The sequence below is a fragment of the Inhella sp. genome, assembly GCF_041912635.1.
In the GTDB taxonomy this organism is placed as follows: Bacteria; Pseudomonadota; Gammaproteobacteria; order Burkholderiales; family Burkholderiaceae_C; genus Inhella.
In genome coordinates this window covers 33572-140577 of the sequence record NZ_JAYRMO010000010.1, presented here as the reverse complement: position 1 = coordinate 140577, position 107006 = coordinate 33572, and the positions used below count along the sequence as shown (strand labels likewise).

Sequence of the window (107006 nt, the reverse complement as noted above, 5' to 3'; positions counted from 1 at the left end):
CTGGCGGGCGCGCAGATCCCTGCCGATGCGCGGCTGGTCGGGCTCTGTGACGCCTTTGACGCCATGACGAGCACGCGCCCCTACCGCGCCGGCATGGCGGTGGCCGAGGCGCTGGACCGCATCGAGGCCGGGCTGGGCCGCCAGTTCGACGCCGAGCTCGGTGCCCAGTTCTTGCGCCTGGGCCGCGCCGGGGCGTTCGACGCCATCGTCGGCCACAGCGACGTGGGCATCCCCCTGCAGCACTGCCTGCGCTGTGGCCCGACCCTGATCCGCCACCGGGACACGCGCGCCGGCTCGCACCAGGGCTGCCCGGTGTGCGAGGCCCGCATCCGCTGGGACGAAGGCCCGCAGGGCCTGGCGCCGGTGCCCACCGGCGAGGCCGCGCCGGCCGAGGAGCTGGAACCGACCCTGGACCGCGCGCAGATCACGGCCCTGGTGGCCGAGTGGACCGAGGTGCTGGTGGTCTGAGGGGCCGCAGCTCAGGGCCGCGCTGCCGCGCGCCGGCGGTGCGCGGCAATCGCCTCCCGCAGCTCCTGCAATTCCTCGCAGCCCAGCACGCAGATCGCGCGCAGCGCCTCCAGGTGCTTCTCGGCGCTGGCCACATCGCCCACCGTCAGGTAGGCCTCGCCGATGTACTCGTGCGCGCCGCGGTGGCGTGGGTCGATGGCCAGGGCGCGCTTGTAGTGCGCGAAGGCGGGCGGCAGTTGGCCGAGCTGGCGGTGGCTGTAACCCAGGTCGTTGTGCAGCTGGGCGGAGTCGGGGAAGCGCTTAAGCGCCGCCTTCAGCAAGGGCAGGGCGCGGGCGAAGTCCTGGGCCTTGAGGGCGGCGCTGGCCGCGGCGTAGTCGGGGTCGGCGGCCAGGGCCTGCTCGGCGCCTTCTTCGGAGGGCGCCGCAGCCAGTGGGCGGGCCAGCAGGGCGCAGCCTGCCAGCAAGACCAGGCGCCGCGGGCTCATCGCTTGGCCAGGAAGGCCTTGGCGCGCGCCACCTCGGGCAGCGCGCTGTCGGCGTTCCGGGTCAGCTCGATCAGCCGGGCATGGTGCTCGGCGGCCTTGTCGGGCAGGCCCGCGGCTTCGGCCGCGGCGGCGGCGCCGGCCAAGCCGCGCAGGCGGTTGGGTTCGCGGCGCTGGGATTGCTCGAACGCCTGCAGCGCTGCCGCCGGCTACTGCTGCGCCAACAGCAGCTCGCCCAGCAGTTCGCGTGCCGGCACCACGCGACCGGGGGTGACGATGTGCTTCTCGTTGCGGTCTTCCAGGTCGGCGGCGGCGCGCATCAGGCGCAGGGCCTCGTCGGCCTGCCCCTTCGCCTGGGCGATCCAGGCCGCTACTGCAATGCGCTGCACCTCCACCTCGGTGGCCCAGTAACCCTGCTTGGCCTCCTGCAGGCTCTTGTGCAGGGCCCGCAGGCGCTGGGCCTCGGCCTCGGCGGCCGCTACATCGCCGCTGCGCGCCGCACCCAGGGCGCGCGCGAAGTGGGTGATGGCCTCGGTGTGCGCGAAAGCCGTGCCCTGCACGGGCAGCTGGGCGGCGGCGGCCCAGTCGCCACGCTCCAGCGCCAGGCGGGCCGGCATGGCCACGGCGGCATAGGGGCCGGCGAACTGCGGCAGCTGCGCACCGCCGGCACTCTGGAACTCGGCCAGCACCCGGCGCGCGGCCTGGTCGCGGCCCAGCTGCAGCTCGGCGTAGACGAGGTAGTCGGCGGCATGGAAGGCGTCCACGGTGCTGCTGTCCTTGCGCGCCGCGGCGGCCGAGCGGCGGTTCAGCGCCACCGAATCCGACCAGGCCCCGACGCGCGTGAAGATGTGCGAGGGCATGTGCAGGGCATGGGCCGAATCGGGCGCGATGGCGGAGTAGCGCCGCGCCGCGGGCAGGCCCAGGTGCGCGATCGGCGGGGCGTCATAGCTGTGGATCAGGTAGTGCGCCACGCCGGGGTGCTCGGGGTACTTGGCGAACAGCTTTTCCAGCAGGCCGGCGGCCTTGAGGTAGGCGGCATAGCTCTGGTCGGCCTGCGACTGTGTGCCGGCGATGTAGAGCGCGGCAAAGATCTGCGCCTCGTCGTCCTCGGGGTACTTCGCCGCCAGGGCCTCGAAGGCCTGCGCGCGCGTGAGCTGGCGGGCGCGCTCGGGGCGGTTGGCGAAGTCCGCGTAGTAGGCGGCCACGGCCTCCAGGTAGCCGAGCTCACGCTCGCTGCGGGCGCCCAGGCGGCGGCCCTCGTCGATCAGGGCCTGCGCGGCCTCGGCGGCCTTGGGCGATGCGCCCTGGCCGGCCAGCGGGTTGTTCATCAGCAGCGCGGCCAGGCCGAAGCGCGCCACGGTGCAGCCGGGGTCCTGGGCCAGCACCTGGCGGAAGGTCTTCTCGCCGGCCGAGTACCAGAAGGAATGCAGCATCGCCAGGCCGCGCTGCAGCTCGGCCTGCACCGCGGGGCTGCAGGAGTTGGCGAACTGCACCTTGCCGAGCTGACCCCCACCGGCTTCGGTTTCATGCGCGCCGGCCGGGCCGGTCAGGCTGAGCGACAGGGTGAAGGCAAGCGCCAGGGGCTTGAAGGACATGGGGCCTCCTGCTGAGCCGGCCGATTCTGCGCTTGCGCGCCCTTTCAGGGGAGGGGGTCCCAGGGCTCTCCGGCAAAGCGCTCGGCCAGGAAATCCACCATCAGGCGCAGCAGCTGCGGCGGGTGCTGGCGCGAGACCATCACCGCATGCAGGCCCAGGGGCTCGGGCTCCCAGGCCGGTAGCACGGCCTGCAGCCTTCCCTGCGCCAGCAGCTCGCCCACCAGGTAGGTGGGCAGCATGGCGATGCCCAGGCCGCCCAGCACCGCCTGCAGGGTGGCGCCGGCCTCGTTGCTCTGCAGCGGGCCCGTGATGGGCACGCGCAGCAGCCGGCCCTCGTGCAGCAGCCGGTACTCGCCGCGGTTCAGGTTGGCGTGGCTGATGCAGCGGTGTGCTCGCAGCTCGGCCGGCTCGGCGGGGTGGCCGGCCTGCCGCAGATAGGCCGGGCTGGCGCACAGCACCGAGCGGCAGGTGGCCAGGCGGCGCGCCACCAGGCCTTCGTCCAGGCGGTTGCTGATGCGCAGCGCCAGGTCGATGCGTTCCTCCACCAGATGCACGGTGCGGTCGGCCGCCAGCAGCTCCACCTGCACCTGCGGGTGCTGCTGCAGGAAGTCGGCCAGCGCGGGCCCCAGCTGGGCCATGGCGAACGAGGTGCTGCAGCTGATGCGCAGGCGCCCGCGCGGCTGGCTGCGAGCGGCCTGCTGGCCCAGCTGCTCGTGCAGCTCGGCGCGCAGCTGCAGCAGCTGGCGGCAGCGCGGCAGGGCCTGTTCGCCGGCATCCGTCAGGCTCAGGCGGCGCGTGGTGCGCTGCAGCAGGCGCACGCCGAGTTCACGCTCCAGGCTTTCCAGGTAGCGGCTGACCATGGCGCGCGACATCTCCAGCGCCTCGGCGGCCGCACTCAGGCTGCCGCGGTCCACCACCTCGACGAAGACCTGCACGGCGGTATGGCGGTCCATGCGCTTCCCTTTTATTGCGTCAATTGATGCAACAAAGCATCGCATGGCATGCGGTTTATTTGCGCCATTCGAACTTCTAGAGTTCAGCCCATCGACACCCCTCATGCCCTCATCGCCATGCAAGCCAAGACCCTGATCACCAGCGCGCTCGCCTCCAGCATCAGCCTTGCCGCCACGGCCCAGCCCCTGCAACTGCAGGTCTACAACGCGCCGGCCGGCAGCTTCCACGCCAATGCGGTGCTGGTGAGCGGCGAGAAGGACGCCGTGCTGCTGGACACCGGCTTCACCCGCGCCGACGCGCTGCGCATCGCCGCCCTGGTGCTGGACAGCGGCAAGCAGTTCAAGACCATCTACATCAGCCAGGCCGATCCCGACTTCTACTTCGGCGCCGCGCTGCTGCAGCAGCTGTTCCCGCAGGCGCGGCTGGTGAGCACGGCCGCCACGCGCCAGAAGATTGGGGCCACGCTGGCGACCAAGCTGCAGGTCTGGGGCCCGCGCCTGGGTGCCAATGCGCCGCAGACCGTGCCCCTGCCCGAGGTGCTGGCGGGCGATGTCATCGAGCTCGAAGGCGAGCGCCTGGAGCTGCGCGGCCTGGACGACGCGCTGCCGCTGCGCAGCTAAGTCTGGATCCCTTCGATTAAGACGATTGCGGGTGGCGTCAATGTGTTCGCCGGTCTGCACCTGTGGACGGCCGACACGCAAACCCCCGCCGAACGCGCCGCCTGGGCGCAGAAGCTGGCGCAGATGGCGGCGCTGCAGCCGCAGCGCGTCATTCCCGGCCACAGCCTGCCGGGCCAGGCGCAGGACCTGACGGCGATCCGCTGGAGCCAGGACTATCTGGCCCGCTTCGAAGCCGAGCTGCCGCAGGCGGCGAACAGCGCCGCGCTGATCGAGCGCCTGCGCGCCGCCTACCCCCAGGCCGGCCTGGGCATCGCGCTGGAGATCGGCGCCAAGGTCAACAAGGGCGAGATGAAGTGGTGAGGGCGCGGCGGGGCGATCATTCGGCCCATGCTGCGCACCCTCAAAGACCTGTTCGGATCCCTGTTCGACGCCCCAGGCCCTGCGGCCCCCGACCCCCACACCCTGGAGCTGGCCACCGCCGTGCTGCTGGTGGAGGTGATGCGGGCCGAGGCCGGCATCGGCGCGGCCGAACGCGCCGCCGCGCTGCGCGCGCTGCAGGCCAAGTTCGCGCTCTCGGCCGATGAGGTCGAGACCCTGCTCGCCCGTGCCGAGGGGGTGGCGCAGGACGCCACCGACTTTCATCAGTTCACCACCCTGCTGAACCAGCGTCTGGACGATGCCGCCAAGCTGCAGGTGGTGGAGGCCATGTGGGCGGTGGCCTTTGCCGATGGCGAGCTGGCCGCGCACGAGCGCCATGTGCTGTGGCGGGTGGCCGACCTGCTGCATGTGAAGCACGCCGATTCGATGGCGGCCAAGCTGCGCGCCCAGGCGGCGGCCGCGCCATGAGCATTGCGCGCACGCGCATCAGGCCACCGCTCTGGCAGCCGGGCCGGCATGTGGAGCGTCCGTCGCTCACGCGGGCGCTGGAGCAGGCCCTGGAGCCCACCGCGCCCGTGCGCCTGCTGCTGGCCTGCGCGCCGGCCGGCTTTGGCAAGACCCTGGCCCTGGCGGCGCTGTGCCAGCGCGCCAGCGCGGCCGGCTGGGCCAGCGCCTGGCTGGCGCTGGATCCCGAGGATGCGCTGCCCCAGCTGCTGGAAGGCCTGGTGGCGGCGCTGGACCCCTTTGACCTGCCCTGGCGCGTCGACCCCGAGGCCCTGGCCCGCGCCGGCGCCGAGCCCGGCAGCGTGCCGCGCCTGGCCAATGCCTTCGTGAACGCGCTCGAAGCCGCCGAGCAGACGCACGGGCTGATCGTCATCGACGATCTGCACCGCGCCAGCGACCCCGCTCTGCACGAGTACCTGGTCCGCCTGCTGGAGCGCCTGCCCACCGGCTGGCGGCTGGCCGTGGGCAGCCGGGTCGAGCCGCCCTGGCCACTGGCGCGCCTGCGCGCCGAGCAGGGCCTGGTGGATGTGCGTGAGGAAGGCTTGCGCTTTGCGCCGGCCGAGGCCGCGCAGCTGCCCGGCGCTGCCGCCGTGCCGGCCGCTACCCTGCAGACCCTGCTGGAGCGCACCCAGGGCTGGGCCGCCGGGCTGCGCCTGGGCCTGGATGCGCTGCAGCATGCCGGCGCCCAGTCGCCGCAGCGCCTGGATGCCGGGCTGTTCGAGTACCTGGCCAGCGAGGTGCTGGACGGCCTGGACCCTGAGCTGCGCGAGTTCCTGCTCGCCACCGCGCCGCTGCCCGAGTTGACGGCGGCGCGCGCCGCGGCCCTGTCCGGCCATGCCGGAGCGGCACGCCTGCTGGACCAGATCCTGCAGCGCGGCCTGTTCGCCACCCAGCTGCCCGGCAGCGAGGCCGGCCTGCGCCTGCACGATCTGTTCCGCGACACCCTGCTGCATCGGCTGCGGCGCGAGCAGCCCGAGCGCTTGCCCAGCCTGCTGCGCCGCGCTGCCGCAGGCGAGCCCGAACTGGCCCGGCGCATCGAGTACGGCGTGCAGGCCGCAACGCTGGATGGCGACTGGGCAGGCGTGGAAGCCGATCTGCTCACGGCCACGCCCGCGCTGCTGACGGCGGGCGACACGGGCGGCCTGCGCCGCCTGCTGGGCCGCTTTCCGGCTGCGCGCCTGCAGGGTTCGGCGGCCTTGCTGCGCGCCCAGGGCCTGCTGGCCTGGGCCGAATGGGACTGGCGCGCCATGCCCCGCCAGATGGGGGCGGCGGCGGCCCTGCTGCGTGCCGCTGGCGAGCACCAGGCCGCGCACGCAGTGCAGGCCTACCAGGCCATCGGCCTGGCTGGCGCGGGCGAGCTGGCGGCTGCTCAGGTGCTGGTCGATGGGCTGCAGGCGCAGGCCCTGGAGCCCGCCAGCCGCTGCCGCCTGGCCGTGGCGCGCCTCTGGCTGGCCATGAACCGCGGCAGCCTGCAGGAGGTGGTGGCGGTGTTGAACGAGCAGCTTGATCTGCTGCAGCTCAGTGAAGACCTGGCGCTCTGGTACGAATGCGTGCCCCTGCCGGCCTGCGTGGGTCTGGCCGGAGCGCGCGCACCGATCCAGCGCTACATCCAGGGCGTGTTGCTGCGCGTGCCCGATGCCCCCACCGGCGTGCGCGGCATCGCTTTGGTGCTGCAAGCCTTTCAGCAAATGTGGGCGGCCGAATCGGAGGTCGACTGGGAGGCCGCCGAACGCAGCCTGGCCCTGGCGGCCGAAGACTGCCACTGGCTGGACCGCCCGGCCAATCTGGACTTTCAGTTGCGCATGTCGCAGATCGCCCTGCACGCGCTGCGCGGGCGCAGCACCGCCTTCGAGGCGGCGGCGCGAGAACTGCTGGCCGACAGCGCCGGCCTGAACGCCCGCCAGCGCCTGCAGCCTGCGCGCACCCTGGTGGCCTTTCATGTCGGGCGGCTGGCGCGGTTGGCCGGTGTACCGGCCCTGCTGGCCGAGGCCCAGGCCCTGCTGCACGAACCTGGCCCCGGTCAGTGGCTGGATGAAGCCCAGCTGGCCGTGCTGCAGGCCCAGGCGGCCGCCCAGGCCGGCCAGCCGCAGGCGGCCCTGCAGGCCTGGTTGCAGGTGGTGCAGACCGCCGAGCGCCTGAGCGTGCTGGGCCTGGAAACCGAAGCCCCCCTGCAGGCCGCCGATTTGCTGACCCAGAGCGGCGCCCACGAGGCGGCCCGGGAGCTGCTGGCGCGCGCCCTCGACGGCTGCGTGCAGGAGCCCGGCAAGCTGGCCCTGCTGGGCCGCGCAGCCCTGCAGCGCCTGGCCGCCAGCCCGGCCGCCGCCGCGCTGCCGGGCGCACGCGAACGCCTGCTCGCCGCCCTGCCGGCGCCGGCAGTGCCCACAGCGCCGGCCACCGCGCGCGCCCCTGCCGCCGGGCTCAGCGAGCGCGAGCGGGAGGTGCTGGGCCTGCTGGCCCAGGGCCACAGCAACAAGCTGATCGCCCGCGAGCTGGGCCTGAGCCCCTACACCGTCAAGCGCCATGTCGCCAATCTGCTCGACAAGCTGGACCTGCGCTCGCGCGGCCAGGCGGCGGCCTGGCATCGCGATCACGGCTGATCCGCTGTAAGCGCCGGTAACGGCCATTTGAAAAAACCGGACAGGGCCGCGGCGCTGGGTTGACGCGGGGCGTCACCCGCGCCGACCAGGGCTGTCAACTGCGTCGGCCCGGCGGCCTTGCCTGCCCAGGAAAGGGGGGCTGGCACATCGCTTGCAGATCACTCGCCATGCCCACCCGTCCGCGGTGGCGCGGAGCAATCCCATGGCCAACAACTCGTTACTTCTTCCGCCCCCGCCGCCCCCCGGCCGGGTGGTGCGCTGGGCCGCCGCCGGCCTGCTGCTGGGCAGCCTGAGCCTGCCGGCCAGCGCGCAGACCATCACCGTCTACAGCAGCGTCAGCCTGCCCATCAGCGGCTCGCGCCAGCTCACCGCCTATGTGCCGCTCTCGCCCAACAGCGTGGTCTGGGCGGTCAACGGCATCCCCGGCGGCAACAGCACGCTGGGCACGGTCAGCAGCACGGGCCTGTACACCGCGCCGGCCGTGGTGCCGCAGCCCAGCAATGTGGTGGCTGTGACGGCGCGCAGCACCGCCTATCCGGACAAGGTGGGCAGCGCCAACATCACGGTGACGCAGGTGCAGCCGCGCCTGTGGAGCACCCGCCCCACCAGCGTGCCGGTGGGCGCCTACAGCCTGACGCTGAATGGCGCCGCCTTCGGCACCGATGTGAAGGTGCTGGTGGCCGGCATGCCGGCTTCCACCACGCGGCTCTCGGCGACGCAGATCATGGCCACCGGCACCGCGCCGGCCAGCTGGGCCGGCACCAGCCAGACCGTGCAGGTGCTGGCGCTGGGTCCAGGCTCGATCGGCTCGGACATCGTGCGCGTGGGTTTCACGGCCGCCGCACCGGCGCCGATGCCGCCGGCCCCAGCGCCCACGCCAATGCCGCCCGCACCGGCGCCTACGCCGATGCCGCCGGCTCCCAGCCCCACGCCAGCCCCGCCGCCCGCCCCCACGCCGGCCCCACCCCCCGCCCCGGCTCCGATGCCCCCCGGCACCGGCCCCGTCAACCTGGCTGCCGCCCGCTTGCTTGACCAGGCCGCATTCGGCCCCAATGCCGCCAGCGTGGCGCGGGTGCGCCAGCTCGGCGTCGAGGCCTGGTTGAACGAGCAGTTCCTTACGCCGGAGACCGCGGTGACCGGAGGCAGCGACCGCCGCGTCGTCGCCCAGGGCTATCTGCACCGCCTCACCGAGGCGCCCGACCAGCTGCGCCAGCGGGTGGCCTATGCGCTGGCCCAGCTGCTCGTCATCAGCTTCAACAAGAACATCTACCCGGACGAGGTGGTGCCGCATCTGCGCACCCTCAGCGCCCACGCCTTTGGCAACTACCGCCAGCTGCTGGAGCAGGTGACGCGCAGCCCGCAAATGGGCAAGTACCTGGACCTGGCCAACAGCAACGCCCCGCGCAATGGCTCGGCCGCGAACGAAAACTTCGCGCGCGAACTGCTGCAGCTGTTCTCCATCGGCCTGGTGCGCCTGAACCCGGACGGCACGCCCCAGCTGGATGCCAATGGCCGTCCGCTGCCCACCTACGACCAGGCCACCATCCAGCAGGTGGCGCTGGCCCTCACGGGCTGGACCTACCAGGGCGCCGGCACCAACAACTGGGAGAACTTCAGCGGCCCGCTGGTGCTGCGCGAGATCAACCACGACCCGCGTGAGAAGCGCTTCCTGGGTTGCGTGCTGCCGGCCGGCCAGGGCGCTGAGGCCGATCTGCGCGCCACGCTGGACTGCGTGTTCAACCACCCGAACACCGGCCCCTTCGTGGCGCAGCGCCTGATCCGCCAGCTCGTCAAGAGCAACCCCAGCCCGGACTACGTGCGCCGTGTCGCCAGCGTGTTCAACAACAACGGCAGCGGCATCCGCGGCGACTTGCGCGCCACCGTGCGCGCCATCCTGGTGGACCCCGAGGCGCGCAACGACCTGGCGGGCCTGAACGACGGCCGCCTGCGCGACCCGATCCAGCATGTGGCGGCCACCGCGCGTGCGCTCGGTGGCGGCTTCCTGCCCACCAATGCCGTCACCTGGGAGCTCAGCCTGATGGCGCAGGAGCCGCTCACGCCGCCCTCGGTGTTCGGCTTCTACTCGCCGCTGTTCCGCCTGCCGCAAACCACGCTGAGCGCCCCCGAGTTCCAGATCTACACGCCCACCGAGGCCACGCTGCGCGGCAACCTGCTGTGGCAGATGCTGGTGCAGCCGGGCGCGAACTGGCGCATCGATCTCACCCCCTACCAGGCCGTGGCCGGCAACACCACCGCCCTGGTGGATGCGGTGGACCAGAACCTGCTGTGGGGCCGCATGCCCCAGGCCATGCGCCAGAGCCTGGCCAATGCCATCAACGCCCAGCCTGACGCGCAGCAGCGCGTGCTGACGGCGATCTACCTCACGCTGCTTTCGGGCCAGCACGCTGTTCAGCATTAAGGAGCCCCGGCCATGAAACCCCACACCACCCGCCGCTCCCTGCTACGCGCCGCCTGCGCGCTCACCGCCGCCGGCGCCCTGCCCGGCGCCCGCGCGCAAACACAAACCGACTACAAGGCGCTCGTCTGCGTCTACCTGGCCGGCGGCTGCGACGGCCACAACGTCCTCATCCCGATGGAGACCGCCGCGCATGCCGCCTACCGCCTGGCGCGCGGTGCGCTGGCCCTGCCGGACAACAGCGCCACGCTGCTGCCCGTCAGCAGTCCGCAGGGCGCGTTCGCGCTGCACTCCGGCCTGCAGGCCATCCACCCGCTGTGGGCCCAGGGCCGGCTGGCTGCGGTGGCGAATGTGGGCCCGCTGGCCGCGCCCACCACGCGGGCGCAGATCCTGGCCGGCAGCGTGCCCCTGCCCAGCAATCTGTACTCGCACTCCGACCAGATGCTCATCGCCCAGGCCGGCAACGCCAGCGGCGGCGGCACCGGCTGGGGCGGCCGCGTGGCCGATGCGGTCAACAGCCGCAACGGCAGCTCGCGCTTCCCGGCCGCGGTGTCCCTCTCCGGCAATGCCCTGTTCGCCACCGGCGCCCAGGTGCAGAGCGCCAGCCTGCTGCCCGACAACAACCTCGACATGAGCGGCATGGCGGTGTGGCCCGACAGCGCCGCCAACGCCCGCCGCCAGGCGCTGAACGAGATCCTGATGCTGGACGGCGGCGTGCGCCTGGTGCAGGCCGCCAACCAGGTACGGCGCGACGCCATCACCCTCAACGGCCTGCTGCGCAGCAGCGGCAGCGCCACCGTCAACACCGTGTTCCCCGGCACGAATCTCGGCCGCCAGCTGCGCCAGGTGGCGCGTGTCATCGCGCTGCGCAACACGGTGGGGGTGCGCCGCCAGGTGTTCTTCTGCCAGCTCGGGGGCTTCGATACCCACTCGGCGCAGAGCTGGACCTTCTGGGACCTGCAGCGCCAGCTTGCCGAAGGTCTGGCCGCCTTCCATCTGGCGATGCAGGAGCTGGGCACGGCCAATCAGGTCACCAGCTTCACGCAGAGCGAGTTCGGGCGCACCCTGCAGCCCAGCGGCTCGGGCTCGGACCACGGCTGGGGCAACCACCTGCTGGTGCTGGGTGGCGCGGTGCGCGGCGGCCAGGTCTACGGCCGCTTCCCTTACCCGGCGCTGGGCGGCGCGGACGACGCCAACGGCCGCGGTGCGCTGATCCCCAGCACCTCGCTGGAGCAGTTCGGCGCCACGCTGGCGCGCTGGTTCGGCGCCGATGCCACGGCCCTGGCCGCCGCCTTCCCGAACCTGGCGGCCTTCGCACCCCAAGACCTCGGCTTCATGAGCGCCTGAGGTGCTTGGCAGTCGCGTGCTCCTGCTGGCGCCCGCCCCGGCGCTGGCGCCGTACGTGCACGCCTTTGCACTGCGCCGGCCCTGCGCGCAGGCAGCACCGCTGCCCGCGCTGCAGCGCTTTCCGGCGCAGTGGCGCGGCGCGCTCTCGCTCGTCAGCGAGGGCACGCTGCTGGACGGCCACAGCGGCGCGGCGGTGGGCCGGGCCGAGTTCTGCGGCCCGCGTCTGCGCCCCGGCCTGCGCCGCTACCGGGGCGAGCCGGTCGTCACCACCGTGCTGTCCCAGCCCGGCGTGCTGGGCGCCTGGCTGGGGCCGCAGCGCGCCCCCGCGCTCGAAGCCCGCGTGCCGGCCGAAGCCCTGCTGGGCGCCGCCGAAACCCAGGCCCTGCTGCGCCTGATCCACCCCGGCGACAGCCCGGCCCAGCAGGTCTGGCGCCTGGAGCAATGGCTGCTGGAGCGTCTGCAGGGCCTGAGCGTGCTACCGCTGTGGCCGCCGGCCGTGTTCGACTGGGCTGGCTTCGATGTGGCCGGCTGGGCGGCTCAACTGGGCTGCAGCGCGCGCCAGCTGCAGCGCCGCGTGCAGGCCCTGCAAGGCCTCAGCCCCAAGCCCCTGCTGCGCGTGCTGCGCATGCAGCACTGCCTGCGCCTGCTGCACCGGCCCGGTCAGCCCGCCCAGGGAGCGCTGGTGCAGCTGGAGCAGATCGCCCAGGCCAGCGGCTACTGCGACGGCGCGCACATGGCGCGTGAGCTGCGCGCGCTGACGGGCAGCAGTCCGCAATCCCTGCGCGAGCTGCTGCAACGCGGCGACCCCCGGCCCTGGATCCAGGAACCCCTGTTGCAGCCCGGCCTCAGCGCCCCCGGAGCACGGGCCGCGGCGTGAACAGCACACAGGCGGTGGACCTTTTCGGTGCCACCGCCAGCGGCGTCCGGCCCGTTCCCCGTATCGTCCGGGCTCCCTGAACTGGCTCTCGCAACGAATCCGTGGCCGCCCACGGATCTGCGGCATGGTCTTGCGCACCCTGTTTCCGATTCCTTGGTTCCGTGGCACCGAAGGGCGCTTGGCCTGGCGCGCCCTGCTGCTCGCCGCGCTGTGCGCGCTGGGCCCGGGCGGCGTGCACGCGGCGGAGCCCACGCGCATCCGCGTGCCCGCCTTCGATGCCCCGCGGGACGGCCGGCCGGGCTACTTCTTCGAGCTGCTGGAGTTGGCGCTGAAGAAGACCCAGGACAGCCATGGCCCCTACGAGGTGCAGATCCTCAAGGAGGTGATTTCCCTGGAGCGCGCCGTGACCGAGCTGAAGAACGGGCAGCTCATCGATCTCGTGTTCACCGCCCCCAACCCGGGCCTGACCACCGGGCTGCGGCCCATTCCGGTGTCGCTGCTGAAGGAGCTGAACAACTACCGCATCCTGTTGATCCGCCAGGGCGAGCAGGCGCGCTTCGACCGCATCCAAACCCTGGACGACTTGCGCAAGCTCACAGCCGGCCTGGGTTCGCAGTGGGTGGACACGAAGATCATGCGGCGCAACGGCTTCACCGTGGAAGGCTCGGCCTGGCACGAGAACCTCTTCAAGATGCTGGCCGCCAAGCGCTTCGACTTCTTTCCGCGCGGCATCTACGAGATCCAGAGCGATTTCAAGAAGTACCAGGAGCTCGGCCTGGCCATCGAGGACAAACTCTTCCTTTACTACGAGGCGCCGTTCTACTTCTTCGTCAACGACGCCAACGCCCCGCTTGCCGAGCGCATCGAGCAGGGGCTGAAGCTGGCGCTGGCCGACGGCAGCTTCGACCGCCTGCTGACCAGCTACCCGGAGTTCAAGGCCGCGCTGGAGGTGCAGCACAGCGCCTCGCGCCGCCTGCTGCGCCTGGCCTCCTTGCCGACCAGCTGTTGGGCGGCGCCCGCCAGCCAGCCGGCCTGCTCGGGCGGGCGCCGCAACTGACGCTACACGCGCAGGTCCACCTGCTGCAGCAGCCCCGGCCGGCCGTCTTCGTGCAGGTAGAAGCCGCTGCTGCGCAGCTGCCCCTCGGCCGTGCCGTTGCCGCCGCGCAGCGTGAAGGGCGTGGCCAGGCGCGCCAGACTGAGAGCGCCCACTCCGGCCGCACTCAGGGACTGCAGGCCGCCGCCCGGCCGCCACACGTTCAGCTGGCTCCAGGCCGGGTCGTTCTCGTCGATCCAGCCATTGGCATCGGCATCCAGGGCCGCCAGCTCGGCAAAGCCATCGCCGCTGCGCGGGCCGAAGAGCTCGCTGCCGTCGTTGGCCACGCCGTCCTGGTTGCGGTCGAACACCAGCCAGCCGCGCCCCGGGCCCAGGCCGGGCAGGTTCTCGCGCACGCCGTCGGCATCGAGGTCGAAGTCCCAGCGCGGGCCGAGCAGGTCGGCGGCGGGGCCGTCGAAGTTCAACACCAGCGGGTCCTGCACCGCGCTGGTCTCGCGCCGGTGTTCGAAGTGCAGCTGGCTCATTTCCAGCTTGAGCTCGAACTGCAGCTCGCGGCCATCGGCGGTGCGCACCGAGCCCTGCACCTCGAAGCGCGTGGATTCGAAGGAGAGCTGGGTCTCCTCGACGGTGCGCTGCGTGCCGCTCGGGGGCGTGGGGGCCGGGGTGGGCGCAGGTGTCGGGTTGGCAGCGGCAGGGGCGTCTGGCGGGCGCAGATCGGCCGCATCCGGCGCGTCCCCGGGGCTTTCCAGTCGGTCGATCGGATCGGGCAGCTGCTCGCCGAACACCAGCCAGAGCATGGCGCGCAGCAGCTGCATGCGTGGGTCGTGGCGCACGGCCTCGGCACTGGCCTGCGCCGGGTCGCTCACCGCCTCGGTGGCGGGCCGGGAAGGGGGCGCCGCCTGCGCCACCGCCTGGGCCGCGGGCGAGAACTGCGCACGCGTGGGCAGGCTGGGCCGGCCGTCGAAATCGGGCCTCCGGGTGCCGATCCAGGCACGGTCGGTTTCGCGGCGCTCCAGGCGCTGCCAGGAAGCATGGCCAGCGGCCAGCTCCAGCTCTGAGGAACTGATCTTCATCACGGCCTCCGCATAGGCGTCATGAAGCCTTGCTATCGGCCGCGCGGGCGGCGCACTTGAGCGCCGTCTGTCAGTTTCAGAACCCGCGCAAGTCCTGCGGCGGCGCGGCCAGCGGCGTGCCGCAGATGCGTTCCAGCGTGCGTTGCACGGTGTCGAGGTCGTTGTCGAAGCAGCCGTGGTCGGCTCGGATAGGCTTTCCCGGGGCGGTGGCAACCGAGTCGGCGTCCAGGATGCGCAGGCGCTCTTGCAGCGCGCTGTCGGCCACGGCGCGGCGCCATTGTCGCAAGGCCTCGGCGGTGCTGGAGCTGCCCTCCCAGCTGTTGTAGGCCGGGTCCCATGCGGCGGCCAGGCCGAGCAGGGGCGTGCGGCGGTCGGTCTCCAGCGCATTGGCTACCAGCCACAGCAGGCTCTTGCGGTAGATGCCGCCCACCGCGTCCTCGCGCTCGCGGCGCTCGCTCAGCAGGTTCAGGTGCAGGCGTTCCAGCACGCCAGGGTGGGCGGCGTAGTGGCGGTTGGCGAAGGCGATGCTGCAGGCCGGCGCGTAGAGCTCGACGGACTGCACCAGGCCCAGGCCGCCGCGCCGCGCCAGACTGCTGAGGAGATGGCCCAGGAAGATGGCACCGGCCGAATGCCCGACCAGGTGCAGCTTGAGCGGCCCGCCCTGCGCCAACTGCAACAGGGCGGAGACGAACAGATCGCCGCCGCGCCCGGCCTCGAAGGCCAGCTCGGCATTGGCCTTCATCTCGCTCCAGATCGGCCGCACCAGGCTGCGTCCCACCGTGCGTTCGATGAGCGCGTCGGTGCGCTCGCTGATCTGCTCGCCCAGGCCGGCCGCGGGCGCGGCACCGCGCAGCAGATTGCCCAAGGTTTCCAGCAGGCCGGTCTTCCAGACCATGAAGAGCGGGTAGGCGCCGTTGGCCAGGGCCAGGCGGCCCAGCGCACGGGCGCGGCGCACGGCATCGCCCTCGCTGTTCAGGCCGCCATGGGCGTAGACCAGCAGCTGGCGCGGCGTGCCGCGGCGGAACTGGGCCTCGGGCAGGGCGGCCACCTGGTGCAGCAGGCTGCGCGTGGGTTCGTCCTCGCTCAGGTAGCGGTGCACGCGGCCGTCGTCGCCCAGCACCACGCTGTGCCGGTAGGCCTGCTCCTCGCTCCACCAGCCGCTGCCGGCCTGCGCCGCGCTGCTGCCGGCGCCGGGCGCGCGTGCTTCGATGCGACCGGCCAGCACGCCGGGCACGCCCAGGCCCACCACCCAGGCATCCATGCCATTGCTCAGCCAGTCGGCGTAGCTCAGCAGGCCGAAGCCTCCGGCACCCCAGCCCGGGCCCCAGCTGTTCTGCACCACGAAGCCCTCGCGGTTGAAGCCCACCAGGGCGAAGGCATGCCCGGCGTCGCCCGGGGCCTCGCCCTTGAACTCGATGCGCGGCAGGTCCGCATGAGATTGCGGGCCGGGGCGGTCGGCGCGGCCATGCTGCAGCGCGTACCAGCCTTCGTGCACGGCGGCGGAGGCATAGACGGCGCCGACCTGCTGGATGGCGGCCTGCAGATCGGTGATGGCGCGCAGCTGCACGCGGAAGTACACGCCCAGGGTCTGCTCGGCGGCGCGGCGCGTGTAGCCGTAGCGCGGGCGCGCGTCGCCGCGCGGCCAGTCGGTCTGCAGGCACACGCCATGCTTGAAGAACGCCTTGAGCGCGCCGCGGCAGCTGGAGCCCTCGTAGTCCTCGCCCGCGTACTCGTCGTAGCGGCGCGCGAAGCGGTACAGCATGTGCGGGCTGACGGATTCGAATGCCGCCGGCCGGCCGGCGCCGCGCCAGCGCAGGTGATTGACCACGCAGGCCAGGCCGAAGCCGGTGCAGGCGCCTTCCTGACCCTGGTTGAGGATGAGCCCTGCGGCCGTATAGGCGGGCAGGGCGGCGCGCACCTCGGTGTCGGGCGGGAAGGCGTTGAGCAGGTTGGTGGGTGGGGGCAGGTAGGGGCGGTCGCGGAGGTCCACTGGGTCCTTGCGGGCGGTGGCTGGCGCCGCCTCGGTCTTGCGCGCGCGGGCCTGCACGGGTGGGTTCCAGGCGCACACGGCGGCAAAGCGCTCCAGCCCATGCGTGCCGCCGTTGACGAGCTTGCGCGCCGCGGCCCAATCCCGCGCCGCCATGGCCTTGCGCAGGCGCGGCGCCACGCCTTGCAGGAACAGGGCCAGCAGCAGGGCGGCGACTTCGGGGGCGCAGGCCGCATCGGGCTGCGCCAGCAGGTCGAAGCCCAGGCGTTCGCCCAGGCGCTGGTAGTGGGCGCGGCCGGTCAACTGCACAAAGCCGCGGCCCTTGAAGCGGGCGCCGTCGCCCGGCTCGGTGTTGCCCAGCCGGGCCTGGCCCTCGTAGCTGCTGAAGGGGGCCTGGCCGTCGCGGGTGTTGAAGCGCGAGGGCGCCTCGGGGATGGGCAGGAAGCCCTCGGTCTCGGCGCGCACGGTGCCGAGCGCCGCACGCACCAGCAGCGGGTCGATCAGGCCGCAGGTCTGCAGCGCTGCTTCCACATAGGGCCAGTAGCGCTCCACATTGGCGGGCTTGGTGGCCGGAAACAGCGCCCGCACCTGGTGCAGCGGCAGCAGGGGCTCGAAGCCCTCGCGCAGGCCCAGCAGGCGCTGGCCCAGCGGGCCCAGCAGGCCGTCGGCCAGCAGGCCGACACCGCTTTGCCAGCGCCGCAGCGCGGCCTCGCACAGGGCGTCGAAGCGCTCGCCGTGCGCCAGGCCGGGGTAGTCGTCGGCATCGGCGCCGAGTTGCTCGGCCAGCGCGCGGCGCAGGGCCGCCACCTCGGGGCCGGCGCAGGAACGGAACAGCAGCAGCGTGGCCATCGTCGACTCCCCCTTCTGATGAAGGCGGGCATTGTGTTGGGGCCCATCCGGCGCAACCGTAGCAATTGGTTGCCTCGCCTCGACCGAGGTCGGTCGTTGACTTTCCGCCGCCTCAGCGGCGGTGACGGACACTGCCCGCGACTTTTCCTGGACCCTGCCGTGAGCGAACCCCTAGCCCAACACCTGCGCCGCCTGCGCCGCACCGGCCGCCGTGCCGACGCCCTGGCCCTGCTGGACACCGCCTGTGCCCAACGCCCAAAGGACGCCACGCTGGCGCGCTGGGCCTGGCAGCACCAGGCCTTCTGGTGGGAGCCCGTGCAGGGCCGCACGGTGCGCCTGCGCCGCCGCGGCCCCATTGACGCCGCGCTGCTGCGCCGCTGCTGGGGCGACCGCGACTTCATGCAACGCTTCCACCGCCTGGCTAAGCCCCTGCCGGCCGACGATGGCGCCCTGCACGAGGCCCTGCTGCGCGAGTACTGGGCCATCCCCGAAGAAAGCGGCGCGCTGCACTGGACCATCGAGCGCCAGGGCCGCGGCTGCGGCTTCATCTCGGTGGTCGAGTGGTCGCTGCCGCAGCGCCGCGCCGAGTTCCTCATCGGCCTGCCCGAGCCCGAGGGCTGGACGGCCATCGAGGCCGCGCATCTGGCCATCCAATGGCTGGCCCAGCGCGCCGCCGTGGAGCGTCTGAGCGCCTGCTTCTACGCCAACAACCTGGCGGCGCAGCGCCAAGCCGGGCACCTGGGCTTTGAGACCGAGGGCGTGCTGCGCGGCCATTTCCGCGAGCCCGATGGCCGCCGCACCGATCTGCACCTGGCCGGCCTGCTGCTGAATCTGGACTTCTTCCGCCGCACCCAGGCCCTGCGCCAACGCTTGCTGGGTGCCGAAGTCGCCGTCAAGCCCTGAACAGAGCGGGCAGGCCCCGCCTCCCCGCAGACGCGGGGACTGCAATTGCAAGCGATGGTGAGTAATTGCAAGACGACCCCGCAACAGGCCGCGCGGCTTCCCACAATCCGCGCCGCCCTGTTTCTGCGGACCTGTCATGTCCCTCGCGCTTTTCTCATCTCTGCTCGGCAGCTTCACCGCCGAGCGCCGGCTCTATCGCCTTGAGGGCGAGGCCCTGGGGCCGGACGAACTGCTGGTGGAAGCCTGGGCCGAGCGCGAGGCCTTCAACCAGCCCTGGTCGCTCGAACTGGTGTGCCTGAGCGAGAACCCGCTGCTGGACCTGGACGCCCTGCTGGGCCAGCGTCTGCAGCTGCTGACGCGTTTGCCCGACGGCAGCGAGCACTGCCGCAGTGCCTTGGTACTCAGCATCGAAGCCGAAGAGGCCGACGGCGGCCTGGCGCGCTACCGCCTGCTGCTGGGCTCCTGGCTTTCGCTGCTGGGCTATGGCCAGCACAGCCAGGTCTGGCAGGACCAGCCCCTCACGGCGATCCTCGACGCCGTGTTCGGCGCCTACGCCCCACAAGCCCAGTGGCGATACGCCGACTGCGTGGCCCCCCACCTCGCCCAATCCCCCTGGACCACGGCGGCCGGCCAGCGCCCCTACGTGGTGCAGTACCGCCAGAGCGATCTGGCCTTCGTGCAGCGCCTGCTGCGCGAAGAAGGCCTGGTGCTGCGCTTCGAGCGCGACAGCGACACGGTAGTCATCCTGGCCGACAGCCCCAGCGAGGCCGCCTGCCCGGACCTGGGCTCGGTGAGCTTCCACCGCGACAACCCCACCGAGACCAGCGACACCGTCCAAGCCCTGGGCCAGGCGCGCTTCATCCCCACCTGGCTCTTGAGCGGCGTGGCCAGCCAGCATGCCGCCGCCAGCGTGGTGGCAGCCGAGGTGCCGGTCATCAGCCAAAGCACCCTGGGCGAAGCCGCACCCCGCCTGGAGCACTACGCCCACCTGGGCGAGCACAGCTGGGGCGTCGGCTTCGAAGGCCAGGGCCGCAACCAGCTGGACCGCGCCCTGACCCTGGCGCAAGAAGGCTGGGAGGTGCAGCACAAGCGCTTCATTGGCCGCAGCACCGTGCGCCACTTTGCGGTGGGCCAGCGCTTCGAGATCCGGGGCAGCCCGCTGGACGCGCAGAGCAGCGAGCCACGCGCCAAGACCCTGCTGCTATCGGCCATCGCCCACGTGGGCCTGAACAACCTGCCCAAGGCCCTCAGCGACGAGCTGGCCACCCGCGGCTGGGCGCACCGCAGGGCGGATGCGCTGCCCGCCTGGGTCGGCCCCGAGCTCAGGAAGCAGGTGGCGATCAACGGCTACGCCAACCGCTTCGTCGCCGCCCGCGTCGACGTGCCCTGGCGCCCGGCCTGGTGGGCCCTGGGCGTGGACGCCGCGCCCATCGACGAACCCGACGACGAACTGATTCCGCTGCTGGATGCCATCCACCGGCCCGCAGGAACGAAGCTCCATCCAAAGGCCGATTGCCCCGGCGTGCTCAGCGCCACCGTGGTCGATGCCAGCGGCAGTGCCGAGCCGCGCGACGCGCAGGTGCATGGCGACGCCATGGGCCGCATCCGCATCCGCTACGACTTCCAGGGCCTACCGGGCTTTGCGAGCAGCGGCGCCAGCTCCATCTGGGTGCGCGTGCTGCAGAGCTGGGCCGGGGCCTTCGGCGGCGCCCAGTTCATCCCGCGCCTGGGCCAGCAGGTGCTGGTCGGCTTCATCCACGACGACATCGAGCAGCCGCAGGTCATCGGCGGCCTGTACGACGGTCGTGGCGAAGGCGCCCTGCCCGCCACGCCGGGCGGCCTGGCCGGCGAGGAAGACCGCAAGCCCTATGCGCTCTCAACGGACCACAACCCGAGCAGCCAAGGCAATCTGAGCCAGGGCCACGCCCCGGCCTGGCATGGCGGCAGCCCCGAGGAACTCGACGCCGAAGGCCAGCGCAATGCCAGCGCGATGTCGGGCTTCAAGAGCCAGGAATGGGACGGTGGCACGGGCTACAACCAACTCGTGCTGGACGACAGCGACGGCCAGCTGCGTGTGCAGCTGCACTCCAGTGCCCACGCCAGCCAGCTCAATCTGGGCCACCTGATCCACCAGGCCGACAACCACCGCGGCAGCTTCCGCGGCGAGGGCTTCGAGCTGCGCTCGGACGCTTACGTGAGCCTGCGCGCCGGCCAAGGCCTACTGCTTAGCACCGCCCCCACGCAAGCCCAGGAGCCCGCCGGCGACAACGCCCCCGGCATCGCCATCGCCAAGCAGCTCAAGCAGCTCGGCCAGGTGCTGAGCCAATCCGCCACCACCCACCTCGTCCCACCCTTGATGGCCCACCTGGGCACGGTCAAGGCCAGTTTCAGCGTCCAGACCGAGAAGGAAGCCCCCACCCACGCTCTGCTCACCGCCCTCAAGGGTCTGGTGGACGGCACGGCCTGGGACGAGGCGCTGAAGGACGCGCAGGAGCGCAACACGGCGGGAGACAAGCTGCCCCACACGGTGGCGCCCGTGATCGCCTTCCAGGGCCAGGGTGGCATCACCGAGGTGGCGGGGCAGGACCACATCCAGGCCGCAGGCCACACCATCACTGAGGCCGCAGGCGAAGACTTCGAGCAGGCCGTCGGCAACGACTACCGCCTGCACACCGGCCAGGCCATCGGCATCCTGGCCGGGGCCATCGAGCCCGGATCCGGCGCGACGGCCAGCGGCCTGAACCTGATCGCCGGGCACAAGGACATCACGATCCAAGCGCAGAGCGACACCTTGCAGGTCAATGCCCAGCAGACCTTGACGGTGGGCAGCCAGACCCAGCACATCGACTGGGCCGCGGCGAAGAAGATCACCCTGGCCACGAGTGGCGGGGCCTGCATCGTGATCCAGGCCGGGAAGATCGACGTCATCGCGCCGGGGACGATCACGGTGAAGGCGGCGATGAAGGATTTGATTGCGGCGGCGGAGGTGCCGTATGCGATGCCGCGCTTCCCCGACGACACCACCAATCCGCTCAAGCGCAAAGTGCGTTTTGTGCTGGGATCCTTACCGACGGCCCTCACCAACTTCGCCGGCGAACCCTACAAGCTGTTTGCGGACGGGGCACTGCTTCAGAAGGGCCTGGCAGACGATGACGGGGGCCTCATTTGGGAGCACAAGGAAGGCACCCAGCGGTATCTCATTGAGTTGGTCACCGGCCAACGCTTCGAGCTCAAGGTCGAAGAAATCCTCCTCGATGCCCTGGCCGAGAAGCTCGCCAACCAAGGCTATCGCGACTACCGGCATGAAGGTGCCGGCGGAAAGGCACCGTTCGATCACGAAGGCGACGCCTTCCGTCTGTATCAGCACCGCGCTGACGCGGGCAACGACTGAGTCAACACCTCATGAGCAGCACACCTTCCATTCCTCTGGTTTGCGCACCTATCGGGCTGCAAAACCGACGAGAAGCCAATGGCACCATGCCCTGGTTTGTGCAGGCGGCCAAGTACCCGCCGCGGGAAGGCAATTGCGTGACGCCGCTGGTCAATGGCCAACGTGCCTTTGCTGCGGTTGAGGCCGCCATCCGTGCAGCGCGGCACAGCGTGGACATCATCAGCTGGGGCTTTGACCCGAGCATGCGTTTTGTGCCGCCCAACGGCATTCGCATTGGGCAGCTGCTGCGCGACAAGGCCAAAGCTGGTGTGAAAGTGCGGGTGCTCGTCTGGAAGGATGTCCTGGCAGGCTTCAAGGAGAACACCCTCCCCGGTGACGGCTTAGGGGGGAGCGGCGGCGGATCTGCTGGCATTGGTTCTGGGGTGGGATCCACTGCACCTGGCAATGCACCGGGTAAGGCGGGGCCATTCAACGACTACGGGAGTCGTCCCAGCGGGCGCGGCAGCGCGGGTGTTGTGTGGGATGACCCGGAGGCCAAAGAGTTCACCCGGAAATGGTTCAAGGATGCGCCCAGCGGCCTATCGTTTCGGACGCGCAACTACGGCCGCATGGAGCGCATCGAACTCGAGTGGAAGTTCATCCAGCGCAACGGCTGGACCAGCAAGACGGCTCAGCGTCTGGCCTTTACGGAGGCCGCCTCGCACCACCAAAAGATGGTTTTAGTGGACTACGAAATGCCAGAGCATGCGGTGGGCTTTGTGATGGGCCACAACATGCACCGCAATTACTGGGACACCGACGCACACGAGTACTACAGCGAAGACCGCCTTTACTTTCAACCCTGGCAGGATTTATCAAGCCGGGTTCGCGGGCCGGTGCTGTACGACCTGAACGACAACTTCAGCGTGGCCTGGACCAAAGCCCAGCCACTGTTCGGCAGCGACCAACCCATTCCTGCCTCGCGTGCCAGCCTGAAACCCGAAGCGTTTGCGCCCAAGGCTGTACAGCAAGAGACCCCGACGATGGCGCAGATCACGCGCACCCAGCCGTTGGATGGGGATCTCAGCATCAATGCGTCCTATCACCTGGCCCTCGCCAGCACGCGCAGATATGCCTACTTTGAGAACCAGTACTTCCGACACCGCGAGATTGCACTGAAGCTGCGCGAGACCAACCGGAAGCTCAAAGCAGCTGGATGCAAGCAGGACATCCATGTCTTCGTGGTCACAAATGTCCCCGACGGTGCGGGCCGGATGAACACGTACGACATGCTGCAGGCCTTGGGCAAGTCCAGCAGCCTGCCCAAGGTCCAGAAGGATCAGGCGGACGAGGACAAAGAGCGACCGGTTCACGCCAGCGAGCTGGCGGGACTCAAGGTGGTGGTGTGCAGCTTGGTCAGCTCGGGTGTAGAGGTGACGGAGCCCGTGGCTTACGACACCGGACGCACCGATGACATGGGCTTTCCGATCTTCACGATGACCGAGCCCACGTCACGCAATGTTTTCGCGCCAATCTATGTGCACTCCAAGCTGCTGCTGGTGGACGACGTGTTCTTCACGCTGGGCTCGGCCAATATCAATGAGCGCAGCCTGTTCAACGACACCGAACTGAATATCGCCTGTCCGTCACCGCAGTTGACCAAGGGGTGGCGGGAGCACCTTTGGCGAATTCACACGGGCAGGGTGCCGGGGGAGGACATGAAAGTGGAGTTTGAGTTTTGGGATCGGACCTCCAAGTCGAACCGGGCCGACGTTGCGGGGGGCGAACGCCCTGCGAACAAGTTGCTTGAGTTTTTCGACGATGGCAATCCCTCGATGCGTTTGGACTGACGTGCGAGCGCTCAATACGGGCCGACTGATTGCCATTTGCGTCGTTACGACAGTACTACTGGCGGCACTGATCGCAACGGCAGCGAATACTTCCAAGAGAAAAAAGATGCTCTCTGAAAACGACTGGAAAGCGCTGGAGTTTCAGTGCGTCCATGAGACCTTTGATGTCCGTTCTGCTGGCCCCGACGCGGAGGCCTGGTATCAGCAGTCCAAGAGCCACTACAGCATAGGCATGCGTACGGAGAGACAAGACCTGTTAGCCCGTCATGTCGAACTGCTCACAATGGCCGCGGAGCGCGGGCACCCAAAGGCCATGAACAACCTCGTCATTGCCTACCGTGACGGCGTTGGCGTGAAGCAAAACGCGCGCAAGGCCGTGGAGTGGGCCGAGAAGATGATGGAGGCCAACATCGGCGTCGGCTTCTACAACATGGGCATGTTCCTAGAGCAAGGCTTCGGGGTGCGCGAGGACCGAGGGGCCTCCCTGGCCTACTTCCGCCGCGCCGCCGACCTAGGCAATCGCCAGGGCCAATATTTGGTTGGGAAGAAGCTTTTCACCATTCCCCCGGGGCCAGAGGCGACACGGGTGTTTCCGATTGGCGAGGCCATGCTGCGCTGCGCCTTGGAACAGGGAGAAGCGGACGCCGGGTTTGAGTTGGCGCTTCAGTACCAAAGCCGAAAGAAGGACTGGTGGCAAGCGGCCTACTGGCACCAGCAAGCGGGAAAGTTGGGGCATCGCATTGCCCTATCGGCATTGCATGCCATGTTTTCAGAGGGCGAACGTGGTGCTCCCATCGACCAGGCTTTGGCAGCCAAGTACCTTGCTGTGCTTGAGCAGGTTCGCGAAGACGAGACGCTGCAATTTCCAAACCTCGACACCCTCTGTCCGCTACCGCCGAAGCCCGGTGCCTGAGTAGTCAGGCGTTTGATGGCCTAAAGCTGAACCACGTCAAGCCGCCCCATGCCCCAACCCATTCGCCTCCTCTTCGCCAGCGGCCTGCTGCTGATGCTGGGCCTGTTCGCCTGTGCATTCCTGCCCAGCAGCCGAGGTCAAGGCGTTGGCGACCCCAGCGCAGGCGGGGTTTTCTTCTTATTCATCCTCAGCGCTGCGGCCGTCTTCTGGTTGCTCGTGTGGAGCGCCGTGGCTTGGTTGGCATTTCGGGGCATGCAGAAGGTCTGGCCGGACCTTGCGGTCACACTGGGCTGGGCGCTTTGGGTCTTGCCTGTGGTGGTTTGCGTTGGCGGCCTCCTTTATGTGATGGCTCGCTGACTGCAGCCGCTCAAGAACGAGGGGCAGCCCAACCATGCTTCGTGACCTGCGCTTTCTGGCCGCCTTCGCGCTCTGCCTTCTACCCACCCTGCTGCTGCTGGCCGTCCTCTTCGCCGGCGGCCTGGGAACCTTGGCCCTGCTGCTCCTGCTGCCACTGACCACCCTAGCCGCCGAGCTGATCTCCCGCCCCAAGCCCGAACACCGCAACCCGCGGGCGCGCCATGGCTGGAGCATTGTGCGCTGCACGGCGGTGCTGGTGCTGCTGGGCGCGCTGCCGCTGGCCTTGCTGTTGGATGCGATGAGCGGTGCCGCCGTGGGCGGGCCACGCAACGGCGCGCACACGGATCTGCCCACGCTGCTGTTCTGCGCCGCGCTGCTCACCAGCGCCCTGGTGGCGCCGGTGCTGCTGCTGCTGCGCCAATACGAATGCCCGCAAGCACCGACCACTGACTCAGAGGCCGACGCTTGACTCACCGCCGCCGCAACAAGGGCGCCAGGTACCGCCCCGTGTGGCTCTCCGCATGCGCCGCCACATCCTCCGGCGTGCCGCACACCAGCATGCGCCCGCCGCCGGCGCCGCCCTCGGGGCCCATGTCGATGATCCAGTCGGCGGTCTTGATGACGTCGAGGTTGTGCTCGATGACGACGATGGTGTTGCCGGCGTCGCGCAGCTGGTGCAGCACCTTGAGCAGCAGCTCGATGTCGGCGAAGTGCAGGCCGGTGGTGGGCTCGTCCAGGATGTAGAGGGTGCGGCCGGTGTCGCGCTTGCTCAGCTCCAGCGCCAGCTTGACGCGCTGGGCCTCGCCGCCGGAGAGGGTGGTGGCGCTCTGGCCCAGCTTCACATAGCCCAGGCCCACGTCCATCAGGGTCTGCAGCTTGCGCGCCAGGGCGGGCACGGCGTTGAAGTGGGCCAGGGCAGCTTCCACCGTCAGGCCCAGCACGTCGGCGATGGAGAGGCCCTTGTAGAGCACCTCCAGGGTCTCGCGGTTGTAGCGGCGGCCGTGGCAGGTGTCGCAGGGCACGTACACGTCGGGCAGGAAGTGCATCTCCACCTTCAGTACGCCGTCGCCCTGGCAGCTTTCGCAGCGGCCGCCGGCCACGTTGAAGCTGAAGCGGCCGGCGCCGTAGCCGCGTTCGCGCGCGGTGGGCACTTCGGCAAACAGCTCGCGCATGGGCGTGAACAGGCCGGTGTAGGTGGCAGGGTTGCTGCGCGGGGTGCGGCCGATCGGGCTCTGGTCGACGTTGATGACCTTGTCGAACAGCTCCATGCCCTCCAGCAGGTCGAAGGGCGCGGGCTCGGTGTGGGCGCCGTAGAGCTTCTTGGCCACGGCGGCGTAGAGCGTGTCGTTCACCAGCGTGCTCTTGCCGGAGCCGCTCACCCCCGTCACGCAGGTCAGCAATCCGACCGGGAACTCGGCGGTGACGCCGCGCAGGTTGTTGCCGCGGGCGTTGTTGATGACGAGCTTGTCGGGGCCGAAGGGGCGGCGCTGCTTGGGCACCTCGATGCGGCGCACGCCGCTGAGGTACTGGCCGGTGATGGAGGCCGGATTGGCGGCCACCTCTTCGGGCTTGCCTTGGGCCAGCACCTGGCCGCCGTGGATGCCGGCGCCGGGGCCAAGATCCAGCACATGGTCGGCGGCGCGGATGGCGTCCTCGTCGTGCTCGACCACGATCACGGTGTTGCCGAGGTCGCGCAGGCGGCGCAGGGTGGCGATCAGGCGGTCGTTGTCACGCTGGTGCAGGCCGATGCTGGGTTCATCCAGCACGTACATCACGCCGGTCAGGCCGCTGCCGATCTGCGAGGCCAGGCGGATGCGCTGGGCCTCGCCGCCGCTCAGGGTCTCGGCGCTGCGCTCCAGGTTCAGGTAGCTCAGGCCGACGTCGTTGAGGAAGCGCAGGCGCGCATGGATCTCGCGCAGCACCTTGGCGCCGATCTCGGCCTTGGCGCCCTTCAGGTGCAGGCTTTCCACATAGGCCTGGGCGTCGGCCAGGGTCATGCGCTCGATCTCGTAGATGGCGCGGCCCTTGTCCGCGGGGCGGTCGGCGCTGTGCAGGTGCACATGGCGGGCCTCGCGGCGCAGGCGCGTGCCCTCGCAGTCCGGGCAGGCCTGGGCGCACTGGTAGCGCGCCAGGTCTTCGCGCACGGCGGCGCTGTCGGTCTCCTTGTAGCGGCGCTGCAGGTTGGTGAGGATGCCTTCGAAGGGGTGGCTGCGCTTGACGGTGCGCTTGCGGCCGCTGGCCGATTCGCTCACATAGGCGAACTCGATCTCTTCCTCGCCCGAACCGTGCAGCAGCACCTGCTGGTGCTCGGGCTTCAGGTCCTCGAACGGGGTTTCGATGGCGAAGCCGTAATGCTGGGCCACGCCTTCGAGCAGGCCGAAGGTGTAGGGGTTGCGGCGGTCCCAGCCCTTCACCGCACCGCTGGCCAAGCTGAGCGAAGGGAAGGCCACCACGCGGCTGGCGTCAAAGCCCAGCACCTGGCCCAGGCCCTCGCAGCTGGGGCAGGCGCCCGCGGGCGAGTTGAAGCTGAACAGGCGCGGCTCCAGTTCGGCCAGCGCGTAGCTGCACACCGGGCAAGCGAACTTGCTGCTGAACAGGTGCTCCTGGCCGGATGCCATGTCCAGCACCAGGGCGCGGCCTTCAGAGAGGCGCAGCGCCGTCTCGAAGCTTTCGGCCAGGCGTTGGCGCAGGCTGGTGGCGGCATCGGGGCCGAGCTTGACGCGGTCCACCACCACGTCGATGTCGTGCTTCTCGGTCTTCTTCAGCGCCGGGATGTCGGGCGCCTCCACCGTCACGCCGTCCACGCGGAAGCGCACAAAGCCCTGCGCCTGCAGCGCGGTGAACACGTCAGTGAACTCGCCCTTCTTTTCGCGCGCCAGGGGGCTCAGCAGCATCAGCTTGCTGCCTTCCGGCAGGGCCAGCACGGCGTCCACCATCTGGCTGACGGACTGGGCTTCGAGCGGCAGGCCGTGGTCGGGGCAGAAGGGCGTGCCGGCGCGGGCGAACAGCAGGCGCAGGTGGTCGTGGATCTCGGTGACGGTGCCGACCGTCGAGCGCGGGTTGTGGCTGGTGGCCTTCTGCTCGATGGCGATGGCGGGCGACAGGCCCTCGATCACATCGACCTCGGGCTTGTCCATCAGCTGCAGGAACTGGCGCGCATAGGCCGAGAGCGATTCGACGTAGCGGCGCTGGCCCTCGGCGTAGAGCGTGTCGAAGGCCAGGCTGGACTTGCCCGAGCCCGACAGCCCGGTGATCACCACCAGGCTGTGCTTGGGCAGGTCCACATCGATGGCCTTGAGGTTGTGGGTGCGCGCGCCGCGCACGCGGATCCAAGCCGCTTCACCTGCTGTTGCGCCTGACATTGCGGGGGTCTCCAGGGGAACCGGTCATCATAGGTGGGCGGGCTCTGGCCGGCCTGCCAGGGCGCTGGGCGCGCGGTGTGGGCGGAATGGCACTCAGGTCATTCCCTGAGGGTGGACCCGAGCCTGAGGGCCGGCGGGCATGGCGCAGAATGGTTGAAGTTCCCTTCGCCACCCCTTGATGCTCACGCGTTTCAAGCTTTCGCTGCGCCAGTTGATCCTGCTCGCCGTCGTGGTGGGCATCGCAGCGCCCGCCTTGATCGTGCTGGCGCTGTCCGACGCCTTCATGCGCCGCAGCGTCGAACCCATCCTGGAAGGCCAGCGCGCGGCGGTGCTGAACCTGGCCTCGACCTCGCTGGTGGACCCGCTCTGGGTGCTGGACACCCAGGCCACCCAGCGCGCCATCGAGCAGCTGCTGGCCGATGTCAGCGTCTGCGCCGTGAGCCTGGTGGAAGACCGCCCGGGTGCGAAGGAACTCAAGCAGAGCAAATGTGACACCAGCTGGCCGACCGTGGAAATGGCCGCGGCGGTGCGCCGTGAGGGCGTGGTGCTGGGCACGCTCACCGTGTCCTTCGACGACGGCGCCACCGAGCGCCTGGTCAAGGAGCGCCAGACGCAGATCGCCGCCATCGTCGGCCTGCAGGTGGTGCTGGGCGGCATCATCATCCTGATGGTGCTGTACTGGCGCCTGGTGCGCCCCATCGATGTGCTGAAACGCCAGGCCAGCGCCATCGCCGCGCGCGAGCCGCACCCGGTGATGGACTGGCACCGCGGCGACGAGCTGGGCGAGCTGGGCGAGCACCTGAACCACACCGGCGAGCAGATCGACGGTCTGCTGGCCGACATGGAGGCCAAGAACACCCAGCTGCGCCAGATGGCCATGTACGACCACCTGACGCAGCTGCCCAACCGCACGCTGTTCCGCGAGGTCTTCACGCACGAGGCCTCGTTCGCGCGCCGCAACGGCCAGCAGCTGGCCCTGCTGTTCGTCGATCTGGACCGCTTCAAGAACATCAACGACACCCTGGGCCATGCCGCGGGTGACCGCCTGCTGCTCACCGTGAGCGAGCGCCTGCGCGCCGCGGTGCGCGGCTCGGATCTGGTGTGCCGCATCAGCGGCGACGAATTCCTGCTGCTGCTGCGCGAGGCCGCCTCGGTGGAAACCGTGCAGCTGATCGTGCAGCGCATGCTGGGCTCGCTTTCCGAAGGCTTCGAGCTGGCCAGCGGCCAGCAGGCCACGGTGTCGGCCAGCGTGGGCGTGGCCATGTTCCCGCAGGACGGCGAGAACTTCGACGAGCTGGTGCGCCATGCCGACATGGCCATGTACCAGGCCAAGCAGGCCGGTCGCGCGCGCTACAGCTTCTACCAGCCGGACATGGACGCCGCCCTGGCCGCCCGGCTGGAAATGGAGCGCGAGCTGGCCGAGGCCATTCGCAGCGGCCAGCTGGTGCTGCACTACCAGCCCATCCTGGACGCGCGCAGCGGCAACATCAGCTCGGTCGAGGCCCTGGTGCGCTGGCAGCACCCGGTACGTGGCCTGCTCTACCCCGGCACTTTCATCCCCGTGGCCGAGGACAGCGGCCAGATCCGCGAGATCGGCGCCTGGACGCTGGAGGCCGCCTGCCAGCAGCTGGCGCGCTGGAAGACCATGGGGCGCCACCCGGGCTCGATCGCCGTCAACCTCTCGGCCAGCCATTTCCGCGATGCCCGCCTGATCGACCAGCTCAGCGAGCTGATCCGCGCCTACGGCGTGGGCAAGGGCGAGCTCACCATCGAGCTGACCGAGAGCACGGTGATGAGCGATTCGGAAACCTCCATGCAGACCATCCAGGCGCTGCGCGGCCTGGGCCTGTCGCTGGCGGTGGACGACTTCGGCACCGGCTACTCCTCGCTCGCCTACCTGAAGCTGCTGCGCCCGCAGAAGCTCAAGGTGGACCGCAGCTTCGTGCGCGACCTGCCCGACGACCCCGACGACTGCGTGCTGGTGCGCGCGGTGCTGGGCCTGGCCGAGGCGCTGGATATCGAGGTGGTGGCCGAAGGCGTCGAGACCGAGGCCCAGCGCGACTTCCTGCTCGCCGCCAACTGCACCCAGCAGCAGGGCTATCTGTTTGCCCGGCCGATGCCGGCCGAAGAGCTCAGCGGCCGTTTGCGCACCTGGCCCTAAGCCTTTGAGCGGCAGCGACCGCACAATCGCGCGCTGCGTTTTCTGAGCCTCCCGTGCCCCTGACCTCCACCCTGGCCCGCTGGCACCGGCTGGCCGTCATCCTGCTGCTCGGCTTCGCCTCCGGTCTGCCGCTGGCGCTCAGCGGCCAGACCCTGCAGGCCTGGATGACGCAGTCGGGCCTGAGCCTGGCCACCATCGGCTTCCTGACCCTGGTGGGTCTGCCCTACACCTTCAAGTTCCTGTGGGCGCCGCTGATCGACCGCTTCGACCTGCCGCTGTTTGGCCGCCGGCGCGGCTGGATTGCGCTCAGCCAGGCCCTGCTGGCGCTGGCGCTGTGGGCGCTCTCGCAGCTGGATCCGGCGCAGCAGCTCGGTGCCTTCGCGGCGCTGGCGATCCTGGTGGCCTTTCTGTCGGCCAGCCAGGACGTCGCCTTCGACGCCTACCGCGCCGACCTGCTGCCGCCCGCCGAACGCGCCCTGGGGGCCAGCCTGAACACCCTGGGCTACCGATTGGCCATGATCGTCAGCGGCGGCCTGGCCTTCATCTGGGTGGACCCGGCCGCCGGCGGGGGCCTGAGCTGGCCGCAGGTGTACTGCCTGTTCGCCGCACTGATGGGCGGCGCCGCGTTGCTGACCCTGCTGGCCAGCCCCCGCTTGGCCCAGGCCCTGCGACCCGAGACGGATGCCCGCCGCGACCTGCTCGGCTTCGGGGCCGTGCTGGCCGCGGTGGGCTTCGGCGTGGGCGTCACCCAGCAAGGCGTGGCGCCGCTGCTCAATCTCTGGCTGGCGCCCGCCACGGCGATGGGCGGCAAGTGGCTGGACCTGCTGGTGCTGCTCGTCGGCCTGAGCCTGGTGGTGCCCATGGCGGCGTGGACGGCCCGCCGCGCCCGCTTCGACACCTTGCTGGGTGGCCTGCGCGACTACCTGGCCCAGCCGGGTGCGGCGGCCATGCTGGTGCTGATCGTGCTCTACAAGCTCGGCGACGCCTTCTCGGTCAGCCTGCTCACGCCCTTCCTGCTGACAGGCGTGGGATTCAGCACCGCCGAGGTCGGCGTGGCCAACAAGATCTTCGGCCTGTGGCTCAGCATCGGCGGTGCGCTGGCCGGCGGCGTGCTGATGCTGCGCCTGGGCCTGTTCCGCGCCCTGCTGCTGTTTGCGCTGCTGCAGGGCCTGAGCAACCTGGGCTACTGGTGGCTGGCTGGTGCGGGCCAGGGCCAGCTGGGGGCGCTGCAGGTGCCGGCGTTTGATTGGCTGATCGTCAAGCTGGCCACGCCCACCACGCTGGACGGCGGGCTGCTGATGGTCATCGCCATCGACAACCTGTGCGGCGGCATGGGCACGGCGGCGTTCATCGCCTTCATGATGAGCCTGTGCCAGCAGCGCTACTCGGCCACGCAGTTCGCGCTGCTCTCGGCGCTCAGCGCTGTGGGGCGCGTGTGGGTGGGGCCGCTGGCCGGCGTGCTGGCCGAAAGCCTGGGCTGGCCGGCCTTCTTCCTGGTCAGCCTGCTGTTCGCCGCCCCCGGCATCCTCTTGCTTTGGGCGCTGCGACCCCAAATTGAGCGCCTCGAACAACCCGCCGGCCCGCTGGCGGCCGACGACTGACGAAGAATTGCGCCCATGGAACACCTCCACCTTGAACATGCCCCGCGCTACGGCTTCGGCCGCTGCGATTGCTGCGCCAGCACGCCCCAGGGCGGGCGGCGCCTCTTCACCAGCCTGGCGGGCGTTGGCGCCGCCGTGGCGGCTCTGCCGGCCTGGGCGCGCGAAGGCGTGCAGGTGGGCGAACGCAGCAAGTTCACCAAGCTGGCGCCGGCCGAGCAGATCGAGGAAGCCGCCAGCCTGCAGTACCGCCAGATGGTCAGCGAGGCGGCGCAGAAGCGCGCCCTGCTGCCGCAGGACCATGCGCAGGTGCAGCGCCTGCGCTACATCGGTGCACGCATGCTGCCCTTCACCGAGGAATGGAACCCCCGTGCCAAGCAGTGGAAGTGGGAGGTCAACATCATCGGCAGTCGGGACCTCAATGCCTTCTGCATGCCGGCCGGCAAGATCGCCTTCTATTACGGCATCCTGGCCCAGCTGCAGCTCAGTGACGACGAGGTCGCCGCCATCATGGGCCACGAGGTGGCGCACGCGCTGCGCGAGCATGCGCGCGAACGCATGGGCAAGACCGCTGCCACCCGCCTGGGCGCCGGCGTGGTCTCCAGCCTGCTCGGCCTGGGCAATCTGGGCGACGCCGCCTTGAGCATGGGCGCCCAGCTGCTGACCCTGAAGTTCAGCCGCGAAGACGAGACCGAAGCCGACTTGGTGGGCATGGAACTGGCCGCCCGCGCCGGCTATGACCCGATGGCCGGCGTCAGCCTGTGGGAAAAGATGGGCCAGGCCGCCAAGGGTGCGCCGCCGCAGTGGCTCAGCACCCACCCCTCGGGCAAGACGCGCATCCAGGACATCCGCGCCGCCACGCCCCAGGTGGCCGGCCTGTTCGCCCGCGCGCCCAAGCCGGAGCGCCGCTTCCCGCCCCCCGCGCCGCTGCCACCGGCCACCAGCCGCTGATGCAGCGCCGCCGCTGGCTGCAGGGCTTCAGTGCGCTGCCGGCGGCCGGCCTGGGGGCGGCCCCGGCCGCGTCAGGCAAGCGCCTGCGCGTGGTGGTGGACGTGGTCGAAACCGGCTTCGACCCGCCGCGCGTGTCCGACCGAACTTCGGTGACGGTCAACGCACACATCTTCGAAAGCCCGCTCACCTACGACTACCTGGCCCGCCCGGCCCAGCTGCGCCCGCAGACGGCCGCCGCCCTGCCTGAGGTCAGCAGCGACTTCCGCCGCTTCGTCTTCACTCTGCAGCCGGGCCTCTTCTTTGCGGACGATGAAGCCTTCGGCGGCCAACCGCGCGAGCTGGTGGCGGCCGACTACGTCTACAGCATCAAGCGCTACTACGACCCGCAGATCCCCAGCGAGCACCTGCACCTGTTCGAAAGCGCCGGCATCCTGGGCCTGAAGGAGCTGCGCGAAGCCGCGCGCAAGGCCGGCCGCGCGCTGGACTACGACCGCCCCGTGGAAGGCCTGCGCGCGCTCGACCGCTACCGCTTCGAGGTGCGCCTGAAGGAGCCCGCGCCGCGCTTTGCCTACCTGTTCGCCGTGCCCGGCCTCACCGGCGCGCTGGCGCGCGAGGTGGTGGAACGCTATGGCGACGAGCTGCCCGCCCACCCCGTGGGCACCGGCCCGTTCCGGCTCAAGCAGTGGCGGCGCGGTTCGATGATCCTGCTGGAGCGCAACCCGCGCTTTCGCGAGCAGCGCTTCGACAGCGAAGCGCCGCCCGACGACCCGCAGGCCCAGGCCCTTGCCGCACGTCTGCGCGGCCGGCGCCTGCCGCTGGTGGACGAGGTCGAGGTCAGCGTGGTGCAGGAGGAGCAGCCGCGCTGGCTGGCCTTCCACGGCGGTGAACTGGACGTGCTGGAGCTGCCGCAGGGCCTGGCCCCGGCCGCCCTGCCGGGCGGGCGCCTGGCGCCCTATCTGGCGCAGCGCGGCATCCAGGCGCGCCGCACGCTCGATGCCTCGGTGCGCCAGACCTTCTTCAATTGCAGTGACGCCGACATCGGCGGCCTGACTCCCGAGCGCGTGGCCCTGCGCCGCGCCATCTGCCTGGCCTACGACAACCGCCTGGAGCTGGACCGCGTGTTCAAGAACCAGGGCCTGGCGGCGCAATCCCTGGTGGTGCCCGGCGTCTACGGCTACGACCCCGCCCTGCGCAGCGAGGCCGGCAGCGGCGACATTGCGCGCGCCCGCGCCCTGCTGGATGTGTACGGCTACCGCGATGTGGACGGCGACGGCTTTCGCGAGCACCCCGACGGCCGCCGCCTGACCCTGCGCATGGCCGGCCTGGCGGGCGACAGCCGCCAGCGCGTCATCAACGAGCTCTGGCTCAAGCAGATGAGGGCCTTGGGCCTGCGCATCGAGTTCGAGCTGGGCCAGTTCGGCGAACTGATCAAGAATTCGCTCAACGGCCGGCTGATGATGTGGAGCTTCGCCTGGAGCACCAGCCTGCCCGATGCCGACTTTTTCCTGGCCCTGGGCTATGGGCCCAACGCCGGCCAGGCCAACGACGCCCGCTTCGCGCTGCCCGCCTTCGACCGCCTGTACGAGCGCCAGCGCCAGCTGCCCGACGGCCCCGAACGCCTGGCCGACATCCACCAGGCCCAGCGCCTGATGCTGGCCTACGCCCCCTACCTGGCGCACAGCCACGCGCTGCGCACCGACCTGACGCAGGCCCGCGTGTTCGGCCACCAGCGCCACCCCTTCACGCGGGATTGGTGGCGCTACACCGGTCTGGACTGATCAGCCGCGCCGCACCGCCGCGTCGCTGACGAAGGGATTGCTGCGCCGCTCGGCACCGAAGCTGCTCTCCGGCCCATGGCCGGGAATGAACACCGTCTCGTCCCCCAGCGGCCACAGGCGCTGGGTGATGGAGGCGATCAGCTGCTCGAAATTGCCGCCCGGGAAATCGGTGCGGCCGATCGAGCCGGCGAACAGCACGTCACCCACAAAGGCGCGCTGGGCGCTGGGGCTGTAGAACACCACATGGCCGGGCGTGTGGCCGGGGCAGTGGCGCACCTGCACGGTTTCCTGGCCCAGCTGCACCGTGTCGCCATCCTGCAGCCAGCGCGTCGGCGTGAAGTGTTCGGCGGGCGGGAAGCCGAACATCTGGCTCTGCTGCGGCAGGCCGTCGATCCAGAACTGATCGCCCGGGTGCGGGCCAATGATGGGCAGGCCCTGCTCGCGCGCCAGCTGGCCGGTGGCACCGGCGTGGTCGATGTGGGCATGGGTCTGCCAGATCGCCTTCAACGTCAACCCGCGCGCCTTGACGGCGGCCAGCAGGCGCGGGATCTCGCCGCCCGGGTCGATCAGGGCGGCCTCGTTCGTCTGGTCGCACCAGACCAGGGAGCAGTTCTGTTGGAAGTCGGTGACGGGCAGGGTTTGGTAGCGGAGCATGGTGGGGACTGCGAGCGGAGGCGTTGACAGGGCCGGAGTTTCGGGCCTGCCCGGCACCCGCAGGCGCGGGCATCAGGCCAGGGGAATCGCCTTGGGCAAACGCCGGCTGTTCAGGATGCGGTAGCGCTGGAACACATCGGCCACCTCGCGCATGCTGGTGCTGCGTTCGATCTCGTCGGCAAAGCGGATGCGCGTGGCCACGCCTTCGAGCTGGAAGTACCAGTACAGGCCCATCAACGGGTTGACGAACTGCACGCTCCCCTGAGTGCGCGCGCTGAAGTGGATGTCGCCGAACTCGCCCTGCATGGCACTGGCGATGGAGTTCGTGACGATGCTGCGGTGCAGGGCCATGCGCTGGTTCAGGTGCTCCACCAGCTCCACAAAGGCGCGGCCCTCCGGCAGGGCCGGGGTCAGCGCCTGCGCGCCCAGGTACTGGTCGCCCTTGATCAGGTCGGCGATGTTCTCCAGGCAGGCGTGATGGTTGAGCTGGTGCTCGACGCCGAAGCCGATGGCGGCCAGGTAGCGCCTGGGCACCGGCAGGCGAGCGGCCGCGACGATCGAACAGGCGTCCTCGACGATGGTGCCGACCTTGGCCTCGTCGCCAAACATCAGGCTGTCGGTGCCACCGTCCACCAGCACCAGGGTGTCGACCTGGTGGCGTTCCAGCAGGTGCGCATAGGCCGCACGCAGCGGCTGCACGCCCAGCTGGTTGGAAAGCGCATAGACGCTCGGCGCCTCGCCCCGTTCACGCAGCCACTCCAGGACGTAGCGCTCCGGAAAGTAAGGCAGCTCCGCCGCGGTGTCGGTGACCCGGTAGGTGCCCGGGAACACCTCCTCGCAGTCGGCGAAAGGCAGGGCCGTGAAGGAAAGATTGGCCAGCACGACCTGCTTGCCCAGGCTGCGGAAGTACAGGTAGAGCGGAATGCCGCTGACCACGTCGAAGCCGCCGCCGGCACCGGCGATGAGGATGGTTTGGGCTTCGGAGCAGGCTTGGAAGAAGGGGGTTTGCATATGAGGTCGTGATGTTGATGTAGTCGTGACGAGGCGGCCGCCTTGGGTGCGGCTTTGCCAACACGGCGACCCTCATTGCTGCTGACGTACGCGCCAGAGTGCCTCCGCCAGGCCTGCGATCTCTTGTGCCTGGAACAGGCGTTCCAGCCAGTGGGCGGGAATGCCGCCATGCCCCCAGGTGGCGCCGGCCAGCTGCCCGGTGATGGCTGCGGTGGTGTCCGCGTCGTCGCCCAGATTGGCGGCTGCCAGCACGGCCTCCTGGAAGCACTCGTGGCGCTGGTAGCACCACAGTGCCGCTTCAAGGCTGTTGACGACGTAACCATTCCCGACGATCTCGTCGCGCTGCTTGTTGCGATAGCTACCCTCTGCCAAGCGCTGAATCGAAGGGCTCTGCAGCTGCAGCGAACCGAGGTCGAGCACTTCCTGGCGGGGGCGACCCTGCAGGGCGCGGCTCAGAGCAACAGCGAACAGCCGGCAGGCATCCAGACACTCGGCGGCTCCGTGGGTCGTCTGGGAGCTGAGCGCCGCCATGTCCTGCACCACCGCCTCATCTCCTGCATAGCGCATCGCAACCGGCGCCAGGCGCATCAGGGAGCCGTTGCCAGCGCATTGCGGATCCGTCGGCCCGGCCAGAGGTTCGCCTGTCGTCAGGAAGTGGTGAAGTGCGCCCCTCGTGGTGATGCCGATGTCGAAGCAGGTTCCGGTGGAGCTCCAGTACCCCCACTCGTACCAATTTGCGTAGCGGGCCATCTGATCCCGCACATCCATGCCTTCCTTGGCAAGCAGGCTTTCGGCCAGGCACAGGGCCATGGAGGTGTCGTCGGTCCATTTGCCGGCGAGCAGGGCAAACGGTCCGCCTCCAACCATGTCCGTGACGGGCGTAAAGCTGCCCCTGGGCATGAACTCCACCGTGGTACCCACGGCGTCGCCGCAGGCCAGCCCGAGAAGCGCGCCGCGGTAGCGATCCCGTTCAGCCATGGCGGCAGCGGACTGCATGGGTTCTTGATGCATCGCTTCAGTCAAATTGCTCATGTCCTTCCTCCAACCACCAGGCGGCAAAGGCGGCCAGGTCCTCATGGTGCGAATGGGCGAGCGAGAGCTCCGGCCCGGTGTTGGGTGAGCCCCGCTTTTGGCGGTGGATCAGTGCCGCATGAATGTGCGTCGGCAAACCGCGCAGATAGGGCAGATAGTCATCCACGAAGGCCACGGGCATCAAGCGCTCCAGCGCCGCTGCTTTCGGGCTGCGTGCACCGTCGCCGTGGCTGGTAGCGATCACGCGCGCGATCGGGAAGCCCAGCTGTTGGAGATTGCGCAGTCGGGCCGGTTCGAAGCGCGGATGGATGGCTGAAACGCAGACCAGTTCAAAGCCGGCCGCGTCGAGCTGCTGGCAGGCGCTGAGCGCGCCGGCCACGGCAGGCAAGTTGCTCCAGAAGCTCTCGTCAAAGGCGGCGCGCAGCCGGTCCAGGGCTTCGCCATCCAGGTGCTTGACGCCCCATCGGTCCATCGCCCAGTAGGCCGATGGGTCGCGTTCTTCGGGGCGGGCGCCGAAGGCGTGCTGCCACGCCAGGGCATAGGCCTGGTTGTAGTCCAGCAGCACGCCGTCTGCATCAAGCGCGATGCAGCGGCTCTTCACGTCAGTACTTTCAGGAAGCGGGGCGGCACCCTGTCGGTCAACCAGACGCCGTTCTCCGAACGGAAGAAGCAGTGGCCGTGAGCGTGCATCGACTCAGCGTCGACCTCCAGCATCACCAACTGCCCGTAGCGCCGGCCCACTGCACCCGCCACGCCCAGATCGGTGCTGAGGTGAACATGGTGGCGGGCGCCCTTGTTGAGGCCGGAACTCAGAATTGAATCCAGGAAGCGGCTCGCGGTGCCGTGAAACAGCCGGGCTGGCGGTACCTGCGGAACCAGGCCCAGTTCAATTTCCACCGAGTGGCCTTGGTTGGCGCGGATGCGCAGGCCGTCCGCGCTGATCGCAAAGCGCTGCTTGTCGCTGTTGTCCACGATCTGCTGCAGCAGCTCGCGCGTTAGCGCGTGCCCAGCGGTGTTGGCCCGCTCCTGGAGGCTGTCGATGCCAACCCAGCCGGCCTCGTCGAGGTGCAGGCCAATGAGTTGGGGCTGGTGACGGAGCACCAGGCTGAGGAACTTGCTCAGGCTTGTCAGGGTGTTCTTGCTCATCTTGTTTGAATTCTTGTGAGGTTGGGGCGTGCCGGGCTACTGCACCAGGCTCCCCCGCTGCGGCGAGATGCCGATCGTCGCCTCCACCCCGGCCGTGAAGCGAAGGAAGTCGGTTTCCATACCGTCGGAAAAGATCACGCCCTGCTCGGGCATGCGCGAGCGCAGGCGCAGGGGCTGCTGGGCGCTGACATGGCCGTGCACCAGGCCCACGGCCGAGCTGCGGCTGGGGAAGGGCTCGCGCACGGCGAAGGTCAGGCGCTCGGCATCCCAGGGTTCGGGGGCATAGGCCAAGGGCATATCGCTCAAGCCTGCCGAGCCGGTCAGCATGCTGCGCAGCCAGCCCGTGCTGCCCAGCCCGGTGGCGACGATCACGCCCGAGGAGGACTGCGCCTCGCGCCGGCCGCCCCATTCGATCTCGTACAGCGCCGAGCTGTGCGTGCGCGGGCCGATGAAGAGTTCGTTGACGGCGCGCAGACGCTGGCCGTCCGAAAGCACGGCCTCGGCCAGGGTGACGGACTGCAGCGGTCGGCGCTCGGCGGCCACCTCGGGCAGCAGGCGGGGCAGGTCGGCAGGCTCGAAGGGCAGCAGCACACCGTCCCAGCGCGTCGGCTCCGGGTTCAGGCCGACGAGGGGCTGGCCGTTCAGGTACTTCAGCACATTGGCCACCAGGCCGTCCTGGCCGAGCGTCAGCACGATGTCGTCGGCGCCGAAGACGAAGTTCGGCAGCAGGCTGCGCACCAGCGTCTGGCTGCGGCCCCAGCGCTGCAGCGCGGCGCTGCAGATGGCCAGGCTGTGGCTGTAGGCCTGGTGCTCGCGCAGGTAGTCCTCGAAGTCCGCGCCCAGGTGCTCGACGTAGAAGCGCGCCTGGCCCAGCGTGTGGTGCTGCTGCACCAGCGCCTCCAGCCGGGTGCGGCGCGTGACCAGCACCAGGCGGCGCTCAGTGCCGCTCGCCATGGCTCTTGCTCGCCGGCGCGGTGCCGCCCAGCAGGCCTTGCAGCAGCTCGGGCGAGACATTGAGCTGGCCGATGCGCTCGGCTTTCTCGGCCAGGCCGCCGAAGGCCTGGGCGATCAGCTGGCCGGGCTGCATGCCCATGGCGGCCACGGCCTGCACGAGCTTCGGGTCGGCCTTCTCCAGCGCCTGCATGACGGCGGCCACGCGGTAGGCCTCGGCCTCGGCCAGGGTGCGGCTGTTCTGCGCCTGGCCCTGCACCAGCTCCTGGCGGTGGGCCTCCAGCGCCACGTCCGCGTCCATCTGCTCGGCGCGCAGCTCGTTCTCCTTGCGCATCTGCAGGGCCTTGGCTTCCAGCTGGGCCTCGCGGATCTGGCGGCGCTTGTTCTCCACGGCGATGTCGGTGTCCAGCTCGTTCTGGCGGATGGCGCGCTCGCTCTGCACCGCGGACATGCGGCGCAGGTAGATGGCCTCGTCGGCGGCCCGGAGGTTCTGCTCGCGCGCCTCGGCCTCCAGCGCGCGGGCAATGTCCGGGGTGGGCTTCACGGCCAGGATGGCCACGCCCAGGATCTCCAGGCCCAGGGCCTGGATCTCCGCCTGCTGGGCCAGCTCCTGCTGCACGCGGCGGGCGATGGGCGCGGCGCTGCACAGCGCCTGCTTCAGCGCCAGGGCCTGCACAGCCTGCTGCACGATCACCTCGGCCTGCATCAGCACCCGGTCGCCCAGGCGCTGCGGGTCTTCGGACGCATGGCCTGTGCCGTCGGCCGTGAGCGAGAAGTCCATCAGGCGGCAGGCCTGGGCCGGCTGGGCGATGCGGTAGCTGATCTGGCCCTGCACGGTGACGGACTGGAAGTCCGCCGTCACCAGCTCCAGCATGAAGGGGCGGTCCTGGCTGCCCACGGGCACGGCTACCAGGGTGCTGGTGGGCGCGTAATAGAAGAAGGACTGGCCTGCCCCCTCGCGCACCAGGCGGCCGGCGCGGAACTGCATCAGGTGAACGGTGGGTTGTGCGCGGATGAATCGAATGCCCAGCATGTCGGGTTCCTTATTAGTTGTTCTGTACAACCTTTAATAAGTTGCACAATACAACCCAGCTCTTCAAGCATCAAGCCTTCGATCCCATGGTCAGCAAACCCCGCATGGAGTTCCCGCGCCCTTTCACCACGGTGGATGTGGTGATCTTTTCGGTCATCGACGAGCAGCTGCAGGTGCTGCTGGTGCAGCGGCCGAAGGGGGGTGAGGAGCCGTTCCCGGGCCGCTGGGCCTTGCCCGGCGGTTTTGTGAACGTGGCGCTGGACGCCGACCTGGAGGCCTGCGCGCGCCGCAAGCTGCGCGAGAAGACCGGCGTGGAAAGCCCCTATCTGGAGCAGCTGGGCAGCTGGGGCGGCGCGGCGCGCGACCCGCGCGGCTGGTCGGCCACGCATGTGTACTTCGCGCTGATTGCCGGCGCGCAGCTGACGCTGACCAAGGGCGCCAACGCGGCCGATGTGGCCTGGTTCGAGGTCGATGCCCTGCTGGCCAAACCCCGGTTGGCCTTTGATCACGCCGAAATCCTGCGTGCCGCCGTGGAGCGGCTGCGCGCCAAGGTGGAGTACACCTCGCTGCCCGCCTTCCTGCTGGCCGAGCCCTTCACCTTGCCGCAGCTGCAGCGGGTCTACGAGACCGTGCTCGGCCGCCCGGTGGACAAGAGCGGCTTTCGCACCCGCATGCTGGCCGCGCAGTTTCTGGACGAAGCCGGCCCGGTGGAGGGCGACTCGCGCCGGCCGGCGATGGGCTACCGCCTGCGCGACCGCGCGGCGGCTGTGGTGTTCCCGCGCACCTTCAGCCCGCGCGGTGGGGCGGATTAGCCACGCCTTCTTGCGCAGGGATGTGAGCGATTTGACGGGTGCGGGCCTGCCGCATGGGGCCTTCCCGCTGGCCGCCGGGACGGACTGAGGCCAGACTGTCGCCAGACTCGCGCGCCCCCATGCAAACCAGACCCCTTTCCGTCGTCCAGCACCGCATCAAGCCCGGTGTGCCCCTGCCCTTCAGCATCCTGGGGCCGGATGGTCAATTGCTTTTGGCCAAGGGGCAGCTGATCCACAACGAGGCGCAGCTGGAGGCGATGCTGGAGCGCCAGGCCCTGGTCGACATGAGCGAGGTGGAGGCCGGCCGGGTGGACCCGCGCAGCTGCGACCGCAAGGCCCTGCCTGGCCTGTGGGGCCAGACCCTGGACCAGATCAACCGAATGCTGCGCGCCAGCGTGCACCACGACTTCCTGGGGGCGCTGGACGAGGTGATGCAGCCCCTGCTCGGGCTGGTGGAGCGCGATGCCGATCTGGCGCTCTTCCAGGTGCTGCGCCAGGAGGGCATGCCCGAAGGCCATTACGGTGTGCAGCATGGCGTGCACGCCGGCATCGTGACCCTGCTGGCAGCGCGCCGCCTGGGTGCCTCGGAGGAGGAGGCCCGCCGCGCCCTGCGCGCCGCGCTGACGATGAACCTCTCGGTGCTAGAGCTGCAGGGGCGCCTGGCTGCCCAGGTGTTTCCGCTGCACCCGCGCCAGAAATTGATCATGCGCGAGCACCCGGCGCGCAGCCGCGAGCTGCTGCGCGAATACGGGGTGCAGGACGAAGACTGGCTGCGTGCCGTGCACGAACACCATGAGGTGCTGGGCGGTGGGGGCTACCCGAAGGCCCTGACCCAGCCCAGTGAGCTGGCCCTGCTGCTGGGCTGCGCGGATGTCTACACCGCCAAGCTCAGCACCCGCGCCGGGCGCAGCCCGGTGCCGGCGGACCGTGCGGCGCGCGACTTCTTCGTCAGCCGCAAGACGCTGCCGGCCGCCTCCGCCATCGTCAAGGAATTTGGCGTGTTCCCGCCCGGCACCCTGGTGCGCCTGGCCAATGGGGAGAGCGGGGTGGTGGTGCGGCGCGCCCAGCCCGCGCCCGTCGTGGTGGCCCTGGTGAACAAGCAGGGCGAGCCGATGATGACGCCGACCCGGCGCGACGCCGCCAAGCCGGACCTGGCGATTGCCGCGGTGCTGGACCCCAGCCAGATGAAAGTACGCCTGCCGCCCGAGAAGCTGATGCTGATTGCCGCGTTGACGTGAACAACTTGTCACAAGCAGCGGACTTCGGTTTGGAGGCTCCCCCCTAAATCAGGGGGTAACCCGCACAATCGCGGCCTTCGATCGGAGCCCTGCCCGGTCTTGCCGTCAAAACATCTGAATGGAGTTGTCCGTGTTTCTTCGCGCCCTGCTGGTTCTGAGCCTGTCCCTGTCCGCCACCCTGGCCGTCGCGTCGCCCAAGGTGCTGAAGAAGGTGCCGCCGGAGTTCCCGGCCGAGGCCGCGCGCAAGAACGTCAATGCCGGTTCGGTGCGTGCCAAGCTGACGATTGCCAACGACGGCAAGGTGGCCGAGGTCGAGATCGTCGAGGCCGAGCCCAAGCGCGTGTTCGACCGTGCCGCCATCGAAGCCCTGAAGGAGTGGCGCTTCGAGCCGGCCGGCGACAAGCAGACCCACGAAGTGAAGCTGGTGTTCCGCAACGAGGAATAAGCCGCCGCAAGTCCCCAGGCCCCCCCCCAGAACGCCCGCCGCCCGCGGGCGTTTTGCTTTCAGCGCCCGAGCAGGAAGCGCAGGGGCTCGGCCAACCGGGCCGACCAGGCGGTTTCGTTGTGCCCCGTGCCGGGGTACACGCGGCTCACGAAGCCCGGCGCCCGGAAGCCCTTGGCTGCCATCAGTGCGTCCACGCGCGCCTGCGCGTCGTCGTACTTGGCGTCCAGCTCCTGGTCGCCACGGGCCATCCACAGCTTCACGCGCGCGGGTGCGGGCAGCTTCTGGTCCAGATAGGCCAGCGCCGCCGCCGGCACCTCGGGGTTGCGCTCGAAGTGCCCGATCCAGTGCGTGGACAGGCAGGCCGCGCCGCCGAACACCTCGGGGTATTCGCACAGGCCGTAGCAGCTGATCAGGCCGCCCATGCTGGATCCCATCAGGAAGCTGGCGTGGCGGCCGGGGTCGGTGGCGTAGCGCGCGTCCACTGCGGGCTTCAGGGTCTCGACGAGGAAGCGCAGGTAGGCGTCCGAACGCGGCCGCCCTTGCAGGCGTTCGGCCACCAGCTGCTCGCGCAGCGGGGCCGGCAGGTGTGGCAGAAAGCCCTGCGGGAAATACTCGGCATGGCGCGCCGCGCCGGCGTTCCAGATGCCCACGACGATGAAGTCGCGCAGCGCGCCGCTGGCGATCAGCGGGGCGGCCACGGCATCCACCTGCCAGGCCTGCTGGTTCCAGGTGCCCCGGGGGTCGAACAGCATCTGGCCGTCGTGCATGTAGAGCACGGCGTGGGGGCGGTCGGCGCGGTAGCCGGGCGGCAGCCACACGTCCACCGGGCGCGCCTCAATCGCGGGCCAGTTCGGCAGCTCCAGGCGCTCAACGCGGCCGGGGCGTGCGCTGGGTCCGGCGGTGGCGCCGCTACGCGCGCCGGCCAACCAGGCGGCTGCGCCGATCAGGGCCTGACGACGCATCATTGCAATCTTCATCGTGGCCGCAAGCCTGCCGCAAAAGTAGCAAAACTACAAGTCGTGCAAGTGCGAACTTTGGGCACTTGATGTAATTGCAATTCACAGGCTACCGTGCTTAGGTATTCAAATTACATGCCGCATGACATGAACAAGCTCGCCGCCGTGACCCTGGGCCTACTCGGTGCCGCCGCCCTGGCGCAGCCGCGCATCGAGCCGCCGCACTGGTGGGTGGGCATGGCGCAGCCCCAACTGCAGCTGCTGGTGGAGGCGCCGGGCATCGGCGCGCGTCAGGCCCGCCTGCAGGCGTCCGGCACGTCGGGTGTGCGGCTCAAGGCGGTGCACCGCCTGCCCAGCCCGGACCACCTGGTGCTGGACCTGGAGCTGGGCGCCCAGGCGCGCCCGGGCTGGCTGGAACTGCACTTCGAGGGCGGGGCCAGCGCCCCGCTGGTTCAGCGCTACGAGCTGCGCGCGCGCGCAGCGGGTTCGGCCCAGCGCCAGGGCTTCGGCCCGCGGGATGCGATCTACCTGCTGGTGCCCGACCGCTTCGCTCAGGGCCAGCCGGACAAGACCCTGCCAGCGCACATCGCCGAGCGCACCGGCAAGCGCAGCAACCCGGGCGACCGCCACGGCGGCGACCTGGCCGGCATGCGCCAGGCCCTGCCCTACATCGCCGGCCTGGGCTTCACGCAGGTCTGGCCCACGCCCCTGGTGGAAAACAACGGCGCGGCGTACAGCTACCACGGCTATGCGGCGAGCGACTTCTACGCCATCGACCCGCGCTTCGGCTCCAACACCGATTACCGTGATTTCGTGGCCGAGGCGCGCCGCCACGGCGTGGGCGTGATCCAGGACATCGTGCTCAACCACATCGGCGCCAGCCACCGTTGGATGCACAAGCTGCCCAGCCCGGACTGGGTCAACCAGTGGCCGCAGTACACCGAGACGCACCACGCCCGCATGAGCCTGCAGGACCCCTATGCGGCGCCGTCGGACCAAGCGCGCTTCGCCAGCGGCTGGTTCACCCAGAACATGCCGGACCTGAACCAGCGCAACCCCTTCGTTGCCACCTACCTGACGCAGATGTCGATCTGGTGGGTCGAGGAAATGGGGCTCTCGGGCATCCGCACCGACACCTACTCCTACTCGGACCGCGACTTCCTGGCCCGCTGGTCGGCCCGGTTGATGGCCGAGTACCCGAAGCTCAACATCGTGGGCGAGGAATGGAGCCCGCACCCGGCCGTGGTGGCGTACTGGCAGCGCGGCAAGCAGAACCACGACGGCTACCGCTCCAGCACGCCCAGCATGATGGACTTCCCGCTGCACGGCGCGCTGCTGGCCAGCCTGAATGAGGCCGACAGCCACGACAGCGGCTTCACCAAGCTCTACGAGGCGCTGGCGCACGACTTCGTCTACCCCGCCCCCGAGCAGCTGGTGCTGTTCGAGGGCAACCACGACACGCCGCGCCTCTACTCGCTGCTGAAGGAAGACGCCGTGGCCATGCGCATGGCGCTGGCCTTCATGGCCGCCACGCGGCGCATCCCGCAGTTCTTCTACGGCGACGAGATCCTCTTCACCAGCCCCGCGCAGCGCGACGACGGCCGCGTACGCGCCCCCATGCCCGGCGGCTGGGCGGGTGATGCCGTGAACGCCTTCACCGGCCAGGGCCTGAGCGAGCCCCAGCGCGCGATGCAGGACTTCGTGCGCAGGCTCTTCAACTGGCGCAAGGGCGAGGCGCTGGTGCACGCGGGCAAGCTGATGCAATACGCCCCCGAGCATGGGCATTACGTGCTGTTCCGCTACCAGCCCGGCGAGTCGCGCCGCCTGATGCTGGTGTTGAACAAGAACCGCGAACCGAGCCGCCTGGAGTTGCGCCGCTTCCCCGAGATGACGGCCGGTGTGCGCCAAGTGCGCGACCTGCTGGGCGGCCCCGCGCCCGCGCTGCAGGACGGTGTGCTGAGCCTGCCGGCGCGCGGCGCCTACCTGCTGGAGCTCTCAGAGTAGGCGGAAGGCCAGCATCGCCACCAGGGTGGGCGGCAGCGCGCCGATCAGCAGCCCCAGCGGCGAGATCGCGCCGTCCTCGAACTGGCCGCGCAGGATGGCCACACCGGCCGGGTTGGGCGCGTTGGCGATCACCGTCAGGCCGCCACCCGTCACCGCGCCGGCCACCAGGGCCACCTTGAAGTCGTCGCTCAGGCCTTCCACCAGCGAGCCGAGGTAGGTCAGCGCCGCGTTGTCGGTGATGGCGGTGAGCGCGGTGGCGCCGAAGAACACGGCGTTCGCGTCCATCTGCATCAGCAGGGGCTGCAGCCACCACTGCTGCTGCCCGCCCAGCACCACCAGGCCGCCCAGGAAGAAGGCCACCAGCAGGGCCTCGCGCAGGATCAGCGGGCTCTGGTGGCGCTGGTAGGCGGTGGCGAAGCCCAGGAAGAACAGGAACAGGCCGAGGAACACCGCCGGATGGTGGGCAAACACCACCACGCCGACGAGGAACAGCAGGTGCACGGCCACCACCGCCAGCGGCACCGGCGCCTCGGTGGCTTCGGGCTGGGCGGCCAGGCGCGCCAGCTCCTTGCGGAACAGCAGCATCGCGCCGGCGGCATTCACCAGCACCGCGATGGCCGCCTTCCAGCCGAAGGTGCTGACCATGAAGACCAGGTCCCAGTTCCACTTGCCCGCCACCATCAGCACCGGCGGCGCGGCAAAGGGCGTGAGCGTGCCGCCGATCGAGATGTTGACGAACAGCACGCCCAGCGTCGCGTACTTCAGGCGCGCGGAGACGGCGCGGCTGAACAGGGTGTCGCGCAGCATCAGCGCGGCCAGCGTCATGGCGGCGGGCTCGGTGATGAAGCTGCCCAGCAGCGGCACGAAGGCCAGCAGCAGGAAGTACAGCGCCATGCCGCGCGGCAAGGGCATGAAGCGCGCCAGCGTCTGCACCGCCGCGCCGGAGGCCTGGATGATGGGCCGCGTGCCCGCCACCACCATGATGGCGAAGACGAACAGCGGCTCGGTGAAGTTGCGCGAATCGAGGTAGGCGGTGGCCTGCGGCTTGCCCAGCAGGGCGAACATGCACACCATCAACACCATGGCCCAGAAGCCGAACACCACCTCGACCTCGCCGAGCAGATGCCACAGCCCGGCGTGGCGCGGCTGGGTGTGGGCCAGGCGCTCGAAGAACTTGGTGGAGAAGGTGTGCACCAGGGCCAGCGCGAACAGCGCGGCGGCAAGGATCTGGATCGTGGTGGGCGTGGGCATGGGCTGGACAGGTGAGAGCCCGCGCGGCGGCCCGACCTGCGCGAAAAACCTGCTGCGAACGCGTGGCTCCCAGCACCCGGGCGCGAGTGTAGGCGGGGCCCCCCCCTGTGGGGGAGCCGCGACGACGGCCGCGGCGCGCGGCCGCGCTGTGTGACAGTGATGACCCCCTTGCTGCACCGGCCCCGCATGCCTGTCTCCAACCAGCGTTCCGCCCTTGCCCTGCGCCTCGGGCTGCCCGGCCTGGGCCTGCTGCTGCTGGCCGGCCTGTGGGGTGCGCTGGCGGCCTTTCTGCATTTCGACAGCCAGCGCAGTGAGGAGGAGCTGCGCCAGCGCGTGCTGGGCGCGGCCAGTGGCTACCACGCCTTCGTGAAAAGCAACCTCGGGCAACTGGACCTGCTGCTGCGCGCGCTGGCCCAGCAGGTGCAGCAGCATGGCCGGCCCGAGCTCGACTGGTTCGGCCAGCCTGGGGCGCGCCCGGCCGGGCTCAAGCATGTGTATGTCACCGATGCACAGGGCAAGATCGTCGCCTCCGACATCCCCCATCTGTCCGAGGCCGCGAGCACGGCGGTCGACCGGCCCTACTTCCAGCAGCACCGCATGGGCCAGGTGCGCGGCCTGTTCGTGGGCCCGCCCACGCAGAGCCGCGTCAGCGGCGAATGGCGCCTGCACCTGAGCCGCGCCTGGACCGGTCCGGACGGCGGCTTCGGCGGGGTCGTCGTCGCTTCCATCGACCCCGCCTACCTGACCAGCGCCTACTCGCGCAGCCAGCTCGGCCACAGCGGCCTGCTCGGCGTGGTGGGCCTGGACTGGCTGGTGCGCGCACGCCGCTCGGGCGACCAGCTGCTGTTCGGCGAATCCATCCGCAACGGTCAGCTCTACCGCGAAGTGCAGCGCGCCCCCGAGGGCCGCTTCGAGGCCCGCAGCCCGCTGGACCAGCTGGAGCGCCAGGTGGCCTACCGCCTGCTGCCGGAGTTCGAGGTGGTGAGCTACGCGGCGCTCGGCAAGGACGAATTCCTGGCGCCGCTGCATGCCCGCCAGCGCCGGCTGCTGGGCATCGGTGCCGTGGCCAGCCTGGCGTTGCTGGCCGCCTTCTGGGCGCTGAGCGGCGTGAGCCGGCGCCTGGAGCGCAGCCGCTTGGCAGCGGCGCGCGCCCGCACGCTCTTCCAGACCAGCGCCGACGCCCAGCTCGACGCGCTGCTGATCTTCGAGCCCCAGCGCGATGCCCAGGGCCGCCTGGTGAACCTGCGCTGCGTGCATGCCAACCGGGCGGCCTGCGAGTGGCTGACGCCAGGCCAGGCCAGCCCCGAGGGCCGCAGCCTGCTGGAGGCGCTGCCGCGCGAGCTCGCCGCCCCGCTCTTCACGCAATGCTGCGCGGTCATCGAGACCGGCCAGCCCTTGGTGGCGGACCTGGACCTCTCGCCCCTGCTCGGTCGCCGGCTCATCGCCAGCCAGCACATCGTCGCCGTGGGCGAGGGCGCGGCCCTGAGCCTGCGCGACATCACCAAGCTGCGCGAGAAGGAGTCCGAGGCGCTCTACAACGCACGCGTGGCCCAGCGCAGCGAGCGCTTGCTGGCGGCCCTGACCGATGCGGTGCCGGTGATGCTGGTGCACCTGAACCGCGAGCTGCGCGTCACCTTTGCCAACGACGCCTGCGCGCGCTGGCTGGGCCCGGCCTGGGACATGGCCGAGGGCAAGACCCTGCACGAGCTGCTGCCGCCCGAGATCTACGCCGCCCGCCTGCCGCATCTGCAGCGCGCGTTGCGCGGCGAGACGGTGGAGTTCGTCTCCGAGCGCCAGACCGAGCTCGGTGACCGCATCTTCAAGAACAGCTATGTGCCCGACCTCGACCCGCACGGCCGCTGCGAGGGCGTCTACACCGTCAGCGCCGATGTCACCGAGCTCAAGCAGACCGAGGAGCGGCTGGCCGAACTGGCCTTCACCGACACCCTGACCGGCCTGCGCAACCGCCGCTTCGTGGCCGACCGCCTGCCGCAGATGCTTTCGCGCGCGCGCCGCACTGGCCTGGGTGTGGGGGTGATCTACCTGAACATCGACCGCTTCAAGCGCGTCAACGACGAGCAGGGCCATGCCGTGGGCGACGCCGTGCTGCAGGAATTCGCCCGCCGCCTGCGCGCCGCCACGCGCCTGCACGACGTGGCGGCGCGCTTTGCTGGCGATGAATTCGTGGTGCTGCTGGAAGACCTGCGCCAGCCCGAGGACATGGTGGCCGTGGCCCAGAAGTTCCTGGCCGCGCTGCGCCCGAACTTCGAGCTGGCCGAGGGCCTGCGCCTGCACGTTTCCGCCAGCCTGGGCCTGGCCTTCAGCGCCAGCGCCGACACCCCGCCCGAGGCCCTGCTGCGCGAGGCCGACGCCGCGCTCTACGAGGCCAAGGCGCGCGGGCGTGACACCTATGTGCTGGGTGCCGGCGGCGCCAAGGTCATCCCCCTGGCGCGAGGCTGATTAGGGCCTGTTCACACCACGCGGTGGCTTCGCGTGGTGTGAACAGGCCCTAGGCGCCGGCAAAACGCTGCAGCGCCGCCTCCACCATGCCCTCGACGCTGCCGCTGCGCGCGCGCTGCTCGCGCAGCCACTGCGCGCCATTGCCCAGGTAGACGAGCTGCTGGATGTGCTCCAGCGCCGCCTCGCAGCCCAGCGCCTGGGCGTGCGGCTGCAGCAGGCGCAGGGTGCGCAGCACGTCTTCGCGCAGCGAGATCGGCTCGTAGCTCTTCGGGTGCACCAGCTGGCCGTCCAGGCCGAAGCGGCAGGCCTGGAAGCGGTTGTAGGTGTAGACGAGGTAGTCGTCCTCGACCGGCGGCGGCTCGCCACCATTCAGCAGGTGGCGGCACAGGGCCTGCAGGTAGCAGGCCAGGGCGGCGGCGGTGTCCACGTCCAGCGGGGTGTCGCACACACGCAGCTCGATGGTGCCGTACTCGGGCTTGGGCCGGATGTCCCAGTAGAAGTCCTTCATCGACTTGACGACCCCGGTGTGCGTCATCTTCTCGAAGTACTCCTGCTCGAACTGGCGCCAGCTCAGGATGAAGGGCGCGCGCCCGCTCAAGGGGAAGGCGAACACCGAGTTCAGGCGCGCCGAGTGGAACAAGGTGTCCTGCCCCTGCACGAAGGGCGAGCTGGCGGCCAGGGCGATGAACTGCGGCACATAGCGGCTCAAGCTGTGCAGCAGGAACAGTGCTTCATCGCCGCCACGGCAGCCCACATGCACATGCTGACCAAAGATGGTGAACTGCTGCGCCAGGTAGCCGTACAGGGCCGAGACCTGCTGGTAGCGCGCCTTCGGGTAGATGCGCTGCTCGCTCCAGCGCTGGAAGGGGTGGGTGCCGCCGCCGGCCAGACCGACGTTGAGCTTGCGCCCGGCCGCCAGCAGGGTGTCGCGGATGGCGCGCAGCTGCGCCAGCAGCTCGTCGTGGCGGGTGTGGATGCTGGTGGCCACCTCGATCATGCTGGTGGTGATCTCGGGCGTGACCTGGCCCGGGAAAGGGGCGCGCCCCAGCAGGTCCAGCATGTCGGTGCTGGCGGCCACCAGGTCCTGATCGCTCAAGGACAGCAGTTGCAGTTCCAACTCCACGCCCAGGCTGAGCGAGTCGGAATCGTGGAAGGGCAACAGGCCCGCGTCACTCGTGACTTCACTCATCGCGTCTCTCCGCCCCAGCGCAGCGCCAGCCGCGTGCACAGCGGCCCGGCCAGCTCCAGCACCAGGATGGCCGCGGCCAGCGGGGCCAGGCGGTCCAGCAGGTCGATCTGCAAATGGCGCGACTGCTCCAGCAGCAGCAGCGCGAAGGCCGACAGCGGCATCAGCCCGATGCCGGTGAGCGCGCCCTTGCGCGGCGTGGTGCCGCTGACATGGGCGAAGCCGGCCATCACCGCCGGCGTCACCAGCAGACGCGTGAGCACCAGCGCCAAGCCGAGCAGCAGGCCCTGGTGCACCTGGGCCAAGTCCAGCCGCGAGCCCAGGTAGACGAACAGGGTCAGCGTCAGCAAGTCCCCCAGCGGGCCGAAGCCGCGCGCGCTGCGCGCGAACACCACGCGGCGGTGGCGCGCGGTGAGGCCGAAGGCCAGCGCCGCCACGATGGGCGAGCCCTGCAGCAGATGGCTCAGGCCCACCAGGCCGATGACGGCCAGCGCGTAGGGCAGGGTGCTGTCGGGTGCCTGATCGGGCAGGCTGTCAAGGATTGAAGGGCCGCTCCCGAAATCCTTGACCCCCGCGGGGGGCGGCCGACCGATGGTCGGCCTGGGGGCGCTCAATATTGCCGGCATGGCCACACCGGCCAGCAGGCCCAGGCCGGCCGAGAGCAGCAGCGCCCAGCCGCCGGCAAAGGCCGCCTGCGCCAGGCTGCCCGAGCTTTGGTAGACGTGCACCGCCAGCACCGCCTTGAAGGCCAGCACGGCCAGCACGCAGCCCACCACGGCCACGTGGATGAGCCGCTCGGCAATCTGCCCGGCTGCGCGCTCCTCGTTCAGCACCCGCACCAGGGCCGCGGGCGAGCTGGCCATGCCCAGCGCGGCCAGCAGTGCGGCGCTGGCGGCATCGGCACCGAGCAGGCCGGCTACGGTGCCGATGGCCGCGAAACACAGCAGCGCGTCCACCAGCGCCGCCACGCCCAGCCAGGGGTTGTGGCGGAACCAGCGCAGGTTCACGCGGTAGCCGAACTCGAACAGCAGCAGGCCGAAGGCCGTGTAGGCCACCAGGTCCAGCCCTGGCGAGTGGGCCGGCAGCCAGCCCAGCTGGGCCGGCGCGGCCACCACGCCCACCAGCGCATAGGCGCTGATGCGTGGCAAGCCCAGCGTGCGGTGGGCGGTCTCCCCCAAGAGCCAGGCCAGCAGCAGCAGCGCGGGCCAAGCGAGGGTCGGCAGGGCGGCGAGAACGCCGGGATCGTCGAGCACCATGGCCCGAGCTTATTACCGGCTGACGCTGAGCTCCTGCTCGGCGGCCTCAAGACCCTCATCACGGCCGGCCCGCAGGGCCTCCAGCGTGCGTGCCACCACGCGGTCGGGCTGCAGGCCGATGCCTTCGAGCCGGCGGCCATCGGGCAGGGCCAGCGCGCGCTCGCTCACCGCCAGGCGGCCCCCGCCGGCCAGCTCCAGGTAGCGCTGGATGCCGAGCAGGCAGCCGCAGCTGGTCTCGCCCAGCACGCGGGCGCGGCCGGCATGCTGCAGCGCGCCGGCCAGCATCTCGGAGCCGCTGGCCGAGGCCGCGTCCACCAGCACGCGCAGCGGCCCGGCGTAGGCGCCCGGGCCACCGGCGCGGTGCAGTTGCACGCGCTGGCTGCCGCGCAGCCGCGTCAACTGCACCGTCTGGTTCTCGGGCAGCAGCTGGTCGAGCAGGCGGCGCGTCATGTCGAAATTGCCCCCGCCATTGCCGCGCAGGTCCAGCACCAGGCCGGTGAGCGGGGGCAGGTGGCGCAGGGTCTCCAGCAGCGCGCCCTGGATGCGGGTGTCGAAGCGGTTCCAGCGCAGCACGCCCACGCCGCTGGGGCGCTGCTCGAAGCTCCAGCGCGGCGGCAGGTCCTGCTCCACGCGCTCCAGTTCCATGTCGAGCGGCTGGCCGTCCAGGCCCTGCCAGCGCAGCTGCACGCGGCTGCCGGGCGGGCCGTCCAGCCACTGGCGCAGCGCCGTCAGCGCGCGCGCCTGGGGGGTGGAGCTCTGGCGCGTGCGCGCCAGGCGTTCGGCCCATTCGGCCTCGGCCGCGCGGCCCTGCCAGCTCAGCAGGCGCATGCCGGGGTGCAGCCCGGCGGCCGCGGCGGCACTGCCCGGCTGCACGCGCTCGGCCACCCATTGGCCTTCGATGTGCGCCAGTGTGAAGCCCAGCGTGGGCCCGCGGTCGGCCACGCGGCGGCGCTCGTCGCGCGGGCCTTCGACCCGGGTGTGCGCGTCGTGCCGCTCACCGGCCACGCGGTCCAGCGCCTGCCAGAAGGCTTCGGGGTCGGGCTGGTCCGGGGCCGCCAGCACCTCGGCACGGTGGCGCTCACGCGCCAGCGGCCAATCGGGTGGGGCGGGGTCCACATGGCGTTCGTCGATCGCCTGCCAGACCTGGTCCAGCAGGACGGCCCGCGTCGCGGCATCGCCGGGCGCGGGCGCGATGCCGGCGCAGCCCGCCAGCAGCAGCAGGGCGGCGCCGAGCAGGGCACGCATCACTTGGCGTGCATCGCCTTCTCAAGCGGGCGGCTGATCAGGGCCAGCAGCACGCCGGCGCCGATTGCGAAGGCGGCCAGGAAGGGGTAGAGCGCGAAGCCGCTGCCCTTCAGCAGTTCTTCCATCACACCGGCCAGGTAGTTGGCGGCAGCACTGGAAAGGAACCACACACCCATCAGCAGCGAGACCAGCTTGGCCGGCGCCACGCGCGACACCATCGACAGGCCCACCGGCGACAGCATCAGCTCGCCCAGGGTGTGGATGAAGAACACGATGGCCAGCCAGTGCATGCCGACCTTGATGCCGCTGTCGGCCATGCTCTGGGCCATCGCCATGACGACGAAGCCCAGGCCCAGCACCACCATGCCCAGCGCCTGCTTCATGGTGTCGCCCATGCGGTAGCGGCTCTGGTCCAGGCGCGTCCACAGCGCGGCGAACACCGGGGCCAGCGCCACGATGACGAGCGGGTTGATCGACTGGAACCAGGACGAGGGCACCTCGAAGCTGCCGACCATGCGGTTGGTGTTCTCGTCGGCGAACAGCGCCATCGTGCCGCCGGCCTGCTCGAAGCCGGTCCAGAAGGCGATCACGAAGATCATCACGATGACGATGCTGATCACGCGGCCCCATTCGGCGCGGTTCAGCGGTTCATGGCCCACGCTCTTGGCATCGGGCTTGACGATGCTCCAGATCGCACCGCCGATGACGCCGACGGCGATCAGCACCTGCGCCACGGTGGGCAGGCCGCCGTACACGGGGCCGACGAATTTCCAGGCCTGCAGCGCGCCGAACACGAAGGCGAAGCAGCCCGCGCTCCAGCCCAGGATCAGGCCGATGTCGCCCTTGCCGACCGGGCCCTGTTGCGGCATCAGGCCGGCCCGGCCCAGCAGCGGCTGCTGCCACAGGAACTGGCACAGACCCAGCAGCATGCCCACACCGGCGGCACCGAAGCCCCAGTGCCAGCCCAGCTTCTGACCGAGGGTGCCGGCCACCAGCGGCGCCAGGAAGGCGCCCAGGTTCACACCCATGTAGAAGATCGAGTAGCCGCCGGCACGACGCGGGTCGTCCTCGCCGTTGTACAGATGGCCGACCATGGCCGTGGTGTTGGGCTTGAAGAAGCCGTTGCCCACGATCAAGAGGCCCAGCGCCAGGTGCAGCAGGGGCTCGAAGGCCATGGCGAAGTGGCCCAGCATCATCACCGTGCCGCCGATCACCGCGGCGCGGCGCTGGCCCAGGTAGCGGTCGGCAAAGGCGCCGCCGATCAGCGGGGTCAGGTAGACCAGGCCGGTGTAGATGCCGTACAGCGCCAGCGCGTTGGCGCGCTCGTAGCCGAGGGCGTTGACGAGATACAGCACCAGCAGGGCGCGCATGCCGTAGTAGCTGAAGCGTTCCCACATCTCGGTGAAGAAGATCACCTTGATGCCGGGCGGCTGGCGGGTGTCGTGCGCGGTGTCGCTCGTGGCGGTACCGGCGGGCAGGGTGGCGGTGGACATGGAGGCTCCAAAAACAGGACTGCCCACGCCGGGTGGGCGGGGGCAGTGAAGGGCCCGATTTTCCAGGGCGCTTACGGGGAGTTCCCTGCGGGTCCACCCCAGGGGCCGCGCGCATTTCGGCCCGGCGCACGCGGTTTTCGGCACAGAACATGACTTTTGGCTGCACGCGGCGCAGCGCTTCGCCGCGCCCGGCGGCCGTTGGCGCCGCGCGGCCGCCGCTTATCGCAGCGCGGCGGCGCGGGCCGCGGCGAGCGCCGAAGCTGCAGCCTCCTCGCTTTCGGGAGCCCCCATGCAAGACGCGCTGCTGCAGGCCACCGCCCTGCGCAAACACTACGGCCCGCGGCCGGCCGTGGCCGACGTGAGCCTGGCCGTGCGCCGCGGCGAGCTGCTCGGCCTGCTGGGCCCCAACGGCGCGGGCAAGTCCACCACCGTGGCCATACTCTGCGGCCTGCTGCCGCCCGACGGCGGCGAGATCCGCCTGGGCGGGCAGGCCCTGCAGGCGGCGCCGGACGCTGCCAAGCGCCGCATCGGCCTGGTGCCGCAGGAGCTGGCCCTGTTCGAGACCCTGAGCGCACGCCGCAACGTGGAGCTGTTCGGCGCGCTCTACGGTCTGGACCGCGCCCGCCAGCGCCAGCGCGCGCAGGCGGTGCTGGCCCAGGTGGGCCTGCTGGAGCGCGCCGACGAGGCGCCGCGTGCCTTCAGCGGCGGCATGAAGCGCCGCCTGCACATCGCCTGTGCCCTGGTGCACGAGCCCGATCTGATCGTGCTGGACGAACCCACCGCGGGCGTGGACCCGCACAGCCGCAACGCCATCTTCGAGCTGCTGGAGAGCCTGAAGCGCGCCGGCAAGGCGCTGATCTACACCAGCCACTACATGGAGGAGGTGGAGCGCCTGGCGGATCGCATCGTCATCCTGGACCATGGTCGCGTGGTGGCCGAGGGCCAGCTGGCCGAGCTGCTGCAGCGCCTGGAAGGTGGCCTGGGCCTGGACATCGAGCTCGCGCAGGGCGAGCCCGACCTGGCTGCGCTGCAGACCCTGCCCGGTGTGCAGGGCCTGCGCCGCGAGGGCCCGCGCCTGCGCCTGGCCCTGGCGGACTGGCAGGCCGGCATTGCCGTGCTGCAGGCCCTGGCCGCGCAGGGCCTGCAGCCGGCGCGTTGGGCCAGCAGCCGCGTCACGCTGGAAGACCTGTTCCTGGCCCTCACCGGCCGTCAGCTGAGGGATTGACCCATGCATGCCTTGCTCGCCCTGGTCCAGAAGGACCTGCGGATCTTTCTGTCCGACCGCCGCGCCCTGCTGCTGACCCTGCTGGCGCCGATCCTCATCGCCGCCTTCTTCGGCAGCCTGTTCGGCGGCAGCGGCAGCGCCAAGAAGGCCGGCGTCGCGCTGGCCATCACCGATCTGGACCGCAGCCCGGCCAGCCAGGCCCTGGTGGCGGCGTTGCGCGCCGATGCCCATCTGAAGCTGCAGGAGCTCGACGCCGAGCCCGCCCAGGCTCTGGTGCGCGCCGGCAAGCTGGACGCCGCCGTGCAGCTGCCCGCCGGCTTTGGCCAGCAGGCCGGGCGCGCGCTGTTCGGCGCCGGGCCGCGGCCGGTGATCCTGCTGCACCACGACCCCTCCAAGGCCATGGGTCTGGCCGTGGTGCAGGGCCTGCTGGCCCAGCATGCGATGCGCAGCCTCAGCCAGGCCGCCTTCCAGGCCGACGGCCGCCTGATGGCCGATCTGCGCGGCCAGGTGCAGCACGCCCAGGGGCTGGCCGCGGCGGAGCAGCAGGAGCTGCTGGCCCTGTTCGACCAGGTGGCGCGCGTGCAGCGCGTGAGTGCGCCAGCCGCGGGTGCATCGGCCCCATCCGGTGTCTCGGGCGGCCTGCGCCAGCCCTTCGACACCGAGCTGGTGGCGGCGCAAGCGCCTCAGCAGGCCGGCTACAACGCCTACGCCCATTCCTTTGCCGGCATGGGCGTGCAGTTCATCCTGATGCTGGGCGTGGACATGGGCGTGGCCCTGCTGCTGCTGCGCCGGCAGGACCTGTGGAAGCGCCTGCGCGCCGCGCCGGTCTCGCGCACGGTGCTGCTGGGCAGCCGGCTGCTCAGCAGCGCGCTGATTGCGCTGGGTGTGTTCACGGTGCTGATGGCGGTGGCCATCGCGGTTTTTGGCGTGCGCGTGCAGGGCAGCTGGCTGGGCCTGGCCCTGGTGCTGCTGGGCTTCGCGCTCTTCACCGCCGCCTTCGGCCTGGCGGTGGCGGCGCTGGGCCGCACGCCCGAGGCCACACGCGGCCTGGCCATCGTGGCCACGCTGCTGCTGGTGATGCTGGGCGGCGCCTGGGTGCCGGCTTTCATGTTCCCGGATTGGCTGCAGCAGCTGACCCTGCTGGTGCCCACGCGCTGGGCCATCGACGGCCTGGACGCCATGACCTGGCGCGGCCTGGGCCTGGCCGAGGCCGCCCAGCAGGCCGGCCTGCTGAGTGCGGCGGCGCTGCTGATGGGGGGCCTGGCCTGGTGGCGCTTCGAGTGGGCCGAGGCGTGAGCTACAGCGCGTTCAGCGTCCAGCCGCCCCCGCCGCTCAGGCACAGCTCCTGGCGGTGGAAGGCGCGCAGCGCCGGGTGGTGGCTGACGCTGATGGGCGTGATGGAGAGCGGCGCCAGCAGCTCGTAGAGCCGGCGCTCGTTGTCGGCGTCGAGCGCGCTGGTGGCTTCGTCCAGCAGCAGGTAGCGCGGGCGGGCCAGCAGCGCGCGCACAAAGGCCAGGCGCTGCTGCTCGCCGATGGAGAGCAGCTTGCCCCAGTCGCGATCGGCATCCAGGCCGCCGAAGCGCGTGGCCAGGTCCGCCAGGTTCACGCGCTCCAGCCAGTGCTGCAGCTCGGCGTCGGAGACGGCGCGCTCGGGATGCGGGTAGAGCAGCTGTTCGCGCAGCGGCCCCAGCGGCAGGTAGGGCTGCTGGGGCAGGAACAGCATGTCGGGTGCGGCGGGGCGCTGCACGCAGCCGCTGCCCTCGTCCCACAGCCCCGCGAGCACGCGCAGCAGCGAGCTCTTGCCCGTGCCGCTGGCGCCGCTGATCAGCAGGCCCTGGCCGGGCGGCACGTGCAGGCTCAGACCCTGCAGCAGGCATTGCGCGCGCCCCGGCGTGTAGACGCTCAGGTCCTGTAGCGCGAGCTCATGCGCGGCCTCGCTGCGGATGCCGTCCACCGCGTGCGGGCGCTCCAGCTGCTGCTGGAAGGCGTGCAGGCGGGCGATGCCGGCCGAGAAGCGGCTCAGGCCCTCGAAGTGCTCGACGATCAGCGTCAGCGCGCTGAGGATGGCGCCGAAGGCCCCGGCCGCCTGCACCGCATGGCCCACTTCCAAGCGGCCCTCCAGCACATCGCGCGCGATCACCATGCTGGGCAGCACCAGGGTCAGGAAGCTGTGCGCGTACTGGAACAGGTTGAGCTTGAGCTGCCAGCGCAGCACCCGGCGGTAGTTGGCGTAGGCGGCGTCAAAGAGGCGCTGCAGGGTGCCGCGCTCGTGCGCCTCGCCGCCGTGCAGGGCCACGGGCTCGGCGTGTTCGCGCAGGCGCACCAGGCCGAAGCGGAAGTCGGCCTCGCGCTGCAACTGGGCGAAGTTCAGCGGCACCAGGTGGCGACCGAACACGCGCGCCGTGAAGAAGGTGCTGATGAGCGCGTAGATGCACAGGATGTAGATCAGCAGCGGCGAGATGCCCCAGAGCACGCTGGCAAAGGCGGCCATCTGCACCAGCGCCCCCAGCACGATCATCGAGAAGTAGAGCGACTGGCTGGTGAAGCTGTTGATGTCCTCGGCAATGCGCTGGTCGGGGTTGTCCAGCGTGCCATCGGCGTTCAGGTGGTAGTACGCGCGGCCCTCGAAGTAGCGCCCCAGGAAGCGCACCGTCAGCCAGCGCCGCCAGCGCAGGCCCAGGGTGTCGCGCACGAAGTAGTACAGCGCGTAGATGGGTACCGCGGCCAGCAGGATCCAGACGAAGCGCTCGATCGAGGACCAGAAGCGCGCGCCGTCGCGCGCTGCCAGCGCCGAGGTGAACTCGCCCGTCTCCTGGTTGAACAGCACGTTGAAGCCGGTCTGCCCCAGCAGCAGCAGCATCAGCAGCGCCAGCAGGCCGAAGGCGCGCCAGCGTTCCTCTGCATCGCGCCAGTAGGGCTGAGCGATGCGCAGGAACTGCCGCGCCAGCTGGGAGTTGAAGCCCGGGGCGGCCGGCCGTTCCATCAGCTGCGCGCGAAGCGGGCCTGGTGCCGGCCCTCGGTCTTGGCCTGGTACATGGCCTGGTCGGCCGCGGCCAGCAGCTCGCTCGCTGTGGGTCCGTCATGCGGGAAGCGGGCGATGCCGATGCTGCCGCCGCACACCAGCTGCTGGCCCTGGAAGGGCACCGGCTCGCTCAGCGCCGCCAGCACCTTCTGCGCCACGCCGTGCAGCGCGCCGTCGTCGGCCGCGCCCTGCTCGATCAGCAGCACGAACTCGTCGCCGCCGAGCCGGGCCACGGTGTCCGATTCGCGCACCAGGTGCTGCAGGCGCTGGGCCAGACCTTGCAGCAGGGCGTCGCCGGCGGCGTGGCCGAAGCGGTCGTTGATGGGCTTGAAGTGGTCCAGATCGATGTAGAGCAGGGCCAGCCGGCCCTGGCTGCGGCGCGCCTGCGCCAGCGCGTGCTCCAGCCGGTCCAGGAAGGCGCGGCGGTTCAGCAGGCCGGTCAGGCTGTCGTGGCTGGCCAGGCGGTCCATCTCGGCCTGCTTGAGCTGCAGGGTCTCGAACTGCTGGTGGATCTGGCGCTGCATGTCGTGCACGCTGCGCGCCAGCACGCCCAGCTCGTCGTTGCGCGTGCTGGGCAGCTCGTTGACGAGTGGCGCCTGGGCCGAGAAGCCGCGCACCGAGCGCACGATCTGCCCGATCGGCCGGCTCAGCGCGCGCGCCAGCAGCACCGCCAGCAGCAGGGCCAGCGCACTGAAGCCCAGCACGATGCGCACATTCACGCGGCCCAGGCGCTCGCCCTCGGCCAGCACCTGGTCCATGGGCTGGGCCAGGCCGACGATGAAGTCTTCCTCGATCGCCAGATCACCGCGCGGCTGCCGCACGAAGGCCGCCACCTGGCCGCTGCGCCCGCCCACATGGGTCACCAGCTCGGTCTTGCGCTGCGGCGGCTCGGCCAGCAGGGCGTTGGCGGCCGGGAAGTCCTCCGGCACGCGCGCCTGCTGGCCGCGGTCGAAGGCGAAGGCCTTGGCCTTGTCCGGGTGGATCAGGTAGTCCCCCTCGCCGTTCATCAGGTAGAGCTGCAGCCCGGCCGGCAGATCGGCTGCCAGCTGCCGGAACAGGCCTTCGAGGTCGACGTTGACGACGATCACGCCGCGCACCTGCTGCTGGGCGTCGAGCACCGGTGCGGCCATCTGCAGCACCGGCTTTTCCGAGCCCATGTGGGCGCCCACCTCGTGGTTGATGCTGGCGCGCGAGACGTACACCGAACCCCGAGGCAGGCGGATGGTTTCGTACACATAGGGCGTATGGCCCTTTTCCTGCAGCTCGGCATCGGGCACGCGGCGCACGCCGTCGCGCAGGCGGTCCACCCGCACCACTTCCTGGCCATAGGTGTCGGTGTCGATCAGGCGCATCTGGAAGTACTGCGGGTGCGTCAGCAGCATGCGCTCGAACAGGATGGCGGTGTTGCGCGCGGTGCGCTCCTGCAGCTGTGGGTCGCTGCGCAGCAGCAGCTGGGCGGCCACCGGGTGCTCGGCGAACAACAGCACGTCGCGCGCCACATTGCCCAGCTCCAGCGTGAGCTGCCGGGCCAGCACGCGGGTGGCGGTGAGCAGCCGCTCCTCGGCGGCGTCCAGCAGCATCTGCCGGCTGGCCGAGTAGCCGTAATAGCCGGTCAGGCCCGCGGCCAGCACGCCCGTGATGGCGATCACCGCGCCAAAGCGCGCCGCGAGCCCGAGCCTCATGGCGAAAGCACGCGCTCGGCCCGATCGCCCGAGCGGATGCGCGCCCACAGCGCTTCGCGCCGCGCCACGTCCTCCACCGGTTCCAGCCAGATCAGCTTGGCCGCCCCCGGGCTGCCGATCGATTCGCTCACGGTGTTGGCCAGACCCTGGCGCTGCACCAGCAGCTGGCTGGCCTGATCACCCAGCACATGGTCGATCCAGGCATGGGCCAGCGCCGTCTCGCGGCCTTGCCGCGTCAGCGCCCAGCAGTCCAGCCAGGCCAGCGCGCCTTCGCGCGGGATGGCATAGCCCACGTTGGCGCCGGCCTGGCGCAGCAGCTGCAGCTGCTGGGTCCCGTAGTTGGCGAACATCAGCGCCGCGCCATGGCGCTGGAACAGGCGCACCGATTCCTCGGGCTGGCTGTAGAAGCCCAGCACATTGCGGCGTAGGGCGATCAGGCGTTCGACGGCGCGCGGCCAATCGCCGGTCTGCAGACGAAAGGGGGCGGGCAGGCCCAGGGTCTGCGCCGCCAGCGTGAAGTTGTGGCTGCCGCCGTTGTAGGCCAGCACCTTGCCGCGCCAGCGCGGCTCCCAGAGCGCATGGATCGAAGTCGGCGCCTCCGACAGGCGGCGACGGTCGTAGATCAGGCCCATCTCCGCATAGGTGTAGGGCACGCCGTAGAGCTCGGTCTTGCCGCCCTGCTTGAGCTCCAGCCCGGGGATGCGGCTGCGGCGCTGGAAGCGCGGCAGCTGGCGCCCCAGGGCGGGGATGCGCGCGGGCTCCAGCGCGCGCAGCAGCCCAGCTTGCTGGGCGCGGCGCAGCTCCACGGTGTTGAGCGCCAGCACGTCGAAGTCGGCGCCCTCCCGCTGGCGCAAGCGCAGCCACAGGGCCTCGTCGGTGTCGATCAGCGTGAGCTCAACGCGCGCGCCGTGCCGCTGCTCGAAGGCCTGCACCACTTCGGGTTCGGCATAGCCCGGCCAGGCCAGCACGCGCAGCACGGCCGGGGCCGCTGAGGCGGGTTGCTGGCGAGCGGCCAGCAGGCTGGCACAGACAAGTGGCAGGGCGCGTCGCTGCATGGATCGATATTAGGGGTCGCGCCGGCAGGCTGACCCGAGTTGGATCAAAGCTCAAAGTCGTAATCGATGATCAGCGGCGCGTGGTCCGAGAAGCGCGGCTCCAGATGAATCTTTTCCTTCTTCGCCAGCGCTGCCAGGCCGGGAGTGGCGATCTGGTAATCCAGCCGCCAGCCCACGTTCTTGGCCCAGGCCTGGCCACGCTGGCTCCACCAGGTGTATTGCTCCTCTTTCTGGTTCAGCGTGCGGAACGCGTCCACCAGGCCCGCTGCGCCGAAGAGCTGGTCCAGCCAGGCGCGTTCCTCGGGCAGGAAGCCGCTGTTCTTCAGATTGCCCTTCCAGTTCTTCAGGTCGATCTCCTTGTGCGCGATGTTGATGTCGCCCACCAGGATGAACTCGCGCTCGGCCTTCAGTGCGGCCAGGTGCGGCGCCATCTCGGCCAGGAAGCGGAACTTGGCGGCCTGGCGCTCTTCGCCGCTGCTGCCGCTGGGGAAGTAGCAGGAGATCAGGCTGAGCTTGCGGCCGGGCTTGTCGAAGCGGGTCTCGACCCAGCGACCCTCCAGATCGAACTCGGCCGAGCCGTAGCCGATGCGCACGTCCGAGGGCTCGTGGTGGATGTACATCCCGACGCCCGAGTAGCCCTTCTTCTGGGCGTAGTGGAAATGGCCCTGCAGGCGGCCGCAGCGGTCGAACTGCCCCGTCACCACATCGCCCTGGGCCTTGACCTCCTGCACGCCGACGGCATCGGCGCGCTGGTGGCTCAGCCAGTCGAAGAAGCCCTTGGTGGCGGCCGAGCGGATGCCGTTCAGGTTGGCGGTGATGAGGCGCATGGGGAGACGGTCAAAAGGGGGTCGCGGAGTATCGCGTCGGCGCCTCAGCTGACGCATTGCCGCAACAGGACGCGGCTCCGCCCCGGGCCAGCGGCAAGATGGGCGGCTTCGCAGTCCCTCCAACAAAGAGTTCGCCATGCCCTACCTTCCTCTGCGTCCCACCCTGCTCAGCTTGGCCCTGGCCGCCGCCCTGCCCGCCATTGCCCAGGTGCAGGAAGAAGAGAAGCGCGACAAGAGCCAGCTGGAAACTGTGGTCATCACCGCCGAGCGCCGGGTCGAGAACATCAAGGACGTGCCCAACGCCGTCTCCAAGCTCAGCGGCGAGAAGCTCGACGTGCTCTCCGCCGGCGGCCAGGACGTGCGCTTTCTCTCCGGCCGCGTGCCCAGCCTGAACATCGAATCGAGCTTCGGCCGCGCCTTCCCGCGCTTCTACATCCGCGGCTACGGCAACACCGATTTCCGCCTGAACGCTTCGCAGCCGGTGTCGGTGATCTATGACGACGTGATCCAGGAGAACCCCATCCTCAAGGGCTTCCCGGTGTTCGACCAGGCCAACGTCGAAGTGGTGGCCGGCCCGCAGGGCACGCTGTTCGGCCGCAACACGCCGGCCGGCGTGGTGAAGTTCGAGTCCGTCAAGCCCAGCCAGAAGCAGAACGGCTACGCCAGCATCAGCGCCGGCAGCCAGGGCATGGTGAACCTGGAAGGCGCCTTCAACCTGCCGCTGGGCGGCGATTGGGCGGCGCGCTTCTCGGGCCAGACCCAGCACCGCAAGGACTGGGTGAAGAACACCCTGCCCGGCGCGGTGACGCCCAAGACCGAGGGCTACACCGACACCGGCCTGCGCATCCAGGCCCTGTACGAGCCACACAAGGAATTCAGCGCGCTCTTCAACGTGCACCACCGCGACCTGAACGGCAGCCCGCGCCTGTTCCGCGCCAACATCATCAAGCCCGGCACCAACGACCTGGTGGACGGCTTCGACCCCAAGCGCGTGTCGATCGACGGCATCAACGAGCAGCAGATCACCCAGACCGGCGCGAGCGCGCGCTTGAAGTGGTCGCTGCCCGGGCTGAACATCTACTCGATCACCGGCTGGGAGACGGTGGAGCCGTTCTCGCGCGGTGACATCGACGGCGGCTACGGCGCCGTGTTCGCCCAGCCCATGGGCCCGGGCTTCATTCCTTTCCCGGTCGAGACCTCGGACGGCCTGCGCGACCACCGCCAGCTCTCCCAGGAAGTGCGCCTCGAATCCAAGGACGGCGGCCCGCTGCGCTGGCAGGGCGGTGTCTACCTGTTCGATGAGCAGTACACGATCGAATCGATCGACTACAACGCCTTCACGCACCAGCCCAGCACCACCACGCTGACGCGCCAGACCAACAAGGCCGCGGCCCTGTTCGGCGCCGTCAACTACGACCTCACGCGCGACCTCAAGATGCGCGCCGGCCTGCGCTACACGAAGGACGAGAAGGACCTGAGCACCACCGGGCCGGTGAACACCAGCGCAGGCACCAGCGCCGCCACCAGCGACAGCAAGTGGAGCTGGGATCTTTCCGCCACCTATTCGCTCGACAAGGCGGTCAACCTCTACACCCGCTACGCCACGGGCTTCCGTGCCAGCTCCATGCAGCCGGCCTCGGCCTTCGGCCCGCAGAGCCAGGCCAAGCCCGAGGACGTCAAGTCGATCGAGTTCGGCGTCAAGGGAGACTTCTGGAACCGCAAGGCACGCCTGTCGGCCTCGGTCTTCAATTACGAGGTCAAGAACCAGCAGCTCACCGCGGTGGGCGGCGGCGCCAACTTCAACCGCCTGATCAATGCCGCCAAGTCGACCGGCAATGGCTTCGAGCTCAACCTCGACCTGCTACCGCACCCGGACGTGCTGCTGACCGCTGGCGTTTCGCTGAACAACACCAAGTTCAAGGACGCCAATCTGGCTGCCGAGGCCTGCGGTTCGGGCTGCACGGTGCTGGATCGCATCCTGGTGCCGGCCAACCCCGCGGCCTTCAAGTTCGCCCCCACGGTGGACCTGAACGGCAACCCGATGCCGCAGGCACCGAAATGGACTGTCAACTTCACGGCGCGCTGGAGCATCCCGCTGGCCAATGGCGACGAGGTCTACCTCTACACCGATTGGGCCTACCGCTCCAAGGTCAACTTCTTCCTCTACGACGCTGCCGAGTACACCGGCAAGGCGTTGACCGAGGGCGGCCTGCGCGTCGGCTATCTGTGGGGCAATGGCCAGTACGAGGTGGCCGGTTTCGTGCGCAACATCACCAACCAGATCCGCGTCACCGGGGGCATCGACTTCAACAACCTGACCGGCTTCGTCAACGAGCCCCGCACCTACGGGCTGGCCTTTAAGGCGATGTTCTGATCCTGCCCACCCGCCGCCCCCCGGTTCCTTCGTGAACCGTGAAGCTGACAACGCCGCGCGTTTGCGCGGCGTTGTTCCTTCTGGCATTCCCTCGGGCGCGGCCCTGGCCGCTGCCTAGAATCGTTCCGATGGCCCACGATCGCACTGCCCAAGACTTTGTCGCCTTCGCCGTTCAGGCCGGCGTGCTGCGCTTTGGCGAATTCAAGACCAAGGCGGGGCGACTCAGTCCCTACTTCTTCAATGCCGGCCTGTTTGACGACGGCGCCAAGATCGGCCATCTGGCCCAGGCCTACGCGCAGCGCCTGTTGCCCCATGTGGGCGAATTCGACGTCATCTTCGGCCCGGCCTACAAGGGCATCACCCTGGCCGCGGCCCTGGCCATTGAACTGGCGCGCCTGGGGCACAACAAGCCCTTCGCCTACAACCGCAAGGAAGCCAAGGACCATGGCGAGGGCGGCACCCTGGTGGGCGCGCCGCTCAAGGGGCGGGTGCTGATCGTCGACGACGTCATCAGTGCCGGCACCTCGGTGCGCGAATCGATCCAGCTGATCCGCGCTGCCGGCGCCACGCCGGCCGGCGTGGCCATCGCCCTGGATCGGCAGGAAAAGGCGGCCGAGAACGGCGTCGACTTGCCGCACTCCGCCGTGCAGTGGGTGCAGCGCGAGTTGGGTCTGCCGGTCTGGGCGATTGCCGGCCTGGCGGATCTGCTCGACTTCCTGCGCGACGACCCGGCCCTGGCCGAGCACGCCCAGCGCGTGCAGGCCTATCGTGAGCGTTACGGAGTCTGAGGCCGTGCGCCGCCTGCTGCCTTGCATCCTGTGGCTGACTTGGGTGGGCGTGCAGGCGCAGGTGCCGGGCGCCAAGATTTACAGCTGTGTCACGGCCGACGGACGGCGCCTGACCTCGGATCGGCCGATCCCGGAGTGCAAGGGCACGGAGCAGTTCGTGCACCGCAACGACGGCAGCGTGCGCGCCAAGCTGCCGCCGGCGCAGTCGCCCGAGGAACGGGCGGCCGAAGAACTGCGCCAGCGTGAGCAAGCGGCCCAGCGTGCCGCACTGGCCGATGCGGCGCGGCATGACCGCAACCTGCTGACGCGCTTTCGCAACCGTGCGCAGCATGATTTGGCGCGCAGCGCGGCGCTGGACGATCTGGTCAAGGCCACTGAGGTCAGCGTGAAGCGGCTCAGCGATCTCGCCAAGGAGCGCAAAGGGCTGGACGAAGAGGCGGAGTTCTACAAGGGCAAGACGCTACCGGCCAAGTTGAAGCAGCAGTTTGATGTCAATGAGGCGACCACCGAGGCGCAGCGCCACTTCATCGCGCAGCAGAACGCCGAGAAGGTGCGCGTCAACATCCGCTACGACATGGAGCTGGCGCGCCTGAAGAAGCTCTGGGCCGGCGCGGCCCCGGGTTCGCTGGGGCCACCGCCGAACGCTCGCGACGTGGAGGCGGCCGTGAATGCGGCCTTGGCCGCGAGCGCACCTCCCGCCGGCTCGGCGCCGGCGAGCGGGCGCTGAGCCCGTTCAGCCGAGCTTCTTCTTCAGCAGCTCGTTCACCAGGCCGGGGTTGGCCTTGCCCTTGGTGGCCTTCATGGCCTGGCCGACCAGGGCATTGAAGGCCTTGTCCTTGCCGGCGCGGAATTCCTCTACCGATTTGGCATTGGCGGCCAGCACCTCGTCGAGGATGCGCTCGAGCTCGCCGGTGTCGCTCATCTGGTTCAGGCCCTTGGCCTCAATGACGGCATCCACGTCGGTGGATTCACCCGCCCAAAGGGCTTCGAACACTTGGCGTGCGGCGTTGTTGCTGATCGTCCCGTCGCTGATGCGGGCGATCAGCTGCGCCAGCAGGGTGGGGCCCACCGGCGCGGCCTCGATGCCCTTCTCCTCCGCGTTCAGGCGGCGCGAGATCTCGCCCATCACCCAGTTGGCCACCAGCTTGGGCGCAGCGCCCGCAGCCTTGGCGGCCTCGTAGTAGCGCGCCACGGGCAGGCTGGCGGTCATCATCTGGGCGTCGTAGGCGGGCAGGCCGTCCTGGCTTGCGAAGCGCGCTGCCATCACCGCCGGCAGCTCGGGCAGCTCGGCCTTCACGCGCTCGACCCAGTCGGCGCCGATCAGCAGCGGCGGCAGGTCGGGGTCGGGGAAGTAGCGGTAGTCGGCCGCGTCTTCCTTGCTGCGCATCGCGCGCGTCTCACCGGTGTCGGGGTTGAACAGCACGGTGGCCTGCTGGATTTCCAGACCGTCCTCGATCTGGTCGATCTGCCAGTTCACCTCGTAGTTCACCGCCTGGATCAGGAACTTGAAGCTGTTCAGGTTCTTGATCTCGCGGCGCGTGCCAAAGGGCGCCCCGGGCTTGCGCACCGAGACGTTGACGTCACAGCGGAATGAGCCCTCCTGCATGTTGCCGTCGCAGATGCCCAGCCACATCACCAGCGCGTGCAGGGTCCGGGCGTACTCGCAGGCCTCCTCGGCACTGCGCATCTCGGGCTCCGAGACGATCTCCAGCAGCGGCGTGCCGGCGCGGTTCAGGTCGATGCCGCTCTGGCCGTGGTAGTCCTCGTGCAGGCTCTTGCCCGCGTCCTCTTCCAGGTGGGCACGGGTCAGGTTGACCACATGCTCCTTCTCGCCCACGAGGAAGCGCACCTGACCGCCCTGCACCACCGGGATCTCGTATTGGCTGATCTGGTAGCCCTTGGGCAGGTCCGGGTAGAAGTAGTTCTTGCGCGCAAAGATGGACAGCGGCGCGATGTGTGCGCCCACCGCCAGGCCGAAGCGGATCGCGCGTTCCACCGCGCCGCGGTTCAGCACCGGCAGCGTGCCGGGCAGGGCCAGGTCCACGGCCGAGGCCTGGGTGTTGGGGGCGGCGCCGAAGGCGGTGGAAGAGCCGCTGAAGATCTTCGAGGCGGTGCTCAGCTGGACGTGGTTTTCCAGGCCGATCACGACCTCGTAGCCGCGCACGAGTTTGGATGTCGTCGTCATGTTCAGAAGCCCTTCGGGGTGGCCTTGTGCCAATCGGTCGCCAGTTGCAGGGCGTGCGCGGCGTGCAGCAACTGGCCTTCCTGGAAGTAGTTGCCCAGTAGCTGCAGGCCCACCGGCATGCCGTGCGCGCCCAAGCCCACCGGCACGCTCATGCCGGGCAGGCCGGCCAGCGAGCCGGGCAGGGTGAAGATGTCGGCCAGGTAGGCCTTGACCGGGTCGTCGCCCTGCTCGCCGATCTTCCAGGCGACGCTCGGCGCCACCGGGCCGGCGATCAGGTCGCACTGCGTGAAGGCCTGCTGGAAGTCGTCGGCAATCATGCGGCGCAGCTTCTGCGCCTGCAGGTAATAGGCGTCGTAGTAGCCGTGGCTGAGCACATAGCTGCCGATCAGGATGCGGCGCTGCACCTCGGGGCCGAAGCCCTCGCTGCGCGTGCGCTTGTACAGATCGAGCAGGTCCTTCGGGTCTTCGCAGCGGTGGCCGTAGCGCACGCCGTCGAAGCGGCTCAGGTTCGAGCTGGCCTCGGCCGGGGCAATGATGTAGTAGACGGGAATGGCCAGCTCGGTGCGCGGCAGGCTCACCTCCACCAGCGTGGCGCCCAGCTTCTCCAGCTCGGCCAGGCCGGCACGCACGGCGCTGTTCACGTCGGCATCCAGCGCCGCCGGGAAGAACTCCTTGGGCAGGCCGATGCGCAGGCCTTCGAGCGGGCGCGCGCTGCTGGCGCCGGCGCGCGGTTGCAGCATCTGGGCGTGGAAGTCCTGCGGGGGCTGCTGCAGGCTGGTGGCATCGCGCTCGTCAAAGCCGCTCATGGCGGAGAGCAGCAGCGCGCAGTCCTCGGCGCTGCGCGCCATCGGGCCGGCCTGGTCCAGGCTGGATGCAAAGGCGATCATGCCGTAGCGGCTGCAGCGTCCGTAGGTGGGCTTGATGCCGGTGATGCCGGTGAAGCTGGCCGGTTGGCGGATCGAGCCGCCGGTGTCGGTGCCCGTGCTGGCGGGTACCAGGCCGGCCGCCACTGCGGTGGCCGAGCCGCCCGAACTGCCGCCTGGCACGCGCTCCAGGTCCCAGGGGTTGTGCACCTTGGCGTAGGCGCTGTTCTCGTTGGCCGAGCCCATCGCGAACTCGTCGCAGTTCAGCTTGCCCAAGGAGAAGGTGCCGGCGGCGTTCAGCTTGGCCACCACCGTGGCGTCGAAGGGGCTGCGGTAGCCCTGCAGGATCTTGGAGCCCGCCGTGGTGGGGTGCTGGGTGGTGACGAAGATGTCCTTGTGCGCCAGCGGCACGCCCAGCAGCGGTTCGGCCTCGCCCGCGGCACGGCGGGCATCGGCTTGGCGCGCGGCGGCCAAGGCGCCTTCGGCATCCAGGTGCAGGAAGGCACCCAGGTTTTGGTGCGCGGCGGTACGCGCCAGCAGGCTTTCGGTCCACTCGACGCTGCTGATCTTCTTCTCGGCCAGGGCCTTCAGACCCTCGGCCACGCCCATGCGATGTGCGCTCATTCGATCACCTTCGGCACCAGGAACAGGCCGTCTTCGACGGCCGGGGCGCTGCGCTGATTGGCCTCGCGCTGATTGGTCTCGGTCACCACGTCTTCGCGCAGGCGCAGGGCCACTTCCTGCACGGCCGAGAGCGGCGTGTAGAGCGGCTGCACACCCGTGGTGTCCACGGCGCGCATGGTTTCAACGATCTCGAAAAAGCCGTTCAGCTGGGTCAGCAGCTGCTCGGCCTGCGCCGGGGGGCAATCGAGCCGCGCCAGATGGGCGATGCGGCTCACGTCGGTCAGGGTCAGGGCCATGGGGTGTCCTCGGTCGGCGCGCAATTGGCGAAAAAAGCCAGCAGAAGCAAGACCTTAGGGGACTTGTCCTACAGGGCGCGCGGGGGGCTTCGGGTATTATCTCTGGCCCGATTTTCCGAGGCCGCCGGACTCCCCGTCCGGCGGCCTCGCCGTATTCACGCTGCGGAAATGCATCTTGCGTTTCCGGGCCCCGCCAGAAACGCCCGCCCACCATGTTTGGTTCCCTGCGCCGCTACTTTTCCACCGACCTTGCCATCGACCTTGGCACCGCCAACACCCTGATCTATGTCCGCGACAAGGGCATCGTGCTGGACGAGCCCTCGGTCGTCGCCATCCGCCACGAAGGCGGCACCAATGGCAAGAAGACCATCCAGGCCGTCGGCAAGGAAGCCAAGGCCATGCTGGGCAAGGTGCCCGGCAACATCGAGGCGATCCGCCCGATGAAGGACGGCGTGATCGCCGACTTCGTGATCACCGAGCAGATGATCAAGCAGTTCATCCGCATGGTGCACCCGCAGTCCATGATGCGCCCGAGCCCCTGCATCATCATCTGCGTGCCCTGTGGCTCGACCCAGGTCGAACGCCGCGCCATTCGGGATGCGGCCCTTGGCGCCGGTGCGTCGCGCGTCGAGTTGATCGAGGAGCCGATGGCCGCGGCGATTGGCGCCGGCCTGCCGGTCAGCGAGGCTGCCGGCTCGATGGTGATCGACATCGGTGGCGGCACCACGGAAGTGGGCGTCGTGTCGCTCGGCGGCATGGTCTACAAGGGCAGCGTGCGCGTCGGCGGCGACAAGTTCGACGAGGCCATCATCAATTACATCCGCCGCAACTACGGCATGCTGATCGGCGAGCCCACCGCCGAAGCCATCAAGAAGAACATCGGCTCGGCTTTTCCGGGCAGCGAGGTGCGCGAGATGGAGGTCAAGGGCCGCAACCTCAGCGAGGGCGTGCCGCGCAGCTTCACCATTTCGTCCAACGAGATCCTCGAAGCGCTGACCGACCCGCTGAACCAGATCGTCTCGGCCGTGAAGAACGCGCTGGAGCAGACCCCGCCTGAACTGGGTGCCGACATCGCCGACCGCGGCATGATGCTGACCGGCGGCGGCGCCCTGCTGCGTGATCTGGACCGCCTGCTGCGCGAGGAAACCGGCCTGCCGGTGCTGGTGGCCGAAGACCCGCTGACCTGCGTGGTGCGGGGTTGCGGCATGGCGCTTGACCATCTGGATCGCACCGGCTCCATCTTCACCAGCGACTAATCCGGGAGGGTTCAGTGGCCCTTGCCACCCTGGACCGCCGCCCGCCGCCGCTGTTCCGCCAGGGGCCGACGGCGCTCAACAAGCTGCTCTTCTGTGCCGCGCTCTCGCTCGTGCTGATGGCGGCCGACGCGCGCTTCGGCCTCGTCAATCCGCTGCGCAGCGCGCTCGCCACCGTGCTCAACCCGGTGCAGCGTGCGCTGCTCGCGCCGGTGGACGCCTGGGACGAGCTGCGCGACCGTTTGCGGGGCGCGCGCGCCGCCATGCAGGCCGAGCAGGCCGCCCGCAACCTGCTGGCCCAGCAGGCGCTGGTGCTGGCGCGCACCCAGACCCTGGAGCGCGAGAACGAGGCGCTGCGCCGGCAGCTCGGCCTGCAGGCCAGCCTGCCGGTGAGCTCACGCGCGGCCGACGTGCTGTTCCAGTCGGGCGATCTGTACAGCCGTCGCCTGGTGATCGACCGCGGTCGCGCCGATGGCGTGCAGCCGGGCGCGGCCGTCATCGACGAGCGCGGGGTGCTCGGGCAGCTGACGCGCGTGCACCTGCAGTCCGCCGAGGTGATGCTGCTGACCGACCGTGAGGCCAGCATCCCGGTGCTGAACGCCCGCACCCAAGCACTGATGGTGGCCTATGGCGGCGAGCGCCATGCCGGGCTGGAGCTGCGCTTCGTGGCGGCCAATGCCGACATCAAGACCGGTGATGCCCTGGTGACCTCGGGCCTGGACGGTGTCTACCCGCCCGGGCTGCCGGTGGCTCAGGTGAGCCTGGTGGAGCGGCGCGGCCAGACCAGCTTTGCGCGCGTGCTGGCCCAGCCCCTGGCGCGCGCCGACGGGGCGCGCCAGGTTCTGGTGCTGGCGCCGCAGGCGCGCGCGGAAGCCGCGCGGACCGAGCAGGCGCAGCCCGCGGCCCCTGCCGCTGGAGGCCGCCGATGATCATGCCGCGTGGCTCCGGCCAGCTGCTGCTGCCGGCCAAACCCTGGTTCATCGGCCTGAGCCTGCTGCTGGCCTTGCTGGCCGACATGCTGCCGCTCGGCCCCCAGCCGGCCATGCCCCGTTTGCTGGCCGTGGTGCTGGTGTTCTGGAACGTGCACCAGCCACGCCGCATCGGCGTGGGCTGGGCCTTCCTGCTCGGGCTGCTGATCGATGTGCACCAGGGCGCGGTGCTGGGCCAGCACGCGCTGGCCTACAGCGGCCTGGCCTTCCTGGGCGTGAGCCTGCACCGCCGTCTGCTCTGGTTCGGCGTGTGGGAGCAGACCGCGCAGGTGCTGCCGCTGTTCTTTGCCGCGCACCTGCTGCAGTTCCTGGTGCGGATGGCCTTCGGCGGCATGGCGCCGAGCCCCTGGCTGCTGCTGGCGCCGGTGTTCGAGGCCCTGCTGTGGCCGATCGCTTCGGCACTGCTGCTGGCTCCGCAGCGCCGCGCTCCCGATCGCGACGAGCACAGACCTCTGTGAGCGCATGAGCCTGATCCGCGATTCGGTCCGCGAGCTGGCGCGTTTCCGGCTGCGCATCTGGGCGGCCATCGCTTTCGTGCTGCTGTGCTTCGCGCTGCTGGTGTTCCGGCTCTTCACGCTGCAGGTGCTGCGGCATGAGGAGCTGCACCAGGCGGCCGAGAACAACCGCGTCACCGTGCTGCCCATCGCACCGAACCGTGGCCTCATCAAGGACCGCAATGGCGTGGTGCTGGCCAGCAATTACTCCGCCTACACGCTGGAGATCACGCCTTCGCAGATCGAGGGTGAGCTGGACGACTTGATTGACCGTCTGGGCGAACTGGTCGAGATCCAGCCGCGCGACCGGCGTCGCTTCTTCCGCCTGCTGGCCGACGGCAAGCGCTTCGACTCGCTGCCGATCCGCAACCGGCTCAGCGACGCCGAGGTCGCACGCTTCACGGCGCAGCGCTGGCGCTTCCCGGGGGTGGACGTGCAGGCGCGCCTGTTCCGCCAGTACCCGATGGGCGAGGTCGGCAGCCATCTGCTCGGCTACATCGGGCGCATCAATCCGCGCGAGCGCGAGGCGATGGAGGACTGGGAGGACGAGCGCCTGGCCAATTACAAGGGCACCGACTACATCGGCAAGCTCGGCGTGGAGCAGGCCTATGAGGCCGAACTGCACGGCATCACCGGCTATCAGCAGGTTGAGACCAGTGCCGGCGGGCGCGCGGTGCGCAGCCTCGGCCACAAGCCGCCCACGCCGGGCAACACCCTGCAGCTCTCGATCGACATCCGGCTGCAGCATCTGGTGGAGGAGATGTTCGGCAACCGGCGCGGCGCCCTGGTAGCGCTGGACCCGCGCAACGGCGAGGTGCTGGCCTTTGTTTCCAAGCCGGGCTTCGACCCCAATCTGTTCGTCGACGGCATCGACGCCGAGAGCTGGAAGCTGCTGAACGAATCGATCGACAAGCCGCTGCTGAACCGCGCGCTGCGTGGCACCTACCCCCCGGGTTCGACCTTCAAGCCCTTCATGGCGCTGGCGCTGCTGAACACCGGCGTGCGCAAGACCGACACCATCATCAACGACACCCTGGTCTTCCACTTCGGTGGCCGCGCCTTCGGCAGCCCCGAGAACGAGCGCGGCGGCGCGATGGACATGCGGCGCTCAATCGTCGAATCGAGCAACGTCTACTACTACGGCGCCGCCCACGAATTGGGCGTGGACCGCATCCATGACCAGCTTAAGCCCCTGGGCCTTGGCCGTCTGACCGGCATCGATCTGGAGGGCGAGGTGACCGGTGTGCTGCCCAGCCAGGAGTGGAAGAAGCGCCGCTTCAAGCAGCCCTGGTTCCCCGGCGAGACCATCAGCCTGGGCATCGGCCAGGGCTACAACGCCTTCACGGTGCTGCAGATGGCCAGCGCCACGGCGACCCTGGTCAGCGGCGGCCAGCGCTTCAAGCCACGCCTGGTGCGGGAGATCGAGGACGTGGTCAGGCACGAGCGCCGCCGCGTGTCCAACGACGCGCTTGAGCCTTTGCCCATCAAGCCTGAGCACGTCAACTTCCTGAAAGACGCACTGCATGGCGTGACCTACCAGGGCACCGGCACGCGGGTGTTTGCCGGCGCGCCCTACCCGAGCGGCGGCAAGACCGGCACGGCCCAGGCGGTGGGCCTGAAGGCCGGCCAGAAGTACAACGCCGCCACCATGGAAGAGCGGCGCCGCGACCACAGCTGGTACATGGCCTTCGCGCCGCTGGATGAGCCCAAGGTGGCGCTGGCGGTGATCGTCGAGAACGCCGGCTTCGGCTCGGCCGCGGCGGCGCCGATTGCGCGGCGCGTGTTCGATTACCTGCTGCTGGGCGTGGTGCCGAGCGAGGAAGACCTGGCCCTGATGCGCGAGGGCAAGGCCATGGCCCCGGTGGGCAAGCCGCGCCCCGCGAGTGCCTGGCGCTTGCCTAACGAGTTGCCCGCGCCTGCTGAATCGGCCTCGGCGGCCTCGGCGCCGGCCTCGACTGCCTCCGGAGTTCAGCCATGAGCCGCGTCATCCAACGCCCCGCGCTGTGGCGCCGCCTGCGCCCGCTCTGGCGCGGCCTGGACGGTCCGCTGCTGCTCGCCTGCCTGTGGTTGATGGGCTGGGGCCTGCTGGCGATGTACTCGATCGGTCACGACCATGGCACCCGCTTCGTCGACCATGCGCGCAACTTCGCCATTGGCGCCCTGATTCTGTTCACGGTGGCCCAGGTGCCCGCGCAGAAGCTCACGCGCCTGGCCTTGCCGCTCTACTTGGTGGGGGTGGCGCTGCTGATCGCCGTGGCCCTGTTCGGCATCACCAAGAAGGGTGCAACACGCTGGCTGAACCTGGGAGTGACGGTGATCCAGCCCAGCGAGATCCTGAAGATCGCCACGCCGCTGATGCTGGCCTGGTGGTTCCAACTGCGCGAGGGCCAACTCAAGCTGCTGGACTTCCTGATCGCCTTCCTGCTGCTGGGCATTCCCTTCGCGCTGATCGCCAAGCAGCCGGACCTGGGCACCGGCCTGCTGGTGCTGTTCGCGGGCCTGTACGTCATCTACTTCGCCGGCCTGTCCTGGAAGCTCATCCTGCCCTTGCTCGGTGCGGGCCTGATCGGTATCGCGGCGCTGATCGCTTACGAGCCGCAGATCTGCCAGGACGACGTCAAGTGGCCGCTGCTGAAGGAGTACCAGAAGACCCGTGTATGCACCTTGCTGGACCCGCACAAGGACCCACTGGGCAAGGGCTTCCACGTGCTGCAGGGGGAGATCGCCATCGGCAGCGGCGGCCTGAGCGGCAAGGGCTTCATGCAGGGCACGCAGACGCATCTGGAGTTCATTCCGGAGCGCACCACCGACTTCCTGTTTGCCGCCTTTGCCGAGGAGTTCGGCCTGCTCGGCGCACTGGCCCTGCTGCTGGGCTTTGGCGCGCTGATCCTGCGCGGCCTGAACATCGCGGCCAATGCGCCCAGCCTGTTCGAGCGCCTGCTGGCCGGCTCCATCACGCTCTCGTTCTTCACCTATGTGTTTGTCAACATGGGCATGGTGATCGGCATCCTGCCGGTGGTGGGCGTGCCGCTGCCCTTCATGAGCTACGGTGGCACGGCGATGGTGATGCTCGGGCTCTCGCTCGGTCTTCTTCTCGCCATCGGCCGCAGCCGCGCGCTCATCCAGCGTTGAAGCGGATGGTGAAGCGCGCGCCGGGGGGCTCGTTGCCGCGGCGCTCGTGGGCGTCTTCCAGTTCGATGCGGGTGCCATGCCGGGCCGCGATCTGGCCGGCGATCGTCAGGCCCAGGCCCGAGCCGTCCACCCCGGTGCCCAACTGCCGGTAGAAGGGCTGGAACACGCGCTCGCGCGCGGCCGGCGCGATGCCCGGGCCGTTGTCCTCGACCTGCAGCAGCACCACGCGGCCGAAGCGGTCCTCGCTGACGCGCACCGTCACCATGCCGCCAGTGGGGGTGTAGTTCAGCGCGTTGTCCACCAGGTTGCGGATCAGCTCCACCAGCAGCCAGGGTTGGCCGGGGAAGCTGAGTTCGCAGCGCTCGGGGCCGTCGTAGCCCAGGTCGATGCGCTTGGCCAGCGCCCGCGGCACGAAATCCTGCACCGTGTCGCGCGCCAGGCTGGCCAGGTCCACCGGTTCGGTGGCCAGCGCCTCGCCGCCTTCCGCCCGGGCCATGGCCAGCAGCTGGTTCACCATGTTGGCGGCGCGTTGGCTGGACAGGGCGATCTGCTCCAGCGAGCGCGTCATCTCCTCGGCCGTGGCCTGGCCGGACTGCACCGCCCGTGCCGCCAGCTCGGCCTGGGTGCGCAGACCGGCCAGGGGGGTCTTGAGCTGGTGTGCGGCGTCGGCCAGGAACTGCTTCTGGCTCTGCAGCGCCTCCTCGCGCCGCGCCAGCAGGTCGTTGATGGCGCGCACCAGCGGCGCCACCTCCTCCGGCGCGCTGCTTTCGTCGATCGGGCTCAAGTCTTCGGCGGCACGGCTGCGGATGCGCTGCTGCAGCAGGTCCAGCGGCTTGAAGCCCTGCACCAGGGCCAGCCAGGCGAGCAGGGCGGCCAGGGGCAGCAGCACGAACTGCGGCAGCAGCACGCCGCGGATGATGTCGCTGGCCATGCGCTGCCGCTTGCCCAGGGTCTCGGCCACCTGGATCAGCAGGCCCTCGCTGTCGGCCGCGCTGGCCTGCGGGCGCACCCACAGCGTGGCCACGCGCAGCGGCTCGCCGCCCAGGGCATCGTTGCGCAGGCGCACCTCGCCGGCCGATGCCGTGCCGCGCTCCGCCACCGGCAGGCGACGCTCGCCGGCCAGCAGCTCGCCACGCGGGCCCAGCACCTGGAAGTACACGAGGTCGCTCTCCTCGCCGCGCAGCAGCGAGAGCGCCGGTCCGGGCACCGCCTCCGGGTGGCGTACCACCTGATCGGCCAGCGCCCGGGCCGATTCGCCCAGCTCATGGTCGAAGGGGCGCGCAGCGATGTCCTGCGCCACCGCCCAGGTCAGGAACACGCTGACCGGCCAGATCACCAGCAGCGGCGCCAGCATCCAGTCGAGCAGCTCGCCAAACAGCGAGCGCGGACCGCGCGGCACCTCGGGCAGGGTCAGGCTCATGCCGGCCGCCTCAGCGCTCCAAACACTGGATCAGGCATCGTTGGCGATGCGTTCCAGGCAGTAGCCCAGCCCACGCACCGTGGCGATGCGCACCGGGCCCTGCTCGATCTTCTTGCGCAGGCGGTGGATGTAGACCTCGATGGCGTTGTTGCTCACCTCGTCACCCCAGCTGCACAGGTGCTGCACCAGCTGCTCCTTGCTCACCAGGCGGCCGGCGCGCTGCAGCAGCACCTCCAGCAGCGAGAGCTCGCGCGCGGAGAGATCCACCATCTGCTCGTTCAGATAGGCCACGCGGCCGGTTGAATCGAAGCTCAGCGGGCCGTGCTTGATGATGCTGCCGGTGCTGCCCAGGCCGCGCCGCGTCAGCGCCCGCACGCGGGCCTCCAGCTCCTGCAGCGCAAAGGGCTTGGCCATGTAGTCGTCCGCACCCAGGTCCAGGCCCTGCACGCGCTGCTCCACGCTGTCGGCTGCCGTCAGCACCAGCACCGGCACATGGGCGTTGAGGGCACCGCGCGAGCGCAAACGCCGCAGCACCTCCAGGCCATTGAGCTTGGGCAGGCCGATGTCCAGGATCAGCAGGTCGAACTCATGCGTCAGCAGGGCCGTATCGGCCTCGCTGCCGCTGGCCACCTGATCCACCGCGTACCCGGCGGCGCGTAGCGCGCGCATCAGGCCATCGGCCAGCACTTGATCGTCTTCGGCAATCAGTATTCGCATCGTGCAAGGTCCTCGGCCCGCCCGCCGGGCCCTGGGGTGGTCGATATCATCGGCTGCGCCCGGCTCCCGAGTTTCCTTGCTCCGCGAAGCCGGCCCCTGCAGGCCATGCCGAAGCAGGAAACACCTGTACGAATATCCAGTCCTGTGGTGATAATGCGCTCCCCCACAGGAGGCAACGATGGACGCACCCGTTAAGTCAATGAACACCGAAAAGCAGAAGGCCCTGGCGGCCGCCCTGGCCCAGATCGAGAAGCAGTTCGGCAAGGGCTCCATCATGCGCCTGGGTGAAGGCGAGGCCATTGAGGACATCCAGGTGGTGTCCACCGGCTCGCTCGGCTTGGATATCGCGCTGGGTGTGGGCGGCCTGCCGCGCGGCCGCGTGATCGAGATCTACGGCCCCGAGTCTTCCGGCAAGACCACGCTGACCCTGCAGGTCATCGCGCAGATGCAGAAGCTCAGCGGCGTGTGCGCCTTCATCGATGCCGAACACGCGCTGGACGTGCAGTACGCGCAGAAGTTGGGCGTGAACCTGCAGGATCTGCTCATCAGCCAGCCCGACACCGGCGAGCAGGCCCTGGAAATCGTCGACGCCCTGGTGCGCAGCGGCTCGGTCGACCTGATCGTCATCGACTCCGTCGCCGCGCTCACGCCCAAGGCCGAGATCGAGGGCGAGATGGGCGACCAGTTGCCCGGCTTGCAGGCGCGCCTGATGAGCCAGGCCCTGCGCAAGCTCACCGCCACCATCAAGAAGACCAATTGCACGGTCATCTTCATCAACCAGATCCGCATGAAGATCGGCGTGATGTTCGGCAGCCCCGAGACCACCACCGGCGGCAATGCGCTGAAGTTCTACGCCTCGGTGCGCCTGGACATCCGTCGCATCGGCTCGATCAAGAAGGGCGAGGAAGTCATCGGCTCCGAGACCAAGGTCAAGGTCGTCAAGAACAAGGTCTCGCCGCCCTTCAAGACCGCCGAGTTCGACATCCTCTACGGCGAGGGCATCAGCCGCGAGGGCGAGATCGTCGACATGGGCGTGCTGCACAAGATCGTCGACAAGAGCGGCGCCTGGTACGCCTACAAGGGCGAGAAGATCGGCCAGGGTAAGGACAACGCGCGCGAGTTCCTGCGCGAGAACCCCGACCTGGCGCTCGAAATCGAGAACCGCATCCGGGAGGCGGTGGGCGTGGCGCCGCAGGCCGCGGGCGAGGCCGGCGCCGACGAATGAGTGAGGCGCTGCCGACCGATCCCGGCCTGCGCCGGGTCGGCCTGTTCTGGGCCCGCTATGAGGCACGCGACTGGGCGGGTGCCGAAGCGCTGCTGCACCCGCAGGCCAGCTGCCGCTGGCGCGCCACCCGCGAGCGCTTCGACGGGCCCACCGCCATCGTGCATGTGAACGCGGTGTACCCCGAAGGTTGGAGCATCCACCTGCTGGAACTGCACCGGCTGGCACCGCAGCTCGTGCTGAGCCTCGTGCGCGTCGACCATGAAGGCCGCTCCTTCTGGGCGCACAGCCATTTCCGCTTCGAGCAGGAATGGATTGCTCAGATCGATGAGTACTGGAGCGACGCCACCGAGGCCCCGGCCTGGCGCGAAGGCCTGCCGGGGCGCAGCCTGACGCCGCCCGACGCCCGTCCCGGCCTGCCGCTGGACCCGGCCCTGTGGGCCTGAGGCGCCCGGCTCCCAGCCTGCGGGCGCGGGCGCTGGGCTATCTGTCCCTGCGCGAGCACAGCCGCACCGAACTGCGCCGCAAGCTGCTCAGCGCGCTGCGGCGCCAGCGGGCCGCAGCACAGCCGGATGAAGAGGCCCCTGCGCCGCCGGACGAAGCCGAAGTGGACCTGCTCCTGGACGCACTGGCGCGCGAGGGCTGGCTGAGCGACAGCCGCTACATCGACAGCCGCCTGCGCACCCGCTCGCCGCGCTTGGGCGCCCGACGCCTTGCGGCTGAACTGGCGCAGCAGGGCCTCAAGCCCGAGGGCGAAACCTGGGAGCAGGTGCAGGCCAGCGAAGCAGAGCGCGCCCAGGCCCTGCTGCTGCGCCGCTTTGGCGAGGACCCGCCGGGCGATGCCAAGGAGCGCGCGCGCCGGGTGCGCTTTCTGGTTTCACGCGGGTTCGCCCAGGGCCTGGCGCTGCGCCTGACGCGCTTCGACGCCTCGTCCGACGCACTTGACTGAGGTCAGGTCGGCGTCAGATCCCCCCTGCTATATTTCGCTCCCAGCCCCGACGCGCGTGATTGCAACTTCTTGCGGCGTCGGGGTTTTTTGCTGTCCGCCCGATTCCCATGCTGTCGCCCGCCCCCTCGAACCAGCGCCAGTTGCTGCACCGCCGCAACCTGGCTATAGAGGTGTTTGAGCGCGCCGATGGCCTGTTCGATGTCGAAGCCTCGCTCAGCGACGTCAAGGCTCACGACATGCGCCTGGCCACCGGCATTCGACCGGCCGGCCACCCGATTCACGACATGCAGCTCTGGCTGGTCGTGGACCGCCACCTCCAGATCCACGCTGCCGGCTCCAGCACCCTGGCCATGCCCTACCCCGGACAGTGCGACCAGCACGGCGATGCCTATGCCAAGCTCGCCGGCCTGAACCTGCTCAAGGGCTTTCGTGCCGGCCTGAAGGAGCGCCTGACCGGCACGCGCGGCTGTACCCATCTCACCGAACTGGCGGCGGTGCTGCCGACGGCCGTCATCCAGGCCTTTGCGGGTCGGGTGTTGGACACCCGCGAAGGCAGCGGCGACGACCAGCCCCCTTTCCAGATCGACCGTTGCCACGCCCTGCGACGTGATGGTGACGTGGTGCAAACTTACTACCCCCGTTGGTACCGCCCCGCAGGCGGTCACCACTCCTGATTCCTCCAACCCTCCCACAGCCATGAAGATCCACGAATACCAAGGCAAGGAAATCCTGCGCCAGTTCGGCGTGCCGGTGCCGCGCGGCATCCCCGCGTTCACCGTGCAAGAAGCCGTCGAAGCGGCGCAGAAGCTGGGCGGCCCGGTCTGGGTCGTCAAGGCGCAGATCCACGCCGGTGGCCGTGGCAAGGGCGGCGGCGTCAAGGTCGCCAAGAGCATCGACGAGGTCAAGGAGAAGTCCGAAGCCATCCTCGGCATGCAGCTGATCACGCACCAGACCGGGCCGGAAGGTCAGAAGGTGCGCCGCCTCTACATTGAAGAGGGGGCGGACATCCAGAAGGAGTACTACCTCTCCTGCGTGACCGACCGCGGCACCCAGCGCGTGGCCTTCATCGCGTCGAGCGAAGGCGGCATGGACATCGAGGAAGTGGCGCACAGTCATCCCGAGAAGATCATCAAGGTCTTCGTCGACCCTGCCACCGGCCTGACCCAGGCCCAGGGTGAGGAGCTTGCCAAGGGCGTCGGCATGCCGGCCGACTCGGTGGCGCAGTTCATCGACGTCTGCCAGAAGCTCTACAAGTGCTACATGGACACGGACGCCTCGCTGGTCGAGATCAACCCGCTGAACCGCGACGGCAAGGGCAACATCATTGCCCTGGACGCCAAGTTCAATTTCGACGCCAACGCGCTGTTCCGCCACCCCGAGATCGTGGCCTACCGCGACCTGGACGAGGAAGATCCGGCCGAAATCGAGGCTTCGAAGTTCGACCTCGCCTACATCAGCCTGGACGGCAACATCGGCTGCCTGGTGAACGGTGCCGGTCTGGCCATGGCCACCATGGACACCATCAAGCTCTTCGGCGGCGAGCCGGCGAACTTCCTGGACGTGGGTGGCGGCGCCACCGCCGAGAAGGTCACCGAGGCCTTCAAGATCATGCTGAAGAACAAGAGCGTGAAGGGCATCCTCGTCAACATCTTCGGCGGCATCATGAAGTGCGACACCATCGCCGAGGGCGTCATCACCGCCTGCAAGGCGGTGAATCTCAGCGTGCCGCTCGTCGTGCGCATGAAGGGCACGAACGAAGATCTGGGTAAGAAGATGCTGGCCGAATCGGGCCTGCCCATCATCAGTGCCGACACCATGGCCGAAGCAGCGACCAAGATCGTTGCTGCGGTGAAGTAAGCCCTGGAGAACAAGACATGTCGATCTACATCAACAAAGACACCAAGGTCATCACCCAGGGCATCACCGGCAAGACCGGTCAGTTCCACACCCTGGGCTGCCAGGCCTATGCCAATGGCAAGAACTGCTTCGTCGCTGGCGTGAATCCCAAGAAGGCCGGCGAGAAGTTCAGCGAAATTCCCATCTATGGCACCGTCAAGGAAGCTGCCGCACAGACCGGCGCCACCGTCAGCGTGATCTACGTGCCACCGGCGGGCGCCGCCGCCGCGATCTGGGAGGCCGTCGAGGCCGATCTGGACCTGGCGATCTGCATCACCGAAGGCATCCCGGTGCGCGACATGCTGGAAGTGCGCAACAAGATGAAGGCCAAGGAGCTGGCGGGCGGCAAGAAGACCTTGCTGCTGGGCCCCAACTGCCCGGGTCTGATCACGCCCGAGGAAATCAAGATCGGCATCATGCCCGGCCACATCCACCGCAAGGGTCGCATCGGCGTCGTGTCGCGCTCGGGCACCCTGACCTATGAAGCGGTGGCCCAGCTGACCGAAATCGGCCTGGGCCAGTCCAGCGCCGTGGGCATCGGCGGCGACCCGATCAATGGCCTGAAGCACATCGACGTGATGAAGGCCTTCAACGACGATCCGGACACCGACGCTGTGATCATGATTGGCGAAATCGGGGGGCCCGACGAAGCCGAAGCCGCGCGCTGGTGCAAGGCCAACATGAAGAAGCCCATCGTCGGCTTCATCGCTGGTGTGACGGCCCCTCCGGGCAAGCGCATGGGCCATGCCGGTGCCCTGATCTCGGGTGGTGCCGATACCGCCGATGCCAAGCTCGCCATCATGGAAGAGTGTGGCTTCACCATCACCCGCAACCCCAGCGAAATGGGCCGTCTGCTCAAGTCGCTGCTGTAATGCGAGCTTGCTGATGCCTGCGGGGGCCGAGCGGCCCCCGTTTTCTTTTCTGCCCTGCACCCATGGATTGGCTCACCGACCCCACGTTCTGGCTTGCCGTTGGCCAGATCATCATGATCGACATCCTGCTGGGTGGCGACAACGCTGTCGTCATCGCGCTGGCCTGTCGCCGCCTGCCGCCGGAGTTGCGCGTCAAGGGCATCTTCTGGGGAACGCTCGGGGCCATCGTGCTGCGGGTGGTGCTGATCTTCTTTGCGCTCACGCTGCTCAAGCTGCCGGCCCTCAAGCTTGTCGGGGCGGCGCTGCTGCTCTGGATCGGCGTCAAACTGCTGATGCCCGAGGACGAGGATGCCCATGGCAACATCCAAGCCAGTGACAAACTCTGGGCGGCCGTCAAGACCATCGTCGTGGCCGATCTTGTGATGAGCGTGGACAACGTGATCGCCATTGCCGGCGCCGCCCAGAATGCGGGGCAGGGCCACCAGATGAGCCTGGTGGTCTTCGGTCTGCTGGTGTCCATTCCCATCATCGTCTGGGGCAGCCAACTGGTGATCAAGCTGATGGATCGATTCCCCGTCATCGTCGTGGCCGGCGGCATGCTGCTGGGTTGGATTGCGGGCGGCTTGGCATTGGGCGATCCGCTGCTGGCGGATTTACGTGCGCACTGGCCGGTCTGGTCGGCCTATGTCGCCAGCGCCCTCGGGGCGGTGCTGGTCTGGGCGCTGGGTACATGGTTCGCACGCCGGGCCGCACCGGCGCAGGCCTGACGCCATGGGCTGGCTGAACAAAATCAAGGGCCTGCTGGGCGGAGCGCCGCGCCACCAGCGCACGCAGGCCCTCAGCACCCAGCCCATGACCACGCAAGCGCTGGGCAGCACCATGCCGGTGGGCGGCGAACTGGTGTCGGCCGAGGTGCCGGCCCACATTCAGATCGGTGCCGAACTCGGGCGCGGTGCCATGGCGGTGGTGCACCGCGCGTTTGACAGCCAGCGCGGCTGCGAGATCGCGGTCAAACGGCTGCTGCTGTCGGCGGAATACGACCCGGCGGACCTGGCGGACGTGCGCGCGCGCTTTTTGCGCGAAGCGCGGGCTGCCCGTGCGTTGACCCATCCGGACATCCTGCAGGTGTACGAGATCGGAGAAAGCGGGGGCGACGCCTGGATCGCCATGGAACTGGTGAATGGTCGCGATCTCAGTCACCATACCCACCCCAGCAACCTGCTGCCGGTGCGTGAGGTGCTGCAGATCGCCATCCGCGTGGCGCGCGCACTGGATCATGCGCACCGCCAGGGCGTCATCCACCGCGACATCAAACCCGCCAACATCATGTACGACCGCGCCTCCGGTACGGTCAAGATCATGGACTTCGGCATTGCGCGCATCGCGGACGGCAGCCGCACCCGTACCGGCCTGGTGCTGGGCACCCCCAGCTACATGGCGCCCGAGCAACTCGCGGGCATGACCGTGGATGGCCGCAGCGACCTCTATGCCCTGGGCGCCGTCATGTACCAGCTGCTCAGCGGCCGGCTGCCCCACCAGAGCGAATCCATGGCGCGACTGATGTACGAAATTGCCAATGAGCGCGTGGCCGATGTGCGCGAACTGCGCCCCGGCCTGCCGGAGGCGCTGGCGATGGTGCTCGCACTGGCCCTGGAAAAACGCCCTGAGTTGCGTTATTCGAGTGGTGAGGATCTGGCGCAAGATCTGGAGACCGTGTTGGCCCAGCTCGATCCCCTCGATTCCGGGGAGGCCCTGACCCCCGAGCCCACCCCTGCGGCACCATCGCCCCAGTCCTTCGCCGCGACCCAGCGTATCCAAAACAACCTCCCGCCGTCCCGTCCATGAGCTTGCCCTACCCTCTGGAATTGGCTGGCCTGACCGATGTGGGCCGGGCCCGCACCAATAACGAGGACGCTTTCGCCCTCGACAACGACGCCGCTCTGGCTGTGCTGGCCGATGGCATGGGGGGCTACAACGCCGGTGAAGTGGCCAGCCAGATGCTCGTGGGCTTCCTTCACTCCGAGCTGGGGCGCTGGCTGAAGGAGGCCGCCGCCGCAGCACCGCCGGAGGCCGTGCGCCGCGCCGTCGAAATCTGCGTGGACAACGCCAACCGTGCCATCCATGCGGCAGCCAACAGCAACGCCCGTTACGCCGGCATGGGCACGACCCTGGTGATGGCGGTGTTTCGGCCGGAAGGTGTGTGCGTGGCTCATGTGGGAGATTCCCGGGCCTACCGTCTGCGCGACGGCAAGCTGGAACAGATCACGCGCGATCACTCGTTGCTGCAGGAGCAACTGGATGCCGGTTTGATCACGCCGGAGCAGGCGGCCGTCGCCTTGCACAAGAATCTGGTGACGCGGGCGGTCGGCGTGGAAGAACAAGTGCAAGTGGACATCGCATTCCACCCCCTGCAACCCGGGGACCAGTTCATCCTGTGCTCGGACGGACTGTCCGACATGCTCAATCCCAGCCAACTGCTTGCGTTGTGCCAGCGCAGCGCCAACCTCGCGGATGCAGCCCGCCAGCTGATTGCCGGCGCAAATGAGCAGGGCGGGCGGGATAACATCACAGCCGTTTTGGCACGCGTTGGCCCGCAGGGGCGGACGGAGCCCAGATCCTGGTGGGGCCTGGGCCGTCGATAAGGCCTCGCGCCAACTGCCTCCATTCACAAAAACCAATCGAGGACCCGATGGCCAAACTGGTGTTGTCGCTAGACGGCGTGGTGATCAAGGAAGTCCAACTGACCAAGGACCGCACCAGCCTGGGGCGGCGCCCGTACAACGACATCGTGATCGACAACCTCGCGGTCAGTGGTGAGCACGCGGTGTTGCAGATGATCGGCGCTGAAGTGTTCATCGAGGACCTGAACTCGACCAACGGCACCTACATCAACGGCAAGGCCATCAAGAAGCAGCAGCTACGCCCCAATGATGTGGTGGAGATTGGCAAGTACAAGATCAAATTTCTGGCCGACGAGCACATGGACTACGACAAGACCATGCTGCTCAAGCCCGGCGAGATGCCGCCCAGCCTGCCGCCGCGGCCGGCTTCGCCCAGCGGCTTCGGTGGTCTGGGGGGCTCTGCCGGCCCCGCCAGCATCAAGGTGCTGAATGGCGCGGCGGCCGGCCGCGAAGTGCCCCTGACCAAGGTGGTGACCACGGTGGGCAAGCCTGGCGTCCAGGTGGCCTCCATCACCAAGCGCCCGACTGGCTATGTGTTTTCCCATGTCGAGGGCAGCCAGCGTCCGCTGATCAACGGTCAGCCCATGCTCGCCGATGGCGTGCCGCTGAAGAGTGGCGACGTCATCGAACTGGCGGGCACGCAGATGCAGTTCAATCAGGCGTGATGCCTGTCACGCCCCTCGTCAGCGCGGCTTGCGCGAACGGGGAGGGGCGTGCAGCACTGCGCGGCGTCTAAGTTCGGTGGGGTCTACAGTGGCTCGGATGTTTTCCGGCGGCCCGCTTTCCCCGAACTGACCCATGAGCCTGCGCGTGCTGGGCTGCAGCGGTGCCATCGCTGCCGGCTGCAAGACCACTTCATTTCTGCTCGACGAGCGCGTCCTGATCGACGCCGGCACGGGTGTCGGCGACCTACCCCTGGATCAGTTGGCGCGCATCGACCAAGTGCTGCTGAGCCACTCCCACCTGGATCATGTGCTCAGCATTCCATTGCTGGCCGATGCGGTGCTGAGGCGCAGACGTGCCGCTCAGGCGGGGCCCATACGGATCCATGGGCTGCGCGAAACCCTTGAGGCGCTGCAGACCCATCTGTTCAACGGAGTGATTTGGCCGGACTTCACGCGCCTGCCGTCCCCGGAACAGCCGGTGCTGAGCTTCCATCCCCTGGAGGTAGGCCAGCGCCTGGAGTTGGTCAGTGGTCGGTCGGTGGAGGTGCTGCCTGCGGCACACACCGTCCCCGCCTGCGGCTACGCCATTCGAGCCCTGGAGGAAGAGCGCTGGTCGATCTACACCGGAGACACCGGGCCCAACCCAGCCCTGTGGGAGCGACTGCGTGAGCTGCCCGTGCGCCAATTGATCATTGAGGCCGCCTTTGGCGACGAAGAACTCGACTTGGCTCGCGTCAGTCGCCATCACTGTCCAAGCACGCTGGTGCCCGAACTGCGCCAGCTGCACACCCTGCGCGTAGGCATCGAAGTCTGGATCACCCACATCAAGCCCGGTGAAACCCAGGCCGTGATGGCCCAGTTGGCCGCGCAGGTTGGCCTGCCGGTGGCGCCGAGGCCGCTGCTCGTTGGTCAAATATTGGGCTTAGGGTGACACCTTATGTCAGTCGTGCTGACAAAATTTGTCAGCATGGACGCGGCGTCTCAGGGAAACCGTGAGAAAGTCTGCGGAATTCGCCTTCCTACACTTGGCATGAGCCCTGCGTTGAAAGGGCTGTCCTCAACCCTAGCTTCCATGAAGGAGTCTTCCATGAAGCGCGTTCAACAAGGTTTCACCTTGATCGAATTGATGATCGTCGTGGCGATCATCGGTATCTTGGCGGCGGTGGCGCTGCCGGCTTACCAGAACTATACGAAGCGGGCCAAAGCCTCTGAAGTGGTGCTGGCCGCTTCGGGCATGCGGACCTGCGTGACCGAGATGGTGCAGTCGGGTGGCAGCGACTATTCCACTTGCGCCAACAGCGTTTCCGCAACTAAGTACGTCAGCTCGGTTACCGTCAACGGCACGAGCGGCCTCGTGACGGCCTCGGGCTCGATTGACGGTCAGACTGTGACGGTTACTCTCACGCCAGCGGGCAATATCACCCCCGGGAGCATCGGACAAATTTCGAGTTGGAAGTGCACCGGCACGCCTGGCGAGTTGATGCCCGGCTCTTGCAAGTAAGCAGCAACTTGCAAGCTAGGAAAGAAGGGGGGCTCGCCCCCCTTTTTTTTTGCACTTGATTTGCCCGCCGGCCGGATGCGCCTTTCGAGCTAACCAACCGGAAGTTGGCTCACGCAACGGCAGCAACTGCACAGAACCGCTCCGACCGCGGTGAGCGCTTCAAACGAAGCCACAGTTTCCCACCCTTCCTGCTGATGACGTTCTTTAAATCCAGCGGCCTGAAGCGCCATCGACGCCCAGAGCTGATGCTGGTAGGCATCCTTCTCTGCAGCGCCCTCTATATGTGGGTGCGCCCCTATGTGGGTTTGCGCCACGACGCGCAGCTGTACCTAGGCCAGACTCTTTTCTTGTCTGACCCGCAAGGCTTGATCCATGACGTGTTTTTCGTCCATGGATCCCAGGACCGATACAGCGTCGCCTCCTGGATACTGAGTGAAATCTATCGCTCATTCGGTCTTGCGAAAGGGCAGTTTGCTCTCTTGCTTGCGGCTCAAATTGCATTGCTCGCAGCTGCATATCGGTGGATTGCCCGTTTCGTCCAGCCGCGTGAGCTTTGGATGGGTTTTGTGCTGCTGATCGTGATGCAGCGCCTGTATGGCGGTCATGCCATCTTTGCCTTTGGGGAGCGCTTTGTCACTGCGCGCACTTTTTCCGAGCCGCTCTTGGCATGGAGCCTCGTGCTGCTCGCTGAGCGACGCTGGGTGGGTTCGACAGCCTGTTGGGTTCTCGGCGCGCTGGCACATCCCCTGATGGCCCTGCCGGTACTCGCTGTGGCGTGGGTGCGCGGCGTCATGAATGACTGGAGATGGAGTTGGGCGCTGGCAGGTGTCATTCCGTTGCTAGGGCTGGGTGCGCTGGGGTTGGAGCCGTTCGCTGGCTTGACGCGCACATATGACCCCGAGTGGTGGTCATGGATCGAGAAGGTCAGTCGCCACGTGCTGGTTGGGCGCTGGGGGGCGGTGGACTACATGACTCTGTTGGTAGACGGCCTCGTGTTGGCTGCAGCCCACCGACACCTCGCGTTCCGCCGACAGTGGTGGGCCGCCGTGTTGCTGGCAACAGGTCTGCTGGTGCTCATATCCCTGGTGCTGGGCGACTGGGCGCGAATTCAACTGATCGTCCAACTGCAGCTTTGGCGCGTGCATTGGCTGGCTCACATGCTTGCCCTCTTGTGTCTGCCTGCGGTTGTTTTGACGCTGTGGCGCTTGGACGGCTCCGCCAGGGTCGCAGGGCTGGCGCTGTTGGCCGCAGTCGTCGGAGCCAATTCGCGTAGTGAGGAAACCTGGCCCATGCTGATTTGGGCTGCGCTGTGGTTGTACGCGTCCATTCGGGCATGGATGCCGTCCAATCCGAACCTGCTGCGATTGGCTGCTGCGGTTTCCGTTGTGATGGCGGCCATCGGCAGTCTCCAGGGCGTGCTGGTGAACCTGGACGCGCTAGGGACGCCGGGCTTGCGGACACTTGGGCAGCCGCATGCTGTGCTTCTCATCCTCCTGCTGAGCACGCCCGCCCTGTCGCTGCCTCTGTCGGGTGCCCTTCTCGAGCGTGCGAGCCGATTCCGTGGCTTTGCCATCGTGTCCGCTGTCGGCTTGTTGGTGGCGGCAGCGATTGGCGCGAACGAGTGGGATCGCCGCCCAAGTTGGACTCGCTACATCGAGGAAAACTACGATAGGCCACATCCTTGGCGGCACCTGATCCCGGTTGAGTCTCAGGTCTACTGGCACCCCAGCGCACTGCCGACTTGGGCGCTTTTGCGCAGGGCCTCATTTGTTTCCTACGAACAGGGGGCCGGCTTATTGTTCAACCGCGGTACCGCAATTGACTATGGGCGTCGAACATGGCTGCTCGAGCGCATTTCTTTTCAAGAACAGATATGCAAGGTCATTGCCGCCTTGCCTGGCGCTGGGGATGAAGATTTTCGTGCGTGTTTTCCGAGCGAAGCCCTGATCACTACTGTCTGCACCGCCAAACTGGCGCCCGATTTCCTGATCTTTGAAAAACGCCTGGCCCGAGGCTGGGTTGCCGAATGGACGGCCCAGGACCCCAATGGAAAGCCCCTCTACACCTTCCATCTACACAACTGCGCTGCCTACCGCAATTGAGGCCAAGCGAGTCGGCTTCGGTTCGGCGGCCTTGAAGGAGTTCGTCCGTTACGGCAGCGCCAGCGCGCTCGCGCTGGCCGTCGACGTGGGATTGCTCTTCCTGCTCAGTCGACTCGGCCTGGCTTTGACGTGGGCTGCAGCGGCTGGTTTCATGTTCGGCTTGGTGGTGGTTTATTTCCTCAGCATTCGCTGGGCGTTTTCCCAGCGGCGAGTGCGCGATCATCGCGCCGAGTTTTTGGTGTTTCTGATCATTGGTCTGGCAGGCCTTCTGCTGACGGAAGTGCTGCTGAATTGTCTTACCCCGGCGCTCTCCCTCGGACTTGCGAAAGCTTTTACTACCTGTCTGGTATTTGTCTTCAATTTTTCGCTGCGAAAGCTACTGCTGTTCACGCGCAAGAACTGACTGTTTATGAATTTAATTATTGGAGCAGGACCGGCAGGGCTGACGGCGGCGCTTGAGCTACAACGTGCCGGGCAATCCCACGTCACCGTGCTGGAGGCTACTGCAGATATCGGTGGACTTTCCAAGACGGTGAATCACCATGGCAATCGCATTGATATCGGTGGGCACCGATTCTTCTCGAAATCCGATTGGGTGATGGATTGGTGGAGAACCTTGCTTCCGGTGGCACTGCCTGACGGTACAAATGATGGTGAGCCGCGACGTTTGGCCTACCAGGGCGCCGAACGTCTACTGGGTGCTTCGGAGATCACGGCGCGCGAGAGTGACGACCAAGTCATGCTGGTTCGGAATCGCCTGTCCCGCATTTACTGGGGAGGTAAATTGTTCGATTACCCCCTGAAACCCGGTCTTGATATGGCGGCCAAACTTGGTCCTTCGCGCTGTTTGCGCTTGGGTGCGAGCTACGCCTATTCGGCTGTACGACCGATCAGGCCAGAGCAAACTTTGGAAGACTTTTTTATCAACCGGTTTGGGCGTCAGCTCTATTTGACCTTTTTCAAGGAGTACACAGAAAAGGTTTGGGGCGTGCCTTGCAAAGAAATCAGCGCGGCGTGGGGCGCCCAACGGGTCAAGAGTCTTTCCATTTCAAAGGCGCTGATGCATGCCCTGCGCAATGCCTTTGGTGGTCGAGCCGCAGCCAAGGAGACATCGCTGATTGAGCACTTTCTGTATCCAAAATTCGGCCCCGGCCAAATGTGGGAGACGGCTGCCGACAAGGTGCAGGCCCAAGGAGGGCGTGTTCTGCGGCAAATGGCAGTGGAGCGCATTGAGCGCGAGGAATCCACTATCAAGGCAGTACTGGCGCGTGATGCTCAGGGACATATTCATCGTTTGGAATGTGACAACCTCATTTCGACGATGCCGATACGGGACTTGGTGAATGCACTCACACCGGCACCCCCTCAGGAGGTTCTCGGAATCGGTCAGGGCTTGGAGTACCGAGACTTCATTACCGTAGGTTTGCTGTACCGCAAGCTACTGCCTAACGCAGGCAGTCAAGACGCTCGGACCCATTGCATGCCAGATAACTGGATATACATCCAGGAGCCGGGCGTGAAAGTCGGGCGGCTACAGATCTTCAACAATTGGAGCCCCTACATGGTGCGGGATGAGGGTACGGTGTGGGTTGGTCTCGAATTCTTCGCGCGGGATGACGATTCGTTGTGGGCCTTGTCTGATGAAGATCTGCGGCAGTTGGCGATTCAGGAAATGCAGCAACTCCGCTTGGCAGATGCCCGCGAAGTCTTGGATGCCACCGTGATTCGAATGCCCAAGGCCTATCCCGGCTACTTTGGCTCCGCCTACCAGCGCTTCGACGAGCTGCGTACGTGGCTGGACGGACTCGGCAATCTGTACTTGATTGGCCGGAACGGCATGCATCGCTACAACAATCAAGATCACTCCATGCTGACGGCTAAGTTGGCGGCAGAGACGATCGTCCGGGGAGGCGGCGACAAGCAAAGCATCTGGGCTATCAACGTGGACGACGAATACCACGAGGAAGGGAAATAGGAGACCCTGGTAACAAGGGGCGCGGCCACATGGGCGCGCCTCGCGTGATTGCCCCTTCCCAGTTCTCATCGCGAAGGTGATGCCACCCAGTCTCCTGACTTCCCCCCGCGCTTCTCCATCACCCGCACCGCATCGATCACCATGCCCCGATCAACCGCCTTGCACATGTCATAGATCGTCAACAGCCCTATCTGCACCGCGCACAAGGCTTCCATCTCGACACCCGTGCGGCCGACTGTCTCGACCTGTGCTTCGCAGCGCAGCAGGCTTGCTACCGCATCCAACTCAAACTCGACCGTGACTCGCGTGAGCGGCAGAGGGTGACAGAGCGGTACCAGATCCGCACAGCGCTTGGCGCCTTGGATCGCGGCAATGCGGGCAACGCCCAGCACATCACCCTTGGCGGCCTGACCCTGTGCGATCAGGGTGAAGGTGGCAGGCTGCATGCGGATCACCCCGCACGCCCGTGCCACACGGTGGGTGGCTTCCTTACCGGCCACGTCCACCATATGGGCTTGGCCTTGGGCATCGAAGTGCGTCAGCGGATTGCTCATGGCCGGAGAAATGTGACAGCAACAAGGGGCGGCGATGATAGGACGGTCGCGTCGGCCGCTTCGGTCACGCCCGCGTTGCTGCTGCCATGAGATCTCTCCCCATGCCGTCAGGCCTGCGTCCGCTGGCCCTTGCCCTGAGCCTACTGAGCCTGAATGGCCATGCCGAGGCGCCCCGCAGCAATCCGATTCAGCTCCCCACGCTCGGAGACTCCGTGTCCGAGCAGGTTGGCCTGGGCGAGGAGCGTCGTTATGGCGACTGGATCATGTCGCAGGCGCGTTCGGACCCATCTGTGCTCGACGACCCCCTGCTGCAGGACTATGTGGAGCGGCTTTGGCAGCCGCTGATCCAGTCGGCGCGCCAGCAAGGTCATATCAGTGACGAGTTGTGGGAGCGCTTCGCGTGGGAGACCCTGCTGGTGCGTGAGCGTGTCATCAATGCGTCGGCCTGGCCAGGGGGCTACTTCGTCTTCAATCTTGGCCTGATCGCGATGACAGGCCAGCGCGACGAGCTGGCGTCCGTGATGGCGCACGAGTTGTCGCACGTCACGCAACGCCACATCGCGCGTGGCATCGCGGGCGAGGGCAAGAACACCGCCATCACCATCCTGGGCACCTTGCTCGGCGTGCTGGCGGCCGCGAAGACGGGCAGCCCGGATGTCGGTCTGGGGGTGATGTCAGCCGCGCAGACGGAAGCGCAGCGCCAGCGCCTCTCGTTCTCGCGCGACATGGAGCGCGAGGCCGACCGCGTGGGGCACGCCGTGCTCAGCGGCGCGGGCTACGTGCCGCAGGGCATGGTGCGAATGTTCGAGCGCCTGGATCAGGCCACGCGCCTGATGGACTCGGGCGCCTTCCCGTATTTGCGCACCCACCCGCTGAACAGCGAACGGGTGGGCGAGGCGCGCCAGCGCGTCAGCATGGAGGCCAGCACCGCTCAGCCCGCGGGATTGGCAGAACACACCTTGATGGCTGCCCGAGCCCGGGTGCTGATGGATGAGCGTGCCGAGGCGCTGCAACAGGCTGCTGCGCTGGACGCTGGCGGGCGTGAGCCGGGTGTGCTGCCCCAATTGGCCGCGCGCTACAGCGCGGCGTTGGCTGCCTACAAGCTGCGGCAACGCGCTCGCGGCGACGCCGCCGTGCAGGCGGCGCGGCGCAGCCTGGCGGAATTGCCTGAAGCAGAACGCGCGGGCGCGGAGCGTCTGCTCGTGCTGCTGCAAGCCGAAGGCGCAGCGCTGACCGCCGATGGCGCGGCCGCGTTGGCCCTGCTCCAGCCCTGGGTGGCCGAACGTGACCCGGTGCTGCTGAAATTGCGCGCACAGGCCGCGGCAGCGGCTGGCGCTCCGGCCGAGCAACGGGCCGCGGCCTTGGAGGCCCTGCAGACCCATCTGGCCCTGCAGCCTCGCGATCCAGGTGCCTGGGCGCGAGCGGCGCGGCTGTGGGAGTTGCAGGGCCAAGCCCTGCGCGCCCTGCGTGCCCATGCGGAGGCGTACGCCGCACGGGGGGACACCGTGGGGGCCATCGACCGCCTGCGCGCGGCTTTGCGCCAGTCGCGCGGCCCTGGTGCCGATCCGATCGAGGTGTCGGTCATCGATGCGCGACTGCGCGCCCTGCTGTACGAGCGCCGCCAGTTCTTGCGCGAGGTCTACCCGCGCGGTGTACCGCCCGAGGCGGAATGACTCAGCTGCGCTTGGAGAGCAGCAGGTCGATCAACAGCCCGAGCAGGCTGTAAATCAGCGAGCCAATCAAGGCTGCGCCGAAGCCCTGCACCGCAAAGCCATCCAGGACCGCCGCTGCAGACCAGAAGAGCGCGGCGTTGATGACGAACAGAAACAGACCCAGGGTCAGCAGGGTGACGGGCAGGGTCAGCAGCACCAGCAAGGGCCGCAGCAAGGCGTTGAAGAGGCCCAGCACGGCCGCGGCAATCAGGGCGCTGCCGAAGCTGCCCACTTGCACGCCTGGGTACAGATGGGCCACGCCCAGCAGGGCGGCGGCGAGCAGGATCCAGCGCAACAACCAATTCATCGCGCCAGCATAGCCCGCTGCTGTCTGTGGGCAATGGTGGCTTTGGCACAATGCGTCCCGCTTCGAGAGGGGAGTAGCCACGTGCCGGTGCAATGCCGGCATGGCGTGATCCCGTCAAGACGGTCTGCCCGCGGCAGACCCGGGACGCGCAGCCGGTGGTTCACCACCGTCCCCGCAAGACCTTTCGAAACGTTCCGGCCCCAGTGGGCCGGCTTCAGGTCTTGTTGGAGTGACGCATGCACACCATTGCGCCCCTGTGGCTGTGGGGATTCTTCGTGGCGACCGTCCTGGTCGCGCTGTTCATCGACTTCGTCGTCCTCAAGAAGCAGGGCGCACATGAAGTAGGCGTGCGCGAAGCGCTGCGCTGGTCGGTGGTTTGGGTGGCGGTGTCCTTCGCCTTCAACGCCCTGTTCTGGTGGGCGGTGAAAGACACCACGGGCGATGTGGCCCTGGCCAACACCAAGGCGCTGGAGTTCCTTACCGGCTACCTGATCGAAAAGTCGCTGGCGGTGGACAACATCTTTGTCTTCCTGATGATCTTCACCTACTTCGCGGTGCCGGCGGCCTACCAGAAGCGGGTGCTGATGATCGGCATCATCGGCGCCATCGTGCTGCGGACCTTGATGATCCTGGCCGGTGGCTGGTTGCTGCAGCAGTTCCACTGGATCCTCTATGTCTTTGGCGCCTTTCTGCTGCTCACAGGCGTCAAGATGTGGTGGGCGGCCGGCAAGGAGCCGGACCTGGAGGACAACCCTGCTCTGAAACTGCTGCGTCGCCTGATGCCGGTCAGCAAGAGCTTTGACGGCGAGCAGTTCTTCACCGTGGAAAACGGCAAGCGCATCGCCACGCCGCTGCTGATGGTGGTGTGCCTGGTGGGCGTGACGGATGTGATCTTCGCCGTCGACTCCATCCCGGCCATCTTTGCCATCACGCTCGATCCCTTCATCGTGCTAACCAGCAATGTGTTCGCCATCCTGGGCCTGCGGGCGATGTACTTCCTGCTCGCCGCCGTGGCGGCCAAGTTCCATTTGCTCAGCTACGGATTGGCGGTGATCCTCGCCTTCATCGGCACCAAGATGATGCTGATCGACCTGGTCAAGATCCCGGTGGTGGCGTCGCTCGGCGTGGTGGTGGGCATCCTGGCCGTGACCATGGTGCTGAGCGTGCGCACCGCCCCGAAGTTGCCGATGCGATGACGGGCCGGTTGACCTCGCGCAGACATCCAAGGGTTTCTGAGCATCATTTCCCTATGAAAGCCTTTCAATTTCATAGAGGCGCGCAGTACGATTGCGGCCGCTCGGTGCTAGAGAGAATTTGAAGGCGAATCCACGACCTTCACCCGGCCCGGCAATCCCCTCAACGCACGGAGAGAATTACATGGCAACTGCGAAGAAGGCGGCCCCGGCCAAGAAGGCCGCGCCCGCGAAGAAGGCGGCTCCGGCCAAGAAGGCCGCCGCTCCCGCAAAGAAGGCGGCCCCGGCCAAGAAGGCTGCACCCGCCAAGAAGGCCGCCGCTCCGGCCAAGAAGGCCGCTGCTCCGGCGAAGAAGCGCACCCCCAATGCCGCCTTCATGAAGGCGCTGACCCCCAGCGCCGCGCTGGCGGCCATCGTGGGTGACAAGCCGCTGCCCCGCACCGAGATCACCAAGAAGGTGTGGGAGTACATCAAGAAGAACAAGCTGCAAGATGCCGTGCAGAAGCGCGTCATCGTGGCCGATGCCAAGCTGAAGGAAATCTTCGGCAAGGCCAAGGCCGATATGTTCGAGATGACCAAGCTGATCAGCAGCCACCTGAAGTGAAGCGCTCCGGCCTGCGGGCCGGTTCGCTGAAAACGCCCGGCACCCGCCGGGCTTTTTTTTGCCGTCTCTCCAGCAGTGAGCGCCGGAACGGCACCCCCGTGATCGGGTGGCAGATTGTCGGGAAGTGTGTGCAGGTGTGACTTTGTTCCCGGCTCGCGCGAAGGGTGGCCCCTAGAGTCCGCTCCCATTGCCCCCTTGCGGGGGCGCGCGCACCGTCACCATGTCCCTCCTTGCCGCGCTGGCCCTGGCTGCCAGCACTTCCACCGCCACGCTGCCGCACTGCTCCTGGAATCGTCCAGGGGCCAATCCCTTCACCGGGGATCTGATTGCGGCCGTGGACCGCTACCAGGACATTCCGCAAGCCACCCGGGCCAAGCTGAAGGCACGCATGGCCAAGCGCGAGTACGACGAAATCGCGCTCATCACGCGCGGCGCCATCCTGGGCAAGTCGACCTACAACGCTGACATCAGCGACATGCACTTCGGCAGTGGCCAGGTCTGCAAGACCGTGAGCCGCCAGCGCTGGAGCGACACGCATCAGGAACGCGGGCTGGTGTACTGCCAGGACGGCCATTGCCTGATCGTGCCGACGGTGTGCCGCAACCTCAGCCGCATCGTGCGCAACCAGCTGGAGCCGATTGCCGGTGCCGCAGAAGAAGAGCCGATGGTGCTGGCCGCCGCGCTCGACGGCGACGCACCGCTTGAGTTCGAAGCTCCGGGTGCGGGCGGCGACCAGCCGCTGGCGGGTGCCAGTTTCGACAGCCTGGCCAGTGCCCCTGAGGGCTCTGAATTGGGCCCGCACAGCCGACCCGCCGGGCTCGTGCCCGCCGGCCCGAGCTTCAACCAACTCAGCGACCCCAGCAGCCCCGCCCTGCCGATCTTCTGGCCACAACCGGATCTGCCGACCCGACTGCCCTCGCAATCGCAGCCCACACCCGAGCCGGTGCCGCCCGGGACGCCCACACCTGGGCCGGTGCCGCCTGAAGTGCCGCAGCCGCCGACGCTGCTGCCCAACCCGCCCGCGCCTCCCAAGCCCGAGCCCTTGCCGCCCCTGCCGCCAGACACACCCGATTCGCCCGACACGCCTCCCGGCGGTGGCGGTGGCACGCCTCCCGGTGGTGGCGGTGGCACGCCTCCCGGTGGTGGCGGTGGCACGCCTCCCGGTGGTGGCGGTGGCACGCCTCCTGGCGGTGGTGGTGGCACGCCTCCTGGCGGTGGTGGTGGCACGCCTCCCGGCGGTGGTGGCGGCACGCCTCCCGGTGGTGGCGGTGGCACGCCTCCCGGTGGTGGTGGCGGTACGCCTCCCGGTGGTGGTGGCGGTACGCCTCCCGGCGGTGGCGGCGGTATGCCTCCCGGCGGTGGCGGCGGTATGCCTCCCGGTGGCGGCGGCAACCCGCCCCCACCTCCGCCTCCTCCGTTCGGCCCGGATCCCGATCCGCTGCCGCCGCCGCCTCCCTTCGACCCGAAGGATCCTCCCAATCCGGAGGGCGACCCCTTCCCGCCGCCTCCTGGCGGTACCCCCGGCGGTGGGGGTGGCAAGGTACCCGAGCCGGGCGGTCTGATGCTGGGCTTGCTGGGGCTGTTGGGCGTGGCGGCCGCGCGTCGCCGCTGAAGCCGGGGGCCTACTGCCCCTTGAACAGCGCTTGAAACTGCCGGGAGACCGGCAGTTTTTCATTGCGGCCGCGCAGGCTGAGCAGCATGTTGTTCTCGTCCACGCGCAGCGCGCTGGCGATGCAGCGGCTGTTCACCAGGATGGAGCGGTGCACCTGCCAGAACTGGTCGGGATCCAGGCTGGCGATGAGCTCCTTCAGCGGCGTGCGGATAAGAGCCTCGGTATCGGCGGTGACGACGCGGGTGTAGCGCGCATCGCTTTCAAAGTAGACGACCTCATCCGGCGGGATCAGCCGCACTTCCTTGCCCACGCTGGCCTGGATAGGCCGCGGCGCACCGCGCCGTGGCAGCAGTTGCTGCAGCAGGGCCTGCAGATCCGGGGCCGGGGCGGCCAGTTGCAAGCGCTGCTGCACCCGCACCAGAGCGCGCTGCAGGCGCTCGGCATCCAGCGGCTTGACCAGGTAGTCGAGCGCGCCGGCCTCGAAGGCGGCCAGGGCATGGTCGTTGTAGGCGGTGACGAACACCACCTGCGGGGGCTGGGACAGCTGGCCCAGGCGCTGCGCCACCTGCAGGCCGGTCAAGCCGGGCATGCGGATGTCCAGAAAGCAGACGGTGGGCTCCTGGGCCAGGGCCTCGTCCCAGGCGTCCACGCCATTGGCGCATTCGGCCACCAGCTCGGCCTGGGGCCAGTGCTGGGCCAGCAGGCGGCGCAGGTGCTCGCGCGGGGCTTGTTCGTCGTCGGCAATCAGCAGGCGGGGGCTGGGTGTCATGGCAGGGGCAGCAGCATGCGGGCCTCGCAGCCCTGGGGTTGCAGGGGCGCAAGCCGCAGTTCGGCCACTGGGCCGGCCAGGGCCTGCAGACGGGCGCGGGTGTTGCTCAGGCCCAGGCCTTCCTGGACGCTCTCGGGCGGACCTTCGCCGTTGTCGCGCACGCTCAGTTCCGCCCGGCCATCGGCCCGGCGGCGGGTCTGGATCTCGATGCGGCCGCCGCGCAGTGCGGGCTCGATGCCATGGGTGATGGCGTTCTCCACCAGGGTCAGCAGGCTGCCGGGTGGCAGAGGCAATTCGTCCAGCGCGGGGTCGTGGTCCAGCGCCCAGGTCAGGCGCTCGCCCAGCCGCGCCTGCATGATGGCCAGGTAGCGGCGCACCAGTTCCAGCTCTTCGCGCAGGGCCTGCGCCTCGCGCTCAAACATCGGCAGTGTGGCGCGCAGGTAGGCGTTGAAGTCCTGCAGCAGCGGGGCGGCGCGCGGGTCCTGGGTCTCGACCCACTGGGTCAGCGAGGCCAAGGTGTTGAAGATGAAGTGCGGGTGGATTTGCGCGGTGGCGAGCCGGCGGCTGAGGCGCAATTGCTCGTCCTGCGCATCCAGTTCCTGCAGCCGGGCCTCGATCTGTTGCGAGCGGTAGAGGCTCAGGAACCACCAGGACGATGTGGCTAGCACGAACATCGCCAACAGGCCCATGAAGGGCAGGATCGCGTGGTCGCGCCCCAGGGCTTTCATCAGGACAAAGCCGCCCAGGCCGAAGCTGAAGGCCGCCGCGGCGATGCCCATGTTCAAGCGTTTGCGCGTGGGTTGCACCCAGATGGCCCGCGCCATGCGCAGGGCCGCCCAGCACAGGGCCAGCAGCACGCCCAGGCCCAGCGGCAGGGCCCAGGGCGGCATGCGGCCGATGTTGAGGAGCGCCAGCACCAGCACGTTTGCGTAGATGTAGCCGTCGATGCCGGGCGGCCAGGGCTGCTGGCCGCCGCGGGCCAGCTCGGCTGCGCTGAAGACGCGGCTCGGGCCGGGGCAGACCCATTGGGTCCAGTCGCGATACCAGGGCTTGGCGGGGCTGTTCATGGCCGGCAGTCTAGGCAGCGGGGGCGGTGCGGCCGCCGTTGGCGCGGCGAGTGCACGGCCGGCCCGCATGAACGGCGGGCCGCCGCGCATCACTGGCCCTTGAACAGGGCCTGAAACTGGCGCGAGACCGGCAGCTTCTCGGGGCGGCCGTGCAGGCGCAGATGCATGCTGCCGTTCTCTTCGCGCACCGCGCTGGCCATGGCGTTGCTGCGCACGATGACCGATCGGTGCACCTGGGTGAACTCGCGCGGGTCCAGCTGCACCAGCAGGTCTTTCAGCGGCGTGCGGATCAGGGCGTCGGCGTCCTCGCCCGCCTGGCGGTAGACCACGCGGGTGTAGCGTGCGTCGGCCTCGAAGTAGACGACGTCGGCCAGGCGGATCAGGCGCACCTCCTTGCCCACGCTGGCCTGGATGTGCTCGGGCAACGGGGGGCGGTGTAGATCCTGCGCCAGCCGGGCCAGCAGGCCTTGCAGGGCGTCGGCCTGGGCCGCGGGGGCGGGCTGTTGCTGGCGCTGCCTCAGGCGCGCCACCGCCTGCGCCAGGCGCTCGGGGTCCAGGGGCTTGAGCAGATAGTCCACCGCACCAGCATCAAAGGCCGCGAGTGCGTGGTCGCCATAGGCGGTGACGAAGACCACCGGCGTGCGCCCGTTGATACGTTGGGCGACTTCGATGCCCGTCAGCCCGGGCATGCGGATGTCGAGAAAGCAGACGTCGGGCTCGTGTTCCAGCCATTGGTCCCAGGCATCGGCGCCATGGCGGGCGCTGGCCACGATGCGGGCTTCGGGCCAGACCTGGGCGAGCGCCTCGGCCAGCTGTTCGCGCGGGGCGTCTTCGTCGTCGGCAATCAGGATGTTCATGGCGTCACCTTGAGTTCGGCACGGCAGCCGGGCTGGGCCGCCGTCACATGCAGTTGGGCACGCGGCCCGAAGTGATGGGTCAGGCGCTGGCGCACATTGCTCAGGCCTACGCCCTCCTGCCAAGCGGCGGGCAGGCCGGCACCGTCATCTGCCACCACCAGGCACCAGCCATCGTGCAGGCGCTGGCTGCAGACCTGGATGCAGCCGCCGTCCAGGCGCGGCGCCAAGCCATGTTCGATGGCGTTCTCCACCAAGGTCAGCAGCAGGCCCGGGGGGATGGGCTCGGCGTCCAGCGTGGGTTCGAGCGTCAGTTCGTAGCGCAGCCGTGCGCCCCAGCGGGCCTTCATGATCGACAGGTAGTGCCGCACGCTGGCCAGTTCTTCGCCCAGCGGAACCAGCGGGCGGCCCAGCATCTCGGTGGAGCGGCGCAGGAAGCCCGTCAGCTCGCGCAGCAGCGGGCCGGCGCGGCCATCGCCCTTGTCCACCCAGTGCTGCAGCGCGGCCAGGGTGTTGAAGACGAAGTGCGGGTGAATCTGCGCCTGCAACAGGCGCAGCTCGGCCTGGCGGGCCTGGGCGGCGGCGGTGTCGCGTTCGGCCTCCAGGCGGGCGCGGTCGCGCTGGCCCTGCAGCACGCCGCTGCGCACGCGCGCCACACTCCACAGCACCAGAAAGGCTCCCAGCATGCCCAGGGCCATGCCCGGTATGAAGCTGGTCAGCTTGTTGGCGAACAGAAGCTGGTAGTCCGCCCAGTCGAAGCGGCCCCGCTTGAGCGCATGCCCAAACAGGCTGCCGACCAGGGCCCCGGATAGCGCCAAGAGCAGCATCAGACCCATCCGACGCACCGAACCAAAGGCCTTGGAGATCTTGTCCGGCTGCAGCCACAAGTTCAAGCCCATGGCCAGCAGCAGCCCCCAGCCCAGCAGCGCGAAACCGCAGGCCGCGACCCAGCCCATGCCGATGGCGTGGAGGCCCAGCACGGTGCCCGCAAGTGCACCCGCCACGCCCAGCCAGGTGCCGAGGCCCTGCCGGCTGTACAGATGGCGGTCGATGGCCTCGACCTGCTCGCGCAGATCGGGCGCCATGCGGGCGTAATGGGGCTGGGCCCAGCGGTGGTAGACGCGCTGCAGGCGATTGCCTTCAGCCAATGAGCGGGTGGGCGGCGTGCGGTTCATGAGGCCACTCTAGGAAGCCCCAGCGGCTGGGCCCAGGCTGGGGCGGGTGAGTGGCAGGGCAGACCGGGTGGATGGTGGCTGCGCGCGCGTGAATGGCAGAACGTTCACGCGATGCGCTGACCGCCCTGCAGCACCACCAGCTCGCCAGGGGCCAGGGCCTGCCAGGGCTCGCCCCGCGTCAGCGGCTGGGTGGCCAGCAGGGCCACCCGGTCGGTCTCGCGCGTGTGGGCGGCAAAGTCCACGCTGAGGTCGGCGTCCGCCAGATGGGTGGTGCCGAAGGGGTGGCGGCGTTCCAGCATGTGAAGATGCGTGGAGCAATGCGCCCACAAGGCCTGGCCGTTGGACAGCAGCAGATTGAGGGTGCCGAAGCGCGCCACCTCAGGCAGCAGCTCGCGCAGGGTGAGCGTCAGCTCCGCCACCGAAGGCACCTGGCAATGTGCCTTGGCCAGCTCCTGCATCAGCCAGCAGAAGGCGCGCTCGCTGTCGGTGTCGCCGACCGGGCGGAAGGCGCCGTGCAGGCGCGGCTGGTAGTCGACCAGATTGCCGTTGTGCGCCGCCACCCAGTAGCGGCCCCAGAGCTCGCGCTGGAAGGGGTGGGTGTTTTCCAACGCCACGCGGCCCTGGGTGGCCTTGCGGATGTGGGCGATCACGACTTCGGAGTGGATCGGGTAGCGCTGCACGGCCTCGGCCAGCACGGAGTGGCGGGCGCTGGCGGGGTCGACGAACAAGCGCAGGCCCTTGTCCTCGAAGAAGGCGATGCCAAAGCCGTCCTTGTGCTCCTCGGCGCGCTGCGCCAGACCGGCGAAGCTGAACATCACGTCCGTCGGGACGTTGGCATTCATGCCCATCAGCTGGCACATCGTTATTCGAGAAAGAGGCGGGCAAAGCCCTTGAAGCTGACGAGGTTGCCGGGGTTGCTGGTCTCCTCCAGCACCCCGCTCATGCGCCGCAGCAGGCGCGGGCTGCGCTGTGCGCGCCAGATCAGCAGATCGGCCAGCCAAGGGAAGGCATTGACGCGGTTGGCGCGCTCGTAGAGCCGGTAGCGCGGCGCCAGCGCGGCCAGGCCCGCTTCGTACTGGGTGCGCGTGGCGGCTTCATCCGCATGGCGAGCCAGGATCGCATCGGCCGCCAGCAGCGCCGTCTGCATGGCCTTGCCAATGCCTTCGCCGGTGAACGAGTAGGTCGAGCCCGCAGCCTCACCCACCACCATCAAGCCGGGGCGGCTGAACTGCGCGCCGCTCAGCGAGCAGCGCAGCGGCGCCCCCTTGAGCTCGCCCACCCACTCGCCTTCGGCCAGCAGGCGCTGGGCCGGTGCATAGGCGGCCACGAAGGCGTCGAAGATGGCGCGCAGATTGAGAGCCTTCTTGCTGCCCTTGCCGTTCAAGGCTGAATGGGAATCGGTGACACCGACACCGATATTGAAGACGCCCTCCGGGGCCGGAAAGATCCAGCCATAGCCGGGGCGCACGGCCTGGTTCCACACCACTTCGAGCGCACGAATCTGCCCGACCAGGCCAGGTGCCCGCACATAGCCGCGTAGCGCCACGCCGCTGGGCGTGTGGCGGGTGCACAGGCCGGCGGCCTGCAAGGCCTTCGGCTGGGCGCCGGTGGCCAGCAGGGTCCAGCGCGCACGCAACTCCAGGGGCTGATCGCCCTGGCGCAGGCGCGCGCCCACCACGTGGCCGTCCGGGTCGAGCAGCGGCTCCTCAAAGCGCGCCTGCAGGAACTGCGCGCCGGCTTCGAGGGCGGCCGTGGCCATCAGTTCGTCCAATTGCTGGCGTGGCAGCACAGCCAGGGCGCCCGGCACATCGATGCGGCCGCCGCGCGGGCCGATGCAGCCCACGGCTTGGGCCCTTTGCGCACGCGCCATCACGATGTCCAGCAGACCCAATCGGGCCAGGGCCTGGTGGGCGTCGGGGATCAGGCCATCCCCGCAGACCTTGTCGCGCCCAATCGGCTGCGCATCCACCAGTTGCACCCGCAGGCCCGCCAGGGCCAGGCAGCGCGCCGCGGCGCTGCCGGCGGGGCCGGCGCCAATCACCAGGACGTCAAGGGGGGAGTCGTTCACGCGTGGCCGGGGCGCAGGGAAGAAGGGCAGCATTCTCTCGCAGGGGCGGCCTGAAGAAGGGCGGCTCCGAGGCGGCCGACTTCGAGCGCGCTCCATGCCGACCGAAGGCTTCAGTCTGCCGCGCGACGCACAAGAAAAAAGGCCGGCAGAGCCGGCCTTTTCGGGTTGTGCTGATCGCTCGATCAGAACTTGTAGGTGCCCGTGAACTGCACGGTGCGCAGCTTCGGATCGGCGTATCGCGGGTCGTAGCCCACCTGGTGACCCGAGGAGTCACGCAGGGTGAACGGGGGCGCCTTGTTGCCGATGTTCTTCACGCCCAAGCGCAGCTCCAGGGCCTTGCTGTAGCGGTAGCTGCCTTGCCAGTCCCAGGTGTAGTACTCGGGCACATCCACCGACAGCAGCACATTGCGGTTGGTGGCCACATCACGCACGGTGGTGGTGATGTCCTTGTAGTCCGAGCGGTAGTTCAGCGTCAGGGTGTTGCTGAATGCACCGGATTCCAGCTTGGCCGTGGCACGCATGATGTTGCGGAAGGTCACCGCCGAGTTCTCGCCGTAGCGGCCCATGCTGTCGGTGAAGTCGTTGTCCGTGCCGGGGCGGGTGTAGGAGCTCTTGATCATGTACGTGCCCGTCATGCCCAGGGTCAGCTGGCCCAGATCGGTCTTGAAGCGCGACACCACGTCCCAATCGATACCACGGTTAATGGTCTTGCCGATGTTGGTGGACGAACTGATGAAGGTCCAGTAGTTCTGAGTCTCGGCCGGGGTCTTGTACTTCGTGAACAGGCTGCGGTACTTGGCCGCGTCAGAGAAGGCCAGGTTGGCGCTGACGCCCGAAACGGCATCACGGATCTTGACCTGCCAGAAGTCGAAGCCGATGCCGAAGTCGCTGGTGGGCTCGAAGCGCACACCGAAGGTGCCCTGCTTGGATTTCTCGGGCTTCAGGTTCTCGTTGCCGCCGCTCAGCTGGCTGTACTGCAGCTTGCCGGCCTTGCAGGCGTCAGCGTCTTCGCCGCGCAGCGGGGCCGGGCACTCGTAGCTCGCAGCAGTCACGCCGTTGGGCACCAGGGGCTGGGCGATGTCCAGCATCGAGGGCGCCTTGAAGCCCGTGCCGTAAGAGCCACGCACCAGCACTTCCTTGCTGAACTGGTAGCGGCCCGACACCTTGTAGGTGCTGGAGCTCTCGTCCTTGCCCACCGTGCGGTTCTTGACGGCGTCGTTGACGGCCTTGATGGTGTCGTAACGCAGGGCGGTGGTCAGCTCGAAGCTCTTGGTGACGGGCACCAGCAGCTCGGTGAACACACCGTAGCTGTCACGGTCCATGTCATACGCGGTGGCCGGTGCGTAGTTGTAGATCTTGCCGGCCAGGGCGTCGGCGGAAGGATCCTGCTTGTAGTGCAGGTTACGGAAGTCGCCACCGGCACCCAGTGCCACCGGGCCTGCCGGCAGGTCGAACAGCTCGCCGGAGACGCGGAAGTCCGCGGCCTTGAGCGTGGTGTCGGCGGTGCGGATGGTGCCGTTGTAGATCGAGTTGGCGATCAGGGTGTTGGTGGCGGCCGACTGCTGACCCGGCATCTTGAACGGGTCAAAGGCATTGGCCGCGACCATCGAGCGGAATTCGGCATCCTTGAAGTAGCCGTTGATGTAGCGCTCGTCGATCGAGTTCTGCGACCAGGTGAAGGCGCCGCTCATGTTCCAGTTGCCGATGTCGGCGTCGGCACCCAGCACGACGTGCTTGGAGTCGGTGATGGTCTGGGAGTCGCGGGTGCCGAAGTCGACCGCGCGGTAGTTGGCCGTGACGGCGCGCACGCGGCTGGCCTGCTCGGCGTTCAGGTAGGGCAGCACGTACTGGGTGTACAGCGGCGAGCTGGTGGGGATGGCCACCGGGATCGGATTCGGCGCGATACGGGCGATCAGGTCCAGGCGGGTGTAGGCCGCATCGGTGAACAGGCGCACGTTGTCGGTGACCTTGAGCTGGCCCGACAGGAAGAAGGCGTCACGCGTCTGCTCGGGGTAGATGTCGATCGTGCTGACGAAGTCGAACGCGCAGTTTTCGGCCACCGAAGTGGCGCTGGACGCATTGGCCAGGCTGTAGACGTTGTTCTCGGCGCACTTGCCACCGTTGGCCTTCTGGTAGGGGTTGAAGGCGTAGGTGGGCAGGGCGGTCTTGCCAGCCGGCGTATTGAAGGTGACCGAGGCATTGGCCGGAATGGCACTGGTGCTGGTGCGGTCGTAGATGTACTGCTTGCCTTCCCAGGTGAACGGGACGTAGGCCGTTTTGGCGAATTCGCGGTCGCCCGACTTCATCTGCTTCTGCTGGTCGCGGCGGTAGGTGGCCACGAGCGAGAAGCGGTCCTGGGCGATGTCGCCGAAGCCGTAGCTGATGCTGGCGTTGGCGGATTCGCCGCCGCCTTCGGTGGGCACGTCGGCCTGCACGGTGATTTCGCCGCCCTTGGCATTGCGCTTGAGCACGAAGTTCACCACGCCGGCGATGGCGTCCGAGCCGTACAGGGCCGAGGCACCGTCGGTCAGGATCTCGATGCGCTCGATGGCGCTCATCGGGATGGCGTTCAGGTTGATGGTGCTGCCCGAACCCGTCGGGGCGATGCGGCGGCCATTCAGCAGCACCAGGGTGTACGAGGCGCCGATGTCGTGGATCGAAGCAGTGGAGATGCCGCCCGAGTTGGTGCCGATGGCGATGTCGGCCACCTGGAAGCCCTGCATCGAGGGCAGGCGCTGGATCACGTCGGCCACGTTGGTGGCGCCGGTGGCGCGAATCTGCTCGGCCGTCAGCGTTTGCACCGGCAATGCGCCTTCGCTGGCGATGCGCTTGATGCTGGAACCGGTGATTTCGATGCGTTCCAGTTGCGCCGGCGAATCGGACTGAGCCAGGGCCGACAGGCTGCCCGTGGCGATCAAGGCGGCAACCGCCAGCTTCGAGTGCTTAAACATGCGATCTCCAAGAAAACAAAAAGAGCACCTGGGGTGAGGTGCTCCGGTCTGGCTGAGGGCTGCTCATGGCCGCCCGTACGAGCGGGCCGGATTCTGGGAGAGGGGGTGGAGGACCCGTGTCGGGAGTAACGCCATGACTCTTGGCGTTCGATCCGAGCCGCGTTCAATTGCAAAAAGTTGCGCTCATAATGCATTTAACAGCCGGCAAAATCACCGAACAACTGTTAAGTGATGAATTTTGGTTGTTGTTTGTGTGCAACGATCGCCGGGAAGGCGACGCGCAGCCATCGGCCTTGACCTGGCACAAGACGGGCCGCCCCTGCCCCTGAGAGCATCCAGCCCAGCTAGGAGGCTTCACCATGAGTTCGAGTCTGACCCCCGCCCAGCGTGCGCTGCTGGAATCCGAGCTGGTGCAGATGCACCGCGAGCTGCAGCGCCAAGCGCCGCCCGACGCGGGCGGGCGCGTCCAGCAGGCCGCCGAATTGCTGAGCGACGACCCCGATGCCCCGCGCGAACATGAGGGCGACCGGGAGGTGGCGCTGGAGCGTGCCGATCGCCTGATGGTGGAGGAGCGCGAGCTCGGCGAAGCCCTGCTGCGCCTGCGCGCCGGCACCTACGGCGAGTGTGTCGATTGCGGTGCCGGCATTCCCTTCGACCGGCTCAAGGCCCAGCCGGCCGCGGGGGGCGGCGGGGGCGGGCCCCCCCGCACCCCCA

The 107006-nt window shown here is 68.8% G+C and carries 92 protein-coding genes; 54 read left to right on the top strand and 38 right to left on the bottom strand.

Annotated features, from left to right (window positions below):
* The coding region (locus ACE3QP_RS08235) for an HD-GYP domain-containing protein (protein WP_374435085.1) at positions 1-468 on the top strand (468 nt) is incomplete at its 5' end.
* An 11-nt stretch (positions 469-479) separates the two neighbouring features.
* On the opposite strand, the gene ACE3QP_RS08230 is transcribed toward ACE3QP_RS08235, so the two are convergent.
* The 4 genes from ACE3QP_RS08230 to ACE3QP_RS08215 form a co-directional block, all read right to left on the bottom strand.
* Complete coding sequence (locus ACE3QP_RS08230; protein WP_374435083.1) at positions 480-953, bottom strand: tetratricopeptide repeat protein; 474 nt, start codon at positions 951-953, stop codon at positions 480-482.
* A complete protein-coding gene (locus tag ACE3QP_RS08225; RefSeq protein ID WP_374435081.1) occupies positions 950-1096 on the bottom strand; it encodes a hypothetical protein in 147 nt (48 codons plus the stop codon). The genes ACE3QP_RS08230 and ACE3QP_RS08225 overlap by 4 nt, the downstream gene beginning before the upstream one ends.
* Before the next feature lie 63 nt (positions 1097-1159).
* Positions 1160-2545: a hypothetical protein gene (locus ACE3QP_RS08220; RefSeq protein WP_374435080.1), complete on the bottom strand. Its 1386-nt coding sequence runs from the start codon at positions 2543-2545 to the stop codon at positions 1160-1162.
* A 44-nt stretch (positions 2546-2589) separates the two neighbouring features.
* Entirely contained in the window at positions 2590-3498 is a 909-nt protein-coding gene (locus ACE3QP_RS08215; protein ID WP_374435078.1) for a LysR substrate-binding domain-containing protein, read from the bottom strand.
* Positions 3499-3615: 117 nt separating this feature from the next.
* Between ACE3QP_RS08215 and ACE3QP_RS08210 the strand changes: the two genes are divergently transcribed.
* The 8 genes from ACE3QP_RS08210 to ACE3QP_RS08175 all read left to right on the top strand — a co-directional run bounded on the left by ACE3QP_RS08210 (position 3616) and on the right by ACE3QP_RS08175 (position 13295).
* Positions 3616-4119, top strand: coding sequence for an MBL fold metallo-hydrolase (locus ACE3QP_RS08210; RefSeq protein WP_374435076.1), 504 nt, complete (start codon positions 3616-3618; stop codon positions 4117-4119).
* Between the two features lie 42 nt (positions 4120-4161).
* Positions 4162-4479, top strand: a complete 318-nt coding sequence (locus ACE3QP_RS08205; protein WP_374435074.1) for a hypothetical protein — start codon at positions 4162-4164, stop codon at positions 4477-4479.
* Positions 4480-4506: 27 nt separating this feature from the next.
* Positions 4507-4965, top strand: coding sequence for a TerB family tellurite resistance protein (locus ACE3QP_RS08200; RefSeq protein ID WP_374435072.1), 459 nt, complete (start codon positions 4507-4509; stop codon positions 4963-4965).
* Positions 4962-7598 carry a LuxR C-terminal-related transcriptional regulator gene (locus tag ACE3QP_RS08195; RefSeq protein WP_374435071.1) on the top strand — a complete coding sequence of 879 codons (2637 nt, stop codon included), beginning with the start codon at positions 4962-4964 and terminating at the stop codon, positions 7596-7598. Before ACE3QP_RS08200 ends, ACE3QP_RS08195 begins: the two co-directional genes overlap by 4 nt.
* A gap of 202 nt (positions 7599-7800) precedes the next feature.
* The gene (locus ACE3QP_RS08190; RefSeq protein WP_374435069.1) at positions 7801-10017 is read left to right on the top strand and encodes a DUF1800 family protein; all 2217 of its coding nucleotides are present in this window, start codon (positions 7801-7803) and stop codon (positions 10015-10017) included.
* Positions 10018-10029: 12 nt separating this feature from the next.
* Positions 10030-11361, top strand: a complete 1332-nt coding sequence (locus ACE3QP_RS08185) for a DUF1501 domain-containing protein (RefSeq protein WP_374435068.1) — start codon at positions 10030-10032, stop codon at positions 11359-11361.
* Between the two features lies 1 nt (position 11362).
* Positions 11363-12238 carry a helix-turn-helix domain-containing protein gene (locus ACE3QP_RS08180; protein ID WP_374435066.1) on the top strand — a complete coding sequence of 292 codons (876 nt, stop codon included), beginning with the start codon at positions 11363-11365 and terminating at the stop codon, positions 12236-12238.
* Between the two features lie 124 nt (positions 12239-12362).
* Positions 12363-13295 carry a hypothetical protein gene (locus tag ACE3QP_RS08175; protein WP_374435064.1) on the top strand — a complete coding sequence of 311 codons (933 nt, stop codon included), beginning with the start codon at positions 12363-12365 and terminating at the stop codon, positions 13293-13295.
* A gap of 2 nt (positions 13296-13297) precedes the next feature.
* Here the strand turns inward: ACE3QP_RS08175 and ACE3QP_RS08170 are convergent, their stop codons facing one another.
* Both ACE3QP_RS08170 and ACE3QP_RS08165 read right to left on the bottom strand, forming a co-directional pair.
* Positions 13298-14365: a hypothetical protein gene (locus ACE3QP_RS08170; RefSeq protein ID WP_374435062.1), complete on the bottom strand. Its 1068-nt coding sequence runs from the start codon at positions 14363-14365 to the stop codon at positions 13298-13300.
* 76 nt (positions 14366-14441) lie between these two features.
* Complete coding sequence (locus ACE3QP_RS08165; protein WP_374435060.1) at positions 14442-17201, bottom strand: peptidase C1; 2760 nt, start codon at positions 17199-17201, stop codon at positions 14442-14444.
* Positions 17202-17360: 159 nt separating this feature from the next.
* Between ACE3QP_RS08165 and ACE3QP_RS08160 the strand changes: the two genes are divergently transcribed.
* From ACE3QP_RS08160 to ACE3QP_RS08135, 6 genes are all read left to right on the top strand, one after another.
* Positions 17361-18104 (top strand): GNAT family N-acetyltransferase, encoded by a 744-nt coding sequence (locus ACE3QP_RS08160; RefSeq protein WP_374435059.1) that lies wholly within the window; start codon positions 17361-17363, stop codon positions 18102-18104.
* Positions 18105-18240: 136 nt separating this feature from the next.
* On the top strand, positions 18241-21495 hold the full coding sequence (locus tag ACE3QP_RS08155; protein ID WP_374435057.1) for a contractile injection system protein, VgrG/Pvc8 family: 3255 nt from the start codon (positions 18241-18243) through the stop codon (positions 21493-21495).
* A gap of 11 nt (positions 21496-21506) precedes the next feature.
* Positions 21507-23324, top strand: coding sequence for a phosphatidylserine/phosphatidylglycerophosphate/cardiolipin synthase family protein (locus tag ACE3QP_RS08150; protein WP_374435055.1), 1818 nt, complete (start codon positions 21507-21509; stop codon positions 23322-23324).
* A gap of 106 nt (positions 23325-23430) precedes the next feature.
* Positions 23431-24237 (top strand): tetratricopeptide repeat protein, encoded by an 807-nt coding sequence (locus tag ACE3QP_RS08145; RefSeq protein WP_374435053.1) that lies wholly within the window; start codon positions 23431-23433, stop codon positions 24235-24237.
* A 48-nt stretch (positions 24238-24285) separates the two neighbouring features.
* On the top strand, positions 24286-24594 hold the full coding sequence (locus ACE3QP_RS08140; RefSeq protein ID WP_374435052.1) for a hypothetical protein: 309 nt from the start codon (positions 24286-24288) through the stop codon (positions 24592-24594).
* Between the two features lie 34 nt (positions 24595-24628).
* Positions 24629-25063, top strand: coding sequence for a hypothetical protein (locus ACE3QP_RS08135; protein WP_374435050.1), 435 nt, complete (start codon positions 24629-24631; stop codon positions 25061-25063).
* Position 25064: 1 nt separating this feature from the next.
* On the opposite strand, the gene uvrA is transcribed toward ACE3QP_RS08135, so the two are convergent.
* Positions 25065-27956, bottom strand: coding sequence for an excinuclease ABC subunit UvrA (gene uvrA / locus ACE3QP_RS08130; RefSeq protein ID WP_374435048.1), 2892 nt, complete (start codon positions 27954-27956; stop codon positions 25065-25067).
* A gap of 178 nt (positions 27957-28134) precedes the next feature.
* Between uvrA and ACE3QP_RS08125 the strand changes: the two genes are divergently transcribed.
* From ACE3QP_RS08125 to ACE3QP_RS08110, 4 genes are read left to right on the top strand one after another with little or no spacing between them, the layout of a single operon-like run.
* Positions 28135-30117, top strand: coding sequence for a putative bifunctional diguanylate cyclase/phosphodiesterase (locus ACE3QP_RS08125; RefSeq protein WP_374435047.1), 1983 nt, complete (start codon positions 28135-28137; stop codon positions 30115-30117).
* 53 nt (positions 30118-30170) lie between these two features.
* Entirely contained in the window at positions 30171-31718 is a 1548-nt protein-coding gene (locus ACE3QP_RS08120; protein WP_374435045.1) for an MFS transporter, read from the top strand.
* Between the two features lie 15 nt (positions 31719-31733).
* The gene (locus ACE3QP_RS08115) at positions 31734-32666 is read left to right on the top strand and encodes a M48 family metallopeptidase (RefSeq protein WP_374435043.1); all 933 of its coding nucleotides are present in this window, start codon (positions 31734-31736) and stop codon (positions 32664-32666) included.
* The gene (locus tag ACE3QP_RS08110; protein ID WP_374435041.1) at positions 32666-34444 is read left to right on the top strand and encodes an ABC transporter substrate-binding protein; all 1779 of its coding nucleotides are present in this window, start codon (positions 32666-32668) and stop codon (positions 34442-34444) included. Before ACE3QP_RS08115 ends, ACE3QP_RS08110 begins: the two co-directional genes overlap by 1 nt.
* Here ACE3QP_RS08110 and ACE3QP_RS08105 read toward each other — a convergent pair whose 3' ends face one another.
* From ACE3QP_RS08105 to ACE3QP_RS08075, 7 genes are all read right to left on the bottom strand, one after another.
* Positions 34445-35098: an MBL fold metallo-hydrolase gene (locus ACE3QP_RS08105; RefSeq protein ID WP_374435039.1), complete on the bottom strand. Its 654-nt coding sequence runs from the start codon at positions 35096-35098 to the stop codon at positions 34445-34447. It lies immediately after the preceding gene.
* Between the two features lie 72 nt (positions 35099-35170).
* Positions 35171-36109, bottom strand: a complete 939-nt coding sequence (locus ACE3QP_RS08100) for a DUF1152 domain-containing protein (protein WP_374435038.1) — start codon at positions 36107-36109, stop codon at positions 35171-35173.
* A gap of 72 nt (positions 36110-36181) precedes the next feature.
* Positions 36182-37087 carry an ADP-ribosylglycohydrolase family protein gene (locus ACE3QP_RS08095; protein ID WP_374435086.1) on the bottom strand — a complete coding sequence of 302 codons (906 nt, stop codon included), beginning with the start codon at positions 37085-37087 and terminating at the stop codon, positions 36182-36184.
* Positions 37088-37124: 37 nt separating this feature from the next.
* Complete coding sequence (locus tag ACE3QP_RS08090) at positions 37125-37742, bottom strand: HAD family hydrolase (protein WP_374435036.1); 618 nt, start codon at positions 37740-37742, stop codon at positions 37125-37127.
* Complete coding sequence (locus ACE3QP_RS08085) at positions 37739-38287, bottom strand: RNA 2'-phosphotransferase (RefSeq protein ID WP_374435034.1); 549 nt, start codon at positions 38285-38287, stop codon at positions 37739-37741. Before ACE3QP_RS08085 ends, ACE3QP_RS08090 begins: the two co-directional genes overlap by 4 nt.
* A gap of 36 nt (positions 38288-38323) precedes the next feature.
* Positions 38324-39241, bottom strand: a complete 918-nt coding sequence (locus tag ACE3QP_RS08080; RefSeq protein ID WP_374435033.1) for a sugar kinase — start codon at positions 39239-39241, stop codon at positions 38324-38326.
* Positions 39225-40271 (bottom strand): SPFH domain-containing protein, encoded by a 1047-nt coding sequence (locus ACE3QP_RS08075; RefSeq protein ID WP_374435032.1) that lies wholly within the window; start codon positions 40269-40271, stop codon positions 39225-39227. The genes ACE3QP_RS08080 and ACE3QP_RS08075 overlap by 17 nt, the downstream gene beginning before the upstream one ends.
* Positions 40272-40357: 86 nt before the next feature.
* Here ACE3QP_RS08075 and ACE3QP_RS08070 point away from each other — a divergent pair, with 86 nt between their 5' ends.
* The 3 genes from ACE3QP_RS08070 (at position 40358) to ACE3QP_RS08060 (ending at position 42766) form a co-directional block, all read left to right on the top strand.
* Positions 40358-41083, top strand: a complete 726-nt coding sequence (locus tag ACE3QP_RS08070) for an NUDIX domain-containing protein (RefSeq protein WP_374435030.1) — start codon at positions 40358-40360, stop codon at positions 41081-41083.
* Between the two features lie 119 nt (positions 41084-41202).
* Positions 41203-42321 (top strand): HD-GYP domain-containing protein, encoded by a 1119-nt coding sequence (locus ACE3QP_RS08065; RefSeq protein ID WP_374435029.1) that lies wholly within the window; start codon positions 41203-41205, stop codon positions 42319-42321.
* A 130-nt stretch (positions 42322-42451) separates the two neighbouring features.
* A complete protein-coding gene (locus tag ACE3QP_RS08060; protein WP_374435027.1) occupies positions 42452-42766 on the top strand; it encodes an energy transducer TonB in 315 nt (104 codons plus the stop codon).
* A gap of 59 nt (positions 42767-42825) precedes the next feature.
* Here the strand turns inward: ACE3QP_RS08060 and ACE3QP_RS08055 are convergent, their stop codons facing one another.
* Positions 42826-43731, bottom strand: coding sequence for an alpha/beta hydrolase (locus ACE3QP_RS08055; protein WP_374435025.1), 906 nt, complete (start codon positions 43729-43731; stop codon positions 42826-42828).
* Positions 43732-43869: 138 nt separating this feature from the next.
* On the opposite strand from ACE3QP_RS08055, the gene ACE3QP_RS08050 reads away from it, so the two are divergent.
* On the top strand, positions 43870-45726 hold the full coding sequence (locus ACE3QP_RS08050) for a glycoside hydrolase family 13 protein (protein ID WP_374435024.1): 1857 nt from the start codon (positions 43870-43872) through the stop codon (positions 45724-45726).
* On the opposite strand, the gene ACE3QP_RS08045 is transcribed toward ACE3QP_RS08050, so the two are convergent.
* The gene (locus ACE3QP_RS08045) at positions 45718-46977 is read right to left on the bottom strand and encodes a putative Na+/H+ antiporter (RefSeq protein WP_374435022.1); all 1260 of its coding nucleotides are present in this window, start codon (positions 46975-46977) and stop codon (positions 45718-45720) included. The two genes, ACE3QP_RS08050 and ACE3QP_RS08045, sit on opposite strands and share 9 nt — an antisense overlap.
* 186 nt (positions 46978-47163) lie before the next feature.
* Here ACE3QP_RS08045 and ACE3QP_RS08040 point away from each other — a divergent pair, with 186 nt between their 5' ends.
* Complete coding sequence (locus ACE3QP_RS08040) at positions 47164-49437, top strand: diguanylate cyclase domain-containing protein (protein WP_374435020.1); 2274 nt, start codon at positions 47164-47166, stop codon at positions 49435-49437.
* 49 nt (positions 49438-49486) lie between these two features.
* Here ACE3QP_RS08040 and ACE3QP_RS08035 read toward each other — a convergent pair whose 3' ends face one another.
* The 4 genes from ACE3QP_RS08035 to ACE3QP_RS08020 are packed head-to-tail and all read right to left on the bottom strand — an operon-like array spanning position 49487 to position 54617.
* Positions 49487-50626: a YbdK family carboxylate-amine ligase gene (locus tag ACE3QP_RS08035; RefSeq protein WP_374435018.1), complete on the bottom strand. Its 1140-nt coding sequence runs from the start codon at positions 50624-50626 to the stop codon at positions 49487-49489.
* Positions 50623-51879 (bottom strand): cation:proton antiporter, encoded by a 1257-nt coding sequence (locus tag ACE3QP_RS08030; protein WP_374435017.1) that lies wholly within the window; start codon positions 51877-51879, stop codon positions 50623-50625. Before ACE3QP_RS08030 ends, ACE3QP_RS08035 begins: the two co-directional genes overlap by 4 nt.
* A 12-nt stretch (positions 51880-51891) precedes the next feature.
* On the bottom strand, positions 51892-53124 hold the full coding sequence (locus ACE3QP_RS08025; RefSeq protein ID WP_374435015.1) for a S41 family peptidase: 1233 nt from the start codon (positions 53122-53124) through the stop codon (positions 51892-51894).
* Positions 53124-54617 carry a peptide MFS transporter gene (locus ACE3QP_RS08020; RefSeq protein ID WP_374435014.1) on the bottom strand — a complete coding sequence of 498 codons (1494 nt, stop codon included), beginning with the start codon at positions 54615-54617 and terminating at the stop codon, positions 53124-53126. Before ACE3QP_RS08020 ends, ACE3QP_RS08025 begins: the two co-directional genes overlap by 1 nt.
* 289 nt (positions 54618-54906) lie before the next feature.
* Here ACE3QP_RS08020 and ACE3QP_RS08015 point away from each other — a divergent pair, with 289 nt between their 5' ends.
* Both ACE3QP_RS08015 and ACE3QP_RS08010 read left to right on the top strand, forming a co-directional pair.
* Complete coding sequence (locus ACE3QP_RS08015; RefSeq protein WP_374435012.1) at positions 54907-55842, top strand: ABC transporter ATP-binding protein; 936 nt, start codon at positions 54907-54909, stop codon at positions 55840-55842.
* Positions 55843-55845: 3 nt separating this feature from the next.
* Positions 55846-57138 carry an ABC transporter permease gene (locus ACE3QP_RS08010; protein ID WP_374435011.1) on the top strand — a complete coding sequence of 431 codons (1293 nt, stop codon included), beginning with the start codon at positions 55846-55848 and terminating at the stop codon, positions 57136-57138.
* A gap of 1 nt (position 57139) precedes the next feature.
* Here ACE3QP_RS08010 and ACE3QP_RS08005 read toward each other — a convergent pair whose 3' ends face one another.
* Genes ACE3QP_RS08005 through ACE3QP_RS07990 form a run of 4 tightly spaced genes read right to left on the bottom strand, consistent with a single transcriptional unit; the run spans position 57140 to position 62428 of the window.
* Positions 57140-58825, bottom strand: coding sequence for an ABC transporter ATP-binding protein/permease (locus tag ACE3QP_RS08005; RefSeq protein ID WP_374435009.1), 1686 nt, complete (start codon positions 58823-58825; stop codon positions 57140-57142).
* A complete protein-coding gene (locus tag ACE3QP_RS08000; RefSeq protein ID WP_374435008.1) occupies positions 58825-60546 on the bottom strand; it encodes a diguanylate cyclase domain-containing protein in 1722 nt (573 codons plus the stop codon). The genes ACE3QP_RS08005 and ACE3QP_RS08000 overlap by 1 nt, the downstream gene beginning before the upstream one ends.
* On the bottom strand, positions 60543-61601 hold the full coding sequence (locus tag ACE3QP_RS07995; protein WP_374435007.1) for a PotD/PotF family extracellular solute-binding protein: 1059 nt from the start codon (positions 61599-61601) through the stop codon (positions 60543-60545). Before ACE3QP_RS07995 ends, ACE3QP_RS08000 begins: the two co-directional genes overlap by 4 nt.
* A gap of 44 nt (positions 61602-61645) precedes the next feature.
* Positions 61646-62428 carry an exodeoxyribonuclease III gene (locus ACE3QP_RS07990; protein WP_374435006.1) on the bottom strand — a complete coding sequence of 261 codons (783 nt, stop codon included), beginning with the start codon at positions 62426-62428 and terminating at the stop codon, positions 61646-61648.
* A gap of 136 nt (positions 62429-62564) precedes the next feature.
* On the opposite strand from ACE3QP_RS07990, the gene ACE3QP_RS07985 reads away from it, so the two are divergent.
* The 3 genes from ACE3QP_RS07985 to ACE3QP_RS07975 all read left to right on the top strand — a co-directional run bounded on the left by ACE3QP_RS07985 (position 62565) and on the right by ACE3QP_RS07975 (position 66317).
* Positions 62565-64802 (top strand): TonB-dependent receptor, encoded by a 2238-nt coding sequence (locus ACE3QP_RS07985; RefSeq protein ID WP_374435005.1) that lies wholly within the window; start codon positions 62565-62567, stop codon positions 64800-64802.
* Positions 64803-64930: 128 nt separating this feature from the next.
* Positions 64931-65590 carry an orotate phosphoribosyltransferase gene (pyrE, locus tag ACE3QP_RS07980; RefSeq protein WP_374435004.1) on the top strand — a complete coding sequence of 220 codons (660 nt, stop codon included), beginning with the start codon at positions 64931-64933 and terminating at the stop codon, positions 65588-65590.
* Between the two features lie 4 nt (positions 65591-65594).
* Positions 65595-66317: a DUF4124 domain-containing protein gene (locus tag ACE3QP_RS07975; RefSeq protein WP_374435003.1), complete on the top strand. Its 723-nt coding sequence runs from the start codon at positions 65595-65597 to the stop codon at positions 66315-66317.
* 6 nt (positions 66318-66323) lie between these two features.
* Here ACE3QP_RS07975 and gatB read toward each other — a convergent pair whose 3' ends face one another.
* The 3 genes from gatB to gatC are packed head-to-tail and all read right to left on the bottom strand — an operon-like array spanning position 66324 to position 69558.
* On the bottom strand, positions 66324-67775 hold the full coding sequence (gene gatB / locus ACE3QP_RS07970; protein WP_374435002.1) for an Asp-tRNA(Asn)/Glu-tRNA(Gln) amidotransferase subunit GatB: 1452 nt from the start codon (positions 67773-67775) through the stop codon (positions 66324-66326).
* A 2-nt stretch (positions 67776-67777) separates the two neighbouring features.
* A complete protein-coding gene (gene gatA, locus ACE3QP_RS07965) occupies positions 67778-69262 on the bottom strand; it encodes an Asp-tRNA(Asn)/Glu-tRNA(Gln) amidotransferase subunit GatA (protein ID WP_374435001.1) in 1485 nt (494 codons plus the stop codon).
* A complete protein-coding gene (gene gatC, locus ACE3QP_RS07960; protein ID WP_198112173.1) occupies positions 69259-69558 on the bottom strand; it encodes an Asp-tRNA(Asn)/Glu-tRNA(Gln) amidotransferase subunit GatC in 300 nt (99 codons plus the stop codon). The genes gatA and gatC overlap by 4 nt, the downstream gene beginning before the upstream one ends.
* Positions 69559-69770: 212 nt before the next feature.
* On the opposite strand from gatC, the gene ACE3QP_RS07955 reads away from it, so the two are divergent.
* From ACE3QP_RS07955 to rodA, 5 genes are read left to right on the top strand one after another with little or no spacing between them, the layout of a single operon-like run.
* Positions 69771-70814, top strand: a complete 1044-nt coding sequence (locus tag ACE3QP_RS07955; protein WP_138858138.1) for a rod shape-determining protein — start codon at positions 69771-69773, stop codon at positions 70812-70814.
* A 14-nt stretch (positions 70815-70828) separates the two neighbouring features.
* A complete protein-coding gene (mreC, locus tag ACE3QP_RS07950) occupies positions 70829-71740 on the top strand; it encodes a rod shape-determining protein MreC (protein WP_374435000.1) in 912 nt (303 codons plus the stop codon).
* Entirely contained in the window at positions 71737-72258 is a 522-nt protein-coding gene (gene mreD / locus ACE3QP_RS07945; protein ID WP_374434998.1) for a rod shape-determining protein MreD, read from the top strand. Before mreC ends, mreD begins: the two co-directional genes overlap by 4 nt.
* 4 nt (positions 72259-72262) lie before the next feature.
* Positions 72263-74272 (top strand): penicillin-binding protein 2, encoded by a 2010-nt coding sequence (gene mrdA / locus ACE3QP_RS07940; RefSeq protein WP_374434997.1) that lies wholly within the window; start codon positions 72263-72265, stop codon positions 74270-74272.
* Positions 74269-75426 (top strand): rod shape-determining protein RodA, encoded by a 1158-nt coding sequence (rodA, locus tag ACE3QP_RS07935; RefSeq protein ID WP_374434995.1) that lies wholly within the window; start codon positions 74269-74271, stop codon positions 75424-75426. Before mrdA ends, rodA begins: the two co-directional genes overlap by 4 nt.
* On the opposite strand, the gene ACE3QP_RS07930 is transcribed toward rodA, so the two are convergent.
* Both ACE3QP_RS07930 and ACE3QP_RS07925 read right to left on the bottom strand, forming a co-directional pair.
* Entirely contained in the window at positions 75413-76846 is a 1434-nt protein-coding gene (locus ACE3QP_RS07930; RefSeq protein WP_374434993.1) for a sensor histidine kinase N-terminal domain-containing protein, read from the bottom strand. The genes rodA and ACE3QP_RS07930 overlap by 14 nt on opposite strands.
* Positions 76847-76876: 30 nt before the next feature.
* Complete coding sequence (locus ACE3QP_RS07925; RefSeq protein WP_198112167.1) at positions 76877-77563, bottom strand: response regulator transcription factor; 687 nt, start codon at positions 77561-77563, stop codon at positions 76877-76879.
* Between the two features lie 178 nt (positions 77564-77741).
* On the opposite strand from ACE3QP_RS07925, the gene recA reads away from it, so the two are divergent.
* The 15 genes from recA to ACE3QP_RS07850 all read left to right on the top strand — a co-directional run bounded on the left by recA (position 77742) and on the right by ACE3QP_RS07850 (position 91426).
* Complete coding sequence (gene recA, locus ACE3QP_RS07920; protein WP_198112166.1) at positions 77742-78788, top strand: recombinase RecA; 1047 nt, start codon at positions 77742-77744, stop codon at positions 78786-78788.
* A complete protein-coding gene (locus tag ACE3QP_RS07915) occupies positions 78785-79231 on the top strand; it encodes a hypothetical protein (RefSeq protein ID WP_374434990.1) in 447 nt (148 codons plus the stop codon). The genes recA and ACE3QP_RS07915 overlap by 4 nt, the downstream gene beginning before the upstream one ends.
* A complete protein-coding gene (locus ACE3QP_RS07910) occupies positions 79222-79734 on the top strand; it encodes a regulatory protein RecX (RefSeq protein ID WP_374434988.1) in 513 nt (170 codons plus the stop codon). Before ACE3QP_RS07915 ends, ACE3QP_RS07910 begins: the two co-directional genes overlap by 10 nt.
* A 107-nt stretch (positions 79735-79841) precedes the next feature.
* Positions 79842-80408 (top strand): DUF2889 domain-containing protein, encoded by a 567-nt coding sequence (locus ACE3QP_RS07905; RefSeq protein WP_374434987.1) that lies wholly within the window; start codon positions 79842-79844, stop codon positions 80406-80408.
* Between the two features lie 22 nt (positions 80409-80430).
* Entirely contained in the window at positions 80431-81591 is a 1161-nt protein-coding gene (sucC, locus tag ACE3QP_RS07900) for an ADP-forming succinate--CoA ligase subunit beta (RefSeq protein WP_374434985.1), read from the top strand.
* A gap of 17 nt (positions 81592-81608) precedes the next feature.
* A complete protein-coding gene (gene sucD / locus ACE3QP_RS07895; protein WP_198112161.1) occupies positions 81609-82502 on the top strand; it encodes a succinate--CoA ligase subunit alpha in 894 nt (297 codons plus the stop codon).
* A 62-nt stretch (positions 82503-82564) separates the two neighbouring features.
* The gene (locus ACE3QP_RS07890) at positions 82565-83269 is read left to right on the top strand and encodes a TerC family protein (RefSeq protein ID WP_374434982.1); all 705 of its coding nucleotides are present in this window, start codon (positions 82565-82567) and stop codon (positions 83267-83269) included.
* A 4-nt stretch (positions 83270-83273) separates the two neighbouring features.
* Positions 83274-84347: a serine/threonine-protein kinase gene (locus ACE3QP_RS07885; RefSeq protein ID WP_374434981.1), complete on the top strand. Its 1074-nt coding sequence runs from the start codon at positions 83274-83276 to the stop codon at positions 84345-84347.
* Positions 84344-85144 carry a Stp1/IreP family PP2C-type Ser/Thr phosphatase gene (locus tag ACE3QP_RS07880; RefSeq protein WP_374434979.1) on the top strand — a complete coding sequence of 267 codons (801 nt, stop codon included), beginning with the start codon at positions 84344-84346 and terminating at the stop codon, positions 85142-85144. The genes ACE3QP_RS07885 and ACE3QP_RS07880 overlap by 4 nt, the downstream gene beginning before the upstream one ends.
* 47 nt (positions 85145-85191) lie before the next feature.
* Positions 85192-85848 carry an FHA domain-containing protein gene (locus ACE3QP_RS07875; RefSeq protein ID WP_374434978.1) on the top strand — a complete coding sequence of 219 codons (657 nt, stop codon included), beginning with the start codon at positions 85192-85194 and terminating at the stop codon, positions 85846-85848.
* Between the two features lie 133 nt (positions 85849-85981).
* Entirely contained in the window at positions 85982-86779 is a 798-nt protein-coding gene (locus tag ACE3QP_RS07870; protein WP_374434976.1) for an MBL fold metallo-hydrolase, read from the top strand.
* A gap of 156 nt (positions 86780-86935) precedes the next feature.
* A complete protein-coding gene (locus ACE3QP_RS07865; RefSeq protein WP_374434975.1) occupies positions 86936-87349 on the top strand; it encodes a prepilin-type N-terminal cleavage/methylation domain-containing protein in 414 nt (137 codons plus the stop codon).
* Between the two features lie 194 nt (positions 87350-87543).
* On the top strand, positions 87544-89451 hold the full coding sequence (locus ACE3QP_RS07860; RefSeq protein WP_374434973.1) for a hypothetical protein: 1908 nt from the start codon (positions 87544-87546) through the stop codon (positions 89449-89451).
* A gap of 31 nt (positions 89452-89482) precedes the next feature.
* Entirely contained in the window at positions 89483-89854 is a 372-nt protein-coding gene (locus ACE3QP_RS07855; RefSeq protein WP_374434971.1) for a GtrA family protein, read from the top strand.
* 6 nt (positions 89855-89860) lie between these two features.
* Complete coding sequence (locus ACE3QP_RS07850) at positions 89861-91426, top strand: NAD(P)/FAD-dependent oxidoreductase (protein ID WP_374434970.1); 1566 nt, start codon at positions 89861-89863, stop codon at positions 91424-91426.
* A gap of 65 nt (positions 91427-91491) precedes the next feature.
* Here ACE3QP_RS07850 and moaC read toward each other — a convergent pair whose 3' ends face one another.
* Positions 91492-91980 carry a cyclic pyranopterin monophosphate synthase MoaC gene (gene moaC, locus ACE3QP_RS07845; protein ID WP_374434969.1) on the bottom strand — a complete coding sequence of 163 codons (489 nt, stop codon included), beginning with the start codon at positions 91978-91980 and terminating at the stop codon, positions 91492-91494.
* A gap of 101 nt (positions 91981-92081) precedes the next feature.
* Here moaC and ACE3QP_RS07840 point away from each other — a divergent pair, with 101 nt between their 5' ends.
* Positions 92082-93653, top strand: a complete 1572-nt coding sequence (locus ACE3QP_RS07840) for a M48 family metalloprotease (protein ID WP_374434967.1) — start codon at positions 92082-92084, stop codon at positions 93651-93653.
* Between the two features lies 1 nt (position 93654).
* On the opposite strand, the gene ACE3QP_RS07835 is transcribed toward ACE3QP_RS07840, so the two are convergent.
* A complete protein-coding gene (locus ACE3QP_RS07835) occupies positions 93655-93999 on the bottom strand; it encodes a phage holin family protein (RefSeq protein WP_374434965.1) in 345 nt (114 codons plus the stop codon).
* Between the two features lie 236 nt (positions 94000-94235).
* Here ACE3QP_RS07835 and ACE3QP_RS07830 point away from each other — a divergent pair, with 236 nt between their 5' ends.
* The 3 genes from ACE3QP_RS07830 to ACE3QP_RS07820 all read left to right on the top strand — a co-directional run bounded on the left by ACE3QP_RS07830 (position 94236) and on the right by ACE3QP_RS07820 (position 97408).
* Positions 94236-95195: a TerC family protein gene (locus ACE3QP_RS07830; protein ID WP_374434962.1), complete on the top strand. Its 960-nt coding sequence runs from the start codon at positions 94236-94238 to the stop codon at positions 95193-95195.
* Positions 95196-95376: 181 nt separating this feature from the next.
* Positions 95377-95796 carry an SWIB/MDM2 domain-containing protein gene (locus ACE3QP_RS07825; protein WP_198112144.1) on the top strand — a complete coding sequence of 140 codons (420 nt, stop codon included), beginning with the start codon at positions 95377-95379 and terminating at the stop codon, positions 95794-95796.
* Between the two features lie 220 nt (positions 95797-96016).
* Complete coding sequence (locus tag ACE3QP_RS07820) at positions 96017-97408, top strand: MHFG family PEP-CTERM protein (RefSeq protein WP_374434960.1); 1392 nt, start codon at positions 96017-96019, stop codon at positions 97406-97408.
* 10 nt (positions 97409-97418) lie between these two features.
* Here ACE3QP_RS07820 and ACE3QP_RS07815 read toward each other — a convergent pair whose 3' ends face one another.
* From ACE3QP_RS07815 to ACE3QP_RS07785, 7 genes are all read right to left on the bottom strand, one after another.
* Positions 97419-98177: a LytR/AlgR family response regulator transcription factor gene (locus ACE3QP_RS07815; RefSeq protein WP_374434958.1), complete on the bottom strand. Its 759-nt coding sequence runs from the start codon at positions 98175-98177 to the stop codon at positions 97419-97421.
* A complete protein-coding gene (locus ACE3QP_RS07810) occupies positions 98174-99244 on the bottom strand; it encodes a sensor histidine kinase (RefSeq protein WP_374434956.1) in 1071 nt (356 codons plus the stop codon). Before ACE3QP_RS07810 ends, ACE3QP_RS07815 begins: the two co-directional genes overlap by 4 nt.
* 89 nt (positions 99245-99333) lie before the next feature.
* Positions 99334-100101 (bottom strand): LytR/AlgR family response regulator transcription factor, encoded by a 768-nt coding sequence (locus ACE3QP_RS07805; RefSeq protein WP_374434954.1) that lies wholly within the window; start codon positions 100099-100101, stop codon positions 99334-99336.
* Positions 100098-101273 carry a sensor histidine kinase gene (locus tag ACE3QP_RS07800; RefSeq protein ID WP_374434952.1) on the bottom strand — a complete coding sequence of 392 codons (1176 nt, stop codon included), beginning with the start codon at positions 101271-101273 and terminating at the stop codon, positions 100098-100100. The genes ACE3QP_RS07805 and ACE3QP_RS07800 overlap by 4 nt, the downstream gene beginning before the upstream one ends.
* A 104-nt stretch (positions 101274-101377) precedes the next feature.
* Entirely contained in the window at positions 101378-102133 is a 756-nt protein-coding gene (locus ACE3QP_RS07795) for a class II glutamine amidotransferase (RefSeq protein ID WP_374434951.1), read from the bottom strand.
* Positions 102134-102135: 2 nt separating this feature from the next.
* Entirely contained in the window at positions 102136-103341 is a 1206-nt protein-coding gene (locus tag ACE3QP_RS07790; protein ID WP_374434949.1) for an NAD(P)/FAD-dependent oxidoreductase, read from the bottom strand.
* Positions 103342-103523: 182 nt separating this feature from the next.
* Positions 103524-106292 (bottom strand): TonB-dependent receptor, encoded by a 2769-nt coding sequence (locus ACE3QP_RS07785; protein ID WP_374434948.1) that lies wholly within the window; start codon positions 106290-106292, stop codon positions 103524-103526.
* 359 nt (positions 106293-106651) lie between these two features.
* Here ACE3QP_RS07785 and ACE3QP_RS07780 point away from each other — a divergent pair.
* On the top strand, positions 106652-107006 hold a 355-nt coding region (locus tag ACE3QP_RS07780; RefSeq protein ID WP_374434946.1), incomplete at its 3' end, for a TraR/DksA family transcriptional regulator.

What these genes read in the sequence shown, in the direction of transcription:
- ACE3QP_RS08230 (WP_374435083.1), bottom strand. Translation starts at nt 953, where the DNA reads ATGAGCCCGCGGCGCCTGGTCTTGCTGGCAGGCTGCGCCCTGCTGGCC.
- ACE3QP_RS08220 (WP_374435080.1), bottom strand. Translation starts at nt 2,545, where the DNA reads ATGTCCTTCAAGCCCCTGGCGCTTGCCTTCACCCTGTCGCTCAGCCTG.
- ACE3QP_RS08215 (WP_374435078.1), bottom strand. Translation starts at nt 3,498, where the DNA reads ATGGACCGCCATACCGCCGTGCAGGTCTTCGTCGAGGTGGTGGACCGC.
- ACE3QP_RS08210 (WP_374435076.1), top strand. Translation starts at nt 3,616, where the DNA reads ATGCAAGCCAAGACCCTGATCACCAGCGCGCTCGCCTCCAGCATCAGC.
- ACE3QP_RS08200 (WP_374435072.1), top strand. Translation starts at nt 4,507, where the DNA reads ATGCTGCGCACCCTCAAAGACCTGTTCGGATCCCTGTTCGACGCCCCA.
- ACE3QP_RS08195 (WP_374435071.1), top strand. Translation starts at nt 4,962, where the DNA reads ATGAGCATTGCGCGCACGCGCATCAGGCCACCGCTCTGGCAGCCGGGC.
- ACE3QP_RS08190 (WP_374435069.1), top strand. Translation starts at nt 7,801, where the DNA reads ATGGCCAACAACTCGTTACTTCTTCCGCCCCCGCCGCCCCCCGGCCGG.
- ACE3QP_RS08185 (WP_374435068.1), top strand. Translation starts at nt 10,030, where the DNA reads ATGAAACCCCACACCACCCGCCGCTCCCTGCTACGCGCCGCCTGCGCG.
- ACE3QP_RS08175 (WP_374435064.1), top strand. Translation starts at nt 12,363, where the DNA reads ATGGTCTTGCGCACCCTGTTTCCGATTCCTTGGTTCCGTGGCACCGAA.
- ACE3QP_RS08170 (WP_374435062.1), bottom strand. Translation starts at nt 14,365, where the DNA reads ATGAAGATCAGTTCCTCAGAGCTGGAGCTGGCCGCTGGCCATGCTTCC.
- ACE3QP_RS08165 (WP_374435060.1), bottom strand. Translation starts at nt 17,201, where the DNA reads ATGGCCACGCTGCTGCTGTTCCGTTCCTGCGCCGGCCCCGAGGTGGCG.
- ACE3QP_RS08155 (WP_374435057.1), top strand. Translation starts at nt 18,241, where the DNA reads ATGTCCCTCGCGCTTTTCTCATCTCTGCTCGGCAGCTTCACCGCCGAG.
- ACE3QP_RS08150 (WP_374435055.1), top strand. Translation starts at nt 21,507, where the DNA reads ATGAGCAGCACACCTTCCATTCCTCTGGTTTGCGCACCTATCGGGCTG.
- ACE3QP_RS08145 (WP_374435053.1), top strand. Translation starts at nt 23,431, where the DNA reads ATGCTCTCTGAAAACGACTGGAAAGCGCTGGAGTTTCAGTGCGTCCAT.
- ACE3QP_RS08140 (WP_374435052.1), top strand. Translation starts at nt 24,286, where the DNA reads ATGCCCCAACCCATTCGCCTCCTCTTCGCCAGCGGCCTGCTGCTGATG.
- ACE3QP_RS08135 (WP_374435050.1), top strand. Translation starts at nt 24,629, where the DNA reads ATGCTTCGTGACCTGCGCTTTCTGGCCGCCTTCGCGCTCTGCCTTCTA.
- uvrA (WP_374435048.1), bottom strand. Translation starts at nt 27,956, where the DNA reads ATGTCAGGCGCAACAGCAGGTGAAGCGGCTTGGATCCGCGTGCGCGGC.
- ACE3QP_RS08125 (WP_374435047.1), top strand. Translation starts at nt 28,135, where the DNA reads ATGCTCACGCGTTTCAAGCTTTCGCTGCGCCAGTTGATCCTGCTCGCC.
- ACE3QP_RS08115 (WP_374435043.1), top strand. Translation starts at nt 31,734, where the DNA reads ATGGAACACCTCCACCTTGAACATGCCCCGCGCTACGGCTTCGGCCGC.
- ACE3QP_RS08110 (WP_374435041.1), top strand. Translation starts at nt 32,666, where the DNA reads ATGCAGCGCCGCCGCTGGCTGCAGGGCTTCAGTGCGCTGCCGGCGGCC.
- ACE3QP_RS08105 (WP_374435039.1), bottom strand. Translation starts at nt 35,098, where the DNA reads ATGCTCCGCTACCAAACCCTGCCCGTCACCGACTTCCAACAGAACTGC.
- ACE3QP_RS08100 (WP_374435038.1), bottom strand. Translation starts at nt 36,109, where the DNA reads ATGCAAACCCCCTTCTTCCAAGCCTGCTCCGAAGCCCAAACCATCCTC.
- ACE3QP_RS08095 (WP_374435086.1), bottom strand. Translation starts at nt 37,087, where the DNA reads ATGGCTGAACGGGATCGCTACCGCGGCGCGCTTCTCGGGCTGGCCTGC.
- ACE3QP_RS08085 (WP_374435034.1), bottom strand. Translation starts at nt 38,287, where the DNA reads ATGAGCAAGAACACCCTGACAAGCCTGAGCAAGTTCCTCAGCCTGGTG.
- ACE3QP_RS08080 (WP_374435033.1), bottom strand. Translation starts at nt 39,241, where the DNA reads ATGGCGAGCGGCACTGAGCGCCGCCTGGTGCTGGTCACGCGCCGCACC.
- ACE3QP_RS08075 (WP_374435032.1), bottom strand. Translation starts at nt 40,271, where the DNA reads ATGCTGGGCATTCGATTCATCCGCGCACAACCCACCGTTCACCTGATG.
- ACE3QP_RS08070 (WP_374435030.1), top strand. Translation starts at nt 40,358, where the DNA reads ATGGTCAGCAAACCCCGCATGGAGTTCCCGCGCCCTTTCACCACGGTG.
- ACE3QP_RS08065 (WP_374435029.1), top strand. Translation starts at nt 41,203, where the DNA reads ATGCAAACCAGACCCCTTTCCGTCGTCCAGCACCGCATCAAGCCCGGT.
- ACE3QP_RS08055 (WP_374435025.1), bottom strand. Translation starts at nt 43,731, where the DNA reads ATGATGCGTCGTCAGGCCCTGATCGGCGCAGCCGCCTGGTTGGCCGGC.
- ACE3QP_RS08050 (WP_374435024.1), top strand. Translation starts at nt 43,870, where the DNA reads ATGAACAAGCTCGCCGCCGTGACCCTGGGCCTACTCGGTGCCGCCGCC.
- ACE3QP_RS08045 (WP_374435022.1), bottom strand. Translation starts at nt 46,977, where the DNA reads ATGCCCACGCCCACCACGATCCAGATCCTTGCCGCCGCGCTGTTCGCG.
- ACE3QP_RS08040 (WP_374435020.1), top strand. Translation starts at nt 47,164, where the DNA reads ATGCCTGTCTCCAACCAGCGTTCCGCCCTTGCCCTGCGCCTCGGGCTG.
- ACE3QP_RS08035 (WP_374435018.1), bottom strand. Translation starts at nt 50,626, where the DNA reads ATGAGTGAAGTCACGAGTGACGCGGGCCTGTTGCCCTTCCACGATTCC.
- ACE3QP_RS08030 (WP_374435017.1), bottom strand. Translation starts at nt 51,879, where the DNA reads ATGGTGCTCGACGATCCCGGCGTTCTCGCCGCCCTGCCGACCCTCGCT.
- ACE3QP_RS08025 (WP_374435015.1), bottom strand. Translation starts at nt 53,124, where the DNA reads ATGCGTGCCCTGCTCGGCGCCGCCCTGCTGCTGCTGGCGGGCTGCGCC.
- ACE3QP_RS08020 (WP_374435014.1), bottom strand. Translation starts at nt 54,617, where the DNA reads ATGTCCACCGCCACCCTGCCCGCCGGTACCGCCACGAGCGACACCGCG.
- ACE3QP_RS08015 (WP_374435012.1), top strand. Translation starts at nt 54,907, where the DNA reads ATGCAAGACGCGCTGCTGCAGGCCACCGCCCTGCGCAAACACTACGGC.
- ACE3QP_RS08010 (WP_374435011.1), top strand. Translation starts at nt 55,846, where the DNA reads ATGCATGCCTTGCTCGCCCTGGTCCAGAAGGACCTGCGGATCTTTCTG.
- ACE3QP_RS08005 (WP_374435009.1), bottom strand. Translation starts at nt 58,825, where the DNA reads ATGGAACGGCCGGCCGCCCCGGGCTTCAACTCCCAGCTGGCGCGGCAG.
- ACE3QP_RS08000 (WP_374435008.1), bottom strand. Translation starts at nt 60,546, where the DNA reads ATGAGGCTCGGGCTCGCGGCGCGCTTTGGCGCGGTGATCGCCATCACG.
- ACE3QP_RS07995 (WP_374435007.1), bottom strand. Translation starts at nt 61,601, where the DNA reads ATGCAGCGACGCGCCCTGCCACTTGTCTGTGCCAGCCTGCTGGCCGCT.
- ACE3QP_RS07990 (WP_374435006.1), bottom strand. Translation starts at nt 62,428, where the DNA reads ATGCGCCTCATCACCGCCAACCTGAACGGCATCCGCTCGGCCGCCACC.
- ACE3QP_RS07985 (WP_374435005.1), top strand. Translation starts at nt 62,565, where the DNA reads ATGCCCTACCTTCCTCTGCGTCCCACCCTGCTCAGCTTGGCCCTGGCC.
- pyrE (WP_374435004.1), top strand. Translation starts at nt 64,931, where the DNA reads ATGGCCCACGATCGCACTGCCCAAGACTTTGTCGCCTTCGCCGTTCAG.
- gatB (WP_374435002.1), bottom strand. Translation starts at nt 67,775, where the DNA reads ATGACGACGACATCCAAACTCGTGCGCGGCTACGAGGTCGTGATCGGC.
- gatA (WP_374435001.1), bottom strand. Translation starts at nt 69,262, where the DNA reads ATGAGCGCACATCGCATGGGCGTGGCCGAGGGTCTGAAGGCCCTGGCC.
- gatC (WP_198112173.1), bottom strand. Translation starts at nt 69,558, where the DNA reads ATGGCCCTGACCCTGACCGACGTGAGCCGCATCGCCCATCTGGCGCGG.
- ACE3QP_RS07955 (WP_138858138.1), top strand. Translation starts at nt 69,771, where the DNA reads ATGTTTGGTTCCCTGCGCCGCTACTTTTCCACCGACCTTGCCATCGAC.
- mreD (WP_374434998.1), top strand. Translation starts at nt 71,737, where the DNA reads ATGATCATGCCGCGTGGCTCCGGCCAGCTGCTGCTGCCGGCCAAACCC.
- mrdA (WP_374434997.1), top strand. Translation starts at nt 72,263, where the DNA reads ATGAGCCTGATCCGCGATTCGGTCCGCGAGCTGGCGCGTTTCCGGCTG.
- rodA (WP_374434995.1), top strand. Translation starts at nt 74,269, where the DNA reads ATGAGCCGCGTCATCCAACGCCCCGCGCTGTGGCGCCGCCTGCGCCCG.
- ACE3QP_RS07930 (WP_374434993.1), bottom strand. Translation starts at nt 76,846, where the DNA reads ATGAGCCTGACCCTGCCCGAGGTGCCGCGCGGTCCGCGCTCGCTGTTT.
- ACE3QP_RS07925 (WP_198112167.1), bottom strand. Translation starts at nt 77,563, where the DNA reads ATGCGAATACTGATTGCCGAAGACGATCAAGTGCTGGCCGATGGCCTG.
- recA (WP_198112166.1), top strand. Translation starts at nt 77,742, where the DNA reads ATGGACGCACCCGTTAAGTCAATGAACACCGAAAAGCAGAAGGCCCTG.
- ACE3QP_RS07915 (WP_374434990.1), top strand. Translation starts at nt 78,785, where the DNA reads ATGAGTGAGGCGCTGCCGACCGATCCCGGCCTGCGCCGGGTCGGCCTG.
- ACE3QP_RS07905 (WP_374434987.1), top strand. Translation starts at nt 79,842, where the DNA reads ATGCTGTCGCCCGCCCCCTCGAACCAGCGCCAGTTGCTGCACCGCCGC.
- sucC (WP_374434985.1), top strand. Translation starts at nt 80,431, where the DNA reads ATGAAGATCCACGAATACCAAGGCAAGGAAATCCTGCGCCAGTTCGGC.
- sucD (WP_198112161.1), top strand. Translation starts at nt 81,609, where the DNA reads ATGTCGATCTACATCAACAAAGACACCAAGGTCATCACCCAGGGCATC.
- ACE3QP_RS07890 (WP_374434982.1), top strand. Translation starts at nt 82,565, where the DNA reads ATGGATTGGCTCACCGACCCCACGTTCTGGCTTGCCGTTGGCCAGATC.
- ACE3QP_RS07885 (WP_374434981.1), top strand. Translation starts at nt 83,274, where the DNA reads ATGGGCTGGCTGAACAAAATCAAGGGCCTGCTGGGCGGAGCGCCGCGC.
- ACE3QP_RS07880 (WP_374434979.1), top strand. Translation starts at nt 84,344, where the DNA reads ATGAGCTTGCCCTACCCTCTGGAATTGGCTGGCCTGACCGATGTGGGC.
- ACE3QP_RS07875 (WP_374434978.1), top strand. Translation starts at nt 85,192, where the DNA reads ATGGCCAAACTGGTGTTGTCGCTAGACGGCGTGGTGATCAAGGAAGTC.
- ACE3QP_RS07870 (WP_374434976.1), top strand. Translation starts at nt 85,982, where the DNA reads ATGAGCCTGCGCGTGCTGGGCTGCAGCGGTGCCATCGCTGCCGGCTGC.
- ACE3QP_RS07865 (WP_374434975.1), top strand. Translation starts at nt 86,936, where the DNA reads ATGAAGCGCGTTCAACAAGGTTTCACCTTGATCGAATTGATGATCGTC.
- ACE3QP_RS07860 (WP_374434973.1), top strand. Translation starts at nt 87,544, where the DNA reads ATGACGTTCTTTAAATCCAGCGGCCTGAAGCGCCATCGACGCCCAGAG.
- ACE3QP_RS07850 (WP_374434970.1), top strand. Translation starts at nt 89,861, where the DNA reads ATGAATTTAATTATTGGAGCAGGACCGGCAGGGCTGACGGCGGCGCTT.
- moaC (WP_374434969.1), bottom strand. Translation starts at nt 91,980, where the DNA reads ATGAGCAATCCGCTGACGCACTTCGATGCCCAAGGCCAAGCCCATATG.
- ACE3QP_RS07840 (WP_374434967.1), top strand. Translation starts at nt 92,082, where the DNA reads ATGCCGTCAGGCCTGCGTCCGCTGGCCCTTGCCCTGAGCCTACTGAGC.
- ACE3QP_RS07835 (WP_374434965.1), bottom strand. Translation starts at nt 93,999, where the DNA reads ATGAATTGGTTGTTGCGCTGGATCCTGCTCGCCGCCGCCCTGCTGGGC.
- ACE3QP_RS07830 (WP_374434962.1), top strand. Translation starts at nt 94,236, where the DNA reads ATGCACACCATTGCGCCCCTGTGGCTGTGGGGATTCTTCGTGGCGACC.
- ACE3QP_RS07825 (WP_198112144.1), top strand. Translation starts at nt 95,377, where the DNA reads ATGGCAACTGCGAAGAAGGCGGCCCCGGCCAAGAAGGCCGCGCCCGCG.
- ACE3QP_RS07820 (WP_374434960.1), top strand. Translation starts at nt 96,017, where the DNA reads ATGTCCCTCCTTGCCGCGCTGGCCCTGGCTGCCAGCACTTCCACCGCC.
- ACE3QP_RS07815 (WP_374434958.1), bottom strand. Translation starts at nt 98,177, where the DNA reads ATGACACCCAGCCCCCGCCTGCTGATTGCCGACGACGAACAAGCCCCG.
- ACE3QP_RS07810 (WP_374434956.1), bottom strand. Translation starts at nt 99,244, where the DNA reads ATGAACAGCCCCGCCAAGCCCTGGTATCGCGACTGGACCCAATGGGTC.
- ACE3QP_RS07805 (WP_374434954.1), bottom strand. Translation starts at nt 100,101, where the DNA reads ATGAACATCCTGATTGCCGACGACGAAGACGCCCCGCGCGAACAGCTG.
- ACE3QP_RS07800 (WP_374434952.1), bottom strand. Translation starts at nt 101,273, where the DNA reads ATGAACCGCACGCCGCCCACCCGCTCATTGGCTGAAGGCAATCGCCTG.
- ACE3QP_RS07795 (WP_374434951.1), bottom strand. Translation starts at nt 102,133, where the DNA reads ATGTGCCAGCTGATGGGCATGAATGCCAACGTCCCGACGGACGTGATG.
- ACE3QP_RS07785 (WP_374434948.1), bottom strand. Translation starts at nt 106,292, where the DNA reads ATGTTTAAGCACTCGAAGCTGGCGGTTGCCGCCTTGATCGCCACGGGC.